Source organism: Janthinobacterium saanense (genome assembly GCF_014200675.1).
Taxonomy (GTDB): Bacteria; Pseudomonadota; Gammaproteobacteria; order Burkholderiales; family Burkholderiaceae_D; genus Janthinobacterium.
The window spans coordinates 1-92,143 of sequence record NZ_JACHCI010000023.1; the positions used below are offsets into that span (position 1 = coordinate 1).

General features: G+C 61.2%; 80 protein-coding genes. 33 read left to right on the top strand and 47 right to left on the bottom strand.

The window, feature by feature from the left end; genetic code table 11:
- Positions 1-167: 167 nt before the first annotated feature.
- Positions 168-533 (bottom strand): DUF6713 family protein, encoded by a 366-nt coding sequence (locus HDE72_RS23435; RefSeq protein ID WP_221291381.1) that lies wholly within the window; start codon positions 531-533, stop codon positions 168-170.
- Positions 534-691: 158 nt separating this feature from the next.
- Here HDE72_RS23435 and HDE72_RS23440 point away from each other — a divergent pair, with 158 nt between their 5' ends.
- Complete coding sequence (locus HDE72_RS23440) at positions 692-1,408, top strand: flagellar brake protein (protein WP_183746697.1); 717 nt, start codon at positions 692-694, stop codon at positions 1,406-1,408.
- 21 nt (positions 1,409-1,429) lie between these two features.
- Here the strand turns inward: HDE72_RS23440 and HDE72_RS23445 are convergent, their stop codons facing one another.
- From HDE72_RS23445 to recA, 11 genes are all read right to left on the bottom strand, one after another.
- A complete protein-coding gene (locus HDE72_RS23445) occupies positions 1,430-1,900 on the bottom strand; it encodes a pilin (RefSeq protein WP_183746700.1) in 471 nt (156 codons plus the stop codon).
- 157 nt (positions 1,901-2,057) lie between these two features.
- A complete protein-coding gene (locus HDE72_RS23450) occupies positions 2,058-5,144 on the bottom strand; it encodes an efflux RND transporter permease subunit (RefSeq protein ID WP_183746703.1) in 3,087 nt (1,028 codons plus the stop codon).
- Positions 5,134-6,300 carry an efflux RND transporter periplasmic adaptor subunit gene (locus HDE72_RS23455; protein WP_183746706.1) on the bottom strand — a complete coding sequence of 389 codons (1,167 nt, stop codon included), beginning with the start codon at positions 6,298-6,300 and terminating at the stop codon, positions 5,134-5,136. The genes HDE72_RS23450 and HDE72_RS23455 overlap by 11 nt, the downstream gene beginning before the upstream one ends.
- Positions 6,297-7,622: a TolC family protein gene (locus HDE72_RS23460; protein WP_183746709.1), complete on the bottom strand. Its 1,326-nt coding sequence runs from the start codon at positions 7,620-7,622 to the stop codon at positions 6,297-6,299. Before HDE72_RS23460 ends, HDE72_RS23455 begins: the two co-directional genes overlap by 4 nt.
- Positions 7,623-7,645: 23 nt before the next feature.
- Entirely contained in the window at positions 7,646-8,005 is a 360-nt protein-coding gene (locus HDE72_RS23465) for a hypothetical protein (RefSeq protein WP_183746711.1), read from the bottom strand.
- A 272-nt stretch (positions 8,006-8,277) separates the two neighbouring features.
- Positions 8,278-9,159 carry a succinate--CoA ligase subunit alpha gene (sucD, locus tag HDE72_RS23470; protein ID WP_183746714.1) on the bottom strand — a complete coding sequence of 294 codons (882 nt, stop codon included), beginning with the start codon at positions 9,157-9,159 and terminating at the stop codon, positions 8,278-8,280.
- Between the two features lie 13 nt (positions 9,160-9,172).
- On the bottom strand, positions 9,173-10,342 hold the full coding sequence (sucC, locus tag HDE72_RS23475) for an ADP-forming succinate--CoA ligase subunit beta (RefSeq protein WP_183746717.1): 1,170 nt from the start codon (positions 10,340-10,342) through the stop codon (positions 9,173-9,175).
- Positions 10,343-10,417: 75 nt separating this feature from the next.
- On the bottom strand, positions 10,418-10,978 hold the full coding sequence (locus HDE72_RS23480) for a DUF2889 domain-containing protein (RefSeq protein WP_183746720.1): 561 nt from the start codon (positions 10,976-10,978) through the stop codon (positions 10,418-10,420).
- Positions 10,979-11,255: 277 nt separating this feature from the next.
- Positions 11,256-12,794: a class I SAM-dependent methyltransferase gene (locus HDE72_RS23485; RefSeq protein ID WP_183746723.1), complete on the bottom strand. Its 1,539-nt coding sequence runs from the start codon at positions 12,792-12,794 to the stop codon at positions 11,256-11,258.
- Positions 12,795-12,940: 146 nt separating this feature from the next.
- Positions 12,941-13,396 carry a recombination regulator RecX gene (gene recX, locus HDE72_RS23490; protein ID WP_183746726.1) on the bottom strand — a complete coding sequence of 152 codons (456 nt, stop codon included), beginning with the start codon at positions 13,394-13,396 and terminating at the stop codon, positions 12,941-12,943.
- Positions 13,397-13,511: 115 nt separating this feature from the next.
- The gene (gene recA / locus HDE72_RS23495) at positions 13,512-14,627 is read right to left on the bottom strand and encodes a recombinase RecA (RefSeq protein WP_183746728.1); all 1,116 of its coding nucleotides are present in this window, start codon (positions 14,625-14,627) and stop codon (positions 13,512-13,514) included.
- Positions 14,628-14,868: 241 nt separating this feature from the next.
- Between recA and HDE72_RS23500 the strand changes: the two genes are divergently transcribed.
- From HDE72_RS23500 to HDE72_RS23530, 7 genes are all read left to right on the top strand, one after another.
- Positions 14,869-15,591, top strand: coding sequence for a response regulator (locus HDE72_RS23500; RefSeq protein ID WP_183746732.1), 723 nt, complete (start codon positions 14,869-14,871; stop codon positions 15,589-15,591).
- Positions 15,588-17,126: a sensor histidine kinase gene (locus tag HDE72_RS23505; protein WP_311735280.1), complete on the top strand. Its 1,539-nt coding sequence runs from the start codon at positions 15,588-15,590 to the stop codon at positions 17,124-17,126. The genes HDE72_RS23500 and HDE72_RS23505 overlap by 4 nt, the downstream gene beginning before the upstream one ends.
- Positions 17,119-17,415: a DUF4212 domain-containing protein gene (locus HDE72_RS23510; protein WP_183746735.1), complete on the top strand. Its 297-nt coding sequence runs from the start codon at positions 17,119-17,121 to the stop codon at positions 17,413-17,415. The genes HDE72_RS23505 and HDE72_RS23510 overlap by 8 nt, the downstream gene beginning before the upstream one ends.
- Positions 17,412-19,469: a sodium:solute symporter family protein gene (locus tag HDE72_RS23515; protein ID WP_183746738.1), complete on the top strand. Its 2,058-nt coding sequence runs from the start codon at positions 17,412-17,414 to the stop codon at positions 19,467-19,469. The genes HDE72_RS23510 and HDE72_RS23515 overlap by 4 nt, the downstream gene beginning before the upstream one ends.
- A gap of 99 nt (positions 19,470-19,568) precedes the next feature.
- The gene (locus HDE72_RS23520) at positions 19,569-21,626 is read left to right on the top strand and encodes a S9 family peptidase (RefSeq protein ID WP_183746740.1); all 2,058 of its coding nucleotides are present in this window, start codon (positions 19,569-19,571) and stop codon (positions 21,624-21,626) included.
- 2 nt (positions 21,627-21,628) lie between these two features.
- Positions 21,629-23,743 (top strand): S9 family peptidase, encoded by a 2,115-nt coding sequence (locus tag HDE72_RS23525; protein WP_183746743.1) that lies wholly within the window; start codon positions 21,629-21,631, stop codon positions 23,741-23,743.
- Between the two features lie 33 nt (positions 23,744-23,776).
- Complete coding sequence (locus HDE72_RS23530) at positions 23,777-25,003, top strand: 6-phosphofructokinase (protein WP_183746746.1); 1,227 nt, start codon at positions 23,777-23,779, stop codon at positions 25,001-25,003.
- Positions 25,004-25,007: 4 nt separating this feature from the next.
- Here HDE72_RS23530 and HDE72_RS23535 read toward each other — a convergent pair whose 3' ends face one another.
- Positions 25,008-26,249 (bottom strand): alkaline phosphatase family protein, encoded by a 1,242-nt coding sequence (locus tag HDE72_RS23535; RefSeq protein ID WP_183746749.1) that lies wholly within the window; start codon positions 26,247-26,249, stop codon positions 25,008-25,010.
- A gap of 110 nt (positions 26,250-26,359) precedes the next feature.
- Positions 26,360-27,403 (bottom strand): phosphoribosylformylglycinamidine cyclo-ligase, encoded by a 1,044-nt coding sequence (gene purM, locus HDE72_RS23540; RefSeq protein ID WP_183746751.1) that lies wholly within the window; start codon positions 27,401-27,403, stop codon positions 26,360-26,362.
- Positions 27,404-27,601: 198 nt separating this feature from the next.
- On the opposite strand from purM, the gene HDE72_RS23545 reads away from it, so the two are divergent.
- From HDE72_RS23545 to panB, 6 genes are all read left to right on the top strand, one after another.
- Positions 27,602-28,684, top strand: a complete 1,083-nt coding sequence (locus HDE72_RS23545; protein WP_183746754.1) for an AI-2E family transporter — start codon at positions 27,602-27,604, stop codon at positions 28,682-28,684.
- Positions 28,685-28,761: 77 nt separating this feature from the next.
- Complete coding sequence (gene hda, locus HDE72_RS23550) at positions 28,762-29,430, top strand: DnaA regulatory inactivator Hda (RefSeq protein ID WP_183746757.1); 669 nt, start codon at positions 28,762-28,764, stop codon at positions 29,428-29,430.
- The gene (locus tag HDE72_RS23555; protein WP_183746760.1) at positions 29,427-30,101 is read left to right on the top strand and encodes an HAD family hydrolase; all 675 of its coding nucleotides are present in this window, start codon (positions 29,427-29,429) and stop codon (positions 30,099-30,101) included. Before hda ends, HDE72_RS23555 begins: the two co-directional genes overlap by 4 nt.
- Positions 30,094-31,452, top strand: a complete 1,359-nt coding sequence (gene pcnB / locus HDE72_RS23560) for a polynucleotide adenylyltransferase PcnB (protein WP_183746763.1) — start codon at positions 30,094-30,096, stop codon at positions 31,450-31,452. Before HDE72_RS23555 ends, pcnB begins: the two co-directional genes overlap by 8 nt.
- Before the next feature lie 5 nt (positions 31,453-31,457).
- Positions 31,458-31,928 carry a 2-amino-4-hydroxy-6-hydroxymethyldihydropteridine diphosphokinase gene (gene folK, locus HDE72_RS23565; protein WP_183746766.1) on the top strand — a complete coding sequence of 157 codons (471 nt, stop codon included), beginning with the start codon at positions 31,458-31,460 and terminating at the stop codon, positions 31,926-31,928.
- A 109-nt stretch (positions 31,929-32,037) separates the two neighbouring features.
- Entirely contained in the window at positions 32,038-32,913 is an 876-nt protein-coding gene (gene panB, locus HDE72_RS23570) for a 3-methyl-2-oxobutanoate hydroxymethyltransferase (protein WP_183746769.1), read from the top strand.
- Positions 32,914-32,959: 46 nt separating this feature from the next.
- Here panB and HDE72_RS23575 read toward each other — a convergent pair whose 3' ends face one another.
- On the bottom strand, positions 32,960-34,480 hold the full coding sequence (locus HDE72_RS23575; protein ID WP_260176885.1) for a GDSL-type esterase/lipase family protein: 1,521 nt from the start codon (positions 34,478-34,480) through the stop codon (positions 32,960-32,962).
- 231 nt (positions 34,481-34,711) lie between these two features.
- On the opposite strand from HDE72_RS23575, the gene HDE72_RS23580 reads away from it, so the two are divergent.
- Positions 34,712-35,404, top strand: a complete 693-nt coding sequence (locus HDE72_RS23580; RefSeq protein WP_183746776.1) for a DUF899 family protein — start codon at positions 34,712-34,714, stop codon at positions 35,402-35,404.
- Between the two features lie 14 nt (positions 35,405-35,418).
- Here HDE72_RS23580 and HDE72_RS23585 read toward each other — a convergent pair whose 3' ends face one another.
- The 7 genes from HDE72_RS23585 to HDE72_RS23615 all read right to left on the bottom strand — a co-directional run bounded on the left by HDE72_RS23585 (position 35,419) and on the right by HDE72_RS23615 (position 43,705).
- On the bottom strand, positions 35,419-36,915 hold the full coding sequence (locus HDE72_RS23585) for an aldehyde dehydrogenase (protein WP_183746779.1): 1,497 nt from the start codon (positions 36,913-36,915) through the stop codon (positions 35,419-35,421).
- 30 nt (positions 36,916-36,945) lie between these two features.
- Positions 36,946-37,794 (bottom strand): ABC transporter permease, encoded by an 849-nt coding sequence (locus HDE72_RS23590; protein ID WP_183746782.1) that lies wholly within the window; start codon positions 37,792-37,794, stop codon positions 36,946-36,948.
- Positions 37,791-38,720: an ABC transporter permease subunit gene (locus HDE72_RS23595; RefSeq protein WP_183746785.1), complete on the bottom strand. Its 930-nt coding sequence runs from the start codon at positions 38,718-38,720 to the stop codon at positions 37,791-37,793. Before HDE72_RS23595 ends, HDE72_RS23590 begins: the two co-directional genes overlap by 4 nt.
- Positions 38,721-38,727: 7 nt before the next feature.
- Positions 38,728-39,876, bottom strand: a complete 1,149-nt coding sequence (locus tag HDE72_RS23600) for an ABC transporter ATP-binding protein (RefSeq protein WP_183746788.1) — start codon at positions 39,874-39,876, stop codon at positions 38,728-38,730.
- Between the two features lie 134 nt (positions 39,877-40,010).
- Positions 40,011-41,471 (bottom strand): aspartate aminotransferase family protein, encoded by a 1,461-nt coding sequence (locus HDE72_RS23605; RefSeq protein WP_183746791.1) that lies wholly within the window; start codon positions 41,469-41,471, stop codon positions 40,011-40,013.
- A 10-nt stretch (positions 41,472-41,481) separates the two neighbouring features.
- Positions 41,482-42,852: a glutamine synthetase family protein gene (locus HDE72_RS23610; RefSeq protein ID WP_183746794.1), complete on the bottom strand. Its 1,371-nt coding sequence runs from the start codon at positions 42,850-42,852 to the stop codon at positions 41,482-41,484.
- A gap of 70 nt (positions 42,853-42,922) precedes the next feature.
- Positions 42,923-43,705 carry a gamma-glutamyl-gamma-aminobutyrate hydrolase family protein gene (locus HDE72_RS23615; protein ID WP_183746797.1) on the bottom strand — a complete coding sequence of 261 codons (783 nt, stop codon included), beginning with the start codon at positions 43,703-43,705 and terminating at the stop codon, positions 42,923-42,925.
- A 217-nt stretch (positions 43,706-43,922) separates the two neighbouring features.
- Between HDE72_RS23615 and HDE72_RS23620 the strand changes: the two genes are divergently transcribed.
- On the top strand, positions 43,923-45,068 hold the full coding sequence (locus tag HDE72_RS23620) for an MFS transporter (RefSeq protein ID WP_183746800.1): 1,146 nt from the start codon (positions 43,923-43,925) through the stop codon (positions 45,066-45,068).
- A gap of 3 nt (positions 45,069-45,071) precedes the next feature.
- Here HDE72_RS23620 and HDE72_RS23625 read toward each other — a convergent pair whose 3' ends face one another.
- Positions 45,072-45,464 carry a hypothetical protein gene (locus HDE72_RS23625; RefSeq protein WP_183746802.1) on the bottom strand — a complete coding sequence of 131 codons (393 nt, stop codon included), beginning with the start codon at positions 45,462-45,464 and terminating at the stop codon, positions 45,072-45,074.
- A gap of 169 nt (positions 45,465-45,633) precedes the next feature.
- Here HDE72_RS23625 and gabD point away from each other — a divergent pair, with 169 nt between their 5' ends.
- Positions 45,634-47,088, top strand: coding sequence for an NADP-dependent succinate-semialdehyde dehydrogenase (gene gabD, locus HDE72_RS23630; protein WP_183746805.1), 1,455 nt, complete (start codon positions 45,634-45,636; stop codon positions 47,086-47,088).
- Between the two features lie 9 nt (positions 47,089-47,097).
- On the opposite strand, the gene HDE72_RS23635 is transcribed toward gabD, so the two are convergent.
- Both HDE72_RS23635 and HDE72_RS23640 read right to left on the bottom strand, forming a co-directional pair.
- Positions 47,098-47,721 carry a trimeric intracellular cation channel family protein gene (locus tag HDE72_RS23635; RefSeq protein WP_183746808.1) on the bottom strand — a complete coding sequence of 208 codons (624 nt, stop codon included), beginning with the start codon at positions 47,719-47,721 and terminating at the stop codon, positions 47,098-47,100.
- A 4-nt stretch (positions 47,722-47,725) separates the two neighbouring features.
- On the bottom strand, positions 47,726-50,113 hold the full coding sequence (locus HDE72_RS23640) for a penicillin-binding protein 1A (protein WP_183746811.1): 2,388 nt from the start codon (positions 50,111-50,113) through the stop codon (positions 47,726-47,728).
- A 118-nt stretch (positions 50,114-50,231) separates the two neighbouring features.
- Here HDE72_RS23640 and argP point away from each other — a divergent pair, with 118 nt between their 5' ends.
- On the top strand, positions 50,232-51,125 hold the full coding sequence (argP, locus tag HDE72_RS23645) for an HTH-type transcriptional regulator ArgP (protein WP_311735281.1): 894 nt from the start codon (positions 50,232-50,234) through the stop codon (positions 51,123-51,125).
- On the opposite strand, the gene HDE72_RS23650 is transcribed toward argP, so the two are convergent.
- The 11 genes from HDE72_RS23650 to HDE72_RS23700 form a co-directional block, all read right to left on the bottom strand.
- A complete protein-coding gene (locus HDE72_RS23650) occupies positions 51,126-52,001 on the bottom strand; it encodes an ABC transporter permease (protein WP_183746817.1) in 876 nt (291 codons plus the stop codon). It lies immediately after the preceding gene.
- Positions 51,998-52,846 carry an ABC transporter ATP-binding protein gene (locus tag HDE72_RS23655; RefSeq protein ID WP_183746820.1) on the bottom strand — a complete coding sequence of 283 codons (849 nt, stop codon included), beginning with the start codon at positions 52,844-52,846 and terminating at the stop codon, positions 51,998-52,000. Before HDE72_RS23655 ends, HDE72_RS23650 begins: the two co-directional genes overlap by 4 nt.
- A 1-nt stretch (position 52,847) precedes the next feature.
- Positions 52,848-53,822, bottom strand: a complete 975-nt coding sequence (locus HDE72_RS23660) for an ABC transporter substrate-binding protein (RefSeq protein ID WP_260176888.1) — start codon at positions 53,820-53,822, stop codon at positions 52,848-52,850.
- Between the two features lie 72 nt (positions 53,823-53,894).
- The gene (locus HDE72_RS23665; protein ID WP_183746826.1) at positions 53,895-54,803 is read right to left on the bottom strand and encodes a TauD/TfdA dioxygenase family protein; all 909 of its coding nucleotides are present in this window, start codon (positions 54,801-54,803) and stop codon (positions 53,895-53,897) included.
- Between the two features lie 106 nt (positions 54,804-54,909).
- On the bottom strand, positions 54,910-55,578 hold the full coding sequence (can, locus tag HDE72_RS23670) for a carbonate dehydratase (protein ID WP_183746828.1): 669 nt from the start codon (positions 55,576-55,578) through the stop codon (positions 54,910-54,912).
- Positions 55,579-55,691: 113 nt separating this feature from the next.
- A complete protein-coding gene (gene dnaJ / locus HDE72_RS23675; RefSeq protein ID WP_183746830.1) occupies positions 55,692-56,822 on the bottom strand; it encodes a molecular chaperone DnaJ in 1,131 nt (376 codons plus the stop codon).
- Positions 56,823-56,982: 160 nt separating this feature from the next.
- Entirely contained in the window at positions 56,983-58,929 is a 1,947-nt protein-coding gene (dnaK, locus tag HDE72_RS23680; protein ID WP_183746843.1) for a molecular chaperone DnaK, read from the bottom strand.
- Between the two features lie 90 nt (positions 58,930-59,019).
- Positions 59,020-59,541 carry a nucleotide exchange factor GrpE gene (grpE, locus tag HDE72_RS23685; RefSeq protein ID WP_183746847.1) on the bottom strand — a complete coding sequence of 174 codons (522 nt, stop codon included), beginning with the start codon at positions 59,539-59,541 and terminating at the stop codon, positions 59,020-59,022.
- Positions 59,542-60,034: 493 nt separating this feature from the next.
- A complete protein-coding gene (gene hemH, locus HDE72_RS23690) occupies positions 60,035-61,144 on the bottom strand; it encodes a ferrochelatase (protein ID WP_183746850.1) in 1,110 nt (369 codons plus the stop codon).
- 148 nt (positions 61,145-61,292) lie between these two features.
- Positions 61,293-62,960: a DNA repair protein RecN gene (gene recN, locus HDE72_RS23695; protein ID WP_183746853.1), complete on the bottom strand. Its 1,668-nt coding sequence runs from the start codon at positions 62,958-62,960 to the stop codon at positions 61,293-61,295.
- A 167-nt stretch (positions 62,961-63,127) separates the two neighbouring features.
- A complete protein-coding gene (locus HDE72_RS23700) occupies positions 63,128-64,090 on the bottom strand; it encodes an NAD kinase (protein WP_183746857.1) in 963 nt (320 codons plus the stop codon).
- A 294-nt stretch (positions 64,091-64,384) separates the two neighbouring features.
- On the opposite strand from HDE72_RS23700, the gene HDE72_RS23705 reads away from it, so the two are divergent.
- The 4 genes from HDE72_RS23705 to gloA all read left to right on the top strand — a co-directional run bounded on the left by HDE72_RS23705 (position 64,385) and on the right by gloA (position 66,954).
- A complete protein-coding gene (locus HDE72_RS23705; RefSeq protein ID WP_183746860.1) occupies positions 64,385-64,648 on the top strand; it encodes a hypothetical protein in 264 nt (87 codons plus the stop codon).
- A 16-nt stretch (positions 64,649-64,664) separates the two neighbouring features.
- Positions 64,665-65,969, top strand: coding sequence for a PQQ-dependent sugar dehydrogenase (locus tag HDE72_RS23710; RefSeq protein ID WP_183746863.1), 1,305 nt, complete (start codon positions 64,665-64,667; stop codon positions 65,967-65,969).
- Between the two features lie 77 nt (positions 65,970-66,046).
- The gene (locus HDE72_RS23715; RefSeq protein WP_183746868.1) at positions 66,047-66,469 is read left to right on the top strand and encodes an OsmC family protein; all 423 of its coding nucleotides are present in this window, start codon (positions 66,047-66,049) and stop codon (positions 66,467-66,469) included.
- A 77-nt stretch (positions 66,470-66,546) separates the two neighbouring features.
- Positions 66,547-66,954, top strand: a complete 408-nt coding sequence (gloA, locus tag HDE72_RS23720; protein WP_183746871.1) for a lactoylglutathione lyase — start codon at positions 66,547-66,549, stop codon at positions 66,952-66,954.
- 75 nt (positions 66,955-67,029) lie between these two features.
- On the opposite strand, the gene HDE72_RS23725 is transcribed toward gloA, so the two are convergent.
- The 7 genes from HDE72_RS23725 to HDE72_RS23755 all read right to left on the bottom strand — a co-directional run bounded on the left by HDE72_RS23725 (position 67,030) and on the right by HDE72_RS23755 (position 74,859).
- On the bottom strand, positions 67,030-68,340 hold the full coding sequence (locus tag HDE72_RS23725; RefSeq protein WP_183746873.1) for a TolC family outer membrane protein: 1,311 nt from the start codon (positions 68,338-68,340) through the stop codon (positions 67,030-67,032).
- A gap of 149 nt (positions 68,341-68,489) precedes the next feature.
- Positions 68,490-68,813, bottom strand: coding sequence for a rhodanese-like domain-containing protein (locus HDE72_RS23730; RefSeq protein ID WP_183746876.1), 324 nt, complete (start codon positions 68,811-68,813; stop codon positions 68,490-68,492).
- 7 nt (positions 68,814-68,820) lie between these two features.
- On the bottom strand, positions 68,821-69,471 hold the full coding sequence (locus tag HDE72_RS23735; protein ID WP_183746879.1) for a protein-L-isoaspartate O-methyltransferase family protein: 651 nt from the start codon (positions 69,469-69,471) through the stop codon (positions 68,821-68,823).
- A 169-nt stretch (positions 69,472-69,640) separates the two neighbouring features.
- The gene (locus HDE72_RS23740; RefSeq protein WP_183746882.1) at positions 69,641-70,291 is read right to left on the bottom strand and encodes a TetR/AcrR family transcriptional regulator; all 651 of its coding nucleotides are present in this window, start codon (positions 70,289-70,291) and stop codon (positions 69,641-69,643) included.
- 197 nt (positions 70,292-70,488) lie between these two features.
- Positions 70,489-72,879, bottom strand: coding sequence for an FtsX-like permease family protein (locus HDE72_RS23745; RefSeq protein ID WP_183746885.1), 2,391 nt, complete (start codon positions 72,877-72,879; stop codon positions 70,489-70,491).
- A complete protein-coding gene (locus HDE72_RS23750; protein ID WP_183746888.1) occupies positions 72,876-73,556 on the bottom strand; it encodes an ABC transporter ATP-binding protein in 681 nt (226 codons plus the stop codon). Before HDE72_RS23750 ends, HDE72_RS23745 begins: the two co-directional genes overlap by 4 nt.
- Before the next feature lie 31 nt (positions 73,557-73,587).
- The gene (locus tag HDE72_RS23755) at positions 73,588-74,859 is read right to left on the bottom strand and encodes an efflux RND transporter periplasmic adaptor subunit (protein WP_260176886.1); all 1,272 of its coding nucleotides are present in this window, start codon (positions 74,857-74,859) and stop codon (positions 73,588-73,590) included.
- A gap of 297 nt (positions 74,860-75,156) precedes the next feature.
- On the opposite strand from HDE72_RS23755, the gene HDE72_RS23760 reads away from it, so the two are divergent.
- The 5 genes from HDE72_RS23760 (at position 75,157) to HDE72_RS23780 (ending at position 80,919) form a co-directional block, all read left to right on the top strand.
- Positions 75,157-76,515, top strand: a complete 1,359-nt coding sequence (locus HDE72_RS23760; protein WP_183746936.1) for a sigma-54-dependent transcriptional regulator — start codon at positions 75,157-75,159, stop codon at positions 76,513-76,515.
- Positions 76,505-77,740: a sensor histidine kinase gene (locus HDE72_RS23765; protein ID WP_183746891.1), complete on the top strand. Its 1,236-nt coding sequence runs from the start codon at positions 76,505-76,507 to the stop codon at positions 77,738-77,740. Before HDE72_RS23760 ends, HDE72_RS23765 begins: the two co-directional genes overlap by 11 nt.
- Positions 77,741-77,913: 173 nt before the next feature.
- Entirely contained in the window at positions 77,914-79,419 is a 1,506-nt protein-coding gene (locus tag HDE72_RS23770) for a DASS family sodium-coupled anion symporter (protein WP_183746939.1), read from the top strand.
- A gap of 192 nt (positions 79,420-79,611) precedes the next feature.
- A complete protein-coding gene (locus tag HDE72_RS23775) occupies positions 79,612-80,481 on the top strand; it encodes a head GIN domain-containing protein (protein WP_183746896.1) in 870 nt (289 codons plus the stop codon).
- A 162-nt stretch (positions 80,482-80,643) separates the two neighbouring features.
- Positions 80,644-80,919, top strand: coding sequence for a YkgJ family cysteine cluster protein (locus HDE72_RS23780; RefSeq protein WP_221291382.1), 276 nt, complete (start codon positions 80,644-80,646; stop codon positions 80,917-80,919).
- 94 nt (positions 80,920-81,013) lie between these two features.
- Here the strand turns inward: HDE72_RS23780 and HDE72_RS23785 are convergent, their stop codons facing one another.
- Entirely contained in the window at positions 81,014-81,250 is a 237-nt protein-coding gene (locus tag HDE72_RS23785) for a hypothetical protein (protein ID WP_183746900.1), read from the bottom strand.
- Between the two features lie 147 nt (positions 81,251-81,397).
- On the opposite strand from HDE72_RS23785, the gene HDE72_RS23790 reads away from it, so the two are divergent.
- From HDE72_RS23790 to recQ, 3 genes are all read left to right on the top strand, one after another.
- A complete protein-coding gene (locus HDE72_RS23790) occupies positions 81,398-82,168 on the top strand; it encodes a DeoR/GlpR family DNA-binding transcription regulator (RefSeq protein WP_183746903.1) in 771 nt (256 codons plus the stop codon).
- Positions 82,169-82,208: 40 nt separating this feature from the next.
- Positions 82,209-83,357 carry an MFS transporter gene (locus tag HDE72_RS23795; protein ID WP_183746905.1) on the top strand — a complete coding sequence of 383 codons (1,149 nt, stop codon included), beginning with the start codon at positions 82,209-82,211 and terminating at the stop codon, positions 83,355-83,357.
- Between the two features lie 229 nt (positions 83,358-83,586).
- Positions 83,587-85,410 carry a DNA helicase RecQ gene (gene recQ / locus HDE72_RS23800; protein WP_183746908.1) on the top strand — a complete coding sequence of 608 codons (1,824 nt, stop codon included), beginning with the start codon at positions 83,587-83,589 and terminating at the stop codon, positions 85,408-85,410.
- 13 nt (positions 85,411-85,423) lie between these two features.
- Here recQ and HDE72_RS23805 read toward each other — a convergent pair whose 3' ends face one another.
- Positions 85,424-86,338: a helix-turn-helix domain-containing protein gene (locus HDE72_RS23805; RefSeq protein WP_183746911.1), complete on the bottom strand. Its 915-nt coding sequence runs from the start codon at positions 86,336-86,338 to the stop codon at positions 85,424-85,426.
- 149 nt (positions 86,339-86,487) lie between these two features.
- Between HDE72_RS23805 and HDE72_RS23810 the strand changes: the two genes are divergently transcribed.
- Entirely contained in the window at positions 86,488-87,396 is a 909-nt protein-coding gene (locus tag HDE72_RS23810; RefSeq protein ID WP_183746913.1) for a DMT family transporter, read from the top strand.
- Here the strand turns inward: HDE72_RS23810 and HDE72_RS23815 are convergent.
- Together HDE72_RS23815 and HDE72_RS23820 are read right to left on the bottom strand one after the other, a co-directional pair.
- The gene (locus tag HDE72_RS23815; RefSeq protein ID WP_183746916.1) at positions 87,380-88,435 is read right to left on the bottom strand and encodes a porin; all 1,056 of its coding nucleotides are present in this window, start codon (positions 88,433-88,435) and stop codon (positions 87,380-87,382) included. The genes HDE72_RS23810 and HDE72_RS23815 overlap by 17 nt on opposite strands.
- 72 nt (positions 88,436-88,507) lie before the next feature.
- Positions 88,508-89,803 (bottom strand): hypothetical protein, encoded by a 1,296-nt coding sequence (locus HDE72_RS23820; protein WP_183746918.1) that lies wholly within the window; start codon positions 89,801-89,803, stop codon positions 88,508-88,510.
- Positions 89,804-89,926: 123 nt separating this feature from the next.
- Between HDE72_RS23820 and HDE72_RS23825 the strand changes: the two genes are divergently transcribed.
- Positions 89,927-90,850: a LysR family transcriptional regulator gene (locus tag HDE72_RS23825; protein WP_183746921.1), complete on the top strand. Its 924-nt coding sequence runs from the start codon at positions 89,927-89,929 to the stop codon at positions 90,848-90,850.
- Entirely contained in the window at positions 90,847-92,130 is a 1,284-nt protein-coding gene (locus tag HDE72_RS23830; RefSeq protein ID WP_183746925.1) for a cation:dicarboxylate symporter family transporter, read from the top strand. Before HDE72_RS23825 ends, HDE72_RS23830 begins: the two co-directional genes overlap by 4 nt.
- Positions 92,131-92,143 lie beyond the last annotated feature (13 nt).

The window sequence follows — 92,143 nt, forward strand, 5'->3', positions numbered from 1 at the left end:
TATGGAAAAACTGTGAGCACAAACTAGAGACGAGCCGACAATTTGTCGTGCTCGCCTTTTTGTCACTCTTGCTTCATAGACTTTGAACTGGTTCTTAGATACTGATAGGAGTTCCAGGTTTTGTTTGATTACTTGATACACTCATTTTTCATTATCAAAAAATAAACCTATAGTCTGTTCGTGCGCCGCAGATCCCACAACAACCGGCCACCGCTGACCAGGCACAGCACGATAATCGCCATCGACAGCGGCAAATGAAATTGCTCGCGTCCTGCCAGTGCAAAGCCGGTGTGAATAGCGAAAGTGGCGATGCCCAGGGTGGCGCAGCAAGTGGCGTAAAACGGCGCGCGCGGAGTCGATAGCAGCACGTGGCGATAGCCCACCAGCACCAGGGCAATGGCGGCCAGGTTGAAGGCGAGGAAACCCTGCACCCCGCCCGGCAGATAAAACATGTCCCACTCTTGCCAATAAGCAGCATCGATCTGATGCAGGATCAGGCACAGCATGGTGCAGAAGTAACTACGCGTCATCATTGTTCTCATTCGTTAATATTGACGCAATTTTAACGCGCAAAACGATATTTCCGAACGCTGCGGTCTTTTTTAAGGCCAATCGCTATTTGTTTGATATAAATGCTTTCTCACTAAGAATCATGCATACTGCTGATCAATATCATTGATACGAGCCCCGCATGACAAGTACCCAGCCGGCTGTGGAAACCAAGCTCCAGGACTTCGAATTTGAAGCGATGAATCTGCAGGTAGGCGGGCGCATCCAGTTTATTACCCACCGCACCATCAAGCCTGTCCAGCATTTCTCGACCCTGATCGGTTATGTCAAAGATGAGTATTTGATCGTCAAGATTCCCATGGATAACGGCGGCCCCGTCATGCTCAACGAAGGCGACAAGCTGACCATCCGCGTGTTTTCCGGCGTCACCGTGTGTTCCTTTTCCTGCAGCGTGCAGCGCGTGTTCGGCCGGCCCCTCAATTATGTGCACCTGAGTTTCCCTGACGCCATACAAGGCACCAGCCTGCGCACGGCCATGCGCGTCAAGGTGGAGATACCGGCGCAACTGAGCTATGCGGAAATGCCCGCCGTCTCCGTCTTCATCATCAATCTCAGCGTGTCAGGCGCGCTGATCGAATCGCCGGCCATGCTCACACCGGGCGAAGATGGCGTGATGCTGAGCTTTACCTTGCTGGCGCCCCCCAACCGCCACCAGATGCGGCTCGATACGCGCGCGCGTATCCAGAATGTGAACATGAACAAGGCAACGGTCGGCAACGAGCAGGGCGACAGCTATACCTATGGTCTGCAATTCATCGACCTGGAACCCACCCACTACACCTTGCTGCAAAACCTGACCTACGAGGCCCTGATCGTGGATAGGCAAAAAATCGTCTGAGCGCCAAGCAGCAGGCAACGCTCACAAGGAGGCGGATTTTTCCGGAATATTGTTTTTGGTAATCGCCGCCAGTGCCGCCGGATTCGTCACGGTGGTTCTGTTGAACCAGGTCAGGCTGCTGGGCCCCGGCTTCATTTCCATCGTCACCGTCTTGCCGCCGATATCCTTGCCCAGGTCATTGGCCAGGACTAGCTCGATATTGCCCGCAGTCACCTTGGCGCTAGCCACTTCATGCGTGGCACTGAAGAGAGGTATATCGCTGGGCGCCCCATCGACTGACGTGCTGCAAGCTATCGCCTCGCCGCCATTTTCCTGCACGCACAGCGCGACGGCTGTTTTCAAGGGCGCGGCGGCGGCCAGCACATTGCTGACCTTGGCGCGCATGGTGTAATCGCTATATTGGGGAATCGCCACGGCCGCCAGGATGCCGGCGATGGCGACGACGATCATCAGTTCGATCAGGGTAAAACCGGCCTGCAGACGTGGACTCATTATCTCCTCCAATAGGTGGTATGCGATAAGAGTGGTGATGCAAGTGCTGTGCCAGGCACGGCCCTGCCGCCACGCCCGGGCGGCGGCAGGGGTTCAGTGCTTCAGGCAACGGAAGCGACGTTTTTTGTCAGACTGTGCCCGCTGCTGTCCTGGCGGGTCAGGCAGCGTCCGGGGCCTTTTTTTCCGCAAAGTACGGGTAGGCAAGCGGCAACAGCAGCAAGGTAAAGAAGGTGGCCGACACGATGCCGCCCACGATCACCACGGCAAATGGCCGCTGGGTTTCCGAGCCGATGCCGTGCGACAGGGCCGCCGGCAGCAAGCCCAGGCCGGCCATCAGCGCCGTCATCAGAATCGGGCGCAAACGCGCCACGGCGCCGGCGATGGCGCTTTCCACGGCGCTGCCATTGCTCTTGGCGATCTCGATAATCTGCTCGACCATGATCACGCCGTTCTGCACCGAAATACCGGCCACGGCGATAAAGCCGACGGCCGCCGAGACGGAAAAATGCAGGCCGACCAGGCCCAGGCCCAGGATGCCGCCGATCAGGGTGAATGGCACGATGGACAGGATCAGCATGGCCTTGCGCACGGAACGGAAAGCCCAGAACAGCAAGGAAAAAATCAGCAGCGCCGTGATCGGCACGATCACTTCCAGGCGTTTCACGGCCCGTTGCTGGTTTTCAAACTGGCCGCCCCAGGTAATCTGGTAGCCGGGTGGCAAATGCACCAGGCGCGCCACTTTCTCTTGCGCTTCAGCAACGAAACTACCCTGATCGCGGCCCAGCAGATTGGCCTTGACGGAGGCATTGCGGCCACCGGCTTCACGGCTGATGCGCGCCGCGCCCTGGCGCACTTCGATGCGCGCCAGTTCAGACAGCGCCACCGTACCGGCCCCGCCCGGCAAGTTGATTTGCAGGGCGCCGATGGCGTCGACAGAATCGCGCGCCGCTTCCTGCAGGCGCACGGTGATGTCGTAACGCTGGTCACCCACGAAATAGGCGTTGACGGCATTGCCCGCCAGCGCAGTCTGCACGGCGGTATTGACGTCGGCTACATTGACGCCCAGGCGGGCGATGCGCTCGCGGTCGATCACGATGTCGAGTTCGCTCTGGCCGCCGATTTTCACCGCTTCCACGTCGGCCGCGCCGGCAATGCTGTTCAGGACGCCGGCAATCTGTTCGCTTTTTTGCGTCAGCACGTCCAGGTCGGGGCCATAGATCTTCACGGCGATCTCGCCTTTCACGCCGGACAAGGCTTCTTCCACATTGTCTTCGATGACTTGCGAAAAATTGGTCGGCACGCCGGGCAGGCTGCGGATCCTGGCCGACATATCGGCCACCAGCGCATCCTTGCCGTCAAAGCGCCAGGTATCGCGTGGTTTCAGGTCGGCCAGGATTTCCATATTGTTGCTGCCCTTGGGATCGGTGCCATCATCGGGCCGGCCCACGTGCGAAATCACATTGCCCACTTCAGGGTAGGACATGATGATGGCGCGCACCTTTTGTTCCACTTCACGCGTCTTTTCCAGCGAACTCGATGTCGGCAGGCTGATCGTCAGCCACAGATTGCCTTCATCCAGTTTGGGCAGGAACTCGCTGCCCAGCAAGGGCGCCAGCGCCAGCGTGACCACCAGTACCAGCGCCGAGGCCAGCATCACGGGAATGCGGCGGCGCTGGGCTGAACCCAGCAAGCGGCCATAACCATCCTGGATGCGCTGCAGCCAGGTGCTGTGCTGTTCCGCCATCGGATAGCGGCGCATGGTCCAGGCCAGCAAGGTCGGGATCAGGGTCATGGTGAGGATGATGGCGCCCAGCATGGCAAAGCTGAGCGTGAAAGCTACCGGCGAGAAAATCTTGCCTTCTACCCGCTGGAAAGTGTAAATCGGAATAAAGGCCACGATGATGATGGCCTTGGCAAACAGGATCGGATGGCCCAGTTCCACCACCGTCTGTTTCAAGGTGCGTTCACGCAGCGAAAAATCGAGCCGGCCCGGTTCGCCCAGCAGCGCCAGACGCACCAGCAGCGCTTCGACCAGCACCACCGCGCTGTCGATAATGATGCCGAAGTCGACCGCGCCCAGCGAAATCAGGTTGGCGGGAATGCCGCGCGCGTCGAGCATGATGAAGGCGAACAGCAGCGACAGGGGAATCACGGCAGCGACGATCAGTGCGGCGCGCCAGTTGCCGAGGAATATGATCAGGATGGCGATCACCAGCGCTGCGCCCACTAATAGGTTTTCCGCCACCGTGTGCACGGTATGGCCGATCAGTTCCGTGCGGTCATAAATCGTGCGCAAATGCACGCCTTTCGGCAAGCGCGTGTCGAGGCCGGCAATCGCCAGCTTGACGTCGGCCACCACCTTGGCGGCATTGCTGCCCTTGCTCATCTGCACGATGCCTTCGACCACGCTATCCTGGTGATTGAAGGCCACCACGCCGGAACGGGGGCGATAACCGATTTTCACGTCGGCCAGGTCCGACACCAGCACCGTGCGTCCGCCCTTGGCGCTGACGATCACGCGACCGATATCGTCGATGCTGTTGAAGATGCCGATGCCGCGCACCACCAGCGCTTCATCGCCGCGGCGCACCAGGCCGCCACCGACGTTGGCGCTGTTATTCGTCAAGGCGGTGCTGACCTGGTCGATGGTCACGCCATAACGCTGCAGGGCGGCAGGATCGACTTGCACCTGGTATTCCTTGACGGTGCCGCCAAAGCTGACCACGTCGGCCACGCCAGGCACGATGCGCAGCGCCGGGCGTATCACCCAGTCTTGCAGGGCGCGCACTTCATTGGCGTCCATGCCGGGCGGCGCTTCGATGACGTAGCGGAAGATTTCACCGACGGCCGTCGACAGCGGCGCCAGGCTGGCTTGCACGCCAGTCGGCAGATTGACGTTCTGCAACTTTTCCAGCACTTGCTGGCGCGCAAAATAGTCATCCGTGCCATCGGCAAAGGTCAGGGTCACCACCGACAAGCCGGTAATCGTCACGGAGCGCAACTGCGTCTGCTGCGGCACGCCGCTCATTTCGCGCTCGATCGGCAAGGTCACATTGCGTTCGACCTCTTCCGGCGCCTGGCCCGGAAACTGGGTAACGATCTGCACCTGCACGTCTTGCACGTCGGGAAACGCCTCGATCGGCAGATTAGTCAGCGCGCGATAACCAAACACGCCCAGCGCCACCGTCAAAATCAAGACGAAGACGCGCTGCGCCAGGACAAAATCGATCAGCTTAGTGAGCATTGCTGTCTACCTCGGCGTTCAGCAAAAAGGCGCCTTCGGTGACCACTCTTTCACCGGCGGCAACGCCTGCATCGACAAAACTGCTGTCACGGCCCTTGATGCGCACATTGACGCGGCGTTTTTCAAACGTGCCAGGCTGTTTTTCCACGAAGGCATAGCTGTACATGCCTTCGGCAAACAAACTGGTATTGGGCAACTCCACCGCCAGGCTGGCGCCATCGCCGGCCAGGAAGGACGCGCGGGCAAACATTTCCGGTTTTAACTGGCCATCGGCATTGTCCAGGGTGCAGCGCACCTGGATGCGGCGCGTCAAGGGATCGAGCACGGGCGCGATATGCGCGACCCTGGCGCTGAAGCGGCGGCCCGGATAAGCATCGGTTTCTATGCTGACCAGCTGGCCTTCATGCACGCTGGCAACGGCGCTTTCGGGCACGTCGACCAGCACCCACAAGCGACGCAGATCGCTGATGACGAACAGCGGACCGGGCGCATCGGGGCGCACTTCCTGGCCAGGATTGATCTGGCGGTCGGCGATGATGCCGGCCAGCGGCGCGCGCAAGGCATAACGGCCATTGTCGCTGCCGGCCGCATTCAGGCTTTGCATGCGCAGGGCGGCGCGGCGCGTTTCCGCGTGGGCTTGCTGGAAGTCGGCATCGGCCGACTCATAATCCTTGCGCGCCAGCACTTCACCCTTGAACAGGGTTTCGGCGCGCTGGAAGGCCAGGTGCTTGCGCAGTTCATCGGCCTGGGCCTTGCGCCAATCGGCTTCGGCACTGGCCAGGTCAGGCGAATCGAGGTCGGCCAGCAGGGCGCCGCGCGCGACCTTGTCGCCACTATCTGCATGCAGGGCCAGCACGCGGCCCAGCACGGGCGAGCTGACGCGCGTGGTGACGTTTTCATCGTAGGCGATGCGGCCATTCAAGGCCGCGCTGGCGGGCAAGGGGACGGCGCTCACGGCGGCAATTTTCAGGGTCGACAACTGTGGCGCATTGGCAGCGAAATGCAGGACACCGGGCGTTGCGCTGGCAGGCTTGGCGGCACTGCTGCTGGCCTGGGACGCTGCGTGGGCGCGTTGCATATACTGGACGCCGGCGACGGCGCCGCCGCACAGCAGGACAAACAAGGAACCATAGGTCAAGGTGCTGCGCGATATCATGGTGTCGTACTTTCAAAGGAATCGGTGCGGATGGAGGCTTGCCAGGCGGCCAGGGCCTTGGCGTAATCGCTGCGGGCGGCCAACGCGTCGAGCTGCACGGCGCGGTAATTGCGCCGCACGTCGAGCACATCGGCAATTGCCATGGCGCCATGCTGATAAGCAAATTCAGCGGACTGGGCCGACTTTTTCGCCGCGGGCAGCAAGCTATCGTCGATACGCTGCAAGCGTTCGCCATCGCTGCGCACATCAAGTTCTGTGCGGCTCAGTTCGGCGCGCGCCTGGATGCGCGTCTGCTCCAGGTTTTCCTGCGCGGCATCGAGCGCCACTTGCGCGCTGCGAATCTCGCCGTCGTACTGGTAACGCAGGAACAGCGGCACTTGCAGCGAAATGCCGAAGCTGTTGCCGCTGCCCTGGGGGTTGCTCGGGCTGACCGGATAGTGCTCAGCTTGCACGCCGACGGACACATCGCGCGTGCGCGAGGCCAGCGCCAGCTTGTGCGCCGACAACGCCGCCGCTACGCGCGCCTGCGCCGCCATCACATCGGGACGCTTGGCGATGGCTTCGTCGCTGTTCAAATTATCCGCACCAGCGCCGTCGTCCTTCGAGAAAGCACCAAAGGCAACGGGCGTCGGCCAGCCATCGGCCAACGGCAATTGCGCCTCACGTGGGCTCAAACCGGTCAGCAAGGCCAGCGCCTGGCGCGCATGGACGACATCGCTGCGGGCCTGCACTTCATCGTTGGCCGCGCGCAGCGCTTCGACTGCCAGCCGCGCCACGTCAGCCGGCGAAATATCGCCTGCCTGGCGCTGCTTTTGCGCCGCATCAACGCTGCGCTGGTACAACTGCGCCGTCTCGGCCAGGATGGCCTGGCGCTGGCTGGCCGCCAGCACATCGTAATAGGCCTGGCTGACGGCAATGCGCAACTGGCGCCGCGCTTCGCGCAAGTCCGCCTGCGCACCCTCTTCCTGGTGCAGTGCGCCTTGGCGCCGCAGCTCGCGCTTGCCGCCACGTTCCAGCAACTGGTCGATGCGCACGGTGCTGTCGACCGTCTTGCTGCGCAAGCTGCCGGCGCCCACGCCCGCGCCAGGGTTGATATTGGCCGTCTGCACGGTCAGCATGGGATTCGGTGCGGCGCTGGCGGAAATCACATCGGCGCCAGCGCCCTGCAGCGCCAGATTGGACATGCGCACATCGTGATTGCGGGCCAGCGCCAGGCGCTGCAGCGCGTCCAGCGGCAGGCTGTCCGACAAGCCGGCGTCGGCCTGCGCCAGAGGAGAAAAGCACAGCGGGATCAGCATCGCCAGACGGCGTAGGTGTTTCATGGAAATAGGCATGCGCTTGAGGATTACTCTAGAGAAGGTGGCAACAAGGTCGAGATGCGCGACAACTGGCCGCGCGCACAATCGGCGGGCCACAATTCCACCTGGGTGTCAGGCAGCAGCGCCAGGCCGTCGGGCACTTCGGCCACGGCCGTGCGCATGGTGCGTACATGGCGGTAGCGCAATGCGACAAAATGCCGCGTCGCCAGGTCGCTATCGGATAACTGGAGCAGGCAAAGCGGCAAATCGGCGTTGCGCCCCGGTGGGTAGGCGGCGACCACCCAGGCGCGATGCGCGCCGTGCTCCCAATCCACCTTGGGCGCGGCGCTACAGGCGCACAGCAACAGCAGGCATAGCGCCGCAGCGCCCGGCTTTATGGCATGCATAGAAAGGATGTGAATCTTGTCGATGTAAGTGCCCACTAAGGGCGCAGGATAGGAAGTACAGCCGCATCATAGGTCGCGCTGGCCGCAAACGGTGTTACAAGTTGGTAATGTCATACGCCTGTCATCCAGCGTGCAGACGGCAGGATGCGGAGGGGAATAAGAGGGAAATAAGAGGGAAATAAGAGGAAAATAAGAGGAAAATAATTTTGGGGCCAGAGATAAAAAAAAGGAGCCGAAGCTCCTTTTTTTATGTCTGGCGATGGCCGGCTAAATTACAGCATGGCTTTCAGCAGACGCGCCATTTCCGACGGGTTTTTGGTCACGGTGATGCCGCAAGCTTCCATGATTTCCAGTTTGGCTTGTGCCGTGTCAGCACCGCCAGAGATCAGCGCGCCGGCGTGGCCCATGCGCTTGCCTGGAGGAGCGGTCACGCCAGCGATGAAGCCAACGACCGGTTTTTTCATGTTGTCTTTGATCCAATAAGCCGCGTTGGCTTCGTCTGGACCACCGATTTCGCCGATCATGATGACCGCGTCGGTATCTGGATCATCATTGAACATCTTCATGATGTCGATGTGTTTCAGACCGTTGATCGGGTCGCCGCCGATGCCGACTGCCGACGATTGGCCCAGGCCCAGTGCGGTCAATTGACCGACTGCTTCATAGGTCAGGGTGCCCGAACGCGATACTACGCCGATGCGGCCTTTTTTATGGATGTGGCCTGGCATGATGCCGATCTTGATTTCGTCCGGGGTGATCAGACCTGGGCAGTTAGGGCCCAGCAGCAGTGTTTTGCTGCCCGACTTGGCCATACGGTCTTTCAAAGCCATCATGTCACGCACTGGAATGCCTTCGGTGATGCAAATGGCCAGGTCCAGTTCAGCTTCTACAGCTTCCCAGATCGCCGCTGCCGCGCCTGCTGGCGGTACGTAGATCACGGAAACGTTGGCGCCGGTTTCTTTTTTCGCTTCTGCAACGTTAGCGAAAATAGGAATGCCTTCGAAATCTTCGCCGGCTTTCTTCGGGTTCACGCCAGCCACGAAAGCGGCTTTGCCGTTTGCGTAGTCGCGGCAACCGCGGGTGTGGAATTGACCGGTCTTGCCGGTAATACCTTGGGTAACGACTTTGGTATCTTTATTGATCAGAATGGACATGTTGATTCCTTAATTAAGCTTGACCGGCAGCAGCGGCAACGACGCTCTTGGCTGCATCTTCCATGGTGTCGGCTGCGATGATAGGCAGACCGGAATCGGCCAGCATCTTTTTGCCCAGGTCTTCGTTGGTGCCCTTCATGCGCACCACCAGCGGTACGTTCAGCGAAACGGCTTTCACCGCGGCGATGACGCCTTCAGCGATCACGTCGCAACGCATGATGCCACCGAAAATATTCACCAGGATGGCTTTCAGGCCTGGGTTTTTCAGCATGATCTTGAACGCTTCGGTTACTTTTTCTGCCGTGGCGCCGCCGCCTACGTCCAGGAAGTTGGCAGGCTCGCCGCCGAACAGTTTGATGGTGTCCATGGTCGCCATGGCCAGGCCAGCACCGTTGACCAGGCAACCGATGTTGCCGTCGAGCGAAATGTAAGCCAGGTCGAATTTCGAGGCTTCGATTTCAGCTGGATCTTCTTCGTCCAGGTCGCGCAGGGCGATGATTTCCGGATGACGGAACAGCGCATTCGGGTCGAAGTTGAACTTGGCGTCCAGGGCGATGACCTTGCCGCTACCGGTGACGATCAGCGGGTTGATCTCGGCCAGCGAGCAATCGGTTTCCCAGTAGGCTTTGTACAGGCCTTGCAGGTTGACGCGCGCGTCGGCGATCGAACCGGCAGGCACGCCGATTTTGGTCGCGATGTCGTCTGCCTGGGCATCGGTCAGGCCTACGCTAGGCTCGATGGTGACATGGTGAATTTTTTCAGGGTGGCTCTCGGCCACTTCTTCGATGTCCATGCCGCCTTCGGACGACGCCATCAGGACGATTTTCTGGGTAACGCGGTCGGTGACCAGCGAAACGTACAGTTCCTGTTTGATGTCGGCGCCTTCTTCCACCAGCAGGCGGTTGACTTTCTGGCCTTCGGCGCTGGTCTGGTGCGTGATCAGCTGCATGCCCATGATCTCGTTAGCGTATTGCTGGACCTGTTCGATCGATTTCGCCACTTTCACGCCGCCACCCTTGCCGCGGCCACCTGCGTGGATCTGTGCCTTGACGACCCACACCGGGCCGCCCAGGGTTTCGGCAGCCTTGACTGCCTCGTCGACGGACATGCACGGAATGCCGCGTGGCACCGTCACTCCGAATTGCCGGAGGATTTCTTTGGCTTGATACTCATGGATTTTCATGCTGGCTTCCCTTCTGATACTGATTTGTAAAAATACGGTTAGTGGTGCAAAAAAACAGGAAAAACAGCGCCGGGATCACGCTTTGGCTACCCAGCGCGGGTAATACTGTGCAACCGCCCCGCCATCGGTGCGCAGGGCGTGGCACTTGTCGAGTTGAAACGGCTTTTCATGCGGCAAATCAGCATTCGCACCGTCACGGGTCGACCAGACATCGCCGGCAAATGCCTGAACCGCCGCAGTCGGCAAGACTTGCGCCAGTTCGGTCAGATGGGTACAGCCGGCGATTCCCGCCAGGCGCTCTTTCAAGTCGCGGCGGAAATTCTTCAATAGATTCAGACCGATCAGCGCCTGGTAAGCGGGGCCGATGGTATCGCAAAAGCCGGGATAGGGTACGGAATCGGAGGCAGCTTCAGCCTCGACGATGGTCAGTTCGCGATCAACGGTAATGCGCAAATGGAGGTCATGCAGGGGGGTACCGGCGGGACGGGGTCCGGAGGCCAGGATAGCGTCGAACGATTTGATGTCGGTGATGCGCGCGTCAATATCCCATAGGCCATCCGCGCGCGCGTACGCTTGGACGTCGATAACGCGGGAGTGCCGTAGGGCGCGCCGGGAAACGGGAGTTGACAGGGGCATAAGACCGATGCTGCTTGCGCAGCCAAAATTTAGTAAGCAGCCATGTGCATAAAGCACGCCGTTCGCAGCTTCTACGAACAGCAACCGCACCTGCGGCGCCGCAAAAACCCTAAAAGTGTAGCACAGAGCGCGCTAGTTGCGCCGCAACATAATTTTTTATTGCCAGCAATACAAGTCAGCTAATCATCGCTGAAAACGAGAAAATGAATGACATTCATTCGCAATCGATATAACTTGAAATGGGGCGGCATCACTGCGCTCCCGTGCCTTCCCGAGTTCAGCCGATAATGCCGACTGCCTGCAAAACAGGCAGCCCCCGCTCGGCAAATTGTTGCGCTGCCCGATACAACTCTGCCAGGTTCTCGTCTTCTGTCAGCAAGACCTGGCCATCCTTGGACAGCAGGCGATTCATGCGCTGCAGCACGGGCCATACCTCACGCACCCATTCCTCAGGAAGCTGCCACCCCTGCAGTTTTGCTCGCAGGAATAGCTGTTGTAAATGTGGTACAAATATGCCGCCGCCGGTAACAGGACTGGCCAGCGTATTCAAGTCGACGCGTTCCAGCGCCAGTTCCAGCAGATGGCGATTCAAGCGCTCCGTCTGCGGCCGCGCCGCAGCAATTTCGACCTCATCCTGCACGGCATTGACGCTGCCCTTGCTGATCAAAATCATTATGATCTGCAACAAGGCGGCCAGGCTAACCTCCCGCTCAGCCAATGCCTGCTCCAGCTCGCCAATAGTGCGGACGCGGTGGTCAAACAGCAGGTCGAGTACAGGACCGTAGACAAGCTCATCCATATCGGCGTCACCCAGCACGCCGTGCACGCTCAGCACGACCTCATCGCGGGGCGTCAGCAGCAGCACGCGCACCGCACGCAAGGCCTTCGCCTGGGCAAATGGCGTCAGCTTGCGGGCGCCCTTGACCCAGTAATCCTTGCGAAATTGCTGGTTGACCAGAAACGCCCGCGTCGTTTCGCGGAAGATGGGATCGGGAATATCGGCCAGGAATTGCTGATGCTCGGCCGTCAGATTGAGCATGTCGACATGGTCGGTATAAGTGGCGGACCCGGCAAAATCCAGCTTGGCCTCGACCAGCAGGGCCGCCGCCCTGGAAAACGCCATCGGTTGCCAGTCCATATTGAAGTACTCATGCGCAACATAGTTGCGGTCCAGCGCCTTGAGCTTGTCGAAACGGTCGGCCAGCAGCGGGTTGGCCAGCATATAGCGCGGCTGCGTGGCAATCATGCGTTCGACGAAATCGATCGCGCCTTCGATGCGCGATAACACGCCGACGCCGGGCGCAGCCATCACCCGGCTATGTTCGGAAAGCAAGTCGCGCAGCGGCATCATGGCCGCCCAGCCAGGCTGGGTGTTGTAGCTGATATAGGCAACGCCGCCTACCTTCAGCTTGCGGTGCAGGAAGTCCACGATCAGCGCGCGGTTTTCCTCCGAGACCCAGCTCCAGATGCCATGCAGGGCGATATAGTCGAAGTCGGGCAAGTCGTCGCGCTGGCAAAACTGTTCGAACGATTCATCGCTCAACTGCGCGCCGGCGCCGGCGGCGCCAGCCAATTCTTGGGCAAACGCAACCTGGGCCGGATTAAAATCATTGCCAAACCAGCGCGTACTTGATGCCGCTGCGTGGATATTGACACTCACGCCCTGGCCAAAACCCAGCTCGCACGCCGTGCCGTGCGCTGGCAGAGCCAGGCCGGCCGCCAGCAGCGGCAATTGCAGACGCAGCGGGTTCAGTTCTTCGTAATAGCCATAGGTGTAGGCGACTTCGGCTACGTAGCCGGCATTCCAGTTGCTCATCTCGGTATCCTGTCATCCTGTTGTGCGCACGGCACATGATCAATGGCACAAGGATAACGTATTGCGAGAGTAGCGCAAGCAGAGAAAAGAAGGCTTTTCAGAGGGGGAAATGCAAGCGAAGGCGCCAGGCTTGCGTTGACAAAGTCTTATTCCTCGTCCGGGTCCAGCCCTTTCAGGGCCACGTGCACGGCCTTTTGTGAGAAGCCGCGCTGCATCAGGAAACGCATCTGCTTGTTGCGCTGTTCGGCGTCTGATGCCACTTGCCCGAACTTGCGGCGCCACACTTCACAGGCACGCGCAACTTCACCCTCGGCCAGGCCGGCCTTCAATTCCTGCAGCGCCTCGCCGCCGATGCCATGGCTTTGCAGCTCGGCCATGATGCGGCTGTTGCCGAAGCGAGCCGAACGGCGATGGATCAAGGATTCGGAAAAACGCTCCTGCGACAGCCAGTTGGCTTGTTCCAGGCTGTCGAGCAAGGCTTCCACGTCGTCGCCCTCCTGCGCATGCCGCTGCAGCTTGCGCCGCAATTCCATGCGGCTATGTTCACGCATCGACAGAAAGCGTAGCGCCCTGCCCTTCAGGCTTAGTTGTACCGCTGCCATACCCTACCTTTTTATCCATACCCGAAACACAATTGCCGCCAGGCGCACGGGCGCAAGGCGGCAATCATTGTAAAACTTTTATGCGGCCAGCTAACACTGGCCACAGCGCGACGGCTTACTCGGCAGCCTTGGCTTCCATCGCCTTGGCGGCTTTATCGGCCTTGTCCGCCTTATTATCGCCCTTCTCAGCCTTTTCACCCGCCAGCGGCGGCAGTTCGCGCACGCCCAGCGAAGCGCGTACCTTGTTTTCAATTTCACGCGCCAGCGCCGGACGCTCTTGCAGGAAGGCGCGGGCGTTGTCCTTGCCCTGACCGATGCGTTCGCCGTTGTAGCTATACCAGGAACCGGATTTTTCCACGATCTTGGCATCCGAACCCAGGTCCAGGATTTCGCCTTCGCGCGAGGTGCCTGCGCCGTACAGGATGTCGAAATGCGCTTCCTTGAATGGCGGCGCGATCTTGTTCTTGACGACCTTGACCTTGGTTTCGTTACCGATCACTTCATCGCCCGATTTGATCGAGCCGGTGCGGCGGATATCGAGGCGCACGGAAGCGTAGAATTTCAGCGCATTACCGCCGGTCGTCGTTTCAGGGCTGCCGAACATCACGCCGATCTTCATGCGGATCTGGTTGATGAAGATGACCAGGGTATTGGTGCGGTTGATGGAGCCGGTCAGCTTGCGCAGGGCTTGCGACATCAGACGTGCTTGCAGACCTGGCAAGGAGTCACCCATGTCGCCTTCGATCTCGGCGCGTGGCGTCAGGGCGGCCACGGAGTCGATCACGACCAGGTCGACGCTGCCCGAACGCACCAGCGCATCGCAGATTTCCAACGCTTGCTCGCCCGTATCCGGTTGCGAAATCAGCAATTCGTGCAGGTTGACGCCCAGCTTTTGCGCGTAACCGACGTCCAATGCATGCTCGGCATCGATAAAGGCGCAGGTGCCGCCCAGTTTTTGCATTTCAGCAATGGTTTGCAGGGTCAAGGTGGTTTTACCCGACGATTCAGGACCGTAGATTTCCACTACGCGGCCACGCGGCAAGCCGCCTACGCCCAGCGCGATATCGAGGCCGAGCGAACCGGTCGACACGACTTGCACTTCTTCGATCGCTGCGCTGGCATCCATGCGCATGACCGAACCTTTGCCAAACTGCTTCTCGATCTGTGCCAGTGCGGCGGCGAGCGCCTTGGCTTTTTCCGATGCGGGTACTACAGCTTTTTTATCGTCCATATGTTCTTTCAGCGTTCTTTCAGCCTGGGCGCGGGGTAAAGTCTCGCGGGCTTGGTTAAATTCTCTAAACAGTCACTACTGTATAAAAAAACAGTGATCAATGCAAGCGGAACGTGGATTTGTTTTGAAACAGATCAATACAGTCCTTGTTTCACACAAATACTCGCCACCTTGCGGAAAATGAAACACAATACAATCAAACTTCTCTTTTTCTATTGCTGCAAGCTTAGGAAGTGCGACCATGCGTATTTTACTTGCCGAAGATGACAGCGTGCTGGCCGATGGCCTGACCCGTTCGCTGCGCCAGTCCGGTTATGCCATCGACTACGTCAAAAACGGGCAGGAAGCCGACACCGCGCTGTCCACCCAGGAATTCGACTTGCTGATCCTCGACCTGGGCCTGCCCAAGATGTCGGGCCTGGAAGTGCTGCGCCGCCTGCGCGCCCGCGCCTCGCTGCTGCCCGTGCTGATACTCACGGCGGCCGATTCCATCGAACAGCGCGTCAATGGCCTGGACCTGGGCGCCGATGATTATATGGCCAAGCCCTTCGCCCTGTCGGAACTCGAAGCTAGAGTGCGCGCCCTGACGCGGCGCGGCGCGGGTGGCGGCGCCACCGTCATCAAGCATGGCCCGCTCAGCTACGACCAGGTGGGGCGCAGCGCCTACATCAACGAGCAGATGCTGGACCTGTCGGCGCGCGAACTGGGTTTGCTGGAAGTCTTGCTCAACCGCACCGGCCGTTTGGTGTCGAAGGAGCAACTGGTCGACCATCTGTGCCAGTGGGGCGAGGAAGTATCGAACAATGCCATCGAAGTCTATGTGCACCGGCTGCGCAAGAAGATCGAGGTCGGCGGCGTGCGCATCGCCACCGTGCGCGGCCTCGGTTACTGCCTGGAAAAATATTCGGAAGCGGCACGCCTGAGCGCTGAAGCAAGCCAGGCCGCTGGCGCCGCCGGCAAGTGAAACCGCGCGAGGCGCCCAACGACGAGGCCGCGCAAGACGATTGGTTCGAGCCGCCGCCCAGCGAGCAGGACGACACCATCCAGCATTCGCTGTTTGGCGAAATCCTCGACTGGATGCTGGCGCCCTTGCTGCTGCTGTGGCCGATGAGCATCGCCATCACCTATCTGGTGGCCAAGGGCATCGCCAACCAGCCCTTCGACCATGCGCTGGAAGACAGCGTCACCATGCTGACGCAGCAAGTCAAGCAGCCAGGCGGCCAGTATTTCAGCCAGCAGCCTGAACGGACCGGGCGCACGGCGCGCGACTTTTTGCGCGGTGACGATATCGATACCGTGTATTACCTGATCGTCGGCCAGGATGGCGGCTACGTCGCAGGCGACCGCGACTTGCCACCGCCGCTGGACCCGGAACGCTATCGCAGCGGCGTGGTGCTGTTCCGCAGCGACACCATCCATGGCACGCCCGTGCGCGTGGCGTTTTCCTACCTCGACATGCCCGCCAGCGCCAGCGGCGAGGAGCCGCGCCGCGCCCTGGTGCAAGTGGCCGAAACACTGGAGAAGCGCGCCCAGCTGGCCAATGAGATCATCAAGGGCGTGATCTTGCCGCAATTCATTATCTTGCCCATCGTGCTGGCCCTGGTCTGGTTTGCGCTGGCGCGCGGTCTGTCGCCGCTGGCGCAATTGCAGGAGCGCATACGTGCGCGGCCGCCCGATGACCTGAGTCCCATCGAAACGGACCAGGTGCCTGAAGAAATCACGCCACTGGTCGGTTCGCTCAATGACATGCTGGCGCGGTTGTCGCTGTCGATCGACATGCAGAAGCGCTTTATTGCCGACGCGGCGCATCAGATGAAAACGCCGCTGGCCGGTATGCGCATGCAGTCCGAGCTGGCCTTGCGCCAGACCGACCACAATGAGATACACCGCTCATTGATGCAGCTGGCCAAGAGTTCGGAATCGGCCACGCGGCTGGTGAACCAGTTGCTGGCCCTGGCGCGCGCGGAAAACCAGCCCCAGGCAGGCACGGCGTTCCAGCCTATCGACTTGAACGAACTGGCGCGCGGCGTGGTGCATGACTGGGTGCAAACCTCGTTCGCCCAGCAGATCGACCTGGGCTTCGAGCAGCCGCCGTATCCCATCATGATTTCCGGCAACGCGATGATGCTGCGCGAACTGCTGGGCAACCTGATCGATAATGCCCTGCGCTACACGCCCTCGGGCGGCAGCGTCACGGTGCGCGTGCGCAGCACCCTGGACCTGGCGATCCTGGAAGTGGAAGACACGGGCCCCGGCATACCGCAAGCGGAGCGCCTGCATGTGTTTGAGCGCTTTTACCGCATTCTTGGCAGCAATGCCGACGGTAGCGGACTGGGCCTGGCCATCGTGCGCGAAATTGCCCAGCAACACGGCGCCGAAGTCGACATCTTCAATAACCCGCGCGCGCAATCGCCCAAGCTGCCCGGCACCTTGTTACGCCTGAGTATAGCCCTGCTGCTGCCGGACGCGCCCGAACCGGATGACATCAGCTATGGATAAGCCGACCGATCACGCCGCCCTGCTGGCGCGCCGCGCCGCGCACTGGCGCAAGACACAGCGATTGACGCTCATCCTGCTGCTGGCCTGGCTGCTGACGGGCTTTTTGACCGTGTTTTATGCGCGCGAACTGCTGCATTTGAATCTGTTCGGCTGGCCCTTGCCGTTTTATATGGCAGCCCAGGGCGCCTCGCTGGTGTACCTGGCCATCATCGGCGTGTATGCCTGGACCATGCGCCGCCTGGACCGCGAATTTCATCAGGCACAACATGCTGCCGGGAAACAGCCATGAGTACACCACGCACTTTCTTTGCCCGTTTGTGCCGCTATTATCTGCTGTTTTCTGCCGGCTTCGCCGCCTTCCTGCTGGCCCTGAGCGTGCTGGAGCAGGAAGGCATGCCGCGCGCGTGGATAGGCTATCTGTTCATGATCGCCACCATCAGCCTGTACGCCACCATCGGCGTCATCAGCCGCACCTCGAACGTGACGGAATATTATGTGGCGGGACGAAGAGTACCGGCCATGTTCAATGGCATGGCCACCGCCGCCGACTGGATCTCGGCGGCCAGTTTCATCAGCCTGGCGGGCGGCCTGTACCTGAACGGTTTCGACGGCCTGGCCTTCATCATGGGCTGGACCGGCGGCTATTGCCTGGTGGCATTGCTGATCGCGCCCTACCTGCGCAAGTTTGGCCAGTACACGATTCCCGATTTTCTGGCGGCCCGCTACGGCAGCGGCGCCGAAGGACGCGGCGCACCGGTGCGCGTGGTGGCCGTGGCCGCCACCATCATCGTCTCGTTCACTTATGTGGTGGCGCAGATTTACGCGGTGGGCCTGATCGCCTCGCGTTTCACGGGCGTGGATTTTTCGGTCGGCATTTTCCTGGGGCTGGCCAGCATCCTGGTCTGCTCCTTCCTCGGCGGCATGCGCGCCATCACCTGGACGCAGGTAGCGCAATACATCATCATCCTGGTGGCCTTTTTGATACCCGCCATGTGGCTCTCGGTCAAGCATGCAGACAATCCCGTGCCGCAACTGGCGTATGGCAAGGTGCTGCCGCAACTGAGCGCGCGCGAACATGTGCTGGAGAACGACCCGAAGGAAAAGGAAGTGCGCGACATCTTCCTGCAGCGGGCGAAAAACTACCAGGCGCGGCTGGAACGCTTGCCCGTATCGTGGGAACAGGGGCGGCTGGCGGCCCAGCGCCAGCTCGACAACTTGCGCCTGAAAAACGCGCCGCTGCTCGATATCCGCAATGCCGAGCGCTACCTGCTCGCCTATCCCAAGAATGCGGACGAGGCCCGCGTGCTGTGGCAGGCGGCGCAAGCCATGAACCAGAAACGCGCCGAGCCGATCACGCCACATGCGCAGCCGTTTCCTGCGCCGGACCGAGAACAATCGGATATCAAGCGCAATAATTTCCTGGCCCTCGTGTTTTGCATGATGCTGGGCACGGCTGCGCTGCCGCATATCTTGATGCGCTCCTACACCACGCCCTCCGTGCACGACACGCGGGTGTCCGTATTCTGGACCCTGTTCTTTATCTTGCTGATTTATCTGACCATCCCCGCGCTGGCCGTGCTGGTCAAATACGATATTTATTCGGCGCTGGTGGGCACGCAGTACGCCAACCTGCCCACCTGGGTGTCGTACTGGGCCAATGTGGATAAACTCAATCCCCTGATCAGCATTGTCGACGTGAACCGCGACGGCATCGTGCAACTGGCAGAGATCGCCATCGACGCCGACGTGCTGGTGCTGGCCACGCCGGAAATCGCCGGCTTGCCGTATGTGATCTCCGGGCTGGTGGCGGCCGGCGGCCTGGCGGCGGCCTTGTCGACGGCGGACGGCTTGCTGCTGGCCATTTCCAATGCGCTCTCGCACGATATCTATTACAAGGTGGTCGACCCGACCGCCTCGACGCGCAAGCGCGTGACAATTTCCAAGTTGCTGCTGCTGGCGGTGGCCTTCATCGCCGCCTACGCCGCCTCGCAAAAACCGGCCGACATTCTGTCGCTGGTGGGCGTGGCCTTTTCACTGGCCGCCTCGACCCTGTTCCCGGTGCTGGTGCTGGGCGTATTCTGGAAGCGCGCCAACCATTACGGCGCACTGGCCGGCATGCTGACGGGCTTTGGCGTCTGCCTGTATTACATGGTGCACACCAGCAGCATGCTGGGCGGCAGCGCAGCGGAACAGTGGTTCCATATCGCACCGATTTCCGCCGGTATCTTCGGCATGCCGGCCGGTCTGGCGGCGACCGCCCTTGTCAGCTGGCTGACGCCTAAGCCGGGCCGCCGCAGCACCGGGCTGGTCGAGCATATCCGGGCGCCGGAATCGCCGCAATAAAGACCTGTACGGGGACTAGTCAAAAGAGCGGCCAAATGTTAGCCTGAGAGAAACAGTATAAAAATAAATACTGTATTTAATAATCTCCGAGGAATATACATGCAGTCCAGCCTGACCCGTCTTGCCCTTTCTTTCAGCACCCTGCTGTTGAGCACCTCTACCATCTTGCCAGCGTACGCCGATACCGGCACAAAACCCGCCACCCAGGCTGCCACGCCAGTGCCGATTGAGGATTTTTTCAGCAATGCCGCCCTTAGCGGCGCCGTGCTGTCGCCGGATGGCCGCCATCTGGCGGTGCTGGTCAGCGCCAAGGGAGGACGGATCCAGCTCTACACGGTCGACCTGCCCAGCATGAAGGTCAAGGGCCTGACCTCGTTCGAGGACGCCGATATCGATCGCATAGACTGGGTGAACAACCAGCGCATCGTGTATAGCGTGGCGGACCGTAATATCGCCCAGGGCGACGTGCGCTATGGCCCCGGACTGTACGCCATCAATATCGATGGCAGCGGCTACCGCCAGTTGGCCAGCAATACTTACGCGCGAAATAGCACGGCAGGTTCCCGCATCTCGCAATCCATGCTCAGCTGGAGTACGCAACTGTTCAAGACCAGCAGCGATGCCGCTAGCGACGACGTGTTTGTCACTGAAACCCGTTTCAGTACCACAGGCAAGCCGTCGAGCGTGATACTGCGCTTGAACACGGTAACAGGCCTCAGCAAGCTGGCCGCTTCACTGAACGAAGCGCAAGGCTGGCTGATGGACAAACAGGATGAAGTACGCATTGCCATCACCAGCACTGACACGAAAGAAACCATACACTATCGCGATAATGCGGCTACGCCGTGGCGCAAGCTGCACGAAAGCGATATCTACCATCAGGTGAAAGGCGACTTCACTCCCGCTTTCTTCGACGCCAAAGGCAATTTCTATGTCCGCGCCGGGCACCATGGCATGGAAGCGCTATACCTGTATGACTTGAAGACAGCGACCATGAAAGACACGCCGCTGGCCGATACGCCAGGCTACGACTTCGAAGGCCAGCCAGTGCACAGTGAAAAAAAACTGCTGGGACTGCGCTTTGAAACGGATGCCGGTGGCACCATCTGGTTCGACAAGGACCTCACTGCAGTCCAGGCCAAAGTCGATACCTTGTTGCCTAACACCATCAACAGACTGAGTGTTCCCCAGCGATCGGAAACACCGTTCGTGCTGGTAGTGGCGGCATCCGATGTCGAACCTGGCACGGCGTTGATCTACAACACGGAAACGGGCGCGCTGATGCCGCTGGGTGGCAGCCACCCGGCCATCGATTCAAGCCGCATGTCGCCCAAGACCATGGTGCGCTACAAGGCGCGCGACGGTCTTGAGATTCCCGCTTACCTGACCCTGCCAAAAGGCAAAGGCGGCAAGAACCTGCCGATGGTGGTGATGGTGCATGGCGGTCCGTGGGTGCGCGGCGGCCACTGGAACTGGAACCGCGAAACGCAATTTCTCGCCTCGCGCGGTTATGCCGTGCTGGAACCGGACTACCGTGGCAGCACTGGCTATGGCGCGGCGTTCTACAAGGCTGGCTGGAAGCAATGGGGCTTGAAGATGCAGGACGATATCGCCGATGGCGCCCGCTGGGCGATTGCCCAAGGGTATGCCGATCCGCAGCGCATCTGCATTGCCGGCGCCAGCTATGGCGGTTATTCAACCTTGATGGGCCTGCTAAACGATGCCGACCTATTCAAGTGCGGCATCAACTGGGTGGGCGTGACCGACATTAACATGATGCGCGACGGCCACTGGACGGGCGATTCCGACCTGGCCGATTCGTATAAAAAATATGGCATGAAAGACATGGTCGGCGATCCCGTGCTTGACGCCGCGCAGCTGAAAGCCACCTCGCCCATCGTGCAGGCAGCCCGCATCAAGCAGCCTTTGCTGCTCGGTTACGGCGGCGCCGACCAGCGCGTGCCGATCAGCCACGGCCGTGCATTCTATGATGCCGTCAAGAAAAACAATTCCCAGGTTGAATGGGTGGTTTACCAGGAAGAAGGCCACGGCTGGGCACTGCCGAAAAACAACGTCGATTTCTGGACCCGCGCGGAAAAACTGCTGGCGCGCAGCATCGGACCGGGCAATGCCCCGGTAACGCCAGGAGCCAACTAAGCATGCGCTACACAACACTGGTATTGCTACTCTGCTGTACTGCGTTCGGCACACGCGCTACGGCAGAGACACCGTCCACGGCCACCGTCCTCGTCACGGCACCCTTGTCCATCGAACAATTCTTCAGCCATGTCTCGCTGAGTGGCGCCCTGCTGTCGCCAGATGGGCGCCAGCTGGCCATGCGCGTCACGCCGGCAGAAGGGCGCGACCGCCTGGCCGTGCTGGATCTGGCCAGCATGCAAACGCGCAATGCGGTCACCTTCAGGGATGCCGATATCGCTGACTTTCTGTGGGTGAATGAACGGCGCCTGGCCTTTCGTCTGACCGACAGGCAAGAGGGCAGGAAATGGTCCCAGTACGGCTCGGGACTGTACGCCGTCAACACGGATGGCAGCCTGATGCGCCAACTGGCAGTGCACCAGGACCCGCCCGATACCATGAATGAGGGCCGTGCCAGGCCAGGGGAAATCGATCTGCAAAATGCAGACCCGGCCATACAGGGTGAACGCCGGGGAGGACCGCAGACGAAAGCCGGACGCCCGCTCCTGCCCAGCAATACCACGCTGATGGACAGCATTGGTGACCAGAGCGGCAACGCCATTTACGCGGTACAAACGGCACACGACGATTTCGGCGCCATCCTGTCAGCAGGACTGATGCGGGTGGACTCCATCAACGGCAGCCATGGCGAAATCGATTCGCCCAGGGACGTGCGCTACTGGCTCTACGACCACGGCGGACAGGCACGCATCGCCACTGCGCAAACGCGCGGCCAGAACCTCGTGTACTGGCGCGACCCGGCCACGGAAACATGGCAGCTGCTGGCGCAATTCGACCCGCGCAGCAATGAGAGCAACGTTTTCGAACCCGCCTTTCTGACACCGGAGGGCGATTTTTATGTCACCGCCCGCAAAGGCGGCGACAAAGCTGCGCTCTACCGTTTCGACCTGAACACCAGGCAGCTCGATGCACAAGCCGTGGTTTCCTCGCCCGACTACGATATTCGCGCCAGCATGGTACGCAGCAGCACCCGCCTGCTGGGCATACGCTACGTCACCGATACGGAAAACACGCTCTGGCTGGATGCCGGGATGCAAGCCATACAGCACACCATCGACACCCAGCTACCCGCCACCGTCAATACCCTGAATGTAGGCGAGCGCAGCAGCACGCCCTTTGTACTGGTATCGAGCCAGTCTGATAGGCAAGCAACCATCTACCGCATCTTTAACCGTGACACAGGCAAGCTGACGCCACTGGCCAAATCGCGCCCTGCCGTCAATGAAGCACACATGACCGCCAGGCAATTACAGCACTATACGGCGCGCGACGGCCTGCGTATTCCAGCCTGGTTATCCTTGCCCCGCAGCGGCCCGAAACAGAAGCTGCCGATGGTCGTCCTGGTGCATGACGGACCATGGCAGCGCAGCAACTGGGGCTGGCATGGCGAAACACAATTTCTCGCTTCGCGCGGTTATGCCGTGCTGGAACCCGAATACCGGGGCAGCATCGGTCTCGGCGATGCGCATTTCCGGGCCGGCTGGAAACAATGGGGCTTGAAAATGCAGGACGATCTGGCCGATGGCGTGCGCTGGGCCGTCGCCGAAGGCATCGCCGATCCGCAGCGCGTCTGCATCATCGGCACGGGCTATGGCGGCTATGCTGCACTGATGGGCCTGGCGCAAGATGGCGATCTGTACCGCTGCGGCGTGGCCAGCTCGGCCGTCACCGACCTGGCAGCAATTGCTGATGGTAAATGGCGCGTAGGCGCAAATCTTGACGAACGCTATGACCGCTACCCGGCCGCCAGCCTGATCGGCGACGCCCGCAACGATACGGCGCAATGGCGCGCCACTTCCCCCCGTTACCTGGCGGCGAGCATTACGCAGCCACTGCTGATGGCACATGGCGATGCCGATAGCTTGTTGCCTGCGTCCGACGCCGAAGCTGTCTACCGGACGATCAAACAGACTCACGCCCAGGCGCAATGGTTGCGTTATGACGAAGAAAGCTACGGCTGGCACCTGCCCAAAACCCGCATCGATTTCTGGAGCCGCGTGGAAAAATTCCTCGACGTAAATATCGGAAAAAGTCGCGCGGCAGAGAAAAAGGAGTAGGCTGGAGGACCGTTCCACTTACAAGGAAGCCTCATGCCATCTGGAAAAATTCTTGTCGCCCAGGGTGGCGGCCCCACCGCCGTCATCAACCAGTCGCTGGTGGGCGTGGTGCTCGAATCGCGGCGCTTCCAGCACGTCACGCGCGTGTATGGCGCGCTGCATGGGGTGCGCGGCATCATCAACGAGGAATTCGTCGACCTGACGCAGGAAACCAGCCACAACCTGGAACTGGTGGCCGCCACGCCATCGTCGGCGCTGGGCTCCACGCGCGACAAGCCCGATATCGCGTATTGCCAGCAAATCTTTGAAGTGCTGCGTGCGCATGAAATCGAACATTTCTTTTACATCGGCGGCAATGATTCGTCCGACACAGTGCGCATCGTCAGCGAAGAGGCGCACAAGGCCGGCTACCCGCTGCGCTGCATCCACATTCCCAAGACCATCGACAATGACCTGGTCGGCAGCGACCACACGCCCGGTTTTCCGTCGGCCGCCCGTTTCGTGGCGCAGGCATTTGCCGGCGCCAACCTGGACAACGCCGCTCTGCCCGGCGTGTACGTGGGCGTGGTGATGGGCCGCCACGCAGGTTTCCTGACAGCCGCCGCCGCGCTGGGAAAAAAGTTTCCTGACGATGGACCACACCTGATCTACCTGCCCGAGCGCGTGTTTGTGCTCGATCAATTCCTGGCCGACGTCAAGGCCACCTATGAAAAATATGGCCGCTGCGTGATCGCCGTCTCGGAAGGCATCCATGACGCCTCGGGCGAGGCGATTGCCAGCCTGCTGGCGCAAAAGACAGGCAATGCGGTCGAGCGCGATGCGCACGGCAATGTGCAATTGTCGGGCACGGGCGCGCTGGCCGACCTGCTGTGCGATGAAATCAAGGACAAGCTGGGTATCAAGCGCGTGCGCGGCGATACCTTTGGCTATCTGCAGCGCTCTTTTATCGGCTGCGTGTCGGACGTGGACCAGCGCGAAGCGCGCGAGGTAGGCGAAAAAGCCGTGCAGTTCGCCATGTGGGGCGACCGCGACGGCTCGGTGGCCATCAAGCGCACGGGCTTTTATTCGGTCGACTACGCCTTGCTGCCATTAACCGACGTGGCGGGCAAGACGCGCACCATGGAAGACGAATTCATCAGCGAGAGCGGCACCGATGTGACGGATGCCTTCCGCATGTATCTGCGCCCGCTCTTGGGCTCAAGCATGCCGGACGCCTTCCGCCTGCGGGCGGCGAAAGTGGCCAAGGTGCTCAAGCCCTGAGCGATCAGCCCTGCGGCTGTTCAGTCGCAGGACTGTTTTTTACCTCGGCCTCCTGCAAGGCTGGCAGCAGCGGTGCGATATTGCCGTCCGATGGCAAAGGCGCCAGGTCCAGCAAACGCATCAGCAGCGGATACACATCGACGTTATCAAACGCCGGCAACACCACGCCAGGCTTGAAGGCAGGGCCGGTGGCGATGAAGGTGGCGCGCATCTCGGGCGCCTGGTTGTCGTAGCCGTGCGTTCCACCTTTCAGGCGCGCAACGGCCTTGTCGTTGAACAGCAGCGACCAGCCCGGTTCACCCAGGCACAGATAGGCTGGCACGCGCGCATTGTGGCCAAATTCCAGGCGTGCCGGAATCTCGGCCTTGCGCCAGCACTGCATGTGTTCGTGCGGCTGCAACAAGGCTGCCTCGACCACGGCTTCCTGGCCTGGCGCAGCATCCACGCTGGCATACGGGCCGCTGGAGGTGATGCGATAGCTGCTTTCTGGCGCCAGTTTGTCCATGCGTACCACTTTATCCTTGCTGACGCCCGCCATGCCGTGATCGGAAACGATGACGATATTGGCGGCCAGGTGGCGGCTGCTGAGGCCTTCCATCAGATGGCCCACCGCCTGGTCTACGTGCGCCACCGCTTGCGTGACCTGCTCGCTGTCCGGTCCGAAATCATGGCCGGCATGGTCGACGTCGTCCAGGTACAAGGTCATGAAGCCAGGTTGCGACTCGGCCGGGCCGTCCAGCCAGGACAGCAGCTTGTCGACGCGTTTGGCGGCCGGCAGCTTGCCATCAAAGGCCGGCGCCTCGGTCGGACGCACACCATGGATGGCCGCTTCGGAACCGGGCCAGAACATGGTCTTGCTGCGGATGCCGTGCAATTCGGCCGTCACCCACACCGGCTCGGCCTGGTCCCACCAGCGGCGGTCGAGCACGGCGGCGGTATTGCTCATGCTGAAACGCACGCCGGGAATGGCGGCGTCGTTCATGGTGTTGCCGACAATGCCATGGTGGTCCGGGCGCAAGCCCGTCACCAGCGTGTAGTGGTTCGGGAAAGTGATCGACGGAAACGATGGCAGCATGGCGACAGCGCGCACGCCACCCGCCGCCACCTGGTTCAGATTCGGCGTAACGCCACGTTCCAGATAGTCAGGCCGAAAACCATCCATCGACACCAAAATGACGGGCGTGCGGGCCGAGGCGTAGCCAGCCGCAGCCAGCATGAATAAACAGGCAATTTTTTTCAACAACATACAAAAACCTCATGATCGGGATAGCGGCATTGTAAGCGCGGCGGATGACAGCGGCATGAAAAAAGCGGACGGCGCCAGGGGCGCGGTCCGCTTTTTAAAAGTATGAAAACTTAAATGACGATAGTCTGGTGCTCATCACCGACGCGGGCACGGATGGTGCCGATGCGCGAGACGGTTTCGCCAGCCGCTTGCAACTGGGCGATGGCGGCGTCGGCGTTTTCTGCCGAGACGATGACGGTCATGCCGATACCGCAGTTGAAGACGCGGTGCATTTCAGCATCGGCCACGCCACCGTGCTGTTGCAGCCAGGTGAACAGCGGCGGCATGGTCCACGATTTGGAGTCCAGCTCGGCAACCAGGCCAGGCTGCAGCACGCGTGGAATGTTTTCCACCAGGCCACCGCCGGTGATGTGCACCATGCCCTTGACTTCCAGTGTGGCCATCAGCGCCAGCAACGGCTTGACGTAGATGCGCGTTGGCTGCATCAGCACATCGGCCAGCTTGCGGCCGTGGAAGTCGCCTTCCAGGTCAGGTTTCGCCACTTCAATGATCTTGCGCACCAGCGAGTAACCGTTCGAGTGCACGCCCGACGAGGCCAGGCCCAGTACCACGTCGCCCGGAGCGATCTTGCTGCCGTCGATGATGTTGGCTTTTTCCACGGCGCCAACGGCAAAACCTGCCAAGTCGTATTCGCCGGCAGGGTACATGCTCGGCATTTCCGCCGTTTCGCCGCCGATCAGTGCGCAGCCCGCTTGTTCGCAACCCTGGGCGATGCCCTTGATGACGTCGGTGGCGATCGCCACGTCCAGCTTGCCGCAAGCGAAGTAGTCGAGGAAGAACAAAGGCTCGGCGCCTTGTACCAGGATGTCGTTGACGCTCATGGCCACCAGGTCGATGCCGACCGTGTCGTGGCGGTTCAATTCAAATGCCAGGCGCAATTTGGTGCCGACGCCATCGGTGCCGGAAACTAATACCGGCTCCTTGTACTTCTTGCTGATTTCAAACATGGCGCCAAAACCGCCCAGGCCGCCCATCACGCCTTCGCGCAGGGTGCGCTTGGCGAACGGCTTGATTGCTTCGACTAAAGCGTCGCCTGCGTCGATGTCGACGCCGGCGTCACGGTAGGAAAGGGAAACATTAGAAGTCTGGTTCATGGTGTGGTGGCTGCGGAGGCGGTAAAATAGAAGGCGATAGAAGGCGGATAACCGCTGACGCACGTCCGCACCGATGTTTTCGACATCGAGGCGGCAGATCGCCAGCCGGTCAATTCGGTCGTTCAAGACGCTATTTTATCAAACTGCCCCGCCATTTCGTAATTAACTGCCTTTTTTTAACGCAAAAGCCCAAACTTCATGCCATTGCCCATCACCGCCGAACAGAAGCAAACAGCATTTTGGATCGCGGTCTGGCTGGCATTCCTGCTCTTGCTGGTCAGCCTGGGGCCGATATTGACGCCTTTCCTGGCCGCCGCCATCCTCGCCTACGTACTCAATCCCGGCGTGGACCGTTTGCAACGCCTGCACTACAAACGCTTTTATCTGCCCCGTCCGCTGGCCGTGCTGGCGGTGGTACTGTTGTTTTTCCTGGCGATAGCCGCCCTGATCCTGATCGTGGTGCCGGTGCTGCAAAAGGAAATTCCGCTGCTGCAGGCGCAGATTCCGCAATTTCTGACCAAGGCAAATGAACTGCTTGCGCCGAAACTGCGCGACCTGGGCATCCGCGTGCGCCTGGACGGCACCGGCATCAAGCGCATATTGAGCCAGCAGATGGCGGCCAGCGGCGATGAAATCTGGAGCACCGTGCTCGCTTCGGCGCGCACCGGCGGCACGGCCGTGCTGGGCTGGCTGGCTACCGGCGTGCTGATCCCCGTGGTGCTGTTTTACCTGCTGCTGGACTGGCACCCGATGCTGGCGCGCGTGGCCGGCGCCGTGCCGCGCCGCTGGGTGGGCCGCACGGTCAGCATGGCGCAGGAAGTCGATACCCTGCTGGCGCAATACCTGCGCGGCCAGTTGCTGGTGATGCTGGTGCTGGCCACTTATTATTCAATTGCCTTGACCATCGCCGGCTTCGAAGTCGCGTTGCCTGTCGGCATCATCACGGGCTTGCTGGTATTTATTCCCTATCTGGGCTTCGGACTGGGACTGGTGCTGGCGCTGATCGCCGCCCTGCTGCAATTTGCCGACTGGAGCGGCGTCGTCGCCGTGGCCGTGATCTATGGATGCGGCCAGGTTTTCGAAGGCTTTTTCCTCACGCCACGGCTGGTAGGCGAGCGCATCGGCCTCAATCCCTTGGCCGTAATCTTCGCCTTGCTGGCATTTGGACAATTGTTCGGTTTTGTCGGCGTTTTGCTGGCTTTACCGGCTTCTGCCATCCTGATGGTCGTTTTTAGGCATCTAAGACGCCACTATCTATCCAGCAGCTTTTATAATACATAATAAAAGCGGAATCCATATTAAAATGGCAATACCAATGATGCACAAGCAGTAATGAAAAACAGGACAAGGCGTACGCCATGAAACAACTGGTGCTCGATTTAGGCACAGAGCAGGCGCACAGCCTCGATACCTTCGAGGTGGGACAGAATGCCGAGGTGGCGCATTTAATGCGCCAGTTCGCCACGCGCACGTCGCGCGAGCATTTTGCCTATCTGTGGGGCGAACTGGCTGCCGGCAAGAGCCATCTGCTCAAGGCCCTGGCCAGCACCGAGCGCGCGCGCTATATTTCGCCATTCTCGATCGAGTCCGAATTCGTCTACTCGCCCGAGGTGGACCTGTATCTGCTGGACGATTGCGAAAAGCTGTCGCCGCTGGCGCAGATCGACGCCTTTGCGCTATTTAATGAAATCCGCGCCAACCAGGCCTTCATGGTGTGCAGCGGCGCCGTGCCGCCTGCCGTGCTGCCGGTACGCGAAGACTTGCGCACGCGCATGGGCTGGGGCTTGATCTACCAGATCCACGGCTTGACCGACGATGAAAAAATTGCCGCCCTGACCCAGGCGGCGGCTACCCGTGGCTTGACCTTGTCGCCGGGCGTGTTACCCTATCTGCTGTCCCATTTCCGGCGCGACATGCGTTCGCTGTCGACGATGCTGGACTCCCTCGACCTCTATTCCCTGGAAACCCAACGCCCGATCACCTTGCCATTGTTGCGCGAGTTGCTGCAGGCGGAAGCGAAAGAATGATGAATCTGGCCCTGTTTGACCTCGACCACACCCTGCTGCCCATCGACTCCGACAATGAGTGGGGCAATTTCCTGGCACGCACCGGACTGATCGACGGCGTGCAGTACGCCAAGCGCAATGCTGATTTTTATGAGCAATACAAGGCTGGCACGCTCGATGCAGTGGAATACCTGGAATTCGTGCTGGGCACGCTGTCGCAATTTCCGCGCACCCAACTCGACCAGTTATACCAGCAATTCATGGTCGAAGTCATACAGCCGGCGATCTTGCCATCGGTGCTGACGCTGTTGCAGCAGCACCGCGACGCGGGCGACCTGGTGGCCATCGTCACCGCCACCAATTATTTTGTCGCCAAGCCGATCGCCGACGCGCTGGGGGTCGAACACCTGATCGCCGCCATGCCCGAGTTCGATGCCGAAGGCAACATCACGGGCAAGCTGCTCGGCACGCCAACCCTGGGCGCCGGCAAGCTGACCCACACCCACGCCTGGCTGGAAAAGCTGGGCAAGCAGCTGGGCCAGTTCGAGCGCAGTTATTTTTACAGCGATTCGCATAATGACATTCCGCTGATGTCGGTTGTTACCCACCCCGTCGCAACCAATCCCAACGCCGCTTTGAGCGCACATGCATCGATCCACGGCTGGCCATCACTCCACTTATTCAATGATTAAAAAATTCATCCGCAAGATCCTCGGCGTTAAAAAAGAGGCAGCGCGCGACGCCACGGTAGCCACCGTGCTCGGTCCTGCGCAACACGGAATCGATCCGAAACTGGTGACCTCGAACGCCATCCGCGTCACCAGCAGCCTGCAGGAAGCGGGCTTTGAGGCCTTCGTGGTCGGCGGCGCCGTGCGCGATTTGCTGCTGGGCGTGAAGCCGAAAGACTTCGACATCGCCACCAACGCCACGCCGGAACAGGTGAAAAAGCTGTTCCGCCGCGCCTTCATCATCGGCAAGCGTTTCCAGATCGTCCACGTGATGTTTGGCCAGGACTTGCTGGAAGTGACCACCTTCCGTGGCGCCGGTGCCGATTCCGCGCCCAAGGATGAGCATGGCCGCGTACTGCGCGACAATACCTTCGGCCTGCAGCACGAAGATGCGCTGCGCCGCGATTTCACCATCAACGCCATGTACTACAACCCGGCCACGCAAGAAGTGCTGGACTACCATGGCGGCGTGGAAGATATCCGCGCCCAGACCTTGCGCATGATAGGCAAGCCGGAAGAGCGCTACCGCGAAGACCCGGTGCGCATGCTGCGCGTGGTGCGTTTCGCCGCCAGGCTGAAATTCACCATCGAGCCAGCCACCGCCGCGCCTATCCCGGTGATGGCTACCCTGATCAACAATGTGCCGGCGCCGCGCGTATTCGATGAAATGCTCAAACTGCTCATGAGCGGCCATGCGCTGGCCTGTTTGCAGCAGCTGCGCAAGGAAGGCTTGCATCACGGCTTGCTGCCGCTGCTGGACGTGGTGCTGGAACAGCCGCTGGGCGCAAAATTCGTCACCCTGGCGCTGGACGCCACGGACGCCCGCATCGCCGCTGGCAAGACCGTTTCGCCCGGCTTCTTGTTCGCCTCGCTGCTGTGGCACCAGGTGCTGGAAAAATGGACCGCCTACCGCACCGCCGGCGAATCGACGATACCCGCGCTGCACCTGGCGGCCGACGACGTGCTCGACTCGCAAACGGAAAAACTGGCCCTGCAGCGCAAGATCGGTTCCGACATGCGCGACATCTGGTCGATGCAGCCCCGTTTTGAACGCCGGGTCGGCAAGGCGCCGTACAAATTGCTGGAACATTTGCGCTTCCGCGCCGGCTACGACTTCCTGCTGCTGCGCTGCGCTTCCGGTGAAATCGAGATGGAACTGGGCGAATGGTGGACCGCCTTTTATGAAGGCGACGAAGAGACGCGCGAAGCGCTGCTCGTCAGCGCCAACGCAGCCCCCGGCGCGGTCAAGAAAAAACGCCCGCCACGCCGCAGCAGCCGCAGCAAGACCAGCACTGGCTCCACCAGCGGCGAATAGTGCGAGTGAACGCCTACATCGGCATCGGCGCCAACCTGGGCGATGCGCGCGCGAATGTGCAAGACGCCATCGCGCGCCTGGCGCGCCTGCCTGGCGCCACTTTGCTGGCGGCGTCCAGCAGCTACCGCACGGCGCCGATCGACTCCAGCGGCGACGACTACATCAACGCCGTCGCCCACATCCGCACCAGCCTGCCGGCGGAAGCACTGCTGCAGGCGCTGCACGCCATCGAAACGGCGCATGGGCGCGAGCGGCCTTACCGCAACGCCCCGCGCACGCTGGACCTGGACTTGCTGCTGTATGGCGATCAACAGATCAGCAGCCCTACCTTGAGCGTGCCCCATCCGAGATTGACCGAGCGCGCCTTCGTGCTGGTGCCTTTGCTGGAGTTGGCGCCCGCCATCGCCGTGCCTGGCGCAGGCCCTGCGCAAGCTTTTTTGCCCAAAGTGGCAGACCAGGCCATCAGCAAGCTCTGAGCATTATCACCATCCATGCAATAAAATGCCGCCGCTGCACGCTGCTGAATAAAGGTCTACACTAGCGGCGTGCATCTGCGTCACCCCCTATTCACTCTTGAGAATTCTTATGTCCGCTTATTTGCAAGGAACAGATCTGGCTGCGAAAGACAAGGCCGCCGCCCCTGCGCCGGCGCCTGTAAAGCCTGTCGCCGCCAAGGCTGTCACCATCCCGGCGCTGTCCGCCCTGCGCGCCGCCGGTGAAAAAATCACCATGCTGACCTGCTACGACGCCAGCTTCGCGTCGCTGATGGACCGCTGCGGCGTGGAAGTGCTGTTGATCGGCGATTCGCTGGGCATGGTCTGCAATGGCCATCACTCGACCCTGCCCGTCACTGTGGCCGAACTGGCTTACCACACGGCCGCCGTCGCGCGTGGCAGCAAGTCCGCCCTGATCGTGGCCGACCTGCCATTCGGCGCCTATGGCACGCCCGAAACGGCGTTTAACAATGCCGTCACCCTGATGCAGGCTGGCGCCCACATGATCAAGATCGAAGGCGGCGCCTGGCTGGCCGATACCGTGAAATTCCTCACCGAGCGCTCGGTGCCCGTCTGCGCCCACCTGGGCCTGACGCCGCAATCGGTGCATCAGCTGGGCGGCTACAAGGTGCAGGGCAAAAGCATCGAAAGCGCTGAACTGCTGAAAAGCGATGCGCTGGCGCTGCAAAAAGCCGGCGCCTCGCTGGTCGTGATCGAAGCGGTTCCATCCACGCTGGGCAAGGAAGTCACGGAACTGCTGGCGATTCCCACCATCGGCATCGGCGCCGGCCCTGACTGCTCGGGCCAGGTGCTGGTCATGCACGATCTGCTGGGCGTATTCCCGGGCCGCAAGGCGCGCTTCGTGCGCAACTTCATGGAAGGCGCCAGCAGCATCGATGACGCCGTCACCGGCTATGTGAAAGCCGTCAAGGAAGGCAGCTTCCCGGCGCCGGAACACTGCTTCTGATCGTATTTCAGGTGTGGCCGTCCGAGGCGGCCACACCTCAAGCAACTCAGTGGCAGCAGGTATTCGATGCCCACACCGGCTGGTTGTTACTGTAGATCACCAAATTCCCGTCATTTTGCAAGAAGGCCACGGCGCCCGGATGGCTGCTGCTGTCGCTTTGCCACAGCACATTGCCCTTCACATCGTATTGAACCAGCCTGCCATCGTCTTGCAACACGACTTCAGCTGCGCTGCTGCCAGCCGTGCCGCTGGCCCATAATTGCGTGTCGCCATCGGCGAGTGTCAGGTTGCCATCCTGGCCCAGGCTGAACGTAAAACGCCCGTCGCAGGAGCTCAGCGTTTCGCCGCGCAACAAGCCTTCGCCAGTCAATAACTGGCCGCAGACTTGCGGTTTCGTCACGGCCGGCAGCAAGCGCAGTTTATTCAGCGGTACGGCGTCGGCAATCGCCTGCAAGCCCTCTTCATTCGGATGCAGGCTGTCGCCGGCATTGAAGGCAGGCAAATAGCGAGTGCGGTCGGCTGGATCGCTGGTCGCCAGCGCCTGGTCGACGATGGCGTCGCAACCGCTATCCGGACTTTTCATGAACGCTTCCAGCTGGGCACGAACGTTTTCGGCGGCCGGCGTCCATTGCGGCGTGCCGTGAAATGGCGTCAAGGTCGAGCACAGGAACTTGACGTTGGCCTGATGCGCCTGGGCGATCAACTCCTTGTACACGGCGATAAAATCGGCTGCCGGTGGCGGATTGCCATTGTTCAGGCTATTGACCGCGTCGTCCGAAACGATCACCCATTTCACGCCAGCTTGCTGCAAGGCATCACGATTGAAGCGGGTGCGGCCAGCCTGGCCGGCGCCATCGTAGAAAAAGTTATTGCCGCTGATACCCTGGTTCAGCACGCCGACCGTCATATTGGCCTGTTGCAAACGGCGCGCCAGGTCGTTCGGCCAGCGCCGGTTCACATTGCCGCGCGACGCGATGCCATCGGTGATCGACGCGCCGAACGCCACCACGGCGCCGGTCGCCGCCGGGTTTTGCACGTCCAGGCCCGTCAGGAAATAATACGCCTGGCCGCTGACCGAATTGGCGCTGCCGCCCGGCAAATCGACGCTGCCGCCCACGTCACCCGGCGCGATGTACACGTCTTGCAGCGAACCGGCGTGGCCGGTGGAATTATTCGCCGTGCGGCCAGGCAGATAGATGCTGACCGCCACATTGCCCAACGCCGGCACATCCAGGGCCACCGCATCGCTGAGCACTTCCGCGCCGCGCGGGATGGTGATCGCCGTCTGGCCGCCAAACGTCGCCAAACGGTCGCTGCCCGGGATGATGCGGGCGTCCCTGTCGCGCAGTGCGATATGCACGTTACCGATTAGCAAGGGCTCGCTACCGAACAGGTTAGACAGCCGCACCCGCGCCGCCGAACCGCCGATACTTGTATAGACGATCTGGCGAATAGTCTGGTTGTTAAAACCGGCGTCGCCGGTGGTCCACGGCGTGACCGCCCATGTACCGGTCCAGGGCACATCCGCAGCGCTGGACTGGGCCAGCGCGGGTATGCTACTCGCCAACAATAACGCCAATGCCACATTTTTTAGCTGATTCAGTCTGACCTTCATGCACTTTCTCCCAATAATAAGATTGCAATAAATAGAATAGTTGCACATGGAAAAGGTATCTGTAAAGCAAAATATTGAAAATACAAAGAAACTGCGGAACATGCGTGAAGCAGCGCACATCCGGCTGGCCATCAACGGCGTAGCTTGACCCTCCTGGCAATTCACTGAGACAGGGAGCACGACATGAGCACACTGGAACCCGCCACCACACTGGCAGCCAAGGCCAGCAAGCCCTATCCGAACGACAGCGCCGAATACCGCAGCGCGCGGCTAGCCTTGCTGGCCGAGGAAATCGAATTGCGGCGCCATATCGAGCGCGTCGCGCAGCAACGGCGCGCCTTGCCGCTGGGCGGCGAGCCGCCAGACTATGCCTTCAAGGATGAAAACGGCAAGACCGTGCACCTGCCCGACCTGTTTGGTGCACATGACACCTTGCTGACTTATTTCTGGATGTACGGCCCGCAGCGGCAGCGCCCATGCCCCATGTGCACCGCCTTCCTGGGGTCCCTGGATATGCCGATGGCCGACCTGCGCCAGCGCATCGCCGTGGCCGTGATCGGCCGCTCGCCAGTCGAGCGGCAACTGGCTTTCGCCCGCGAGCGCGGCTGGAAAAACCTGCCGTTCTACGCAACGCTTGATGACAGTTATGCGCGCGATTACCGGGGACTGGCGCCGGACGGCAGCGAATGGCCGGCGCTCGACATCTGGGTCAAACGCAACGGCAAGGTCTACCACTTCTGGGGCGCGGAACTGGGTGGCACGCAAGACCCGGGACAAGACCCGCGCGGCGCACCCGATCCGACGCCCTTGTGGAACTTGCTGGACTTGACGCCGGCTGGACGCGGCAAGGACTGGTATCCGAAGCTGGCGTACTAGGCCTATTCGGCCTATCAGCCCACCTGTATCCAGGTCGTTTTCAATTCCGTGTATTTGTCGAGCGCGTGCAGGGATTTATCGCGGCCATTGCCCGACTGTTTGTAGCCGCCGAACGGCACCGTGATATCGTCGCCGTCGTACTGGTTGACGTGGACGGTGCCGGCGCGCAGCGCACGTGCCGTCTGGATGGCCTTGCTGATATCGGAAGTCCACACGGCTGCCTGCAAGCCGTAGGGCGTGGCGTTGGCCTGCTTCACTGCCTCGGCAATATCCGTAAAACCCAGCACCGACAAGACGGGCCCGAAGATCTCTTCGCGCGCAATCGTCATGCTGCCATCGACGCCATCAAAGATGGTCGGCTGCACGTAGTGGCCGCCCGTTTCCGTGCGCGCCGGTTCGCCGCCACCCAGCAACTGCGCGCCTTCGCGCTTGCCGGCCGCAATATACGCCATCACGGTGCTCATCTGCGTGGCGTCGACGATGGCGCCCATCACAGTAGACTCGTCCAGCGGATCGCCAGGCTGGAAGCGCGGCAGCATGGCCAGCGCTTTTTGCATGAACTCAGCCTTGATCGATTCTTCCACGAACAAGCGCGACGGCGCATTGCAGCTTTCGCCCTGGTTGAAAAAGATGGAACCGACGGCGGCGGCCACGGCTTTATCGAGGTCAGGACAATCGGCGCAAACGATGTTGGCCGACTTGCCGCCCAGTTCAGTCCATGTCCGTTTCAAATTCGACTGGCCCGCCATCTGCACGATCAATTTTCCCGTGCGCGTGGAACCCGTAAAAGCGATGCAATCGACATCCATGTGCAGGGCCAGCGCGGCGCCCGCTTCGTGGCCATAACCGGGCAGCACGTTCAAGACGCCGGGTGGCAAGCCTGCTTCCAGGCCCAGCTCGGCCAGGCGCAAGGCCGTCAAGGGCGATTTTTCAGACGGTTTGAGAATTACGCTGTTGCCCGCCGCGAGCGCGGGAGCGATCTTCCAGGCGGCCATGATCATCGGGTAATTCCATGGCACGATGGCGGCGACCACACCCACGGGTTCGCGCGTGATCAGGGCCAGGCTGTTGGCGGGCGTGGGGGCGATTTCATCGTAGACCTTGTCGATCGCTTCGCCATACCAGCGCAGGCAATTGGCCGTGGCGCCCACGTCCACGCTCAGGCTGTATTTGATCGGTTTGCCCATGTCCAGGGTTTCGAGCAGCGCCAGCTCGGGGCCGTGCTTTTGCACCAGGTCGGCAAACTTGAGCAGCACGCGCTTGCGCTGCGCGGGCGACTTGCCGGCCCAGCGGCGCTGGTCAAAGGCGGCGCGGGCTGCCTGCACCGCTGCATCCACGTCTGCGCCATCGCAGCGCGCCACCTGTCCCAGCAAACGGCCATCGATGGGCGACAGATTGTCGAATACCTGCCCCGACAAGGCCGCAACGCGCTGGCCGTCGATGAAGGCACGGCCATCGATTTTCAGTTCATCTGCCCGCGCGTGCCAGTCTGTTGCCGCTGCCTCTGCCATGGCTGTCTCCTTTGTAATCGAAACAGCAGTCTACTCTTCCTGTGCGTAGGCGGCGGACATCTGCTTGCGGCGGCGCCGGTCGGCGCGCGCCAGCATCACGCTGAAAATGATCACGGCAATCGTCACCACCAGAATCGTCAGGGCGGCCACGGCGTTCACGCGCGGGTCCAGGCCCAGGCGCGCACGCGAGAAGATCACCAGCGGCATCGTCGTCGAGCCGGGGCCAGACAAGAAGGCCGACAGCACCACATCATCCAGCGACAGGGTAAATGTCAGCAGCCAGGCCGACGCCAGCGCCTGCGTGATATTGGGCAGGGTCACCAGGAAAAACACCTGGTGCGCCCGGCAGCCCAGGTCCATCGCCGCCTCGGCCAGCGACTTGCTCATTTCCTGCAAGCGCGATTGCACCACCACGGCCGCATAGGCCATGCCCAGCAAGGTGTGGCCCAGCCAGATCGTCAGCACGCCACGCTCGGGAAAACCGAACACCTTTTGCATGGACACCAGCATCAGCAGCAGCGACAGGCCGATGATCACTTCCGGCATCACCAGCGGCGCGCTGACCATCGAAGAAAACAGGGTGCGGCCACGGAAGCGCTGGTAGCTGTTCAGGGCAAATGCGGCAAACGTACCCAGGATCACGGACGACGTGGCCGAGAAAAAGGCGATCTTCAGCGACAGGCCAAAGCCGGAAATGATCTCGCTGTCGTTCATCAATTCGCTATACCAGCGCAGCGAAAAACCGCTCCACACCATGTCCTGGCGCGAGCTGTTGAACGAAAAGACGATCAGCACGATGATGGGCAGGTAGAGGAACAGATAGCCCAGCGAAAGCCAGCCGCGGCCGAACCAGCGCTGCAAAATGGTACGTCCGTTCATGTGCGCTCCCCCGCGTCCTGGTCCGTCTTGTATTTTTTAAAAATTGCCATCGGCACCAGGATCAGCAGGATCACCAGCACCGTCACCGACGAGGCCATGGCCCAGTCGTTATTCGTGAAATATTCATCCCACAGCACGCGCCCTATCATCAAGGTTTCCGGGCCGCCCAGCAGCTCGGGGATCACATATTCACCCACCGACGGAATGAAAACCAGCATGGCGCCGGCGATGATGCCCGACTTCGACAACGGCACGGTGATGCGCCAGAACGCCTGCAGCGGCGTGGCGCCCAGGTCGGCCGCCGCTTCCAGGTAGCGCATGTCCATTTTCACCAGGTTGGCGTACAGCGGCAAGATCATGAAGGGCAGATAGGCGTAGACCATGCCGACGATCAGCGAGAACGAAGTGTTCATCATGTGCAGCGGTGCGCTGATCAGACCCAGGGATAGCAGCAAGTCGTTCAGCAAGCCCTGGTTGGCCAAAATACCCTTCCACGCATATACGCGCAGCAAAAAAGAAGTCCAGAAGGGCAGCATCACCAGCATCATCAGCACGGGACGGATGGAGGGCTTGGCGCGCGCCATGAAATAGGCAAACGGGTAGCCGATCACCAGGCAAATGGCGGTGGTGATGGCCGCGTATTTGATGGAACTGAGGTAGGTCAGCAGATACAGTTCATCGGCGGCGATAAACAGGTAATTGGCGATCTTGACCTTCAATACGACGATGCCGTCGACATACGACAGCAAGCCGCCGAAGGGACTGCCGGCCGTGTCCATGTCGGAGAGGCTGATGCGCAGCACGATCAGGAAGGGGATCAAAAAGGCGATTGTCAGGAACAGCGCCGGCACGGCGATGACGGCATTTTTCCCCGTTATCCAGCGCAGAGTCACGAAACTACGCAGCGTTTGCAAAATGGACTTCATGATGGCCTCAGCTGGTCAGCACGACGATGTCGGCGCCATCCCACCAGACCCACACGCGCTGCTCGCGCTCGAGGCGTGCGACGTCATGGCGGGCTGCGTTGGTGCGCGAGACTTTCACCACCGTGCCGCTGTCGAGGCGCACGTGGTAGCTGGTTTCATTGCCAAAATACGCCATGGCGACGATCACGCCCTGGGCGCAGTTGTAGCCGTGTTCCGCTGGCGAAGCGCGTTCTTCGAGTGTGGGAGCATCGGTCTGGATGGCGATTTTTTCTGGGCGCACGGCCACCGAGACATCCATGCCCAGGTTGCCCGTGATGCCGTGGGCGACATACTGGCGGCCTTCTGGCGTATCGACCACCACGTGACCGGGTTCGTCTTCCGCGATGCGGCCATCGAACAAATTCACGCTGCCGATAAAGTCGGCAACGAAGCGGCAGTTCGGCGTTTCATAGATTTCACCGGGCGCGCCCACCTGCAGGATGCGTCCTTCGCTCATGACGGCGATGCGCGTGGCCATGCTCATCGCTTCATCCTGGTCATGCGTGACCATCACGCAGGTGACACCCACCTGTTCGATGATGTTGACCAGTTCCATCTGCGTACGTTCGCGCAGCTTCTTGTCGAGCGCGCCCAGCGGCTCGTCCAGCAACAGCAATTGCGGGCGCTTGGCCAGGCTGCGCGCCAGCGCCACGCGCTGCTGCTGCCCGCCCGACAGCTGGTGCGGCTTGCGTTTGGCGTATTGCGTCAGCTGCACCAGCGCCAGCATCTGCTCCACGCGCGCGCTGATCTCCGCTTTCGGCAAGCCGTCGCGGCGCAGGCCGAAGGCGATGTTGTCCCACACGGACAAGTGCGGAAACAGCGCATACGACTGGAACATCATATTGATCGGCCGCTGATGCGGCGGCACGTCGACGATGCTGTTCCCCGCCAGCGCGATGGCGCCCGAAGTCGGCGTCTCGAAACCGGCCAGCATGCGCAGCAGGGTCGACTTGCCGCAGCCTGAACTGCCCAGCAAGGCGAAAATCTCGCCCTTGTTGATCGTCACGGAAATGGCGTCGACGGCGCGCACGCCATCGAATTCCTTGACCAGCTGCTCAATCAGCAAAAATGGCGCTTGGGCGTCGCTGGCCGACGCGGCAGGTGTTGCTATCGTCATGTGTGGGTGCTTTGGCAAGAGGGTATCAAAATGAAAAACTGGCCGCTCGATGAGCGGCCAAGATGGAAGTTTAGCGGAACTGCCGCGATTGCGGTCCAAAAAATGCGCAGATGACGGCAAAATTGGGCAAAAACCTACACCCAGCCCTTTTCCTGCACTTCCACGTAGGTCTTGTCCAGGCATAGCCGAATCAGGGCCACCATCTCGTCGATCTGCGCGCGCGTCATGACCAGCGGCGGCGCGACGATCATGCGCTCGCCCACGGCGCGCATGATCACGCCATTGTCGAACATGTGGCGGCGGCAGATCATGCCCACGCCCTGGTCTTCGTCAAACAGCACATTTTCATGCACGGTCTGTCCCTTGCTGCGCACCAGGTTCAGACCTGCCACCAGGCCGCAGCTATCGGTGTAGCCGACCAGCGGATGCGCCGCCAGGCTGGCGAAGCGCTGTTGCAGATACGGCCCCGTATCCTCTGCCACCTTGCGCACCAGGTTTTCTTCTTCGATGATGCGGATATTTTCCAGCGCCGCCGCGCACGCCACCGGGTGGCCCGAATACGTGAAACCGTGCGTGAATTCGCCGCCCTTCTCGATCAAGACCCTGGCGACCCTGTCGCCTACCAGCACGCCGCCCAGCGGCACATAGCCGGACGTGACGCCCTTGGCAAAGGTGATCAGGTCAGGCCGGATGCCAAACAGTTCGGAGCCGAACCAGCGCCCCAGGCGGCCGAAGCCGCAGATGACTTCATCGGCGATCAGCAAGACGCCGTACTTGTCGCAGATGCGCTGTATCTCGGGCCAGTAAGTGGCTGGCGGGATGATCACGCCACCGGCGCCCTGCACCGGTTCGCCGATAAAAGCTGCCACCTTGTCGGGACCCACTTCCAGGATTTTGTCTTCCAGCCACCCAGCTGCCTTCAGGCCAAACGCTTCCGGCGTCAAGCCGTGGCCCGCTTCCAGGTAATTGGGCTGGCCGATATGGACGATGCCAGGGATAGGCAAGCCGCCCTGCGCATGCATGCCATCCATGCCGCCCAGGGACGCGCCCGCCACAGTGCTGCCGTGATACGCGTTGTGGCGGCTGATGATGGTATGGCGCTCCTGGTAGCCCAGCAAATCCCAATAGCGGCGCACCATGCGCAGATTGGTGTCATTCGCTTCCGAACCGGAGCTGGTAAAGAACACGTGCTGGAACTGCGGCGGCGATATCTGCGCCAGCTTGGCCGCCAGCTGCGCGGCAGGCACATTGGTGGTGCCGAAAAAGCTGTTATAGAACGGCAGGGTTTCCATCTGCCGGTACACGGCTTGCGAAATCGAAGTGCGGCCATACCCCACGTTGACGCACCACAGGCCCGACATGCCATCGACGATCTTTTTCCCCTGGCTATCCCACAGGTAGACGCCATCGCCGCGCACGATCACGCGCGCACCTTTGGCGGCCAGGTCCTGGAAATCGGTGAATGGATGCAGGTAGTGGGCAGTATCGAGCTGCTGGATGGCAGCCGTGTCGAACACTTGCGGCGTGGCGTTTTTCTGCGCCACCGAGGCGACGAGGGCGGCGCCGGGCGCCAGCGGATTGTTTGTTGTGCTCATGCTTGCTCCCTTAGACGTGAAGTAAGAGGTGTTCGCGTTCCCAGGGGCTGATGACGGTCATGAACTCCTGGTGCTCCAGGTCCTTGATGGCGGCATATACGTCAATAAAACGTTCGCCCAGCACCGTGCGCAATTTGTCTTCCGCGCGCAGCAGCTGCAGTGCCTCGGGCAAGCCCTGCGGCAGTTCGAATTTCATGTCGTAGGCGCTGCCCACCATCATCGGCGTCGGCTCGATCTGTTCCACCATGCCCAGGTAGCCGCAGGCCAGGGTCACGGCCAGGGCAAGGTAGGGATTGGCGTCGGCGCCGATGATGCGGTTTTCAATGCGGCGGTCCTGCACACCCGATTCGGGCACGCGAAACCCCACCGTGCGGTTATCCAGCCCCCACTGGATGTTGATGGGCGCGGCCGTGTGGCGCACGATGCGGCGGTAGGAATTCACATACGGTGCGACGATGGCCATGGCCGACGGCATATAGCGCTGCAGGCCGCCAATGTAATGCTTGAAAATGGCGGCGGCCGAGCCGTCTTCGTTGCTGAAGATATTCAAGCCCGTCTTCGCATCGGTCACGCTCTGGTGCACATGCATGGCGGACCCTGGTTCGCCGGCCATCGGCTTGGCCATGAAGGTGGCGTACATATCGTGCTTGAGCGCTGCTTCGCGCAGGGTGCGCTTGAAGAAAAACACCTTGTCGGCCAGGCCCAGCGGATCGCCGTGCAGGAAGTTGATTTCCATCTGCCCGGCGCCGATTTCATGGATCAGGGTATCGACGTCCAGGTTCATCAATTCGCAGTAATCGTAGATATCCTCGAACAGCGGATCGAACTCGTTGACGGCGTCGATGCTGTACACCTGACGGCTGGTTTCGGCGCGGCCGCTGCGGCCGATGGGCGGCTTCAATGGCAGGTCCGGGTCGGTGTTTTTTGCCGTCAGGTAGAACTCCAGCTCAGGCGCCACCACCGGTTTCCAGCCCTTGTCTGCGTACAGTTTCAGTACCCGGCGCAGCACCGAGCGGGGCGCGAAATCGACCAGCATGCCGTCGGAAAAATAACAGTCGTGGATCACTTGCGCGGTGGGATCGGTGGCCCACGGCACCATGGTGATGGTGGTGGGGTCGGCCTTCAGAATCATGTCGCGGTCGGTGCTGGAAATGGCGCGGTCATAACCGCCATCGTCGACGGGATAATTGCCCGTCACCGTCATGCCCAGCACCGCTTCCGGGATGCGCATGCCGCGCTCCTGGGTAAATTTTGCGCGCGGCAGTATCTTCCCCCGCGCTACCCCGGTCAAGTCAGGCACCAGGCATTCTATTTCCGTGACCCGCTTTTCATTGAGCCACAAATCCATATCGGTATAAGTGAAATTTTCGCGTATTGCCATGCTTCCCTCTCGCTGGTCTTGATCAAGCGCCGCGTATTGAAACAAATTCTCACTGCGGCGGCGCGCCCGTTCAATCTGCTGCTGTCAGGCGATGCTGCTGTTCTTGAAAATCGCGGCAAGCCTGGCCAAAGGCGCCGAACAGCCGCATCGATAAAGGATTGCTTTCAACTTGCCACTCTGGATGCCACTGTACCGCCATCGCGAAACTGTCAGCGCCCGCTACCGTAAAGGCTTCGACCAGGCCATCGTCGGCCAGCGCTTCGACACTTAAACCATCGGCCAACCGGGCCACGCCCTGGCCATGCAGGGAATTGACCATCATCTCGCTCTCGCCACCCAGGATGCGCGACAACAAGCCGCCCGGCGTCAAGCGCACCCGGTGCGCTGGGCCGTACTGGCGCTCAAGAGGCTCGCGCAGATCTTCGCGGTGATCCTGCATGTTGGCCACCGCATGCACGGCCTGGTGCAAGCTGCCGCCCAGCGCCACATTGACTTCCTGGAAGCCCCGGCATATGGCCAGCAAGGGCAGCTTGCGGGCCAGCGCCGCGCGTATCAAGGGCAAGGTGGTGGCATCGCGGGCAGGATCTTGCGGCAGCTCGGGAAAGCGGATTTCTTCGCCATACAGGTGCGCATCGAGATTCGATGCGGCGCCGGTCAGCAAGACGCCGTCGGCGATACGCAGCGCAGCATCGAGATCATAGAGATCAATATTGGCGCCGAACGCGGGCAAGACCAGCGGCATGCAACCGGCGCCCAGCAGCACGGCGTGCAGGTATTTGTCCTGCGCCATATGCCAGACATGATTGCCAAGCTGGCGCTGGCAGGCGGGAACGAGAACGATGGGACGGCGCATATAGGCTACCTCGCTGACGTAACAATCAAATGGCAAGCCGAGGCACACTCAAGGCACGGACTCGGGCTACACTAGCGGCTTTGCCGTGTTGCTTTTAAATTCATCATATGCCCGTCTGGCGCCAAACACCAGCATCGCCAGCAAAATCTATCCACTACTCCATGACCGAACGCCTTTTTTCCACGCCTTCTTCCCCACTTGATACGCAAGGACAGCCATGAAGCAGATGCCATGGCGCGACTTCTTTGCCCTGGTGGTCAGCATCGGCGTGGTGGGCCTGGGACTGGGCGCCACCATGCCGCTCACGGCGCTGACGCTGGACCAGCGCGGCGTGGGCACCGACATCATCGGCATGATCACGGCCGTCAGCGCCATCGGCATCCTGGCCGCTTCCCCGTTCGTGGCCCGCTGGGTAGCACGCTTCGGTCCGCGCGCCACCATGCTGGGCGCCGTGTGGGCCGCATCCCTGGCCACCATCGCCATGCAGTTCAGCGACAGCCTGCTGGCCTGGAGCATGCTGCGCTTTGTGTTCGGCGGCGCCATGGGCGTGCTGTTTACCATCGGTGAAGCGTGGGTCAATCGCCTGGCGCCCGACAATTCGCGGGGACGGGTGGTGGCCATGTACACCACCAGCTTTACTTTTTTCCAGCTGATCGGTCCGGCCCTGGTGGCGCTTTTCAACGACAAGATCAGCTGGAGCTTCGCCGCCTGCGGCCTGTTGTTCCTGCTGGCCTTGCCGGGACTGATGCTGATCTCGAACAGCGGCCCGCAGCAAGAAGCGCAAGAGCAAGGCGTCAAGTGGACCTTGATCCTGCCGCGTATGCCGATGATCGTGCTGGGCGCGGCCTTCTTTGCCCTGTTCGATACCCTCGCGCTCAGCCTGCTGCCGCTGTACGCGATGCGGCACGGGATCGCCACCGACCTGGCCCTGCTGTCGGCCACGGTGGTGCTGGTGGGCGATACGGGTTTGCAGTTCGCGCTGGGATGGATGGCTGATCGTTATGGCCGCGCCAAAGTGCATGCGGGTTGCGGCGTAGCTGTCTGCGTGCTGCTGCCGCTGCTGCCGTTTGCCGTCCATACGCCGTGGCTGTGGTGGACCTTGCTGCTGCTGTTGGGCGCGGCCGCGGGCGGCATCTACATGCTGGCGCTGGTCGCCTGTGGCGAACGGTTTACAGGCTTGTCGCTGACCAGCGCCAGCGCCATCGTCAACGCCACCTGGGGCGTGACCAGCGGCGGCGGCCCCCTGCTGACGGGCGTGCTGATGCAGTCCGTCGGCGTGAACGCGCTGCCTGCCGTGATGTGGGTGTGCGCCGCCATCTTTGTCGGCAGCGCCGTGTGGGAACGCAAAAAGGCTATCGCCTAGCCGCTATTTCTTCAGCGTCGCCAGCCGTTGCTGCAATTCCTCGGCCACCGGATAATCGGGGTTGGCCTGTTTGAAAGCACGCCATTCGTCCTGCGCTGTCCGGACATCGCCCGCCTTCAGCAAGGCGTCGATCTTGACCAGCCAGGTGGCGGGGTCCAGCTTTGCCGCTGCCGGCGAGGGCGCAGCCAGCGCTGCTTGCTGCGATACCGGCGCCGATTCCGCAGCTGGCCGGACTGGCTCCGGCTTCTTGCGGAACCAGTCCACGCCGGTCAGATTCAAGGTGAGCAGCACGGCGACCGCCAGCCCAAGTGGAATGCGCCAGCGCGTCAGGTAATCGGGCGCTTTTTTAGGCGCTTGATTGCCCGTTGGCGCGTTCTTGTCGTCGTTAGTATTCATGCCTGGCCTCCCTTATTGGTGACAAAGCCAGTGTAGCCGAACTATCTGACGGGTAGAGCGAAATCCTGCCTTCCCTTTACCCCATGCGTGCGCTGCCCAACACAGCTGCTATCGTGCGGCCCGCAAAAAGGTCTACCATGGAAAGCCACGCCAACCTGGAGTTCCGGACATGCTCAAGCTCAAAGACCCGGCGCTGCTGCGCCAGCAATGCTATATCAATGGCCAGTGGCTGGACGCCGATGGCGGCAAGCACGCGGACGTGCTCAACCCCGCCACTGGCGATACCCTCGGCCACGTACCGGCTATGGGTACGCAGGAAACAGCGCAGGCGATTGCTGCCGCCAACGCGGCCTGGCCAGCCTGGCGCAAGAAAAGCGCGGCCGAGCGCGCGGGCTATCTGCGCCGCTGGAACGACTTGATGCTGGAGCACGCCGATGATCTGGCGCTGATCATGACGGCGGAACAGGGCAAGCCGCTGGCGGAAGCCAAGGGCGAAGTGCAGTATGCAGCCTCGTTCATCGAATGGTTTGCCGAAGAGGGCAAACGCGTGGCGGGCGACACCCTGGCGTCGCCATGGCCGGACCGCCGCATCCTGGTGACCAAAGAGCCGATCGGCGTCTGCGCCGCCATCACGCCGTGGAATTTCCCTGCTGCGATGATCACGCGCAAGGTGGGCCCGGCGCTGGCGGCGGGTTGCCCCATCATCGTCAAGCCGGCCGGGCTGACGCCATTTTCCGCGCTGGCGCTGGCCGTACTGGCCGAGCGGGCCGGCATACCGCCCGGCGTCTTCAATGTGATCACGGGCTCTTCGCAAGAGATCGGCGACGAGATGACATCGAACCCGCTGGTGCGCAAACTCAGTTTCACAGGATCGACGGAAGTGGGCCGCATGCTGATGCGCCAGTGCGCGCCCACGATTAAAAAACTGTCCTTGGAACTGGGCGGCAATGCGCCCTTCATCGTGTTTGACGATGCCGACCTGGACGCCGCCGTGGAAGGCGCCATCGCCTCGAAATACCGCAACGCGGGCCAGACCTGCGTGTGCGCCAATCGCCTGTATGTGCAGGATGGCGTGTACGACGCCTTCGCTGAAAAACTGGTGGCGGCAGTAGAAAAACTCAAGGTCGGCAATGGGGTCGATGACGGCGTCACACAGGGTCCCTTGATCGAAGAAAAAGCCGTCAAGAAGGTGGAACAGCATGTGGCCGACGCGCTGGCCAAGGGTGGCCGCCTGCTCACCGGCGGCAAGCGCCACGCATTGGGCCACAGCTTCTTCCAGCCCACGGTGATCGCCGACGTCACCAGCGAGATGCTGGTGGCGCGCGAAGAAACCTTCGGTCCGCTGGCGCCCCTGTTCCGCTTCCACAAGGATGAAGAAGCCATCGCGCTGGCCAACGACACGGAATTCGGCCTGGCCGCGTATTTCTATTCGCGCGATATCGGCCGCATCTGGCGGGTCGCCGAAGGACTCGAATCGGGCATGGTGGGCGTCAACACGGGCCTGATCTCGACCGAGGTAGCGCCGTTCGGCGGCGTCAAGCAATCAGGCCTGGGCCGCGAAGGGTCACATTACGGCATCGCCGATTACCTGGTGATCAAATACATCTGCATGGGCGGGATTTAAAACAGGCGCTTATTCAAAGCCCCGTATGCGGTCGCCATTGAAGTTCGGCAGCCGCCACGCAAAATGCAGGGCCAGGAAACGAAACAGGAAGCCGGCTGCGATTGAAGACAATTGCGCCACCGAGCTGTCAACCTTGAAGTGCAGCAGGCCCACGTACAGGCTGCCTGTAAACAAGGCCACGGTGGCATACACTTCGCGCTGCAATACCAATGGAATCTGGTTGCACAAAATATCGCGCAGCAGGCCACCGAAGACGCCCGTGATCATCCCCGCCAGCACCACGATGGCCGGATGCATACCGGCGCCCATGGCGATGTCGCAGCCGATCACGCAAAAGGCCACCAGGCCCAGGCCATCGACCAGCAAGAAGATGGTGCGCAAATGGTGCAGATAGCGCGCCACAATGGCCGTGACGACGGCCGCGCCGACGGTAAACAACAGGTATTCGGGATGCGCGATCCAGCCCAGCGGATAGTGCCCCAGCAGCATGTCGCGGATGGTGCCGCCGCCCAGCGCGGTGACGGTGCCTATCATGCAGATGCCGAACAAGTCCATGCCGCGCCGCATGCCCATGATGGCGCCAGACATCGCTTCGGCGACGATCGCCACCAGGTATATCGTATGTAACAGCATGGTCTTACTCTTCCGAAAATGATTTGAGAATTTGTTCGCGTTCGCGCGCTTCGCTCAGGCTGCGCGCCTCGTTGGCCTTGGCGCTGCCGCAACTGACGCTACTGTGGATAAAGTCATAGTTATCCTGCACGCAGTCGCCATCGAGGTATTCGGCGTACACATAATCGCCGTCGAGCATGGCCAGCCCTTCCGGCTCGCTGCGGACCTGTTCGCGCCGCCCCTGCACGGCCACCTGCATGTAGTCGCGCCAGACCGGCAGCGCCAGGGTGCCGCCGGTGGCGTTGCCCAGGCTTTTAGGCTGGTCGTAGCCTAGCCAGACGACGGAAACCAGGCCTGAGGAATAACCGGCAAACCAGGCGTCGTAAGCATTGTTCGAGGTACCCGTCTTGCCGGCGGCGTCGCTGCGTCCCAGCGCCAGTGCACCGCGCCCGGTGCCGCTCTTGACCACGTCGCGCAGCATGCTGTCCATCACGTAAGCGTTGCGCGCGGAGATGATTTGCGTGCCTGTGATTTCCTCGCCCTTGGGGCGCGGTCCAGCATCGCTGAACAGCACTGCGCCGCCGCGGCTGCGCACTTCCTTGATCAGCTTGGGCGGCATTTGCACACCCTCGTTGGCGAACACGGAGTAGGCCTGCGCCAGTTGCAGCGGCGTGACGGCGCCCGCGCCCAGCGCCAGCGGCAGCGAGACGGGATTGCGCGCACTGTCAAAGCCGAAGCCGGTGGAAAACTGCTGCACATAAGCGGGGCCGGATGCCTGCATCAGGCTGACGGCCACCAGGTTTTTCGAACGCACCAGCCCACGCCGCACGCTGATGAAGCCTTCATAATTGTCGCCGTAATTGCGCGGCCGCCAGGGCTGCGCACCGGTTTCCTGCGGCAGCAGCAAGCGCTGCGTATCGTCTACCTCGCTGCCAGGGAAGTAGCCTTTTTCCAGCGCCGCCGAATACACGAAGGGCTTGAAGCTGGAACCGGGCTGGCGGTAAGCCTGCGTGGCGTGGTTGTAGTGGTTGCGGTAAAAGTCGAAGCCGCCCGCCATGGCGACAATTTCGCCACTCTGCGCATCGACGGATATCACGGCGCCTTCCATCTCGGGCATTTGCGTCAGCAGCCAATGTTTTTTGGCCTGGCCCTGCACCACGCGGATGACGCTGCCCTCTGCCACGGCTAGCTTGCCTTCCAGAGGCAGCTTGCCGCCCAGGCGCGTTTCAGAGGCAGTCACGCTGATCTCGTCGCCATTGCGCAGCTGCGCCGTCAGCTGGCGCTTGCCGCCATTGTCCACCTTGCGCACCAGCGCGGCCTGCAGCTCACCGCTGTCCGGGTAGGGCGACAACTGGCGCGCCACGCTGTCGCTGGAGGCAGGCAAACGCGCCTCCGGGCCGCGATAACCGCGCCGCGCCTGCGCATTCAATAATCCATTGCGCAGCGCCTGGTCGGCGGCCCGCTGGGGCGCCATGCGGATGGTCGTCGTCACATCCAGGCCCATGCTGTAAGCGCCCTCGGGATAACTTTGCAGTATCAGCTGGCGCGCTTCCTCAACCGCATACGCGGCCGCCTGCACCGAGCTGTTACGGCTCTGGTTCAGCAGCAGTGGTTCGGCCACGGCCGCGTCGTATTCCGCTTGCGTGATGTCACCCAGTTCGCGCATGCGCTGCAAGATGTAGCGCTGGCGCAGCTTGGCCCGCGTCGGATTGGCGACCGGGTTATAGGCTGACGGCGCCTTGGGCAAGCCGGCCAGCATGGCCGCTTCCGCTACCGTCAGCTCGGCCAGCGGCTTGTCGAAATAAATGTTCGATGCGGCGGAAAAACCATAGGAACGCTCGCCCAGGTAAATCTGGTTCATATACAGTTCCAGCAGCTTGTCCTTGCCGTAATGCTGTTCCAGCTTATAGGCCAGCAGCATTTCCGTCAGTTTGCGCTGCACAGTTTTGTCGCGCGACAGGAAAAACCCGCGCGCCACCTGCATGGTGATGGTGCTGGCGCCTTGCGCATGGCGGCCCGTGACGACGTTGGCCAGGGTGGCCCGCGTCAAACCCAGAAAATCAACGGCGCCGTGTTCATAGAAACGCGCATCTTCAATCGCCAGCAAGGCTTGCCGCATACGCAGCGGGATTTGTTGCAGGGGCAGGAATTCGCGGCGCTCTTCGCCGTATTCAGCCAGCAGTTCACCCTCGCTGGAAAAAATCCGCAGCGGCAGGGCCGGCTTGTATTGCGCCAGGTGTTCGACGTTGGGCAAGTCCTGCCACGCCTGGCGCAGCCACCAGCCGCCTGCCAGTGCGCCGGCCAGGGCCAAACCCACAGTCAGACCCAGGCCGAATTTCACATTTCGGGCCAGCCTGGACTGTGGTTTGCGTGCTTGCTTTTTTGGCAAATTCTCCTGAGTTTGCTGTTCCATATGACTGCCTCCCTGCTGCGCGATCTACCGCGCAAAGGAGCATTGTGCATCGCAACACGGTTATCCTTATGAAAATTAAGTATTATTTAGTATTGATAAATTTTTCTAATCTAAGGTTATCGCCATGAACTTGAATCCCAAACACACGGAGGCATTCCGCGCCGTGATCGAGACGGGCAGTTTCGAGCAGGCGGCGCTGCAGCTGCACCTGACGTCGCCGGCCATTTCGCAACGCGTGCGGGCGCTGGAAAGCCAGCTGGGCAATGCACTGATCGTGCGCAGCCGCCCTGCCCGCGCCACGCGCACGGGCCAGCGCCTGATGCAGTATTTAAAACGCGCCGCGCTGCTGGAAGCGGACCTGGCAGCGGAACTGGCAGTGCAGCAGGATGCGCCGCTGACCCTGGTGCTGGCGCTGAACGCCGACTCCATGGGCACCTGGTTTTTCCCGGCCCTGTCGGAAGTGCTGATACGCGAGCGGGTGCTGCTGGACCTGACCGTGGAAGACCAGGACCATACCTACACTTTGCTGGAAACCGGCATGGCGATCGGCTGCATCAGCACGGAAGCCAAGCCCATGCGCGGTTGCACGGCCGAACCGCTGGGCGTGATGCGCTACTGGCTGGTGGCCACGCCAGCGTTTCGCCAGCAGTGGTTTGCCCACGGCCTGACGCGCAAGGCGGCCCGCACGGCCCCCGTGGTGGCCTACACGCGCAAGGACACCTTGCAATCGTCCTTCCTGCAAGAAACGCTGGGCTTGCCTGAAGGGGCTTACCCCTGCCATTACGTGCCGGGCGCCACTTCGCATTTCAATGCCATCCGCTATGGCCTGGGCTACGGCATGGTGCCCGAGCTGCTATTGAAGGCCAATGCCGATGGGGATCTGGTGGAAATGCTGGCGCCGAAAGCACCGGCCGACGTAGCCCTGTACTGGCACACGTGGAAGGTGCAATCGCCGCGCATGGAGCAGCTGTCGCGGCAAATCATCGCAGCCGCGCGCACAGTGTTGAAGTGATCAGCGCTGCATGCCCCAGCGCTTGAGCGTCACCCGTTCCAGGGTGCGGAAACCGATATTTTCCACCAGCAAGCCGATCACGATCACGGTCGCCAGGCCCGCGAAGACCTTGTCCGTATAAAGTTCGTTGCGGTTCTGGAAGATGTACCAGCCCAGGCCACCCTGCCCCGAGGAAGTGGTGCCGAATACCAGTTCGGCTGCAATCAGGGTGCGCCAGGCAAAGGCCCAGCCTATCTTCAAGCCCGAAACGATCGATGGCAAGGCGCCCGGCACCAGGATATGCAACACCAGGCGCAAGCCGCTCAAGCCGTAATTGCGGCCCGCCATGCGCAAGGTATCGGGCACGCTCTGAAAGCCCGCGTACGTGTTCAAGGCCAGCGGCCACATCACGGAATGCACGATGACGAAGATCAGGCTGCCCCGGCCCAGGCCGAACCACAGCAGGGCCAGCGGCAGCAAGGCGATGGCAGGCAGGGGATTGAACATGGCGGTCAGGGTTTCCAGCAGATCACGTCCGATGCGCGTGGAGACGGCAAGCAAGGTCAGCAGGAACGCGGCCAGCACGCCCAGCACATAGCCCTGCAACAAGACGTTCAGTGATGCACCCGTGCGCGTGAGCAATTCTCCGCTGGCGATACCGCCTACAAACGCCTGCGCCGTCTGCCAAAAGCTGGGCAATAGTAAATCGTTATTGGTCCAGCGCGCGGCGCTTTCCCACAGCAAGGCCAGGACGATCAGGATCAAGCCCTTGCGCCAGCCCGCCTGTTGCCATAAACGCTGCCAGCGCGGCAATGGCAGCTCGACGGCAACACCGGCGGGCGGCGGTGCGGCGTAGACGAATTCCTGGCGTATCGGCGGTTCCAGCAGCAAACTCATACGGCGCTCCTGTGCAAATCGTGTTCGGCCGTTTCGGCGACGGTGGCGTCCTCATCGAACAGCAAGCCGTGGATGCGGCTGCTGGCGGCCTGGAATTCGGCGCTGCCCGCGCTGTGCAAGCCAAATTGATGGCTGTTCAATTCTGCCCTGACCCGGCCCGGATGAGGCGACAGCAGCAAGATGCGGTTGCCCACCACCAGCGCTTCCTCGATCGAGTGCGTGACGAACACGAGCGTAAAACGCAGCTCCTCCCACAAGCGGCCCAGCTCTTCCTGCATCTTGCGCCGCGTCAAGGCGTCCAGGGCGGCAAACGGTTCATCCATCAGCAACACTTCCGGCTGCATGGCCAGTGCGCGGGCAATCGCCACCCGCTGTTTCATGCCACCCGACAAGGTATGCGGATGAGCTTGCTCAAAGCCCGTCAGGCCCACTTTGCCGATCCAGTGATGGGCGCGCTCGCGGGCGGCGACCTTGTCCAGGCGCTTGCTGGCCAGCAAGGGAAACATGACGTTTTCCAGCACTGTTTTCCATGGTGGCAACTGGTCGAATTCCTGGAACACCACCACCCGGTCCGGCCCCGGTTTTTTGATCAGCTGGCCTTCCATGGTGATGCTGCCCGAGCGAGGGGCAATAAAACCGGCCACCGCTTTCAGCAGCGACGACTTGCCGCAGCCGGAAGGACCCAGCAGGACGAAACGGTCGCCCCGGTACACATCGAAACTGACCTCATGCGTGGCGCGCACGGTGCGCTGCTCGCTGCGGTATTCCAGGCTGACCTTGTCGACGGACAGCAAGGGCGCCACGCCTGCAGGTGGGCGCACCAGTTGAAAAGCGGGAGTGTGCATCTCAGCTTCCTTGGCCGATGGCCGGGTCATCAAAGAAATAATCGTGCCAGCTATCGGGCCGGTTGCGGATGGCGTTGACGCGGTGCAGGAATTGCCCCAGGCCCAGGGTATTTTGCGGTGCGATCTTGAATTGCACTTGCGGGTTGGCAAAGATCTTCAACAGCAAATTGCGGTCCACCTTGCTCTTGTTGAGCTTGATATAAATGTCGGCCGCGCCCTGCGGATTGCTGCTCGCATACTGGGCTGCTTCGGCCAGCGCGGCGACAAAGGCGCGGTAGGTTTTCGGATTTTCCGTGCGGAATTTCTCGGTCGCATACAGCAGGGTCGATGAACTGGGGCCGCCCTGCACTTCATAGGAATTCAAGATGATGTGGGCATTCGGGTTTTGCGCCAGTTCCTGCTCCTGGAATGGCGAATTGCCAAAGTGCCCCGTCAATTCCGTGCCGCCCGCGATGATGGCGGCCGCCGCATCGGGGTGCGGTAAAGTCTGTGTGATCTTGTCGAGGCGGGCGAATTCCTTGTCGCCCCATTGTTTCGCCACCGCCATTTGCAAAATGCGCGCCTGCACCGAGACGGACACGGCCGGCAAGGCGATGCGGTCCTTGTCCGTCAGGTCGGCCAGAGTTTTCACCTTGGGATTATTGCTGACCAGATAGTAGGGGAAATTGCCCAGCGAGGCCACGCCGCGCACATTTTGCCGCCCACGCGTGCGGTCCCAGATCGTCAGCAGCGGCCCCAGGCCTGCACCGGCGATATCGATATTGCCTGACAGCAAAGCGTCGTTAATGGCCGGCCCGCCGGATAAAGTCACCCAGTCCACCTTGATATCGACACCGAGCTGCTTGCCATGCTTTTCGATCAGTTTTTGTTCCTGGGCGATATTGAGCAGCAGAAAGGTAATCCCATACTGGCCAGCGATGCGCAATTGTCCTTCGGCACGGGCCATCGTCGCTCCCATCGTCAGCATACACAGCATGGCCAGGGCGGCGGTCAGACGGCGGCGGACGAGGGGAAAGGACTTGAACATGGACACTCCTGGTGGGAAAAATCAGTACGGCGCATCGCCTTCGATGGTGGTGCGGTAAAGCTTGCGGCGCTGGTCCGCCGGGCAACCGGCGGCCAGGTGCATCAGGGAACGGTTGTCCCAGAACACCAGGTCGCGCGCCTGCCAGCGGTGCACATATAAATGTTCAGGGCGCACGCTATGGGCAAACAGTTCGCCCAGCACGGCGCGGCTTTCATCGTCAGGCAAGCCGACGATGCGTGTGGTGAAGTGTTCGCTGACAAACAGGGCGCGCCGTCCCGTTTCCGGATGCACACGCACGATGGGATGCGTGACGGGGCGCACTTCATCGATCTGCGCCTGCGTCAATGCGGGCCGCCATGGGTTGCGGCGGCGCAATTCTTCGTACTGGCATAAATAGCTGTGTTCGGCATGCGCGCCGCGCACGACGTGGCGCAGCGCGGCCGGCAAGCTTTCCCAGGCCAGATGCATATTGGCAAACACGGTATCGCCGCCCTCCTCGGGCAACTCTTGCGCGTGCAACATGGAACCCAGGCTGGGAACTTCTTTGTAGGACAGGTCGGAGTGCCAGAAGTGGCCTGCATCGCCCAGGCCGACAGGCTGGCCGTTTTCGACGATATTCGAAATGATCAGGATTTCCGGGTGCTGCGGCAGCTGGAACTGGTGCAGCACGTGGATTTGCAGGGCGCCGAAGCGGCGGCTGAAATCGATTTGCTGTTGCGGCGTAATGTGCTGGTCGCGAAACACCAGGACATGATGGTCCAGATGCGCATGGTGCAGTCGCTGGAAATCGCTGAGCGACAAGGGCTGTGCCAGATCCAGGCCCACGACTTGCGCACCCAGGGGCGCATCGAAGGCTTCGATATGGAAGTTGCCGGGTAACTGGCTAGCCAGCTTGCTGGTGGAGACAGGGGATTCGAGGACGGCCGACATGATGGAGGCATCAGTGAACGAGGGATGTTCACTGTATGCCGGCCGGCCATCCTTGCAAACGAAGCTTATCCTATATGGATATGCGGATCGTGCAGGTGCAGCTGGCTTATACCGTCTCGTAGCGGGCCAGGCGGGCCGCCATGCGCGGGGCCAGTTCGTGGCCGGCGGTAACAGTCATGTCCAGGTCATTCAAGAGGCCGTCTTTCAAGCCATACACCCAGCCATGTACGCTGAGTTCCTGGCCGCGTTCCCAGGCATCTTGCACGATGGTGGTTTGGCAGACGTTCAAGACTTGTTCAACGACGTTCAGTTCGCACAGGCGGTCGCTGCGCTCGCGGCTGCCCAGCACTTCACCGAGGTAGCGCTCATGTTTCTGGCCCACGTCCTGCACGTGGCGCAACCAGTTATCGACCAGGCCGATGCGCGTGCCCGTCAGGGCGGCATGCACGCCTTTGCAGCCATAATGGCCGACGATGATGACGTGTTTGACTTTCAGCACGTCCACTGCAAATTGCAGCACGGAAAGACAGTTGAGGTCGGAATGCACCACCACGTTGGCGATATTACGGTGTACAAACACGTCGCCAGGCGCCATGCCCAGCAATTCGTTGGCGGGAACACGGCTGTCGGAACAGCCGATCCACAGATATTCGGGCGAAGTCTGGGCTTCCAGATTCTTGAAGAAGTTCGGATCCTTCTCCACCATTGAGTCGGCCCAACGGCGGTTGCGTTGTAGCAATTCCGCCAGGGCCTGGCCGCTTTTAGCTTCGGTCATATCGCTCCCATTTGATAGGACGCAGACGCTGCGCGCTGAGCGCCGCAAAGTCTGCGTCTTGTTAAAAAAACGCCGGGATGGTTGAGCATCCCGGCGCTTCGTTTTAGTGCGGCTTATTCAAAAAAATCCTTGACCTTGTCTTTCCAGGTCTTGCTTTGCGGGCTGTGCTTGGCACCGCCCTCGGTAGTGGATTTTTCAAAGTCACGCAGCAATTCTTTTTGCTTGTCGGTCAGTTTCACCGGCGTTTCGATCGCCACGTGGCAGAACAGATCGCCCGCATAACCGGAACGCACGCCCTTGATGCCCTTGCCTTTCAGGCGGAAGGTCTTGCCCGACTGGGTGCCTTCGGGAATCGTGAACGACACTTTGCCGTTCAGGGTAGGGACTTCGATTTCGCCGCCCAAGGCTGCCTTGGTGAACGAGATCGGCATTTCGCAATGCAGGTCGTCGCCTTCGCGCTGGAACACGGCGTGCGGCTTGATGTGAATTTCCACATACAGGTCACCGGACGGGCCGCCATTCGTACCCGGTTCGCCGTTGCCGGACGAGCGGATGCGCATGCCATTGTCGATACCGACAGGTATTTTGACTTCCAGCGTCTTGTTGCGCTTGATACGGCCTGCGCCGCCGCAAGGCGTACAAGGATCGGTGATGACCTTGCCGCTGCCATGGCATTTCGGGCAAGTTTGCTGGATGCTGAAGAAACCTTGCTGCATGCGTACCTGGCCGTGGCCGCCGCAAGTGCCGCAAGTGGTCGGCGAGGTGCCCGGCTTGGCGCCGCTGCCATGGCAAGTGTCGCACTTGTCCCAGCTCGGCACGCGGATGGTCGTGTCGAAGCCGTGAGCAGCTTGCTCCAGCGTAATTTCCAGGTTGTAGCGCAAGTCGGCGCCACGGTACACCTGTGGACCCGCATTGCGGCTACGTCCACCGCCACCGCCAAAGATGTCACCAAAGATATCGCCAAAGCTGTCGGCAAAACCGCCGCCACCAAAGCCGCCGCCGCCGCCACCCATGTTCGGGTCCACGCCAGCATGACCATAACGGTCATAGGCTTCGCGCTTTTCCGGATTGGTCAGCATTTCGTAAGCTTCTTTGACTTCCTTAAACTTTTCTTCCGATTCCTTACTGTCCGGATTACGGTCCGGATGGTATTTCATCGCCAGTTTGCGGTAAGACTTTTTGATCTCTTCTTCCGAAGCATTTTTTGCGACACCGAGTGTCTCGTAAAAATCACGCTTTGCCATGTTGTCGGCACCTTGCAGTCTATCTACTGATGTAAAAGTTACACGAAAAAGCCGAGTCGAGTGCCGCGGGGCGGCGACTCGGCTCGGCCGGTCTTCGCAGAGAAATTCCGCGACGTAGCATACAGCCCGGTTGCTCCCGTATTACGGGAGCGTAAGACAATTACTTGCTGTCTTTGACTTCTTTGAAGTCAGCGTCAACCACGTCATCGTGCTTGGCACCGGCGTCCGATGCACCAGCAGCTTGCTGTTGTGCACCTTCTGCGCCGCCGGCAGCTTGTTGCGCTTGCATGTCGGCGTACATTTTTTCGCCCAGTTTCTGCGATGCGGTCGACAGTGCTTCCACCTTGGCGTCGATCTCGGCCTTGTCGCCCGACTTGATGCTTGCTTCCAGGTCGGTGATGGCAGCTTCGATCTTTTCTTTCTCGCCAGCGTCGAGCTTGTCGCCGTATTCGGTCAGCGATTTGCGGGTCGAGTGTACCAGAGCATCAGCCTGGTTGCGCGACTCGGCCAATTCCTTGACCTTTTTGTCTTCTTCCGCGTTCAACTCGGCGTCTTTGACCATCTTCTGGATTTCAGCTTCGGTCAAGCCGGAGTTGGCCTTGATCGTGATCTTGTTTTCCTTGCCGGTCGCCTTGTCTTTCGCGCCGACATGCAAGATGCCGTTGGCGTCGATGTCGAAGGTCACTTCGATCTGTGGCGTGCCGCGTGATGCTGGCGGAATACCTTCCAGATTGAATTCGCCCAGGCCTTTGTTGCCGGCAGCGATTTCACGCTCACCCTGGTATACCTTGATGGTCACCGCAGGCTGGTTGTCGTCGGCCGTCGAAAACACCTGGCTGAACTTGGTTGGGATCGTGGTGTTTTTGTGGATCATCTTGGTCATCACGCCGCCCAGGGTTTCGATACCCAGGGACAATGGCGTTACGTCCAGCAACAGCAAGTCTTTGCGTTCGCCCGACAGGACCGAACCTTGAATCGCTGCGCCCACGGCGACGGCTTCGTCCGGATTCACGTCCTTGCGTGGATCTTTGCCGAAGAATTCTTTGACTTTCTCTTGCACTTTAGGCATACGGGTCATACCGCCGACCAGGATGATGTCATCGATGTCCGATACTTTCACGCCAGCATCTTTGATAGCGATGCGGCATGGTTCCATCGTCGCAATGATCAGCTCTTCCACCAGCGATTCCAGCTTGGCGCGGGTCATCTTCAGGTTCAAGTGGACCGGTGCGCCATTGGCCATCGCGATGTACGGCTCGTTGATTTCGGTTTGCTGCGACGACGACAGTTCGATCTTCGCGCGCTCGGCCGAAGCCTTGATGCGTTGCAGGGCGATTGGATCTTTTTTCAGGTCCAGACCGTTGATTTTCTTGAATTCTTCGATGATGTAATCGATGATGCGCTGGTCGAAGTCTTCGCCGCCCAGGAAGGTGTCGCCGTTGGTCGACAGCACTTCAAATTGTTTTTCGCCATCAACGTCAGCGATTTCGATGATGGAAACGTCGAACGTGCCGCCGCCCAGGTCATACACGGCGATCTTGCGGTCACCCTTTTCGGTCTTGTCCAGGCCGAATGCCAGCGCTGCTGCGGTAGGCTCGTTGATGATGCGCTTGACGTCCAGACCGGCGATACGGCCAGCGTCTTTGGTGGCTTGACGTTGCGAATCGTTGAAGTACGCAGGCACGGTGATGACGGCTTCGGTGACTTCTTCACCGAGGTAGTCTTCTGCGGTTTTTTTCATCTTGCGCAGGACTTCAGCCGAAATTTGTGGCGGCGCCAGTTTTTTGTCGCGTACACCGATCCATGCATCGCCGTTGTCGGCTTTCATGATCTTGTAAGGCATCAGCGCGATGTCTTTTTGTACTTCTTTTTCGTCGAACTTGCGACCGATCAGACGCTTCACTGCGAACAGCGTGTTCTGTGGATTGGTCACAGCCTGGCGTTTTGCCGGCGCACCAACGAGAATTTCGCCATCTTCTTGATAAGCAATAATCGACGGCGTCGTGCGTGCGCCTTCAGCGTTTTCGATTACCTTTGGTTGACCGTTTTCCATGATGGAAACGCAGGAATTTGTGGTTCCCAGATCGATACCGATAATTCTACCCATGATTTTTTCCTTTTATTTGCTAGATTTCAGATGGTTCTTATATGTGGCAAAGCGGCATGGTTTCAAGGCTTGCTTGATGCCGCACTCTGATTATTTTGCTTGCGCGGTGGTCACGATGGCGGGACGCAACAAACGGTCCGCAATCATATAGCCCTTTTGCAATACTGACACCACGGTGTTGGCTTCCTGCTCCGCTGGCACCACGGCAACAGCCTGATGTTTCATCGGATCGAGCTTTTCGCCCTGTACCGGCAGGATTTCCAGCAGGCGGTTGCGTTCAAACGCCGCAGTCAACTGTTTCAGGGTCATTTCGACGCCTTCTTTCAGCGATTCGAGCGTCGGCGCTTCGACCGTCAGGGCCATTTCCAGGCTGTCCTTGACGGGCACTAGGGCTTCGGCAAAGCTTTCTACTGCGAATTTATGTGCTTTAGCAACATCTTCCTGGGCACGGCGGCGAATGTTTTCGCCATCGGCCTTGGCACGCATGAAGGCATCGTGCATTTCTGCAAGACGCGCTTCGGTACTCGCCAGCTGCTCTTCCAAAGTAGGCTCGGCGGGAGTCGCGGCGTCCGCTTGCGGATTAGGTACAGCTTGGTTTTCCTGATCTTGCATCTGAAAGCTCCTACATTCAATGACTAATAATAGTTAGGCTACATATCTTTACAACACTTACCGGCAGATGGGGCTAAGTCTGACTGTTTCAAGGGGTGTTGCAGCGCAACCGCTGGTCACGCAGGCCGATGTTACAGCTTATTACAAATCTATCCGTTTTTCCGGGTATTCCACACGCGTGCCACCATCTATGATGAAGCAATGGCTTACAACTCTGTGCTGGCCATCCCCTTGCCGAGGAGAGAATGATGAAACTGCCTATCATTAGCGCATCCATCGTGGCTTACGCCCTCCTTGCCACCGCCTTGATCTGTCTTGCACAGTTGCAGCCATATTTGCAACCATATTTGCAGCCTTAAGCCGGCAAACCCGGCATTCTACCAGCCTCGCTGCGGCAACCGCCACTGTCGCTGTTGCTTGCTGGAAAATGTGTTCACGCCAGATAGCACAAAGCCGCGCAAGCGCGGCCTTGTTTGCAGGCAGATACCACTGATCAGTCGACAGCGCCCAGCGCCAGTGCCGCAGCACGGGCTTGCTCGCCCTCTTGCTTGTCGGCTTCGCGCTGCACCGCCGTTTTCATGGTTGGCCAGCCTATCATGTGCTGTTCGGCGATTTCCGCCAAGCCTGTGATCCAGCGCGGCGTTTCATTCAGGCAAGCGATGTAATGGAAATGCTCGCCACCGGCTGATTCGAAATCGTGCTTCGCTTCCATGGCGATCTCTTCCAGGGTTTCCAGGCAATCGCTGGTAAAACCCGGGCATAACAAGTCCACCCGCTTGACGCCCTGCTGCGCCAGCGCCACCAGGGTCGGCGCCGTGTAGGGCTGCAGCCATTCGGCCTTGCCGAAACGCGACTGGAAAGTGACCAGATATTGGTCCTTGCTCAGGCCCAACTTTTCCGCCAGCAAACGCGCCGTCTTCAGGCATTGGCAGTGATACGGGTCGCCCAGCAGCAAGGTGCGCTTGGGCACGCCGTGAAAACTCATCACCAGTTTTTCGGGCCGGCCATGGCTTTCCCAGTGGTTCAGCACTGAATCACGCAAGGCGTCGATATAGGTGTCTTGCTCGTGGTATTGCTTGATGAAACGCAACTCGGGCACATTGCGCACCGTGGCGTAATGGGCAAACACGGCGTCGTAGATGGAGCCGGTGGTAGTGCCCGAATATTGCGGGTAGGCCGGCAGGATGGCGATGCGCTCGCAGCCTTCACGTTTCAGTTGCGCCAGCACCTCGGGCAAGGAAGGTGAACCGTAGCGCATGGCCATGGCCACCGTCACGCCATCATGGCCGCGTGCGGCCAGCGCGCCGGCCAGCAGCTTGGCCTGCTTTTGCGTATGCACTTTCAGGGGCGAACCTTCGCGCGTCCAGATCGAGGCGTATTTCTTGGCCGACTGGCCAGAGCGAAATGGCAAAATGATCAGGTGCAGGATAAACCACCACACGGCACGGGGAATCTCGACCACGCGCGGATCGGACAGGAATTGCTTCAGGTAACGCCGCACGGCCGACGAAGTAGGCGCGTCCGGCGTGCCCAGGTTCACCAGTACCACGGCGCTGCGGTCCATGCTGCCATGCGTGTAAGGAGGTTCTGTTTGAAATGTCATGTAGGCTTTTCAAGGACGTTGGTGGAAACAGCTAAGCATTATAGTTACATTGAATCAATACGGGCTGCTGGTACTGCTTGCAATTCACCCAAAGCGAAAGCTGAGGTCAGACCCAGAGGGTCTGACCCCGCATTGATCGCGCTAACGCTCAAGTGGCCAGCAATTCCCGTGCATGCTTGCGCGTGGTAGCGGTGATTTCCAGGCCGCCCAGCATGCGCGCCACTTCTTCCACGCGGGCCTTGGCGTCGAGCATGTCGATGCGCGAGGCGGTCTTGCCATTTTCCAGGGTGCTTTTTGCTACCTGGAAATGCTGGTTGGCCTGGCTGGCCACTTGCGGCAAGTGGGTCACGCACAGCACTTGCCGTCCCTGTCCCAGGCGTTTCAACAGCCGCCCCACCACTTCGGCCACGCCGCCGCCGATGCCGCTATCGACTTCATCGAAAATCAGGGTGGGCGTGGTGGTGGCATGCGAGGTGATTACGGAAATCGCCAGCGCGATACGCGCCAGTTCACCGCCGGACGCCACTTTCGCCAGCGAGCGCGGCGCCGTGCCCGCATGGCCGGCCACCAGAAATTCCACCTGCTCCAGGCCGTGGGCTGCCGGTTCGCAGGGGTTCAGGGCAATCTCGAAGCTGCCGCCTATCATGCTCAATTCCTGCATGGCGCGCGTGACGGCCTGCCCCAGTTCCAGCGCCGCCGCCTGCCGCGTGCTGGACAGGCGCTCGGCCACGACGCGGTATTCCGCCTCGATTTTCTTTTCCTGCCGCAACAAGCCTTCGATATCGCTGGCGTCGGCCAGCTGTTGCAGTTTCTCCGACAGCTTGGCGTGTTCTTCCGGCAATTCTTCGGGCTGGATACGGAATTTACGGGCCGTGCTGTGTATCGCTTCCATGCGCGCATCGAGCTGGTGCAGACGGTCCGGGTCCAGTTCCACGCGGTCCAGGTAATTATTCAGCGCGTACACGGATTCCTGCAGCTGGATGCGCGACGATTCGATCAGGTCGACGATGGGTTGCAACTCAGCATCGACAGACACCAACTTGCCCAGCTTCTGATTCAGGGACGACAGCTGCGACACGATAGGATGGTCTTCCGATTCGGAAATGATCGACAAGGCTTCCTGCGCGCCTTCGAGCAGGCTGGCCGCATGCGACAAACGGCTGTGCTCGTTGGTGATCTCGGTCCATTCACCGGGCTTGGCCGCCAGTTTTTCCAGCTCGCCCACTTGCCATTCCAGCCGCTCGCGCTCGTACAGCACGTTGGCCGCGTTGGTTTCAAATTCTTCGCGCTGGCGCACCAGCGCGCGCCAGCGCTTGTGCAGCGCCGCTACCTGGCGTGCATCCTGTTCCGCGCCCGCTTCGCGCGCCGTCGCCTGGCCATCGAGCAAGGCCCGCTGGGCTTCGCTTTTCAGCAAGGACTGATGCGCGTGCTGGCCGTGGATGTCGACCAGCATATCGCCCAGTTCGCGCAATTGCGCGGCCGTGGCGGCGATGCCGTTGATATAGGCTTTCGAGCGGCCCGCATTGTCGATCACGCGGCGCAGCAGCGCGCCGCCATGGTCGTTGGCGAATTCATGCGCCACCAGCCAGGCTTGCGCCACTTCGCTGACGGAAAAGTCGGCCGTGATATCGGCCTTGGCCGCCCCTTCGCGCACCACGCTGGCGTCGCCCCGGCCGCCCAGCGCCAGGGTCAGCGCATCGATCAGGATGGATTTGCCGGCGCCCGTCTCACCCGTCAGCACGCTGAAGCCTGCGGAAAATTCCAGTTCTATGGTATCGACAATGACAAAATCGCGGATGGACAGTGTATGGAGCATAGGCTTCAGTAATTAAGCGGCGAACCGCGGGTTAAAACGCCTGTCAAAACCTACTGCGCGTCGGCATTTGTGGCCTGCGATGCTCACTGTACCTTGGTACAGTTGCGCTTCTCATCCACAACTTCCTTCCACTCGCTACGATTTTTCAGGCGTCCTTGTGGGTAACGTTAACTGAGCTTGCCCTCGCCCGACGGGTACTCGTTCCAGTGCAGTTTTTCACGCAGGGTGTGGTAATAACTCCACCCTTCGGGATGCAGGAAGGTAATCGTGTGCGGCGAACGGCGTATCAAAATACGGTCTTGCTGGCTCAGGCTGGCGAAGGTCTGCATGTCGAAATTGACGCTGATATCGCGTCCACGCACGATCTCGACCACGATCTGGCTGGAATCGGGCAGCACGATGGGCCGGTTCGACAAGGCATGCGGCGCAATCGGCACCAGCACGATGCCACCCAGGGTCGGGTGCAGCAAGGGGCCGCCGGCCGACAGCGAATACGCGGTCGAGCCGGTCGGCGTGGCGATGATCAAGCCGTCCGAACGCTGGTTGTACATGAAGTGCCCATCGACCTCGACGCGCAATTCGGCCATGCCGGCACCAGTGCCGCGCGAGACGACCACATCATTGACGGCCAGACCCACGTGAATGGCTTGTCCATCGCGCAGCACGCTGCCCTCTAACAAGGTGCGGCGCTCGGCCTTGAAACGGCCACTGAGAATTTCTGCCAGCACCGGCAACATGCGGTCGAGCGGAATATCGGTCATGAAACCCAGACGGCCTTGATTGATGCCGATCAAGGGTACGTCGAATGGCGCCAGCTGGCGCGCAATGCCCAGCATGGTGCCATCGCCGCCCATGACAATGGCGCAGTCGGCGGCGGCGCCTATCTCGGCCGGCGTCATGGAGCACACGCCCGTGAACACCAGATGCGCGGCGGTTTCCGCTTCAAACACGACGCGGTGGCCCAGCCCCTGTAAAAAATCGACGATGCTGCGCACCGATTCGACAATGCCGTCGGTATTCTGGCGCACGACCAGGGCAATGGTCTTGGCGCCCAGATTAAAGTTGGGGACTGCACTGCTCTCTGCGGCAGGCAGATCCTTGGGCAAGTCAGCGTGTTTATCGACGGGCATAAAAGTCTCGGCAAATGAATTCGGTGGCAATACGCCCCAGGCTTGCACCCGCCAGCATTCAAAAACTGCTGTCAAAATACTGTATATATGAACAGTATAGTGCGATGGCGGCATGCCCGCAAGAGGCGTTCGGTAAGTCTTGCATGCAGTGTAATCGGGATGAGGGGACAGGAATAGCACAAAAGAAGCGGCCATGTGTGCGTCAACGCGCCGTCGCCGCTGCGTTGCGCTTGTAGACTGGCTGGCAATGGCGCGCTGTATTTCGTGCGCGCTCCCCACACGACAGGAGGCCATATGGTTGCCGAACATGCAGACCGCAAGATCAATACCGATGAAAAAATCAAGAATGACGGCGTGCGCCGCTTGCCGCATGAGCGCGACGAATCGCCCGATGCGCAGCACACCAGGCAGCGCGGCGTGATGAAGCAGGCAGCCAGCGACCTGGAACAGGGCCTGGTCGATACCGACCGCCATGCCCAGCCCGGGGTGGAAAAGGTCAAGCCGGCGCCACCACGGCAAGCCAAACCAGAAGCCGATAGCGATCCGAAACCAGACTGAACACCAGGGAGCGACCATGCGACACCTTGCTTACGTTCTGACATTGACGGCGCTGGCCAGCGCCAGCCTGGCGCATGCCCAAACCATGCCGTCCGACTTTGGCCCCAGCCCAGCCTTGCCATCGCCCGAGAAACAATTGATCCCCACCGTGAATGTGGCGCCCGTGCAGCGCTGGCAAGGCAATACGCGCCCCACCGTGGCAGCCGGTTTTGCCATCAGTGCTTATGCGAGCGGCCTCGACCATCCACGCTGGCTGTACGTCTTGCCGAACGGCGACGTGCTGGTGGCGGAAACCAATGCCCCACCCAAGCCCGAGGATGGCAAGGGCATCAAGGGCGCCATCATGCAGATGCAAATGAAAAAGGCAGGCGCCGGCACCACCAGCGCCAATCGCATCAGCTTGCTGCGCGGCATCGATGCGAATGGCGTGGCGCAATCGCGCACGGTCTTCCTGCAAAACTTGCAGTCGCCGTTCGGCATGGCGCTGGTGGGCAACGATTTATACATCGCCAACGCCGATGCCTTGGTCCGCTTCCCCTATCAGACTGGGCAAACCAGCATTACGGCGCAGGGCACGAAAGTGATGGACTTGCCCGGCGGCCCGATCAACCATCACTGGACCAAGAACGTGGTGGCCAGTCCCGATGGAAAATTCCTGTATGTCTCGGTGGGGTCGAACAGCAATGTCGGCGAGAACGGTATCGCCGCTGAAAAAGGCCGTGCTGCCATCTGGCAATTCGAGCGTGCCACGGGCAAGGCGCGCCTGTATGCGAGCGGCCTGCGCAATGCTAACGGCATGGATTGGCAGCCGTCGAGCAAGCTGCTGTGGACGGCCGTCAACGAGCGCGACGAACTGGGCAATGAGCTGGTACCCGACTACATGACCTCGGTCAAAGATGGTGCTTTCTATGGCTGGCCCTACAGCTATTACGGCCAGCATGTCGATACGCGCGTGAAACCGCCGCGGCCGGACCTGGTGGCCAAGGCGATCGCGCCCGATTACGCGCTGGGTGCGCACACTGCCTCGCTGGGCCTGGCTTTTTATGACAGCAAGCTGTTCCCTGCGCGCTATCAGGGCGGCGCCTTCATCGGCCAGCACGGCTCCTGGAACCGCAAGCCTTTCAGCGGCTATAAAGTCATCTTCGTGCCGTTTGCCCAAGGCGTGCCATCGGGCCCGCCGCAAGACTTTGTCAGCGGCTTTCTGGACGCCGATGGCCATGCGCAAGGCAGGCCGGTCGGCGTGGCCGTCGACAAGGCGGGCGCCTTGCTGGTGGCCGACGATGTGGGCAATGTGATCTGGCGCGTGGCGCCAGTAAAGTAAAACAGTGTGACGCAACGAACGGAAGCGCAAGGGTATGGCGCGCATGATGGGTCTTCGAACCACGCAAGGAGGACATCATGAAAAAAACAGGATCGGCCGTCTGGAGTGGCGGCCTTAAAGACGGCAAGGGTTTTATTTCCACCCAAAGCGGCGCGCTCGACAATGTGGCTTACGGCTTCAACACGCGTTTTGAAGATGGGCCGGGCAGCAACCCGGAAGAACTGATAGGCGCTGCTCACGCCGCCTGCTTCACCATGGCTTTATCGGGCCAGCTGGACGAAGCTGGTTTGCGCGCCTCGGCCCTGAAAACCACGGCCGAGGTGACGCTGGAAAAAATCGATGGCAGTTATGCGATCACGGCGGTGCACCTGAGATTGACTGCCAGCATACCGGGCGCCAGCGATGCGGTTTTCCAGGACGTGGCGCTGCGTGCCAAGCTGGGTTGCCCCGTGTCAAAACTGCTGGCCACGGAAGTGACCCTGGACGCCCATCTGGAATAATTCAGTGCCGGCCTCAGCAGAATTGCCGTAAAACGCATAAAATCCTGCCATTTCCCTATCACCATCAAGGATTTACGATGCGTATTTTGCACACCATGTTGCGGGTCGGCGACCTGCAACGCTCCATCGATTTTTACACCAAGGTGCTGGGCATGACCTTGCTGCGCACCAGCGACAACCCGGAATACCAGTACACGCTGGCTTTTGTCGGCTACGGCTCGAACCCGGACCATGCGGAACTGGAATTAACCTATAACTATGGCAGCAGCAGCTACGACCTGGGCACGGCCTACGGCCATATCGCCATCTCGGCCGATGACATCGTTGCCGCCTGCGATGCGGCGCGCGCCAATGGCGGCAACGTCACGCGTGAGCCGGGTCCCGTAAAAGGCGGCAATACCGTGATCGCCTTCATTACCGACCCCGATGGCTACAAGATCGAATTGATCGAACGCAAGTTCGACGGCCAGGGCGCCGGACTCTGATCTCATTACTGCGCACGAAAAAAAACCAGCACCGTCAGCGGTGCTGGTTTTTTTATGCGTGCCGAATAAACTGAATTATCTGTCGAGCAGCGCGTTCACCGGCATCAGGTCCGTTTCTTTCAAGGTGCCGGCTGCCGACTTCAAACGCAAGCCATTCATGATGGTGTCGTAGCGCGCTTTCGACAGGTCTTTTTGCGTCGAGAACAATTGTTTCTGCGCATTCAAGACGTCGATATTGATACGCACGCCCACCTGGTAACCCAGCTGGTTCGATTCCAGCGCCGATTTGCTCGACACTTCCGCCGCTTCCAGCGCCTTCACTTGCGCCAGGCCACTGTTGACGCCCAAATAAGCCTGGCGTGCATTTTGCGCAGCCGTGCGGCGTGCCGTTTCCAGGTCGTTGCGGGCCTTGTCTTCCAGCGCGATCGATTCACGCACCTTGCTGGTGACGGCAAAACCGCTGAAGATCGGGATACTCCACTGCACGCCGATGGCGTTGTTATTGCTACCGCCCGCACCCGCCGTGGTGTAGGTATGGCCTGTGTTGGCGATCAGGTCCAGGGTCGGATAGTGACCGGCACGGTTGCGGCCGATATCGCGCTTGGCCGATTCCACGTTGAACTGGGCCGTGACGACACCATAGTTTTGCTCTTCGGCCGACGATACCCATGGCTCGATGGCAGCCGGCTCCGGTGCGCTCAACAGCACGCCCGTGCGCATCGACGCCAGCGCAGGCGCCTGGGCGCCGATGATGGTTTGCAGGGCGCTGCGTTTGTTGGCCAGGTCATTGATGGCGGCAAACTCTTGCGCCACCACCAGGTCGTACGCCGCCTGCGCCTCGTGGGTGTCGGTAATGGTTTGCGTGCCGACTTCAAAATTGCGCTTGGCCGATGCCAGCTGCTCTGTCGTCGCGACTTTTTGCGCCTGGGTCGCGCCCAGATTGTCTTGCGCGCTCAGCACATCGAAATACGCTTGTGCCACGCGGGTGATCAAATCTTGCTGCACTTGTGCGAACTGGGCTTCGGCTGTCGCTTGCGCCAGCTTGCTTTGCTGATAAGTTTCCCAGCGGTCCCAGCGGAACAGCGGTTGCGCCAGGGTCAGGTTATACGTATTCGTGTGGACATTCACGGTCGGCATGGTGATCTGGTTCGGACCAATCTGCTCGATATTGCCGCGCGTATTGCTGCCCGAAGCGGAAATTTGCGGCAGCAAACCTGACAAGCCTTGCGGAACCCTTTCCATGCCTGCCGACAGGGCAGCGCGCGCGCTGGCGTACTGCGCGTCATTGGCCAAGGCCTGTTGGTATACCTGGATGAGATCGGCCGCGTGCGCATAGCTCGAGAAAAAAGCGCTGGTCATCAGCACGGCGATAAGGGGTTTCCGCATTGCATTTCTCCGTTGGAGTCGTCAAAAGTTGATCAAATCAAAAATTTGGTACTGCCTTGCGCCCGTCTGGTTGTAGATAAAAGCGGGCTGCAATCATCCTCAGGCATGCACGCGGTGCGCGCCTGGGATCACATCTTTACTACGAGTACTTAGTATTTGGACATGGCGCTGTCGACTTGCACAGCCCAGGCATGCATGCCGCCCGTCAAATTACTGATCTTGCCAAAACCGTGGTGCTCCAGGAAGGCAGCGACGTTCAAGCTGCGCGCGCCGTGATGGCAGATACAAACGATCTCGGCATCTTCATCGAGATCGTCGATGCGGCCAGGAATCGATTGCATCGGCATCAAGGTGGCGCCGTCGAGCTGGCAAATCTCGAATTCCCATTGTTCGCGCACATCGAGCAGGACAGGACGCGGGCGGGATGGATCAGCCAGCCAGGCGGCCAGCTGTGCTGCACTCAAATGCTCCATCGCCGTCTCAGAACTGGAAGTGCGACGGTGCCACTGCCTGCAGCGGTGTAACATTGGTTTCAAATACCTTGCGCGTGTCGTAAGCCTTGTCCGAGCTGCGGGTGATCAGGTGCGCCGACATGATCGGTGCTTCGCCGATGATGGCCAGGATGCGGCCACCGACTTTGACCTGTTGCAAGATTGCCTCAGGCAACACCGCCAGCGCGCCAGACACCACGATTACATCGTAAGGTGCGTCCTTGCTCCAGCCTTGGGCGCCATCACCCAGTTCCACCGTCACGTTCGTCACGCCGTTGGCGGCCAGGGTTTGCTCGGCCAGCGTTTTGAGTTGCGGCACGATTTCCACGGTCGTTACATGACGCGCCTTGTGCGCCAGCAAGGCAGCCATATAGCCGCTGCCGGTACCGATTTCCAGCACATTCTCGTGCTTCTTGACGGCAACTTCTTGCAAAATACGGGCTTCCAGCTTCGGCGTGAACATGCTTTCGCCGCCGCTCAATGGGATTTCGGTATCGATGAAGGCCAGGGTCTTATAGGCCGCCGGCACGAAATCTTCACGCTTGACTACGTTCAACAGCTCCAGTACGTCGAGGTCCAGTACGTCCCATGGACGGATTTGCTGTTCGATCATATTGAAGCGGGCTTGTTCGATATTCATCTTTAGACTCGGTAAGTGAAGTAATAATCCGCCATTTTATCGTTGAACTGGCTGAAAGCACATGGTAACGATAAAGATGGGGGATGGAGGGAATTTGCGACGATCTGCAGATTTGAGGGGGTGAACCTTGGAAAATGGGCAACTGAACGGTAGCGCTACTGTGCCAGCCTCAGTTTTTCTCTGGCGGCGTCAGATACAAACCGCGCAAACTAATATCAATAAAAGCATTCATATAGTCGGCAGGATTGATCTCCTTGGGGTCGCACGGCAGGAAGGAATGCGTCCACATCATAAGCATGGTTACCGGCGCGCTGACGATGGCGCTGACGATCACAGGGTCGACCTGGCGGAATTCGCCGCGCGCCATGCCGCGTGCGATCACGCTGGTCAGCAAGCCATTGCCGCGCGTCACCACTTCTTCGTTGTAAAACTGCGCCAGCTCCGGGAAATTGTTCGCCTCGGCCATCATCAGCTTGGTCAGGCCGGCCAGGCGCGTGGCGCCGAACTGTTCCCACCACTGCATCAAAATACTGCGCAACAAGTCCGCACTGCTGCTCTCGGAGGTGGCCAGGCTATCTTCCACCTCGACGATGGCATGCACGATATTGTCGCGCACCACGGCCTTGAACAATTCCTGCTTGTTCTCGAAATACAGATACAAGGTGCCCTTCGAGACCCCCGCCCGCTTGGCCACATCCTCCAGCCGCGTCGACGCAAAGCCCCGTTCGACGAACAGGTCGAGGGCGGCGGCGAGCAGTTCCTGTGGGCGGGCATCCTTGCGCCGCTCCCAGCGGGGCTTGGTATCAATCTGGGCTTGCATGTCTAGTTCCGGCTAACTTACGTTTTAACTTACTTTCGAGTCATTAATATTAGCCCTGTATACCAGGCAGGTCAAGCGCTGGCCGCCAGTAGCTTGAATGACAAGAATAATAATCAAGCACTGCCAGTCCGCCAGAAGGGCGACATTGTAGCGTTCCTGCGACAAATCCCCGTCCAACGAACCGCCAGATAGATCTCTTAATCGCGCAAGGCCAGCGCCGGTGACATGCGCATCGCCGACCAGGTATGGCGCAAGGTGGCCAGCAGCGCCACCAGCATGGCCAGCAACAGTGCCGCTGCCAGGGTCCAGCCACCAATCGGCGCGCGTTCGATAAATCCGGCCAGGTAGCGGTGAATGCCCAGCGCCGCGAGCGGCAGGCCCAGCAAGGCGCCAGCAGCCAGCAGCAGCAGGAATTCGCGCCCCACCAGGCGGGCAATGGCAGTGCGGCCGGCGCCATGCAGCTTGCGCATGACAATTTCGCGGGTGCGGCGCTGCACGCTATACGCCGCCAGCACGTAGATGCCGAAGGCGGCGAGCAGCATGGCGATCAGGCTGGCCAGGCCCAGCATGCGCGCCAGGCGCAGGTCTTCGGCATACATCGCCGTCAAGAAGCTTTGCGCCGTGCGCAGTTCCAGCATCCGCTCGGGAAAATAGCGCCGCCACAGCGGCTCGATGCGCGCATAGGCTAGCGCCACGTCGTCATCGCTGCGCAAGGACAAGGTGCCGCCGTGGCGCAAATTAAACAGCATCGGCTGCGCTGCCTGGCGCATATCCTGGAAACGCAGTGGTGGCGCGATGCCGATGATCAGTTGCCCTGCCGGCATCACCTGTCCGACGGCGGCCTGCGGCGTGGGGTAGCCCAGCGCCAGCGCCGCCGCCGCGTTGAGCACCACCACCTGGCTGTCGATGGTGTCCAGCGCAGCATCGAACAGGCGGCCGAACTGCGGCTGTATGCGGTGCAGCGCGAACCAGCCCGGCGTCATGGATTTGAGTTCCAGGCGCAGATCGCGCCCATCGCGCGTCAGCACGCTGCCGACGACCTTGCTGCCATCGCGCCCCACCGCCTCGGCGATGCCGGCCACGCCATCGATGCCGGGCAGGCGCGCCAGCGCCTCTTCAAAGGCGCGCGCCTGCCGGCTATTGTCAGCATCTGGCGGCAGATCGAGCACCAGCAAGCCTCGCGGATCAAAGCCAGGCGACGCGTGACTGCCGTACCAGGATTGCCAGCCCACCGCCAGGGTCGCCGCACACAGCGCCATCGCAACACCGAACTGCAGCACCGTCAGCACACGGCGCAGCCACAAGCCTGCCGCCGTTTCGCTATTGCCACGGCCCGCCAGCGCGGGTCCAGGGCGCACGTGCAGCGCGCACCAGGCCGGATAAGCGCCGGCGCACAATCCCGTCAACACGCCAAACAACAGGGCGCCGGCGCAGCGCAAGGGCGTGAAGATATCTTCCAGCGGCCGCTGTACCAGTTCGGCAAACAGGGGCAGCACCAGCCAGGCCAGCAAGAGTCCGGCGGCGGCGGCCAGCAGCGCGGTCAATACCGACTCGGCCAGAAATTGACGCACCAGCTGCGCAGCACTCGCACCGAGCAGCTTGCGCACGCCGATCTCGCGCTGGCGGCGCAAGGTGCGCACGGTCGCCAGGTTGACGTAGTTGATCACGGCCAGCAGCAGTATCAATAACGCCAGCACGGCCAGGCCAAACACGCTGCTGCGCTGGCCATGCCTGGCTGCAGCGCGGCTGTTGTACAGGTCTGTATCGAAATAAGCCTGCGCCAAGGGCAGCAGTGCAATATCGGTCACATTACGCCCCTTCAGCGCGCGGCCCATCGCGGCGCCGCGCACATGGCGATCTTGCGGTGTATCGTTGACGGCCTGCTGCAATACTGCGGCCAGCGCATCGGGCGACGCGCCCGCACGCATCTGCAGGTAGATGGCGGCACGCCCGGTTCCGGCAAACTCGGCATCGCGCTGCGCCGCCGGCCAGGCGCTGCTGAGTGTACCCACCAGCAGTTCATAGGGCACGCTGGTATTGCGCTGATGGTCGGGCAGGATGGCCCGCACTTTCAGCGTGACGCCGCCGACCTGCAGCAGTTGGCCCAGCGCCGGCGCGTCGGCAAACAGCTTGCGCGCCGCCGTCTGCGTCAGCGCCACCGCATCGGGCTGGGCCAGGGCTGCGCGCAAATCGCCCTGCAGCGCCGTGATGCCGAACAAGCCGGCGAAGTCGGTATCGACCGCCTGCACCTTGATGGCATACAGATGCTCGCCGCGCTGCACGGGCAAGTCCAGTTCCTTGACGATGCTCGCCATGCTGGTCGCGCCGCTGCGCTGCGCCACCTCGCGCAGCGACAGGTAGGCAAAGTTTTGCCACTCCGGGCGGATGAACAGATTGATGCGCTGCTTGACCAGCTGCACCCGCTCGCGCTGCGGCACCTGGCTATCATAGTCCAGGCTGTAAGCGACAAAGCCGAGCAGCAGGAAACAGGCGGCAAAGCCCACCGCCAGGCCCAGGATGACCGCCACCGAGGCGCCGCCCTGCTGTATCAGCAGGCGCCAACCGATGCGAAAATCGGCCGCCCTCATGCTGCCTTCAGGGCGTCAACCATGACGCGCCCGTCCAGTAAATGCAGGGTGCGCGACGCCTGCGCCGCATGGTCGGCCGAGTGGGTCACCATGACCACCGTGGTGCCCTCTGCATTGATCTCGCGCAGCAGGCGCATGACTTCATTGCCGTGCGCCGTATCCAGATTGCCGGTCGGTTCATCGGCCAGCAACACGGCCGGCCCGGCCACCAGCGCACGCGCGATCGCCACGCGCTGCTGCTGGCCGCCTGACAGCTGCGACGGCCGGTGCCCGGCGCGGTGCGCCACGCCAAGTTTGTCGAGCATGGCGGCCACGCGCTGGCGCCGTTCACGCAGCGGCGTGCCGTTGTACTCCAGCGCCAGCTCCACGTTTTCAAACACCGTCAGTTCCTCGATCAGGTTAAAGCTCTGGAAGATGAAACCGATGCGGCCACGGCGCAAGGCATTGAGCTTTTTTTCGCTCCACTGCGCCACATCGCGCCCTTCAAACCAGTACTCGCCATGGCTGGGCACATCGAGCAGGCCCAGAAGACCAAGCAGGGTCGACTTGCCACAGCCGGACGGCCCGGTGATGGCCACGTATTCGCCGGCCTCGATCTCGAGGTCGATGCGGTCCAGGGCCTTGGTCTGGATATCGCCTGACTGGTGAACTTTGCTGATGCCGACTAATTTGAGCATGGATGCGATCTTTCTTGGGTAGTAAGGGAATTTACTGCTTAATGTGCAATTGGGGGGAATTTCCATACGTCGTGTAGCCGGACAGGATCACGCGCTCGCCGGCCCGCAGTCCATCGAGCACCTCGAGCTGGCTGTTGTTGCGCCGGCCGATGCGCACGTCGCGCCGCTGCGCCTGCGTACCCGATTCGTCGAGCACAAACACCCAGGCGCCGCCGCTGTCATTGATGAAGGCGCCATTCGGCAACAGCAGCGCCGGCGCCGGTTCACCCAGGGTAATCTGCGCATCCAGGCTTTGGCCTGGATTGAGCACCGGCGGCTGGCCCTTGCTGAACACCAGCTCCACCGTGAAACGGCCTTCCTTGATCTGCGGATAAATCGTCTGCACGGCCAGCGCGTAGCTGCGGCCATCCTGGAGCATGCTGGCCTGCCGCCCTGCCGCCATGCGGTTCAGGTAAAACTCGTCCACCTTGGCCGACAGCTTGTAGCGCGCCGGATCATCGATGCGGCCCACATTCTTGCCGGTAGAAATAGACTCGCCTACCTGCAGCCGGAAATCCGTCAGGCGGCCATCGCTTGGCGCGCGCACGGCCAGCGCATCGACCGTGGCGCCGACCAGCAGCAGCCCTGAACTGAGTCCCTGGATCGACGCTTCGAGCTGGGCAGCGGCATCGCGGCGTACCTGCGACTCCAGTTGCGCGGCCTGCTGTTCCTGCGCCAGCGCGCGCTGCTGCTGGTGCAGCCGGTCGGCCGATTCTTCCAGCGCCACGCCGGAAATGAAGCCCTGCTGCGACAGCCGCAGATTGCGCGCGTGCTGCTTGCCACCCTGCTGCAGCGCGAACCTCAAATCGTCCAGGCGGCGCTGATGCTCGCTGCTGCTGGCCTGCTGCGCCACGCGCAAATTGGAAAGGTTGAAAATCTGCTGCGCATGTTCGGCCTTGCGGGCCAGCAGTTCCAGATTGCGCTGCGGGTTGGAGATGCGGAACAGCAGCTGGCCTTTCTTGACCAGCGCGCCATCGCTGGCATACACCTCTTCGATGCGCCCCGATTCGACCGAATCGAGGATCACGGAATTAAGCGGCTCGGCACTGGCGCGCACCACCACTTCATCGAGGAAGATGCCGCGCTCCACCACGCCTATGCGCAGGTCGGCGGCAGCCACCGGCAAGCCATGCGGCATGGCCCACCACCCGATGGCGGCCAACACAGCCAGCAGCAAGCTGGCCAGGATGACGATGACGGCCTTGCGCCGGCTGCGCGGCAGGTGCGTATCCATCGCCGCGCCACTCGTCGGCAAGCGGGACATGGGGGATGGCTCAGGCAAGGGAGATACGGAAGCAGGCATATTTATTTTCACATCTTTCAGTCAGGTCTTGTACTGGCATCAGCAAGCACCATGCCAGCCACGCAAGGCACGGGGCCATGCGCCCTGCGGCAGGCTGCCGGTGACAACGTCACGGCGCTGGTGTCCGCTTCCGGACACTTGCTGTTCGCAAGCGCACAGCGCCAGAAAAACGCATGGCAGCACGCTGCCGGGCGCCACTGCCACGGCGCGCCAACGGCTGCTAGAATGCGCCACCGTCCTCCGCTTCCAACGTTCACCATGGCCCCTGCTGCAGCTCACGTGCTGATCCTCGACGACGATATGGATGTCGCCTGCGCCGCGCAACTGCTGCTGCGGCGGCGCTATCGCGATGGCCGTGTCGACACCCTGAGCGACCCGGCCGCACTGCCCGCGCTGCTGGCAAGGGCGACGCCGGACGTGGTGCTGCTCGACCTCAATTTCCAGCCGGGCCAGACTGATGGTGCGCAAGGCCTGGCGTTGCTGGACCTGCTGCGCGCCCTGCCCCGGCCACCATCGGTGATCGCCATGACCGCGTATGCCGACGTGCCGCTGGCCGTCGAAGCGCTCAAGCGCGGCGCCGGCGATTTCATCACCAAGCCGTGGGACAACGCGCGCCTGGCAGCGGCGGTGGAGCAAGCCCTGGTTCGCCGTAGCGATACCGGCCATCCATCGATTACCGGCGCGGCATCGCCTGAGCTGATGGGCGACTCACAGGTGATGCGCGAGCTGCGTGCGATGATTGCCAGCGTCGGCCCGACCGAGGCAAATGTCATGGTGCTGGGGGAAAATGGCGTCGGCAAGGAACTGGTGGCGCGCGCCCTGCACCAGGCATCGCACCGGGCTGCCGGCCCCTTGCTGGCGGTGGACATGGGCGCCGTGCCCGAAGCGACGTTCGAGAGCGAATTATTCGGCCACCGCAAAGGCGCGTTCACCGATGCCAAAAGCGACCGCGCGGGGCGTTTCCAGTCGGCGCGCGGCGGTTCGCTGTTTCTCGATGAAATCGGCAACCTGCCGCTGGCGGCGCAGGCCAAGCTGCTGACGGCGCTGGAGCGGCGCGAAGTAACACCCTTGGGTGCGGACCGGCCGGAAGCGATCGACGTGCGCATCATCAGCGCCACCAATGTCGATGAAGAGCGGCTGTTCGATCCGGCCATGTTCCGCACCGACCTGCTGTTCCGCCTCAATACCATCGTGCTGCGCGTGCCGCCGCTGCGTGCGCGCCGCGACGATATCGCCATGCTGCTGCAGCACTACCTGGCCCATTACGAGCGCCAGTACCAGCGTCCCGTGCGCGCTCCCGATGCCGGGGCGCTAGCCTGTCTGCAAGGACATGACTGGCCGGGTAATGTGCGCGCGCTGCGCCATGCCTGCGAGCGGGCTGTGATCCTGGGCCAGGACGCGCATTACGTGCGCGGCGATTTCGGCCTGTTCGACGGCCCCGGCCAGGCCGCTTCGTCTCCTTCACGTTCAGGCCCCGTCCAGACGCTCGAGACACTGGAACGCGAAGCCATCCACAGTACCCTGGCACAGGTGGAGGGTAATATCAGCCATGCAGCCAAGGCGCTGGGCATCAGCCGCGCCGCGCTGTACCGCAAACTGGACAAGCATGGCCTCTGAACGCCGGCTCAAGACAGTCGCTGGCGCCTGCATTGCCGCCATGCTGGCCATGACTGGCGGCGCCGGCTATTTCGCCGCGCTGGCGTCGCCGCGCCTGAGCGTGCTGTGCCTGCTGATTACCCTGCCGCCCGCATGGCTGCTGTGCCGCTGCCTGGGCCGGCTGTCGCCACGCCTGCCGCGCCAGGAACCCTATGTGGCGCCGCCGTACGCGCCGCCGCAAGCATCGCTGCGGGCGTTGGAGGCCTGCCTGGAGCATGCACCCATCGCCCTGTTCCGTATCCGGCACGGCGCGACCGGACGCAGTGTAACGCCACTCAATGCGAGCGCCCGGCGCCATCTGGCGCCAGGACATGCCAGCGTGCCGCAGCAGTGGCAGCAAGTGCTGGCGGCGCAAGCCCCTGGCCAGCGCCGGCTGCTCAGTTTTGAGACCGAACGGGGCGTGGAGCGCGCACTGGTCGCTGTGGCAGCATTGACCTTGCAAGGCGAGGACGCACCGCAGCACCTGGCCGCGCTGATGCCGGTAGAGAGCGAACTGGAAGCCGAAGCGCTCAACGCCTGGCGCGAACTGGTACAGGTACTGACGCATGAAATCATGAATTCATTGACACCGGTGGCGTCGCTGTCGCGTACTGCCTGCGAGCTGCTGGCGGAAGTGCAAACACTGCTGCCACAAGACGTCCATGCAGACCTGGAAACGGCGCTCGATGCCATCGCCCGCCGCGCCGCCAGTCTGGCCGACTTCGTGGCCAGCTACCGCAGCCTGTCCAGCGTGCCCGCACCACGCCCTGAAGTGATTCGGCTCGAATACCTGTTCCAGCGCCTTTCAGCCCTGCTGGCGCCCGACTGGCAGGCGCGTGGCGGTACATTGCAATTGAGCGTAGAACCGGCATCGCTGGAAGTGCGCATCGATGCAGGCCAACTGGAGCAGGCGCTGATCAATCTGCTCAGGAACGCCGCCGAGGCCACGCAGACCATGGCCGCAGCGCACGTGACAGTGCGCGCGCGTTTGAGCCGTGGCGCGCGCCTGCGCATCGAGGTGCGCGACAATGGGCCTGGCGTGCCCGAGGCGCTGGCCGCACACATCTTTACGCCATTCTTCTCGACCAAGAAACAGGGACGCGGCATAGGCCTGGCGCTGGTGCGCCACCTGGCCCATGCCAACGGCGGCACCTTGCGCCATGTACGTCCGGTCGGTGCCGGCGCATGCTTTCTGCTTAGTTTTTAAGCAGCCGCGCACATCATCGACGCCAAATTTGACCTGGGCAAAGTCCTTGTAAACTCCTGTCCTATCGTGCCCCTGAAATTATCAAGTTTGCATTATCATCCTTTATGATGTTGCCCGAAAGAATGCTTGCGGGAACCAGCAGCCATCGTGGCTGCCATTTGAAAGGATGAATGATGTACAAGACGATCAGCGAAATGTTGCGGCATTTCAAGGAAGCCGTGCCGTTCCGGCTGGTGCCGGCCATAATTTCCACGCTGGTGCTGATAACGCTGCTGCTGCTGCCGACGCCAGATGGCTTGACGCCCAAGGCCTGGTCGCTGGTGGCGATTTTTCTTACCACCATCGTGGCCATTATTCTGAAGGTGATGCCGATCGGCGTGATGGCGATGATGGCCATCGTGATTGTGTCGCTGTCGCAAGTGACCTCGACTTCCTCGAAGGGCGCCATCGCGGACGCCCTGAGCAGTTTTTCCAATCCGCTGATCTGGCTGATCGTAGTGGCCATCCTGATTTCGCGCGGACTGAAAAAAACGGGGCTGGGCAGCCGCATCGGCCTGATCTTCATCTCGCTGCTGGGCAAGCGCACCATCGGCATCGGATATGGCCTGAGCATCTGCGAACTGGTGCTGGCGCCGTTTACGCCCAGCAACACCGCGCGCGGCGGCGGCATCGTGCACCCGATCATGAAATCGATCGCCAATGCCTTCGATTCGGACCCGGCCAAGGGCACGCAAGGCAAGGTCGGCACTTACCTGGCGCTGGTCAACTACCACGCCAATCCCATCACCTCCGCCATGTTTTTGACGGCTACCGCGCCCAACCCGCTGGTGGTCGATTATGTCGCCAAGGTCAGCAAGCAGAGTTTCCACTTGAGCTGGACTACCTGGGCCCTGTGCATGCTGCTGCCGGGTCTGGTATGCCTGCTGGTGATGCCCTTGATCATCTATTGGCTATCGCCGCCGGAACTGAAGGCCACGCCGAACGCCGTCGATTACGCGAAAAAGGAACTGGCGCTCATGGGGCCGCTGTCGCCCTCGGAAAAAGTCATGCTGGGCACCTTCGGCCTGCTGCTGGTGCTGTGGGCCAACATACCGGCCATGCTGTTCGGCCCGGCGTTCTCGCTCGACCCCACGGTAGTCGCTTTCGTCGGCTTGTTCGTGCTGATCATTACCGGCACCATCGACTGGGACGACGTGCTGTCGGAGAAAAGCGCCTGGGACACCCTGGTATGGTTTGGCGCGCTGGTGATGATGGCCGAGCAGCTGAACAAGACGGGCGTGATCGCCTGGTTCTCGGCCGGCATGAAGGGCGCCATCGTGTCGAGCGGCATGGACTGGCTGCCGATTGCCTCCGTGCTGGTGCTGGTGTTCGTGTTTTCGCACTACTTCTTTGCCAGCACCACCGCCCATATCAGCGCCATGCTGCTGGCCTTCCTGACGGTCGGTGCGCAGTTGATACCGCCCGAATACATGGTGCCCTTCATGCTGATGATGACGGCCGGCTCGGCCATCATGATGACCCTGACGCATTACGCCACCGGCACCTCGCCCATCATCTTTGGCAGCGGTTTCGTGACCATGGGCGCCTGGTGGCGCGTGGGCTTCGTGATGTGCCTGGTCGAGCTGCTGATCTTTGCCGTGATCGGCACGACTTGGTGGAAGCTGCTGGGCTACTGGTAAGCCGGTAGCTCACGGCATCGCGAAAAGTGGCGGGATATGCAATTCAGCCCCCGTTTTTCGCCGTTCATCGCATTTCTACTCGGCAGGCATAGCAGCTTTGTTACATTGCTATCGACAGCACGGCAGCCGCAGCGCGGCAGCCGGCTTTTTTGTCTTTGAATAGCGATAACAATCATAAATAAAGGAATCACCATGCGTACTTTGCTGGCCCTGTGCTGCGCCGCCGTCGCCCTGAGCGGCTGCATCATCATCACCCCCAACGATGGCGAGATCCGCTATACGAGCGATGCGGGCAGCAGCACGGCAGGCAACTTGCAAGTGATACGCGATGAGCGTGCCGTCAGCAGTGTGAACGGGCTCGACATCGATATGCTGACACGCACCGACCTCAACATCGATGTGCGCGTCGGCCCGGCGCCATCGCTGGTGATCGAGGCGGACAGCAATCTGCTGCCGCTGATACGCAGTGAAGTCAACGGCAATACCCTGCGTATCTGGAGCGACAAGCATCTGCGCAGCGGCAATGGCATCAACATCATCTACACGACACCGCAACTGAATAAAATCAATGTTTCCGGCCCCGGCCGCCTGGTCGCCACCGGCTTGAATGGCCAGGACCTGAGCCTGGTGCAACGCGGTTCCCTGAAAAGCGAATTGTCAGGCAACGTCGCGCGCCTCGATATCGCCAACCACGGCTCGGGCAGCGTCAACGCGACGGCACTGAGCAGCGGCAATAGCGACGCCGTCGTCAATGGTTCCGGCCGCATCAATCTGGGCAATGTGCATGGCGAACGCGTCAATGTGGCGGTGAACGGTTCGGGCAGCATCAGCGCCAGCGGCGCCGTGCAGCGCCTGGACGCCAACCTCAACGGATCGGGCAATCTCAATCTGGCAACTTTGAATAGCGACATCGCCTACCTGGCCAGCAATGGCTCCGGCAACATCGACGCCACCACCGTAAAAGAAGTCAACGCACGCGCCGCCGGCTCGGGCCGCATCAGCGTGCATGGCGACCCGGCCAAGAGTAATCTGTCGGGTAAGCGCGTCAGCATCGTGCGCTAAGCCTGGCCGGCTGGCCCTGGCGCTGTTCTGGCAAAGGGGCACCGTACGGCTGTGCATGCTGCTCACGAACCGCGCGCACAGGGAAGGAAGTGCCGCGCTGACGGCAGGCTGGCGCGGCTTGCTATACTGTCGGCCCTATACCTGCTTCCCTGATGAACCCCGATGCCGTCATCCGCCCCCCTGGCATGCCGCCCTTCCTGCGGCGCCTGCTGCACCGCGCCCTCCATTACCAGCGCTATCCCCGGCATGCCGAATGGAAAGCCGGCCGGCGTACGCTGCGTGCAACTGGCCGATGACAACCGCTGCCTGATCTTCGGCCAGCCGGCGCGGCCGGCATTTTGCGGCGGACTGCAACCGTCCGAGGAAATGTGTGGCGACAGCCGGGAATATGCCGTGCACTGGCTGGGGGAGCTGGAGCGGCTGACGGCGCCAGTCTGACGCGTCAAACAATGCGCAGCATACGCTCGAGCACGGTTTCAAGCTCTGCCGGGCTGGTGCTGCTGGTGGGATGCTGGTGCTTTACGACGCCTGATCAGTCCCACTTTTCAGGGGAAACTTCCTTGCGCATGCGCAGGTATTCCAGCAACAGCCCCACCGCTGTATAAGCCGCCAGTGCGATCAGAGAGTCCCGCACGTCGCCCAGACCAAGCGTGCCATTGCGCTGCCAGTGCATGGTATTGAGTACCACCAGCAAGCCGGGCACACCCCACCCGCCTCGGCGCACGGCGCGAAACAACAAGGTTTTTGCGGTAGCGATATTCAAAAACATGATGCTCTCTTGACAGTCATTTCAATCTCACAACTCTAGCAGCAATTTATATCAGTGTGGCTAGACTTGCAGGAAACATCAACGTGCTTGACTCAATTTGCACGTTTGCGTATATTTGCATCCATTCGTGCACGTTTATGTAAAACAATGACTTCTACCCTGCTCCTCAAACAACGCCATACCCTGATCCAGCAACAGCTGCAAGCCGATGGCCGTGTACTGGCGCTCGATCTGGCACGCCAGCTCGATGTGTCGGAAGACACGATACGGCGCGACTTGCGCGAGATGGCTGCTGCCGGGCTGTGCCAGCGCGTGTATGGCGGCGCCCTGCCGATGGCGCCCGATGGCGGCACCTTGAGTCAGCGCAAGCATGAATCGCCCGAACGCAAGGCCAGCCTGGCGCAGGCGGCCGTTTCGCTGGTGCGCGAGGGGCAAGTGCTGTTTATCGACGCCGGTTCGACCAATCTGGCGATTGCCAACGCGCTGCCACAGTTAGCGCTCACCATCATCACCAACGCACCATCGATCGCCATGGCCCTGATGGAGCGCGCTGAAATCGAACTGATCATTGCCGGCGGCAGAGTCGACCGCCGCGCCGGCGCCAGCCTGGGCCCGCAAGCGCTGCGCACGGTCGAGCGCATGCGTCCCGACCTGTGTTTCCTCGGTGCTTGCGGCGCCGATGTGGATGCGGGCGTAACGGCGTTCAACTATGACGAAGCCGAGTTCAAGCGCAGCGTCGCCGGCGCCAGCAAGGCCGTGGTGGTGGCCGCCACCAGCGACAAGCTGGGTACGGCGGCGCCGTTTGGCGTGCTGGCCACCGGCCTGCTGCAGCATCTGGTACTGGAAGCGGACGCCGATGCAGTACACGCAGACGCGTTTGAACGGCTGGGCGTGCACGTCCTGCGCGCACGCAAATAAACTGCAGATAATTTCCAACCCTCTCACTGAAAAGCTAGTCATGCAACTTACCGGTACCTTGCAACAACGCGCCACGCGCCTGGTCTTCTTTGCGGCCGGTTTCGGCATGGCCGCCTGGGCGCCACTCGTACCTTATGCCAAGTCGCGCCTGGGCCTCGATGAAGCCACCCTGGGCTTTTTACTGCTGTGCCTGGGCGGCGGCTCGCTGTGCGCCATGCCGTTTACCGGCGTGCTGGCGGCCCGTTTTGGCTGCCGTAAAGTCATTCTTGCTGCGGGCGTGCTGTTCATCGCTATCCTGCCGGGCCTGGCATTGGCCAATACCCCAATCGAGCTGGGCCTGGTGCTGCTGCTGTTCGGCGCTGCCATGGGCACGTTTGACGTCGCCATGAATATCCAGGCCGTGTTTATCGAGAAAGCCAATGGCGGTTCGATGATGTCGGGCTTCCATGCCTTGTTCAGCGTGGGCGGTTTTGCCGGCGCCGGCTTCATGGCCCTGCTGTTATGGCTGAGCCTGACTCCTGCCTGGTCCTGCGTGGTAATGATGGTGCTGCTGTGCGCCATCCTGGCGGCGGCGCAAGCGCATCTGCTGCCCACCGTATCGACCCCGGGTGAAAAGACGCCGCTATTCGTCATGCCGCACGGCGCCGTCATCCTGATCGGCCTGATGTGCTTTATCGTCTTCCTGGCCGAAGGCGCCATCCTCGACTGGAGCGCCCTGTTCCTGACCACCACGCGCGGCATGGCCGAAGCACAAGGCGGCCTGGGCTATGCCGCCTTCGCCATCGCCATGACCCTGGGCCGCTTTACCGGTGACAAGGTAGTTCGCCGCTTTGGCGGAAAGCGGGTACTCACACTCGGCGGCCTGTGCGCAGCCAGCGGTTTCTTCCTGGCGGTGATCGCGCCAGCTGCCAACCTGGCGCTGGTCGGTTTCGTGCTGATCGGCCTGGGCGCCGCCAATATCGTGCCCATCTTGTTTACCGCCGCCGGCAGCCAGAAAGCCATGCCGCCCAGCCTGGCCGTGGCCGCCATCACCACCATCGGTTATGCGGGCATCCTGGCCGGTCCGGCCTTGATCGGTTTCGTGGCCCATGCGACAAGCCTGAACATCTCGTTTGCCATCCTGGGCGCCGCCCTGCTGCTGGTTGCCGCCAGCGCACGCCTGGTGACAGCGTCCAAACAGGCTGCCTGAGCCCTCCCCTGACTGGCGGCGACGGCAAAAAACCGCGCCAGCCAGCGCCTGAAGCACGACCGCGAGGCTCTCTCGTGGTAAGCTTCGACCCCGCGCAAGCTGCAAACGTTGCGCGGTGACCCCTCCTGTCATGTATACCCATTCAGTTCGGATAGTTCAGATATCGCCATGGCCTTGATCAATATGCCGTGGCCATATCGGCCCGTTTTTGCGGGCAGAATAAGGCACTATGAATCAAGATCTTAACGAGCGCGCGCTGCATGTGCTGCAAACCGTTTTTGGCTACCCTGCTTTCCGTGGCCAGCAGGCCGACATTGTCGACCATGTCAGCCATGGCGGCGACGCGCTGGTGCTGATGCCCACCGGCGGCGGCAAGTCGCTGTGCTACCAGATACCCGCGCTGCTGCGCGATGGCGTCGGCGTGGTCGTCTCGCCGCTGATCGCGCTGATGCAGGACCAGGTCGACGCCTTGGAAGAAGTCGGCGTGCGCGCCGCCTTTCTGAATTCCACGCAAACCTATGAAGAAGCCAGCCGCATCGAGCGCCTGGTGCGCACCGGCCAGATCGACGTGGTGTATGTGGCGCCCGAGCGGCTGATGACGCAGCGCTGCCTGGACCTGTTCCAGGCTTCGAAGATCTCCCTGTTCGCCATCGACGAAGCGCATTGCGTAGCCCAGTGGGGCCACGACTTCCGCCCGGAATACATCAAGCTGTCGGTACTGCACGAGCAGTTCCCGGACGTGCCGCGCATCGCCCTGACGGCCACCGCCGATCCGCAAACGCGCGCCGAAATCGCCATGCGACTGCAGCTGGACGACGCGCGCCAGTTCGTCTCCTCGTTCGACCGACCGAATATCCGCTATCAGATCGTGGAAAAGGCCAATGGCCGCAAGCAGCTGCTCGACTTCATCACCACCGAACATGCGGGCGACTGCGGCATCGTGTATTGTTTGTCGCGCAAAAAGGTGGAAGAGACAGCCGAGTTTTTGAACGAAAACGGCATCCGCGCCCTGCCCTATCACGCCGGCATGGAGTACGCCAAGCGCAGCGCCAACCAGGCGCGCTTCCTGCGCGAAGAAAACATCGTCATGGTCGCCACCATCGCTTTCGGCATGGGCATCGACAAACCCGACGTGCGCTTCGTGGCGCATCTGGATCTGCCTAAAAGCATCGAGGGCTATTACCAGGAAACGGGGCGCGCAGGCCGCGACGGCATGGCCGCCAATGCCTGGATGGCGTACGGCTTGCAAGACGTGGTGCTGCAGCGGCGCATGATCGATGAATCGGAAGCCGACGAAACCTTCAAACGCGTGCTGGGCGTGAAACTCGACGCCATGCTGGGCCTGTGCGAAACCCTCAGCTGCCGCCGCATGCGCTTGCTCGAATATTTCGGCGAGCCGGCCACGCCCTGCGGCAATTGCGATACCTGTCTGGTGCCACCCGTGTCTTTCGATGGCACGGTGCCGGTGCAAAAACTGCTGTCGGCGATTTACCGGGTCGACCAGCGCTTCGCCGGCGGCCACGTGATCGACGTGCTGCGCGGCATGGAGTCCGAGCGCATCAAGACCTGGCACCACGATGCATTGTCAGTCTTCGGTATCGGCTCTGACCTGGGCGAGGCGGAATGGAAGTCGATTTTGCGCCAGGCCATCGCACTGGGCCTGGTCTCGGTCGACCATGAACAATACAGTTCGCTGAAACTGACAGACGCTTCGCGCCCCGTGCTCAAGGGTGGCCAGAAGGTACAGCTGCGCCAGTACCAGAAACCGGTGAAAACCAGCAAACGCAGCACCAGCGTAGCCAAGGGCTATGTGGAAACCGATTTGTCGGCCAGCGAACAGGCGATCTTCGACAAGCTGCGCTGGTGGCGCGTGGAGACGGCGCGCACCCACAATGTGCCGGCCTATGTGATCTTTGTCGACGCCACGCTGCGCGAAATCGCCAAGGCCAAGCCCACTTCGCTGGAACAGATGCGCGGCGTGAGCGGCGTGGGCGAGAAAAAATTGGCTTCGTATGGTGACGAAATCGTCGCCATGATCCTGGAAATGATCTGATCCAGGCTTCCCGTCAACCCAGCAGCCATTTCCGGTAACGCCCGGCCGGTACGCCGGTGGCGGCGCGAAAGCGGTGGCTGAAATGGCTGGTATCGGCGTAGCCGCAAGCGTCGGCGACCTGCTGCAACGGCAAGGCCGTGGTTTTCAGCAGATGGCGTGCGCGGTCGATGCGGCGCTGGGCGATCCAGCTTGAGGGCGGCATGCCGAACGAAACGCGGAACATGCGCGCCAGGTGAAATTCGGACAAACAGGCCACTTGCGCCAGCATCCCCAAGGTCAGATTGCGCGCCAGTTCAGATTCGATGAACTCGGCCAGGCGGCGCCGCACGGCAGGCGCCAGGCCGCCGCTGACGCGCACCTGGCGCTGCGAAATAGCCTGCGAACGCAATAATTCACTCAAGGTTTCATGCACGACCTCATTGGCGCGCAAGGAGGCATCCGGGCCATGCCACGGCATCTCGCTCAGTGCACGGCACAGGCTGACGATGCGCGGGTGCTCGAAATAGGTACGGTCGGCCAAGGTCAGGCCGCGCGGTTCACGGTCCAGTTCCACCACCGCGCGCCGCGTGAAATGCTCGGGCAAAAAATACAGGTGCAGCATGCGCACATTGCCCCGTAACAGCCAGCGCGACTCATGCCAGTCGGGCAAGGCGCACAGCAATTGCGGCGCACCGTGCGTGCCGGGTTCCTCGCGGCGCTCGGTGCCGTAGCCGCCGCCCAGGTAAAACGACAGCGTATGGTGGCCCGGCTGGATATACGAAGTTTGCGAATGTTCGGTGCGGCGGTCCCATATCGCCATTGCAAGGTTGTCGCCAAGCAAAGCATAACGCTCCAGCCGCGCCTCGGTTTGCGCCATGGTGTGGAACACCTTGTGCGCAATATCGGCGGTGGGCGGGCTGTAGTCGGCAGGGATTTCGCGGGCGGACATCGTGTTATCGAAGCTAATAATTGGTACCGAAAAGCTTAACACGCCCACCTGCCCGGCGCTGGACCCGGCCGCAGAAGAGCGCAAGCTCAGACAATCGGCCGCCGGCGCCATCGGCCATGCTGTGGTTTTCCCCCACAGGCCCGCCGAACATGAACCTCTTTCTTTACCTGCTCACCGTGCTGATATGGGGCACCACCTGGATCGCCATCACCTTCCAGCTGGGTCCCGTGCCGGCGCCGGTGTCGATCGCCTACCGTTTCTGGCTGGCGTCGGCGCTGCTGATGCTGATCCTGCTGGCCCGCCGCCAGCCTTTGTGGCCACCGCGCCGCGCCTGGCCCTATTTGCTGGCGCAAGGCTTCGGCCTGTTCTGCTGTAACTTCCTGTGTTTTTATTACGCCAGCCGCTGGGTGCCCAGCGGCCTGGTGGCAGTGATATTTTCGACTGCGCCGATCTGGAATGCGCTCAATGGACGCCTGTTCCTGGGCCGGGCCATCCGCGGCCAGGTGGTCGCCGGCGCGTTGCTGGGCCTGGGTGGCATCGCCCTGCTGTCGCTGCCGCAAATGCGCGGCCACTGGCACGATGGCGGCATGCTGCTGGGGTTGGGACTGGCACTGCTGGGCACTTTATGTTTTTCCAGCGGCAGTCTGCTATCGAGCCGCATGCAGGCGCTGGGCCTGGCGCCAGGGCTGACCAATGCCTGGGCCATGCTGATCGGCGCCACCATCGTCGGCAGCATGGCGCTGCTGCTGGGCATGCCGTTCACGCTGCCGGCCGACGGCCGCTATCTGGGCTCCCTGTTGTACCTGGTCATCGCCGGTTCGGTCATCGGCTTTACCGCCTACCTGCTGCTGCTCGGACGCATCGGCCCGGACCGCGCCGCCTATGCCACCGTACTGTTTCCCGTGGTGGCGCTGACGGTGTCGACCTTCCTCGAAGGCTATGTCTGGACCACACCAGCTTTCGCCGGCCTGGCCCTGGTGATTATCGGCAACGTGCTGGCCTTCCTGCCAGGGAGACCAGCATCTTCTTTACAGGCAGGCGTTAAAACATGTGCATGATGCCGGCCGAAGTACCCGTCTGGCCGCGCTGGTTCAAGCGCGTGGTGCCGCCGGTGGCAAAGCCGCCATCGAATTTGTTGCGGTCGATTTCGGCGTACAGCACCGTGCGTTTCGACAGGTCGTAGCGCACGCCCAGCATATATAAATCCTTCTTGCCGTCGCCGGCGGCCACCGTGGCGCTGGCCTTGCGGTTATGCACCTTGTTGCCATACCAGGCGCCCGTCACGTTGAAGCGCTCGCTGATCCTGTAGTTCAGGCCAGTCCAGCGCCAGGTGGCGCGGTCATCGCGAGTCACGACGGTGGCCTGCTTTTCATCGACATAACCGAGCGACAGCGTCACCGGTCCAAACGCATAGGCGCCGCCCGCCGCGACATGGCTGTAATCCTTGTAGATGGGGGCCGCGGTGGTGCCGACGTTTTCCTTGGACCTGGTGTACGAAGCGCCCAGCTTCAGCGGGCCACGGGAATACACGGTGCCAACGGCCTTGGCCGTGCCGCTGCTGCTGTCGCCCGCCACTTCGCCGGCCGCATACTCGGCGCGTACGGTGAACTCGTTGAAACGGCCCGTGTATTGCACGTCATTGCTGTGGCGGATGCCGGCCGTCGACGACAGCGCGTAGGTGATGCTCGGGTAGCGATAGACGAAAGTGTCGAAGGCCAGAATGGTTTTATAGGCCACCGTGTATTGCCGGCCCAGGTCGATGGCGCCCCACGCGTTTTCCAGGCCGACGCGCGCTTCGCGCTGAAACAATGTGCCGGTGGTGTTATTCAAGGCGCCGGTGGCGGTATTAAAACCGGACTCCAGCTGAAAGTTGGCCTTGACTCCGCCGCCCAGGTCTTCGCTACCCTTGAAGCCGAGCCGGTTGGAACGGAAGGTGCCGTTCGATCCCATCGTCACGACACTGTCGCCAGCCTGGTTGACGTTGCTCTTGTTGCGCAGGCCGGCGTCGACCGAACCGTAGATTTCCACGTTCGATTGGGCCAGCACGAGGCCAGGCATACCGCCCAGCAGGGCGATGCCGATGATTGCATATTTCATGTTGTCTCCTGTGTTTTTATGGTGCTGCCGAGGGCCTATGACTGGCCCTTTCGTGCAGAAATTTGCGACTCTTTATTTGCGTGGATTGACCCTCTCGAATAATGATTGCGGTGCGTAGCCAGCCTTGATATGGCAACCGCCACCAAACTGCTGCGACTGCTTGCTGCAGTCCGCCGCGATGCTTTCCGGCGTCGGTTTCGTTCCCTTGTCGAGCCACGCCGACAAGCTGTCGAACACCGCCGCATATTCGGCGTCGGCCAGCTTGCTGTGATCGTGTTCATCGCTGAATACCTGCACCAGCCTGTCACCGTGGCCAGCCTGCCGCAGCAGATTGCGGTATTCGCTTTCATACTCGACCAGCGCCGTCGGATCGTCGATCGCATGCAGGCTGATGGCCGGTACATTGAGCGTGCCAGCCATGTCGGAATCGTGGGCCAGCTCGGCCACTGCCTGCGGGTCGGCATCGAAGCGCTGCACGCCGCGATTGAGGGCCGCATCGTCATGCGAGCCGTGATACACCACGCCGCGGTTCGAGAAGGGATTGCGCCCGCCCAGCACGCGCTGGACCAGGTCGCGGAAAGTGAACGTGGCCCAGTTCAGGTGCGACACCAGCGTGCGCTCAGGGATGCGGATCACGCCCAGGATATCGTCCAGCTTGCGCTGCTGCTGTGCGCTGCGGCTGGCCGCCGGCAAGGCGACGCCAGTGCAGTCGTTGACACGCGCCGCCAGCTCTTTCGGCTTCAGTGTTGCATCCGCCGGCAAACCCATCCACAGCGGATATTGCGCTTCGTCCGGGCGCGGGTGATTGCCGCAGTAATACTGGTAGACGGCGCGCAGGTCGGCGCGGTGCAGATAATTGAGGCTGCCGCCAGCCAGCATGCCATTGGTCAGCACCATGCCGTCATACTGTTTGCCGTACAGCTCGATGCCCTTGGCCGCCACATTGCCGCCCCAGGACTGGCCGTGCAGGATGCTGCGCGCAGGCTGGCCAAAGCGCGCCACGAAAATCTGGCGCAGGTTCTCGGTATCCTCGGCCGCCATGCGCACGCCATAGCCGGGCCGGCGATAGGTGGAGCCGGCCCAGGCATAACCCTGGCGTACCGTGACGGCAAAACGCTGCAAGTCTTCGATATTGCTCTCTTGCGTGATGGCCGACAGGCGCGGGCCACCATGGCTGTGCATGATCAAGGTGTGGTTCCATTGTTTCGGCATTGCGATCCAGTAAAAAGCGCCGTTCGCATCTTGCCCCTGGTAGCACTGCGCCACCGGGTCCAGCCCGGCCGGGCAGGAAGCTGCCGTTTGCGCCATCACGGCCGATGCAGCCAGGCTCAGCGCCATGCCCAGTGCGATACCTAAAGTACGTTTCATGCAGGTCTCCGATAGTCTTTGATAAACATGGTAGGGAGTTTTAAACCTAATGTAAAATATCTTGACTCGCGCATTCCCATACTAAAAAAATATAACGATGGGGTAGAACCCCAAGAGACCATCATGGAACTGAGACACTTGCGTTACTTCGTCGTCGTCGCCGAAGAAGGCCATTTCACGCGCGCGGCCGAACGGCTGGGCATGCAGCAGCCACCGTTGAGTTTGCAGATACGCGCGCTGGAAAACGAACTGGGATTTGATCTGTTCCGGCGCCATCCGAAAGGCGCCGAACTGACGGCCGGTGGCCATGCCTTCTTGAAGGAGGCGCACGCCACCCTCGACGGCTTGCAGCAAGGCGCGGCGCGGGCTGCACAGGCGGCGCGTGGTGCAGCCGGCAAGCTGTCGATCGGTTTTACCAGTTCGGCGGCGGCCCACCCTTTGATCCCGAAAATCGTGCGCGCCTACCGCGCCGCATGGCCCGATGTCAGCCTCGATTTCAGCGAAGCGAATGCGGCGCAATTGAGCGAGGCGGTGGCGGCCGGCAAAGTCAATGTGGCTTTCTTGCGCCTGCCCGTCAGCCGCCCGCCGGGCGTGCTGTTCGCCCATTTGCAGGAAGAGGAAATGCTGCTGGTGCTGCCCATCGGCCACCCCGCACTGCCGCTCAAACGCAGCAAGCATGCTCCGACCGTGGCGCTGGCCACCTTGAAAAATGAACCCTTCATCCTGGTGCGCAGGCATGGTGCGCCAGGCATGTATTCAAACCTGATGGACGCCTGTCTGCGAGCCGGTTTCACGCCATCGAAAGTGATCGAAGTCGAACGCATGCTGACCAATATCAGCCTGGTCGCAGCCGGCGCCGGCGTGTCGGCCGTACCGGCTTCGATGAAGGGTTTTCATGCCGACAGCGTGGTGTATTGCAAGATCGCCGACGCCGGACCGGGCCTCAGTGCACCGCTGACCCTGGCCAGCCGCGAGCACGATATTTCACCGGCCGCGCGCCACTTCATGGATTTGACACGGCGCGTGCTGGCCGGTGACGCTGCATGACACTGGCAACGCTGCGCAGCCCGTTTTTCCAGATTCTTGCGGCGATTGCCTGCGGCATTGCGTTCGGCCTGTGGAAGCCGCTGCTGGCGGTCGCCATGCACCCATTGGGCACCGTTTTCATCACCATCATCAAGGTGATGGTGGTGCCGCTGATTTTCCTTACCGTCAGCGGCGGCATCGCCGGTATCGGCAAGCTGAAGCAATTGGGCCGTATCGGCATCAAGGCGCTGCTGTATTTCGAAGCCTTGTCGGCCCTGTCGCTGATGACGGGCATCGCCGCAGCGCTGCTGCTGCGGCCCGGCGTGGGTTTTCATATCGATGCAGACCTGCCAGTACACACCGCGCAGCCGCCAACGCTGACCGCAGCTATCGCCGACGCCCTCACGCATAGCCCGCTGCTGCAGGCGCTGATGCTGGCGCTGGCCTGCGGCACGCTGCTGGCGCTACTGGGCCAGCGCGGCCAGGCTTCCGCCCAACTATGCGAACGGGCCGCCCAGACCCTGCTGGCCGCGCTCAAAGTCGTGCTGAAGGCGGCGCCGCTGGCGGCTTTCGGCGCAGTTGCCTGGTCGGTCGGAAAATACGGGCTGGTATCGGTGACGCCGCTGCTCAAACTGCTGGCCGCGCTATACCTGGCGACGGCCGTATTCGTGCTGCTGGTGCTGGGCACAATCTGCCGTGCCTGCGGTTTTTCGGTGCTGCGTTTTATCGCCTACATCAAGGAAGAATTATTGATGGTGTTCGGCACCGCTTCCTCGATCACGGCGATGGCGCCCCTGATGGAAAAAATGGCGCGCGCGGGCTGCCCCGCGCCGGTGGCCAGCCTGGTGATACCGGCCGCTTATTCCTTCAATCTGAACGGCAGCAATATCTACCTGGGCCTGGCGCTGGTGTTCCTGGCGCAGGCGCTGGACATCACGCTCAGCCCAGCCCATTTGCTATCCATCGTGGCGCTGGCGATGATCACTTCCAAGGGCGCCAGCGGGGTCGCCGGTTCCGCCTTCGTTGCGCTGGCGGCGACCCTGGCCGCCGTGCCGGACATTCCCGCATCGAGCCTGCTGTTCATCGTCGGCATCGAGCGCTTGCTGAAATGCCGGCCATTGGCCAATTTGACGGGCAATGGCGTAGCCTGCCTGGCGATCGCCGCGTGGGACCGGCAGCTGGACCACCGCAAGCTGCGCGCCTGCGGCCTGGCACGGGCAATCGGCATAGGGGACAGCCGTGAAGGCCGCTCCCCTGCCACACCACCCGGCATGCGGGTCCGCACCGGGCGGTTCGAGTAGTTGAGGTCAAGAC

What these genes read in the sequence shown, in the direction of transcription:
- hda (WP_183746757.1), top strand. Translation starts at nt 28,762, where the DNA reads ATGAAACAACTGGTGCTCGATTTAGGCACAGAGCAGGCGCACAGCCTC.
- HDE72_RS23605 (WP_183746791.1), bottom strand. Translation starts at nt 41,471, where the DNA reads ATGAGCACAACAAACAATCCGCTGGCGCCCGGCGCCGCCCTCGTCGCC.
- HDE72_RS23615 (WP_183746797.1), bottom strand. Translation starts at nt 43,705, where the DNA reads ATGCGCCGTCCCATCGTTCTCGTTCCCGCCTGCCAGCGCCAGCTTGGC.
- HDE72_RS23830 (WP_183746925.1), top strand. Translation starts at nt 90,847, where the DNA reads ATGACACTGGCAACGCTGCGCAGCCCGTTTTTCCAGATTCTTGCGGCG.
- HDE72_RS23610 (WP_183746794.1), bottom strand. Translation starts at nt 42,852, where the DNA reads ATGGCAATACGCGAAAATTTCACTTATACCGATATGGATTTGTGGCTC.
- pcnB (WP_183746763.1), top strand. Translation starts at nt 30,094, where the DNA reads ATGATTAAAAAATTCATCCGCAAGATCCTCGGCGTTAAAAAAGAGGCA.
- HDE72_RS23745 (WP_183746885.1), bottom strand. Translation starts at nt 72,879, where the DNA reads ATGAGGGCGGCCGATTTTCGCATCGGTTGGCGCCTGCTGATACAGCAG.
- HDE72_RS23740 (WP_183746882.1), bottom strand. Translation starts at nt 70,291, where the DNA reads ATGCAAGCCCAGATTGATACCAAGCCCCGCTGGGAGCGGCGCAAGGAT.
- HDE72_RS23580 (WP_183746776.1), top strand. Translation starts at nt 34,712, where the DNA reads ATGAGCACACTGGAACCCGCCACCACACTGGCAGCCAAGGCCAGCAAG.
- HDE72_RS23785 (WP_183746900.1), bottom strand. Translation starts at nt 81,250, where the DNA reads ATGTTTTTGAATATCGCTACCGCAAAAACCTTGTTGTTTCGCGCCGTG.
- HDE72_RS23620 (WP_183746800.1), top strand. Translation starts at nt 43,923, where the DNA reads ATGAAGCAGATGCCATGGCGCGACTTCTTTGCCCTGGTGGTCAGCATC.
- HDE72_RS23595 (WP_183746785.1), bottom strand. Translation starts at nt 38,720, where the DNA reads ATGAAGTCCATTTTGCAAACGCTGCGTAGTTTCGTGACTCTGCGCTGG.
- HDE72_RS23655 (WP_183746820.1), bottom strand. Translation starts at nt 52,846, where the DNA reads ATGCACACTCCCGCTTTTCAACTGGTGCGCCCACCTGCAGGCGTGGCG.
- HDE72_RS23455 (WP_183746706.1), bottom strand. Translation starts at nt 6,300, where the DNA reads ATGATATCGCGCAGCACCTTGACCTATGGTTCCTTGTTTGTCCTGCTG.
- HDE72_RS23590 (WP_183746782.1), bottom strand. Translation starts at nt 37,794, where the DNA reads ATGAACGGACGTACCATTTTGCAGCGCTGGTTCGGCCGCGGCTGGCTT.
- HDE72_RS23485 (WP_183746723.1), bottom strand. Translation starts at nt 12,794, where the DNA reads ATGAGCAACTGGAATGCCGGCTACGTAGCCGAAGTCGCCTACACCTAT.
- HDE72_RS23775 (WP_183746896.1), top strand. Translation starts at nt 79,612, where the DNA reads ATGCGTACTTTGCTGGCCCTGTGCTGCGCCGCCGTCGCCCTGAGCGGC.
- HDE72_RS23545 (WP_183746754.1), top strand. Translation starts at nt 27,602, where the DNA reads ATGCCATTGCCCATCACCGCCGAACAGAAGCAAACAGCATTTTGGATC.
- HDE72_RS23435 (WP_221291381.1), bottom strand. Translation starts at nt 533, where the DNA reads ATGATGACGCGTAGTTACTTCTGCACCATGCTGTGCCTGATCCTGCAT.
- HDE72_RS23710 (WP_183746863.1), top strand. Translation starts at nt 64,665, where the DNA reads ATGCGACACCTTGCTTACGTTCTGACATTGACGGCGCTGGCCAGCGCC.
- recQ (WP_183746908.1), top strand. Translation starts at nt 83,587, where the DNA reads ATGAATCAAGATCTTAACGAGCGCGCGCTGCATGTGCTGCAAACCGTT.
- HDE72_RS23735 (WP_183746879.1), bottom strand. Translation starts at nt 69,471, where the DNA reads ATGAATATCGAACAAGCCCGCTTCAATATGATCGAACAGCAAATCCGT.
- HDE72_RS23465 (WP_183746711.1), bottom strand. Translation starts at nt 8,005, where the DNA reads ATGCATGCCATAAAGCCGGGCGCTGCGGCGCTATGCCTGCTGTTGCTG.
- HDE72_RS23760 (WP_183746936.1), top strand. Translation starts at nt 75,157, where the DNA reads ATGGCCCCTGCTGCAGCTCACGTGCTGATCCTCGACGACGATATGGAT.
- recA (WP_183746728.1), bottom strand. Translation starts at nt 14,627, where the DNA reads ATGGACGATAAAAAAGCTGTAGTACCCGCATCGGAAAAAGCCAAGGCG.
- HDE72_RS23665 (WP_183746826.1), bottom strand. Translation starts at nt 54,803, where the DNA reads ATGTCGGCCGTCCTCGAATCCCCTGTCTCCACCAGCAAGCTGGCTAGC.
- HDE72_RS23700 (WP_183746857.1), bottom strand. Translation starts at nt 64,090, where the DNA reads ATGCCCGTCGATAAACACGCTGACTTGCCCAAGGATCTGCCTGCCGCA.
- HDE72_RS23440 (WP_183746697.1), top strand. Translation starts at nt 692, where the DNA reads ATGACAAGTACCCAGCCGGCTGTGGAAACCAAGCTCCAGGACTTCGAA.
- HDE72_RS23445 (WP_183746700.1), bottom strand. Translation starts at nt 1,900, where the DNA reads ATGAGTCCACGTCTGCAGGCCGGTTTTACCCTGATCGAACTGATGATC.
- HDE72_RS23640 (WP_183746811.1), bottom strand. Translation starts at nt 50,113, where the DNA reads ATGGAACAGCAAACTCAGGAGAATTTGCCAAAAAAGCAAGCACGCAAA.
- HDE72_RS23520 (WP_183746740.1), top strand. Translation starts at nt 19,569, where the DNA reads ATGCAGTCCAGCCTGACCCGTCTTGCCCTTTCTTTCAGCACCCTGCTG.
- HDE72_RS23770 (WP_183746939.1), top strand. Translation starts at nt 77,914, where the DNA reads ATGTACAAGACGATCAGCGAAATGTTGCGGCATTTCAAGGAAGCCGTG.
- HDE72_RS23650 (WP_183746817.1), bottom strand. Translation starts at nt 52,001, where the DNA reads ATGAGTTTGCTGCTGGAACCGCCGATACGCCAGGAATTCGTCTACGCC.
- HDE72_RS23625 (WP_183746802.1), bottom strand. Translation starts at nt 45,464, where the DNA reads ATGAATACTAACGACGACAAGAACGCGCCAACGGGCAATCAAGCGCCT.
- HDE72_RS23635 (WP_183746808.1), bottom strand. Translation starts at nt 47,721, where the DNA reads ATGCTGTTACATACGATATACCTGGTGGCGATCGTCGCCGAAGCGATG.
- HDE72_RS23600 (WP_183746788.1), bottom strand. Translation starts at nt 39,876, where the DNA reads ATGACGATAGCAACACCTGCCGCGTCGGCCAGCGACGCCCAAGCGCCA.
- dnaK (WP_183746843.1), bottom strand. Translation starts at nt 58,929, where the DNA reads ATGGGTAGAATTATCGGTATCGATCTGGGAACCACAAATTCCTGCGTT.
- gabD (WP_183746805.1), top strand. Translation starts at nt 45,634, where the DNA reads ATGCTCAAGCTCAAAGACCCGGCGCTGCTGCGCCAGCAATGCTATATC.
- HDE72_RS23780 (WP_221291382.1), top strand. Translation starts at nt 80,644, where the DNA reads ATGCCGTCATCCGCCCCCCTGGCATGCCGCCCTTCCTGCGGCGCCTGC.
- HDE72_RS23480 (WP_183746720.1), bottom strand. Translation starts at nt 10,978, where the DNA reads ATGCCCCTGTCAACTCCCGTTTCCCGGCGCGCCCTACGGCACTCCCGC.
- panB (WP_183746769.1), top strand. Translation starts at nt 32,038, where the DNA reads ATGTCCGCTTATTTGCAAGGAACAGATCTGGCTGCGAAAGACAAGGCC.
- HDE72_RS23510 (WP_183746735.1), top strand. Translation starts at nt 17,119, where the DNA reads ATGGATAAGCCGACCGATCACGCCGCCCTGCTGGCGCGCCGCGCCGCG.
- HDE72_RS23660 (WP_260176888.1), bottom strand. Translation starts at nt 53,822, where the DNA reads ATGCTGTGTATGCTGACGATGGGAGCGACGATGGCCCGTGCCGAAGGA.
- recN (WP_183746853.1), bottom strand. Translation starts at nt 62,960, where the DNA reads ATGCTCCATACACTGTCCATCCGCGATTTTGTCATTGTCGATACCATA.
- HDE72_RS23825 (WP_183746921.1), top strand. Translation starts at nt 89,927, where the DNA reads ATGGAACTGAGACACTTGCGTTACTTCGTCGTCGTCGCCGAAGAAGGC.
- HDE72_RS23585 (WP_183746779.1), bottom strand. Translation starts at nt 36,915, where the DNA reads ATGGCAGAGGCAGCGGCAACAGACTGGCACGCGCGGGCAGATGAACTG.
- HDE72_RS23750 (WP_183746888.1), bottom strand. Translation starts at nt 73,556, where the DNA reads ATGCTCAAATTAGTCGGCATCAGCAAAGTTCACCAGTCAGGCGATATC.
- HDE72_RS23525 (WP_183746743.1), top strand. Translation starts at nt 21,629, where the DNA reads ATGCGCTACACAACACTGGTATTGCTACTCTGCTGTACTGCGTTCGGC.
- HDE72_RS23730 (WP_183746876.1), bottom strand. Translation starts at nt 68,813, where the DNA reads ATGGAGCATTTGAGTGCAGCACAGCTGGCCGCCTGGCTGGCTGATCCA.
- dnaJ (WP_183746830.1), bottom strand. Translation starts at nt 56,822, where the DNA reads ATGGCAAAGCGTGATTTTTACGAGACACTCGGTGTCGCAAAAAATGCT.
- gloA (WP_183746871.1), top strand. Translation starts at nt 66,547, where the DNA reads ATGCGTATTTTGCACACCATGTTGCGGGTCGGCGACCTGCAACGCTCC.
- HDE72_RS23515 (WP_183746738.1), top strand. Translation starts at nt 17,412, where the DNA reads ATGAGTACACCACGCACTTTCTTTGCCCGTTTGTGCCGCTATTATCTG.
- sucD (WP_183746714.1), bottom strand. Translation starts at nt 9,159, where the DNA reads ATGTCCATTCTGATCAATAAAGATACCAAAGTCGTTACCCAAGGTATT.
- can (WP_183746828.1), bottom strand. Translation starts at nt 55,578, where the DNA reads ATGACCGAAGCTAAAAGCGGCCAGGCCCTGGCGGAATTGCTACAACGC.
- HDE72_RS23790 (WP_183746903.1), top strand. Translation starts at nt 81,398, where the DNA reads ATGACTTCTACCCTGCTCCTCAAACAACGCCATACCCTGATCCAGCAA.
- sucC (WP_183746717.1), bottom strand. Translation starts at nt 10,342, where the DNA reads ATGAAAATCCATGAGTATCAAGCCAAAGAAATCCTCCGGCAATTCGGA.
- HDE72_RS23820 (WP_183746918.1), bottom strand. Translation starts at nt 89,803, where the DNA reads ATGAAACGTACTTTAGGTATCGCACTGGGCATGGCGCTGAGCCTGGCT.
- HDE72_RS23500 (WP_183746732.1), top strand. Translation starts at nt 14,869, where the DNA reads ATGCGTATTTTACTTGCCGAAGATGACAGCGTGCTGGCCGATGGCCTG.
- grpE (WP_183746847.1), bottom strand. Translation starts at nt 59,541, where the DNA reads ATGCAAGATCAGGAAAACCAAGCTGTACCTAATCCGCAAGCGGACGCC.
- HDE72_RS23705 (WP_183746860.1), top strand. Translation starts at nt 64,385, where the DNA reads ATGGTTGCCGAACATGCAGACCGCAAGATCAATACCGATGAAAAAATC.
- HDE72_RS23555 (WP_183746760.1), top strand. Translation starts at nt 29,427, where the DNA reads ATGATGAATCTGGCCCTGTTTGACCTCGACCACACCCTGCTGCCCATC.
- hemH (WP_183746850.1), bottom strand. Translation starts at nt 61,144, where the DNA reads ATGACATTTCAAACAGAACCTCCTTACACGCATGGCAGCATGGACCGC.
- HDE72_RS23530 (WP_183746746.1), top strand. Translation starts at nt 23,777, where the DNA reads ATGCCATCTGGAAAAATTCTTGTCGCCCAGGGTGGCGGCCCCACCGCC.
- HDE72_RS23805 (WP_183746911.1), bottom strand. Translation starts at nt 86,338, where the DNA reads ATGTCCGCCCGCGAAATCCCTGCCGACTACAGCCCGCCCACCGCCGAT.
- HDE72_RS23460 (WP_183746709.1), bottom strand. Translation starts at nt 7,622, where the DNA reads ATGAAACACCTACGCCGTCTGGCGATGCTGATCCCGCTGTGCTTTTCT.
- purM (WP_183746751.1), bottom strand. Translation starts at nt 27,403, where the DNA reads ATGAACCAGACTTCTAATGTTTCCCTTTCCTACCGTGACGCCGGCGTC.
- recX (WP_183746726.1), bottom strand. Translation starts at nt 13,396, where the DNA reads ATGGCAGCGGTACAACTAAGCCTGAAGGGCAGGGCGCTACGCTTTCTG.
- HDE72_RS23815 (WP_183746916.1), bottom strand. Translation starts at nt 88,435, where the DNA reads ATGAAATATGCAATCATCGGCATCGCCCTGCTGGGCGGTATGCCTGGC.
- HDE72_RS23765 (WP_183746891.1), top strand. Translation starts at nt 76,505, where the DNA reads ATGGCCTCTGAACGCCGGCTCAAGACAGTCGCTGGCGCCTGCATTGCC.
- HDE72_RS23795 (WP_183746905.1), top strand. Translation starts at nt 82,209, where the DNA reads ATGCAACTTACCGGTACCTTGCAACAACGCGCCACGCGCCTGGTCTTC.
- HDE72_RS23535 (WP_183746749.1), bottom strand. Translation starts at nt 26,249, where the DNA reads ATGTTGTTGAAAAAAATTGCCTGTTTATTCATGCTGGCTGCGGCTGGC.
- HDE72_RS23715 (WP_183746868.1), top strand. Translation starts at nt 66,047, where the DNA reads ATGAAAAAAACAGGATCGGCCGTCTGGAGTGGCGGCCTTAAAGACGGC.
- HDE72_RS23450 (WP_183746703.1), bottom strand. Translation starts at nt 5,144, where the DNA reads ATGCTCACTAAGCTGATCGATTTTGTCCTGGCGCAGCGCGTCTTCGTC.
- HDE72_RS23755 (WP_260176886.1), bottom strand. Translation starts at nt 74,859, where the DNA reads ATGTCCCGCTTGCCGACGAGTGGCGCGGCGATGGATACGCACCTGCCG.
- HDE72_RS23725 (WP_183746873.1), bottom strand. Translation starts at nt 68,340, where the DNA reads ATGCGGAAACCCCTTATCGCCGTGCTGATGACCAGCGCTTTTTTCTCG.
- HDE72_RS23810 (WP_183746913.1), top strand. Translation starts at nt 86,488, where the DNA reads ATGAACCTCTTTCTTTACCTGCTCACCGTGCTGATATGGGGCACCACC.